This window comes from Pseudomonas kielensis (assembly GCF_014236655.1).
In the GTDB taxonomy this organism is placed as follows: Bacteria; Pseudomonadota; Gammaproteobacteria; order Pseudomonadales; family Pseudomonadaceae; genus Aquipseudomonas; species Aquipseudomonas kielensis.
Map to the genome: position 1 here is coordinate 115,344 of NZ_JACMYG010000001.1, position 115,343 is coordinate 230,686.

Genomic DNA, 115,343 nt, shown 5'->3' on the forward strand with positions numbered 1-115,343 from the left:
ACAAACGCCAGGTCGGATTCGCAGTACTGGGTGCAGAACGCCAGTGTCGGGTACTCACTGCGCAGTTCGAATCGGCAAGCCTGCCCGTCAATGCCATGCTCGCTCAACACCTGGGCGAGGATCTGCGGCACCGACAATCCGCTGAATAGGCGCCGGGTGAAGCGCCGGGCCAGTGAGCCCAGTCGCGGGCCCAGGGTCACACGCCAGAGGCCAGGTTGTGCCTCATCGTGAAGCGGCACCAGGTCCTGGATCTGACCATGAATACCGCTGGTCGCCGTGCCGAAACACAGATAGGCCGCGCGAAACATCAGGCTGGACAGGTCCAACTGGCGTTCGTCCAGGTGCAGGTCCAGCAAGAATGCATAGGGCTGGCTGATGGCTTCGCTGCCGCTGAGCGCGACCACGGCCAGGGGCTGGGATTGACCCGCTATCTCCAGACGAAATGACGGCTCGTGAAGGGGATCGAACATCGGCTTTTCTCTACAGGAGGGGCGGCCGGGGATTCTCGCTGAGAGACATGGCCGAGTAGAGTGCCGAAATACAACTTGGGAAATGGACTACATGAAATGAGGAAGCACCATCGTTGATAGTGCTACACCATTGAAAATCGCCGAAAAAAAAGGGAATCGCCTTACCAGGCCATCTGAAATTTCCGTAAGACGGGGAACATTTTCAGACAGCCTGGTCTCGGCGGTTCGCTACCTCAAGAAGACAGGTACGAAGAACGAGTCAGGCCCAGGCGCAGCGCATCAAGGAACTGGGTACGCTCGGCAGCCGTGATCCGCGCACTGGCGACTTTGTCGCGGTAGTGAGTCATCAGCTCTTCCGGCGACAAGTGCACGTAGCGCAGCATGTCTTCGATCGTGTCGTGGGTCTCGATCCCGGCGTGATAAACACTGCCATCGGCATTCTGGTAGATGTTCACCGAGTCGGTGTCACCAAACAGGTTGTGCATATCGCCGAGGATTTCCTGGTAGGCCCCCACCAGGAAGATCCCCAGCAGGTAGTCTTCACCGTCCTTGAGGGCATGCACCGGCAGGCTGGTCTCGATGCTCTGCTCGTCGACGTATTGCTTGATCTTGCCGTCGGAGTCGCAGGTCAGGTCTTGCAGCACGGCGCGGCGCAGCGGCTCTTCGTCGAGACGGTGCAACGGCAGGATCGGCAGGACCTGGCCGATGGCCCAGGTGTCCGGCAGGCTCTGGAATACCGAGAAGTTGCAGATGTACTTGTCGGCCAGCTTGTCGTTGAGCTCGTCCAGCACCTGGCGGTGCGAGCGCTGACGGGCCTTCAGGGAGTTGTGCAGACGGCGGCAGACGGCGAAGTAGCATTGCTCGGCCAGGGCTTTCTCGGCCAGGGTCAGCTTGCCATCGGCGTACTGGGCCGCCACGTCGCTCATGTAGTGGGTGGCGCGCCAGTAGGTTTCGGTGACCATCTCGATGTCGGTCGGACCCAGCAGGTCCACCAGCCATTGCACGGTTTCCGGCAGCGCATCCTTGTTTTCGATCTGCGGCACGTCGTCGTTGTGTTTCTCGACGTCGGTCACCTGCACCACCAGCATGGCATGGTGGGCGGTCAGGGAACGGCCGCTTTCGGAGAAGATGTTCGGGTGCGGCAGGCTCTGCGCGTCGCAGAACTCCTTGAGCATCCCGACCACGACACCGGCGTAATCGTCCATGTCGTAGTTGATCGAACTGGCGTTACGCGAGTGCGTACCGTCGTAGTCCACGCCAAGGCCACCGCCGACGTCGATGTGATCGACCGGCAGGCCGAGGTTGCGCAACTCGCCGTAGTAACGGATCGCTTCCTTGAAACCGTGCTGGTAGTCCGCCAGGTTGGCGATCTGCGAACCCATGTGGAAGTGCAGCAGGCGGATGCCCTGGTCCAGGCCGGCCGCGCGGAAACGCTCGACCACCGACAGCAGTTGTGCCGCCGACAGGCCGAACTTGGATTTCTCACCACCGGTGTCCGCCCACTTGGACGAAGCCAGGGACGACAGGCGCACCCGCAGACCGACCTGTGGCTTGACCTTGAGCGAGGCGGCTTCTTCGATCACCAGGCCCACTTCGGATTCTTTCTCGATCACGATGAACACGTTGTGGCCCAGCTTCTGCCCCATCAGCGCCAGGCGGATGAACTCACGGTCCTTGTAACCGTTGCAGACGATGGTGCCGCCCTTCGGTGCCAGGGCCAACACGGCCAGCAACTCAGGTTTGGAACCGGCTTCAAGGCCGATCGACACATCCTGGGTGGCGATGATGTTCTCGATCACCGCTTCTTGCTGGTTGACCTTGATCGGGTACAGGGCGGTGTATTTGCTCTGGTATTCCAGACGCTCGATGTTCGCATCGAAGGCGCCGGTCAGCTGACGCACGCGGTCTTGCAGGATGTCCGGGAAACGGACCAGCAATGGCAAGGACAGGCCGCTTTTGCGCAGCTGGTCGACTTGCTCGAACAGGTCGATAGGCGAGCTGTTCGGACCGTTCGGACGAACTTCGACGCGACCGGCGTCATTGATCGCGAAATACCCGGCCCCCCAATGGCGAATCCCGTAAACACTGCGGCTGTCCGCAACTGTCCATTGGCTGCCATCGTCTTTGCGTGTGCGTCGTACGGACATCGAAGTCCCCTATAAATGAAGTCAAAGAGCGCCACCCGCGTTGCGGGCTGGCGCAGCTTAAAGAATGAAAATGACGATTAGCCTGCAACGAGGGGATAGACCTCGAATGCAGCCCTGAGTTTAGAAACCGGTCAGAACAGGCTCTGTGAAAACCATGGAGACGACGCCTGCGCTGATCGGTATCAGGCCTGCGTCAAGTCGGAGTGGTCTTCACAGAGGCTGCTAGCCGCCGGATTTCTTCGCTTTGAAACCGTGCTTGATCAGCTCTGCCAAGAGTAGCTCGACATGATCGCCCTGGATTTCGATGACCCCGTCCTTCAACGCGCCGCCGGTGCCACAGCGTTTTTTCAACGTCGTGGCCAGGTCCTTGAGCGCGTCTTCGGCCAGCGGCACGCCGCTGATGGTGGTCACCGTCTTGCCGCCACGGCCCTTGCTTTCGCGGCGCACGCGCGCGATGCCATCACCGGCCGGGATAACGGTTTGTTGGCAGATGCAGGCTGCCACGGGCTGGCTACAGTCCGGGCAATGTCGACCTGCGTCGGTGGAAAATACCAAGCCACCAAGGGCGGCGAAGGATGCGGCTTTTTTGGCCACCGGCAATCCTCTTGGGAGGACAAAGACTGGTCGCAGCCACGTTGGCACGGGCTATCGACCGCGAAGCCCCACTCAGGCAGGGGCAGCGCTACTGGAACGGTACAACAAGCATTTCACTGTAGGAGCGAGTGCCCGCTTGCGAGTGCCCGCTTGCGGCTTGCTCGCGATGGACGTCAACGATAACGCGCGGCATCAGGCAGCACGTGTCGTCCGTGCATTTTTCGCGAGCAGGCCGCAAGCGGGCACTCGCTCCTACAAAAGGTCGCGCAGTGTAACGACAAAAAGCTCACTTGCTAAGAGCCAATCGGCGCCAATTTACGCATCTTTTGCGACGTCGATGCCGCGCGCCCGCAGATAGCGTTTCAAGGCCGCCAAAGAGTCCGGGCAGTAAGGCTTTTCGCTGATTTCCTGCATGACCTGGGCAATGGGAATAAAACGCGCTTGCAGGACTTCTTCCGGTTGCAGGATCAAGGGCCCATCCCAGACCGCCGAAAACGCCGCGCACCACAGGCGGCTACCGGTGTCCTCGAAGTAAAAATGGTCGTGGGCGGTCAGTTCCACCCCGCTCACCCCCAACTCTTCCGCAAGCTCCCGGGCCGCCGACTCGGCGTAGCTTTCATCGGCACCGACCATGCCGCCGGCCGCCACATCCCAGAACCCGGGATAGAGCGCCTTGCTGAAGGTGCGCTGATGCACGCACAGCTCACCGCTGGAGTTGAACAGCATGATGTAGGTGCCGCGCCCGATCAGCCCGCGCTCGCGCAACTCTGAGCGCACCAGTGAGCCGAGCAGGCGGTCCTGCTCGTCGACCCAGGCGATCCGCTCGGCATCCGAGGCCGCACGGTGCGCGGCCTCCCGGGCTTGATCAACCATGACTCAGCCCTGGTTGAGCAGCTGACGCAGGTCGATCACCGCTGCGTTGGCCCGCGAAATGTAGTTGGCCATGACCAGCGAGTGGTTGGCCAATGGGCCAAAACCGCTGCCGTTGAGGATCATCGGGCTCCAGACGGGCTCCTGCGAGGCTTCCAGCTCACGAATGATCTGGCGCACGCTGACCGTGGCGTTCTTCTTGGCCAGGACATCGGCAAAGTCGACTTCGATCGCCCGCAGCAAGTGGGATAGCGCCCAGGCTTGGCCGCGTGCCTCATAGAACACGTTGTCGATCTGCATCCACGGGGTTTCCACCACTTCCTCGTCGACCTGTGGCACCTGGCCCGGGGCCACGACTTCGGTTTTCAGCGAAGTGTTGAGCTTGACCCGGCCGACGCTGGCCGACAGCCGTTGCGACAGCGAACCCAGGCGGGTGCCGACATCGCCCAGCCAGTTGTTCAGGTTATCGGCACGGGCATAGAACAGCGCGTTCTTTTGCGACGGGTCCGACAGGCGCGCCTGATAGCGGGTCAGGGAGTTGATGCCTTCCTGATACTCCGACTCACTGGAAGGCAGCACCCAGCTCTTGTTGTCGAAGTTGAAGCGCGGCTCGGCCTTGGCCAGGTCAGCGTCTTCAGCCGACTGCGACTGCGAGCGGGCAAAGTCTTTGCGCAGGGCCCGGGTCAGGTCGCGGACCTGTACCAGCACCCCGTATTCCCAGCTCGGCATGTTGTCCATCCACAGGCCAGGCGGGAACCGGTCGTTGGAAATGTAGCCCCCTGGCTTGTTCAGCAAGGTGCCGGCCACCGACTTCAGGGTTTCCACCGTGGTGTAGCCGACGACCATCTGCTTGCCGTCTTTTTCGGCGGCGATCTGGGCGTTCTGCTGGACCGGGAACAGCGCCGGCTCCTCGCTCCAGTACCAGCCCAGGCCAATGGTCACCAGCAGATACAGACCGATCAGCGTAGCCAGCGCACGGCTGAACAGCAGGCCACCCAGATAGCTGCGGGTGTCCGACTTGGGTTCGGCGGCGCGGTCAGGCGCGCTGCCTGCACGGTTCTTCCAGTCCAGCATGGCGATATCCTTTCAATCACTTGAGTTCATCGGTTCGACCACAACCCTACTCCATCGTGCCTGGCCAGCAGCGGATTAATCCTGCCCTGGCACGGCGCCGCATGTCTGGCGGTCGAGCGAGCACTATAGATGAAGCAGGGCCGCGAGCCTACGAGACCAGTCGGTCATAAACTGAATGGGGTCGCTTTGCACAATATTGACTGGCGACACTCATGCAACCGGAAAGTGGTGCTAGCATAGAGCCACCAGTCGACCTCAGCATGCACCCTCACTAGTAGTCAGGATATGACCGAGCCAGAAGACCCCAGCCGTGAGCGCCTCAAGCAGCACTTTGCCCAGCGGGTAATTCATCAGGCACGTCAGATTCTTGAGATATGGCAGCGTCTGCAAGGCGGCGAGTGGTCGACAACCGACCTGGCGGAGCTCAGCGAAGCCAACCTGCGCCTGTTGCGTTTCGCCGAGCGCTTCGAGCAGCCTGAACATACCCAGTTGGCCCAAGGCATCAACCAGTCCCTGCAGGCCGTCGACGCCAATCGCGGACGCTTGAGCAGCGGCCTGATCAGCGACCTCAACCGCTTGATGCAACGTTTGTCGCGCACCGGCCTGCGCCAGGGCGACCAGCTCGAACAGACTTACCTGCCGCCCCTGCGCAAGCCGGTGTATGTGCTGCTGCAGGATCACGACCGTGCCGAACGCCTGGCCAAGCAGCTGGAATTTTTCGGCCTGAGCGCCCAGTCCCTGGACAGCGTGGCGGCGTTTCGCGCGGCGATGGTCGAGCGTCTGCCGAGTGCGATTGTCATGGACGTCGATTTCGAGGGCCCGGGCCTGGGCCTGCAATTGGCGGCCCAAGCCCAGGAAGGCCTGGAGCACAAGCTGCCGCTGCTGTTTTTCAGCCTGTTGGAAACCGACACGCCGACGCGCCTGGCGGCGGTCCGGGCTGGCGGCCAGGAGTTCCTCACCGGCACCCTCGAGGCCTCGAGCCTGCTGGAAAAGATCGAAGTGCTGACCTGCGTCGCCCAGTACGAACCCTACAAAGTGCTGATCATCGACGATTCCCGCGCCCAGGCCATGTACACCGAGCGCCTGCTCAACAGTGCCGGGATCATCACCCGCACCTTGATCGACCCGATCCAGGCCATGGCCGAGCTCGCGGACTTCCAGCCCGACCTGATCATTCTCGACATGTACATGCCGGCCTGCACCGGCACCGAGCTGGCCAAAGTGATCCGGCACAACGACCGTTATGTCAGTGTGCCGATCATTTACCTGTCAGCCGAGGACGACCAGGACAAGCAACTGGACGCCATGAGCGAAGGTGGCGACGACTTCCTGACCAAGCCGATCAAGGCACGCCACCTGATCACCACCGTGCGCAATCGCGCGGCCCGGGCCCGCAACCTCAAGGCGCGCATGGTCCGCGACAGCCTGACCGGCCTGTACAACCACACCCATATCCTGCAACTGCTCGAAGACTGCAGCTTCCGCGCCCGCCGCGAGAACAAGCCCTTGAGTTTTGCCATGCTCGACATCGACCACTTCAAGCGGGTCAACGACAGCCACGGCCACCCCATGGGCGACCGGGTGATCAAGAGCCTGGCGCTGTTTCTCAAGCAGCGCCTGCGCAAGACCGACTTCATTGGTCGTTACGGCGGCGAAGAGTTCGCCATCGTCATGCCCGACACCGATATCGAATCGGCCTACAACGTACTCGACCAGATCCGTCGGCGTTTTGCCGAGATCCATTACCCAGCCCAACCGCAAGACCTGTGGTGCACCTTCAGCGCCGGCGTGGTCGACCTGAGCGAGAACAGCGACAGCCTGATGATGGCCAGCCAGGCCGACGAAGCCCTGTATCGCGCGAAGGCGGCGGGTCGCAATCGGGTGCAGGCTGCGCGGCAATCAAGGCAAAGTGCCACTTTTTCCGCGGAAGCCACCGATTCGGTCATAACGCTGTAATACAAACGCAATAACTTCGGGCGCTTACCATTCTGTCGTCGGTAGAAACCTGATGCGCCTGAAGTGGCTGACCAATCTCAATACCCTGCTGTTAGTGGCGGTGTGCCTGGCACTCGGCGCCACTTTGTGGTGGTCGCAAAAAGCCCTGGAACGCCCCTATCTGTTGATGGAGCGTTACCTGGGACTGTCCCAGCAGTTTCAGAACCAGGTGGCACGCAAGATCGAAGACTACCTGCAAAGTGGCGACGCCTTGCGCCTGAGCAGCGCCACCCAGGCGATTGCCACGCTGCAACAAGGCCTGGATGAAATGCGACCTGAGCTGGCCCAGAGCCTGCGCCCAAGCCTGGCCAGCCTTGAGGCGTTCAGCAACACCGAGCTGCTGGCGGCGGGCAAGCTGGCTGGCGATCCACAGGCGCTGCTGCTGCAAGCGGAACGCGAGCTGGGGGCCGGCCTTGAGCAACTCGGCCAGTACGCCACCGCCAGCCCCGGCCCGGAATCCAACGCTTACCTGCCGTTGTTACTGGCGGCGGCCCAACACCTGAGCAAGTTGTCCCTGGCCCGGGACAAACTGGTGAGCAGTGACCGCAGTGAGCTGGCGATCGATGTCGAACGTGAAGTGAACAATATCCGCACCCAGGCCGAGCTGATCGACGCCTTGCCATTGCTCGGCGTGGCGAGCAACCAGGCCTCGAACAGCGACGATTTCGCCTCGATGATGGGCCTGCAAGGCAGTGAACAAACGGTCGCCGAAGATGCCGGCACCGGCTACAAGCGCGAATTGGCCAGCCTGCTCGCCCGCTACCCGGCGGAATTGGCCCGGACCCGCGAACAGATCCGCCAACGCGGCGAATTGAGTGCCGCCACCCACCTGAAAATTGACGCCGTGCAGCAGGCCATCGCCGGCCTGGAGCCCGTGGTGCGTGCCCAGCATGGGCAGATTCAAGGCGAAGTCCGCTTGATCCAGGGCGCGATGATCGGCCTGATCCTGTTGATCGCCCTGCTGATCGATACCCTGCAGCGACGGCTGGCGCGGGTCCTGAGCAACCTGGCACCGGCCTTGTCGACCTGGGCCGAAGGGGATTTCAGCGCCGACATCCACCTGGGAGCGACCAATCGCGAACTGCATGACATCGAGGCCTCGCTCAATCGCCTGCGCGCCTATCTGGTGGACCTGGTGGGGACCATCCGGCACAACGCCGAACAAGTCGCCGGCAGCAGCCGTGTGCTGGCCGAGCTGAGCAACGAACTGCACGGCGGTGCCGAGCATCAGGCCGGCGACACCGCGCTGATCCGCGACTCCCTGGGCGAGCTGGAAGCCACCATCGTGCAAGTGGCCGGCGATGCCAGCCAGGCGGCTGACGCCAGTCGCCATGCGGGCCTGGCGGTGGCCCACGGGCAGCAGGTGATCGGCATGAGCCTGACCGGGCTGCACGCGCTGGTCGACGAAGTCCAGGGCAATGCCCAGATGATCGAGCACCTGGCCGAGGAGTCAGCGACCATCGGTGGCGTGCTGACGGTGATCCGCTCGATTGCCGACCAGACCAACCTGCTGGCCCTGAACGCCGCCATCGAAGCCGCCCGCGCGGGGGAAATGGGCCGTGGTTTCGCAGTGGTTGCCGAGGAGGTTCGCACCCTGGCCCAACGCACCGCCGGCGCTACCGCCGAGATTCAGACCTTGATTGCCGGCTTGCAACAGGCGGCCCGCCGGTCGGTGGACGGCATGCGCGCCCAGGTCGAGCACGCCGAGGCCACCGCGAGCCAGGCGCAGGCGGCTGACGGCGCACTGGATAAAATCGTCGATGCCATCCAGACCATCGCTGACACCGCGGTGCGCATCGCCGATGTCACGGCCCAGCAAAGCGGCGCGGTCAGCGAAATCCGCGATCACAGCGAACGCATTCATCAATTGGGCGGGGATAATCTGCTGCGTATCGGTCAAGGGCGCAGCCAGGGCGAGAACCTGCTGGTGCTGGGCGGGCAGCTGCACACGGCGGTGCAGGCCTTTCGTGTTTGAGCGGTCTATCGCAAGCCGCTTCGCCTGTTGCCGGGACTTCGCCGAACGTGCTGCCAACTCGAATGACCAGATTTAACCAGTTGGTCATATACTTCGCGCAATCATCGGTCATCGTGCTGGCTATTGCAGAGAACTGGACAGTCACAATTGCTTTGCGGCATAGTCGCCGGGTTCTGATAACTGCGCATAGATCACAAGGAACAGCAGATGGCGACGCTACTGGTGCTGCACGGACCCAACCTGAACCTGCTCGGCACCCGCGAACCGGGCGTCTACGGGGCTGTCACCCTGGCCCAGATCAACCAGGACCTGGAACAGCGGGCACGCAACGCCGGCCATCATTTGCTCTACCTGCAAAGCAACGCCGAGTATGAATTGATCGATCGCATTCACGCCGCTCGTGTCGAGGGCGTGGACTTCATCCTGATCAATCCAGCAGCTTTTACGCATACAAGTGTCGCATTACGTGACGCGCTGCTGGCGGTGAGCATCCCATTCATCGAAGTGCATTTGTCTAACGTGCACAAACGCGAACCTTTCCGCCATCACTCTTACTTCTCCGACGTAGCGGTGGGAGTGATCTGCGGCCTTGGCGCCAGCGGTTATCGACTGGCCCTGGAGGCCGCCCTGGAACAGCTTGAAAGACCGGCAACGGCTTGAACAACAAGCGTTAAACGCCCCTGACCGACCCTTGGGAGTTGATGATTCATGGATATCCGTAAAGTTAAGAAACTGATCGAACTGCTGGAAGAGTCCGGCATCGACGAGCTCGAGATCAAGGAAGGCGAAGAGTCCGTACGTATCAGCCGCCACAGCAAGACTCCGGCCCAGCAGTACTACGCTCCGGCGCCAATGGCTGCACCGGCTGCCGCCCCAGTTGCTGCAGCGCCTGCTGCTGCCGCTGCACCTGCCGCTCCGGCCGCACCTGTGCTCAACGGCACCGTTGCCCGCTCGCCAATGGTAGGTACCTTCTATCGCAAGTCTTCGCCGACTTCGCCGTCCTTCGTTGAAGTAGGCCAAAGCGTGAAGAAAGGCGACACCCTGTGCATCGTCGAAGCCATGAAGATGATGAACCACATCGAAGCTGAAACCAGCGGTGTGATCGAATCCATCCTCGTTGAAGACGGCCAGCCGGTTGAGTACGACCAACCGCTGTTCACCATCGTTTGAACCGCGGAGTGCCTTTGATGACTGCGAAGTTGGAAAAAGTCCTGATCGCCAACCGCGGTGAAATTGCCCTGCGGATCCTGCGCGCCTGCAAAGAGATGGGTATCAAGACCGTCGCCGTTTACTCCAAGGCCGACAAGGAGCTGATGCACCTGGGCCTGGCAGACGAATCCGTTTGCATCGGTCCGGCATCGGCCGCGCACTCTTACCTGCACATCCCGGCAATCATCGCTGCAGCCGAAGTGACCGGCGCTACCGCCATTCACCCAGGCTACGGGTTCCTCGCGGAAAACGCCGACTTCGCCGAACAGGTGGAGAACTCCGGTTTTGCCTTCATCGGCCCGAAAGCTGAAACCATCCGCCTGATGGGCGACAAGGTTTCGGCCAAGCACGCGATGATCGCAGCCGGCGTACCGACCGTTCCAGGCTCCGACGGCCCGCTGCCCGAAGACGAAGAAACCGCTCTGCGCATCGGTCGCGAAGTGGGCTACCCGGTGATCATCAAGGCCGCTGGCGGCGGCGGTGGTCGCGGCATGCGCGTGGTGCATAAAGAAGAAGACCTGATCTCCTCGGCCAAGCTGACTCGCTCCGAAGCGGGCGCAGCGTTTGGCAACTCGATGGTCTATCTGGAAAAATTCCTGACCAACCCACGTCACGTGGAAGTCCAGGTGCTTTCCGATGGCCAGGGCCATGCCATCCACCTGGGTGACCGCGATTGCTCGCTGCAACGTCGCCACCAGAAAGTTCTCGAAGAAGCGCCGGCACCGGGCATCGACGAGAAGGCTCGCCAGGAAGTCTTCGCCCGCTGCGTCAAGGCGTGCATCGACATCGGCTACCGTGGCGCCGGCACCTTCGAGTTCCTGTACGAGAATGGCGCGTTCTATTTCATCGAAATGAACACCCGCGTTCAGGTTGAGCACCCGGTTTCGGAGATGGTCACCGGCATCGACATCGTCAAGGAGATGCTGAGCATCGCCGCTGGCAACAAGCTGTCGTTCACCCAGGATGACGTGGTCATCCGCGGTCACGCGCTGGAATGCCGGATCAACGCCGAAGACCCGAAAACCTTCATGCCGAGCCCGGGTACGGTCAAGCATTTCCACGCACCAGGCGGCAACGGCGTTCGCGTCGATTCGCACCTGTACAGTGGTTATGCCGTTCCGCCGAACTACGACTCGCTGATTGGCAAGCTGATCACTTACGGGGCAACCCGTGACGAAGCCATGGCGCGCATGCGCAATGCGCTGGAAGAAATCGTGGTTGACGGGATCAAGACCAACATCCCGCTGCACCGCGACCTGGTCCGCGATGAAGGCTTCTGCAAAGGGGGAGTGAACATTCACTACCTCGAGCACAAGCTGGCGGGCGACAAGCACTGAGTGTTTGCCTGCACCTGACAAAGCCGCCTTCGGGCGGCTTTGTTGTTTCTGCGGGTTTATTCTGCCCTCACGACCGCCATCGCGGGCACGCGCAACAGAAACCTCCCGAAAAGCCCACTCCCACAAAACCCGCTCTCTGGCGTAAACTTGCGCGCTTCTCGCAGACCGCTAGGCTGCAATCAATATTTTTCAAAGGTGCCCGCCATGCCTTGGCTGCAAGTCCGTCTCGCCATCAGCCCAGAACAAGCCGAAACCTATGAAGACGCTTTCCTTGAAGTGGGCGCCGTCTCGGTGACTTTCATGGACGCCGAGGATCAACCGATCTTCGAGCCGGAGCTGAACACCACTCCGCTGTGGTCGCACACTCACCTGCTGGCCCTGTTCGAAGGCGGCACCGAGCCTGGCCCGGTGCTGGCTCACCTTGAGCTGCTGACCGGCGGCCCGCTGCCCGAGCATCACAGCGAAGTGATCGAAGACCAGGACTGGGAACGCAGCTGGATGGATGGCTTCCAGCCGATGCAGTTCGGCCAGCGCCTGTGGATCGTGCCGAGCTGGCACGCCGCCCCCGAGCCCGACGCGGTCAACCTGCTGCTGGATCCGGGCCTGGCGTTCGGCACCGGCACTCACCCGACCACCGCACTTTGCCTGGAATGGCTCGACGGCCAAGACCTCAAAGACTGCAACGTGCTGGACTTCGGCTGCGGCTCGGGGATCCTGGCCATTGCCGCCCTGCTGCTCGGGGCGAAACAAGCTGTCGGCACCGATATCGACGTGCAAGCGCTGGAAGCATCGCGCGACAACGCCGGGCGCAACAACATTGCCGATGAACTGTTCCCGCTGTACCTGCCAGAAGATATGCCACAGGTGCAGGCCGATGTGCTGGTCGCCAACATTCTTGCCGGCCCCCTGGTTTCGCTGGCACCGCAACTGTCCAGCCTGGTCAAGTCCGGCGGGCGCCTGGCGCTGTCGGGGATCCTCGCCGAACAAGGTGATGAGGTCGCTGCCGCTTATGCCCAGGACTTCGATCTCGACCCGATCGCCAATCGCGACGGCTGGGTGCGTATTACCGGCCGTCGGCGCTAGAATGAGCGCTTGCAGACTCCGGATGGCCGCATGACCGACAGCTTCGTCACTCAATGCCCGCACTGTCAGACCAGTTTTCGCGTCAGCCACGCTCAATTGAGCGTGGCTCGCGGGGTGGTTCGTTGCGGCTCCTGCCTGCAAGTGTTCAACGCCGCCCGCCAGTTGCTCGAGCAACGCCAGGGTCAGCAAGCCGCCCCGCTCACCCCACCGCCAACGACCGTACCGGCGCCCGAGCAACGGGCGATCAGCCAGAAGCAGTGGACCGCCGCCGAGCTTGACCTGGACCACCTCGACCTCGACGAGGAACTGGCTCGGCTGGAGCAGCGGGAAATCCAGCCGACCAAAGAGTTCGGCCAGGAGCGCAAGCCCCGGGAAGACTCACTCAGTGCCCGACGCGACAGCGGCGAAAGCGAAGAAACCTGGTCCGACAGCCTGTTCAGCGAGTCTGCTGCCGAACGCGCCTTGAGCAACGTCGACAGCCCGGTGACGGGCAACGTCTCGACCGAAGATCTCGACGCCCCCCTCACGTCTTCACGCACCGAACCGTCGCTGTCACTGGTCGATCTTGACGACGACGAACCCGAGGCGCCGCAACTGCGCCTGGAGCCGGTGGACGACGAGGAGGCCCGTCAGGACCTGCGTCACGAACGGCTGTCGGCCACCGATGACGACGAACTGGAGGATCCGCCCCAGGCCATCGAACCGCCGCGCAAGAAGCGTCCGCGCAAAGAGTCCGCCCGCCATGATGAAGTGCTGCAGGACCTGGTCGACGACCCGTTGCAACTGGACTGGCAGAAGCGCCGCTCACCCTGGGGCCGCCGCCTGTTCTGGGGCTTGATGGTGCTGTTGGCGGGCGGTGCGCTGGCCGGCCAGTACATCGCCTATCACTTCGACGAGCTGGCCCGCCAGGACCAGTACCGCCCCTGGTTCCAGCAACTGTGCCCGCAGCTTGGCTGCAATGTGCCGTCCAAGGTCGACATCGCCAAGATCAAGAGCAGCAACCTGGTGGTGCGCAGCCACCCGGACTTCAGCGGCGCCCTGGTGGTAGATGCCATCATCTATAACCGTGCGCCATTCTCCCAGCCGTTCCCGCTGCTGGAGTTGCGGTTTGCCGACCTCAACGGCCATCTGATCGCAAGCCGGCGTTTCAAGCCAAGGGAATACCTCAATGGCGACCTTGCCGACCTGGCGGAGATGCCACCACAAACGCCGATCCACATCGCCCTGGATATCCTCGACCCCGGCTCCAAGGCCGTGAACTACAGCCTCAGCTTTCACTCGCCCGAGTAAATGGGCTCAGTGACCCGCCATTGACGGTGGCTTTCTGACGGCTGGCATGGCGTACCAAACTACTGGCAATAACAAAGTAACTGTTCAGATTTTATCCAATTCAGCCTTTATCCAGTCATCGAGAGCGGGTATCATGCCAACCCTTTTTCGAAGTCTCATGATCCGACCCCACAACAGGGAAGTCCTATGTCGGCGGTACGCATCGGCCCATATACATTGCCCAACGGCTTGATCCTCGCCCCAATGGCGGGTGTCACCGACCAGCCCTTTCGTCAGCTGTGCAAGCGACTGGGTGCAGGGTTGGTGGTCTCGGAAATGGTGACCAGCGACATGAGCTTGTGGAACACCCGCAAGTCACGCCTGCGCATGGTCCACGAAGGTGATCCCGAGCCTCGCTCGGTACAGATCGCCGGTGGTGATGCGCAGATGCTGGCGGATGCGGCCCGGGCCAACGTCGAGCTGGGCGCACAGATTATTGATATCAACATGGGCTGTCCGGCGAAGAAGGTCTGCAACAAGGCCGCCGGCTCCGCCCTGTTGAAAGATGAAGCACTGGTGACCGAGATCCTGCAGGCCGTGGTGGCTGCGGTTGATGTGCCGGTCACCTTGAAGATCCGCACGGGCTGGGACCGGGCAAACAAGAACGGCCTGACCGTGGCGAAGATCGCCGAGCAGGCCGGGATCACGGCGCTGGCGGTGCATGGCCGCACCCGTGCCGACCTGTACACCGGGGACGCGGAGTACGACACCATTGCCGCGATCAAGCAGGCGGTGTCGATTCCGGTGTTCGCCAATGGCGACATCGACTCGCCCGAAAAGGCCCGGTACGTGCTTGACGCGACCGGCGCCGATGGCCTGCTGATAGGCCGGGCCGCCCAGGGGCGACCATGGATTTTTCGTGAGATCGAGCATTTCCTGCGTACCGGCGAAAAACTGCCGGCTCCGCAATTGAGCGAAGTGGAACATATTCTGCTTGAGCATCTGGCCGCACTCCATGCTTTTTATGGAGACGTCATGGGCGTACGCATTGCGCGCAAGCATGTCGGCTGGTATCTCGCAACCTTGCCGGGCGCCAGGGAATTTCGCGCCCACTTCAATCGTTTGGATGGAACGGAAGCACAATGCGCCAACGTTCGGGAGTTTTTCACCGAACGTTATAAGAGCCTGACAGGGGACGGAGAAGGGGTGGCCGCATGACGATGATGACCGAGACTTTAGTGAGTGGAACAACACCCGTGAGCGACAACGTGAATTTGAAACAGCACCTCAATACGCCGAGCGAAGAAGGCCAGACCCTTCGCGGGAGTGTCGAGAAGGCGCTGCACAATTATTTCGCCCACCTTGAGGGCGCGGCCGTCACGGATGTGTACAACCTGGTGCTCTCCGAAGTCGAGGCTCCCCTGCTCGAAAGCGTGATGAACTACGTCAAGGGCAACCAGACCAAGGCCAGTGAGCTGCTGGGACTGAACCGCGGCACCCTGCGCAAGAAACTCAAGCAGTACGATTTGCTGTAAGCATTTAATCAAACCAGAAAGGCGCCCGCGTAAAACCGGTCGCCTTTTTTGCTGACTTCCTTTGCTTTTGATGGAAATTGAGATGACCGACCAGACTACCCGCCTGCCGATTCGCCGCGCCTTGATCAGCGTTTCCGACAAGACCGGGATCCTCGAATTCGCCAAGGAGCTCGAAGCCCTTGGCGTTGAGATCCTCTCCACCGGCGGGACGTTCAAGCTGCTGCAGGACAATGGCGTAGCCGCTGTGGAAGTCGCGGATTACACCGGTTTTGCCGAAATGATGGACGGTCGGGTCAAGACCCTGCATCCGAAAATCCACGGCGGGATCCTCGGTCGTCGCGGTATCGACGACGCGATCATGAACGAGCACGGCATCAAGCCGATCGACCTGGTGGCGGTCAACCTGTACCCGTTCGAAGCCACCATCAACAAGCCGGGCTGTGACCTGCCGACCGCCATCGAGAACATCGACATCGGCGGGCCGACCATGGTCCGCTCGGCAGCCAAAAACCACAAAGACGTCGCGATCGTGGTCAATGCCAGCGATTACGCCAGCGTCCTGGAAAACCTCAAGGCCGGTGGCCTGACCTACGCCCAGCGTTTCGACCTGATGCTCAAGGCGTTTGAACACACCGCCGCCTACGACGGCATGATCGCCAACTACATGGGCACCGTGAACCAGGCGGCTGACACCCTCAGCACAGAAGGTCGCAGCGAGTTCCCGCGCACGTTCAACAGCCAGTTCGTCAAGGCCCAGGAAATGCGCTACGGCGAGAACCCGCACCAGAGCGCGGCGTTCTACGTGGAAGCGACGCCTGCCGAAGTCGGGATCGCCACCGCGACCCAACTGCAGGGCAAGGAACTGTCGTACAACAACGTGGCCGACACCGACGCCGCGCTGGAATGCGTGAAGAGCTTCGTCAAGCCGGCCTGCGTGATCGTCAAGCACGCCAACCCGTGCGGCGTAGCGGTAAGCCCGGACGCCGAAGGCGGTATCCGCCAGGCCTACGAACTGGCCTATGCCACCGACACCGAATCGGCCTTCGGCGGCATCATCGCGTTCAACCGCGAACTGGATGCTGAAACGGCCAAGGCCATCGTCGAGCGTCAGTTCGTCGAAGTGATCATCGCCCCGAGCGTCAGCGCCGAAGCTCGCGCCATCGTTGCGGCCAAGGCCAATGTGCGCCTGCTGGCCTGCGGCGAGTGGTCGGCTGAGCGTGCCGCTGCCTGGGACTACAAGCGCGTCAACGGCGGCCTGCTGGTACAGAGCCGCGACATCGGCATGATCGGCGCCGACGACTTGAAAGTCGTGACCCAGCGTGCACCGACAGAACAAGAGATCAACGACCTGATCTTCGCCTGGAAAGTGGCCAAGTACGTCAAGTCCAACGCCATCGTCTACGCCAAGAACCGTCAGACCATCGGGGTCGGCGCTGGCCAGATGAGCCGCGTGAACTCGGCCCGTATCGCGGCGATCAAGGCTGAACACGCCGGTTTGCAGGTCGTCGGTTCGGTGATGGCTTCCGACGCGTTCTTCCCGTTCCGCGACGGCCTGGACAATGCGGCCAAGGCCGGCGTGACTGCGGTGATCCAGCCTGGCGGCTCGATGCGTGATGCTGAAGTGATTGCAGCGGCCGATGAAGCCGGCATCGCGATGGTCTTCACCGGCATGCGCCACTTCCGTCACTAAGTACACGATCAACTGTGGGAGCGAGCTTGCTCGCTCCCACAGAAAAGCAGCTTCAACGCTGCCCACAGAATTAGCGTCATCCGAGGTTTTTGAAATGAATGTTTTGATCATTGGCAGCGGTGGCCGTGAACACGCCCTGGCCTGGAAAGTGGCTCAGGATCCGCGCGTGCAGAAAGTTTTCGTGGCACCCGGCAACGCCGGCACCGCCATTGAAGCCAAGTGCGAAAACGTCGCGATCGACGTCCTGGCCCTTGAGCAACTGGCAGACTTTGCCGAGCAGAACGTCGCCCTGACCATCGTCGGCCCGGAAGTCCCGTTGGTGGCTGGCGTGGTTGACCTGTTCCGCTCCCGTGGCCTGGATTGCTTCGGCCCAACCGCCGGCGCGGCCCAGTTGGAAGGCTCCAAGGCTTTCACCAAGGACTTCCTGGCGCGCCACAAGATCCCGACTGCCGACTACCAGAACTTCACCGAGATCGAGCCGGCCCTGGCTTACCTGCGTGAAAAAGGTGCGCCGATCGTGATCAAGGCCGACGGCCTGGCCGCCGGTAAAGGCGTGATCGTCGCCATGACCCTGCAGGAAGCCGAAGACGCGGTGCGCGACATGCTCGCCGGCAATGCCTTCGGTGACGCCGGTTCGCGCGTGGTGATCGAAGAGTTCCTCGACGGCGAAGAAGCCAGCTTCATCGTCATGGTCGACGGCAAGAACGTACTGCCGATGGCCACCAGCCAGGACCACAAGCGTGTAGGCGATGGTGACACCGGTCCGAACACCGGCGGCATGGGGGCCTACTCCCCGGCTCCTGTGGTGACCAGCGAAGTGCATCAGCGGGTCATGGACCTGGTGATCTGGCCAACCGTGAAGGGCATGGCAGCCGAAGGCAACGTCTATACCGGTTTCCTGTATGCAGGCCTGATGATCGACAAGGCCGGCAATCCGAAGGTCATCGAGTTCAACTGCCGTTTCGGCGACCCGGAAACCCAACCGGTGATGCTGCGCCTGCAATCGAGCCTGGTACTGCTGGTCGAAGCCGCGCTGGCCCAGGCGCTGGACAAAGTCGAAGCCCAGTGGGATCCACGCCCAAGCGTCGGCATCGTCCTGGCCGCGGGTGGCTATCCGGCCGACTACGCCAAGGGTGATGTCATCCAGGGTCTGGATGCAGCCGCCGCACTGGAAGGCAAAGTCTTCCACGCTGGCACTGCACTCAAGGACGGTAACGTCGTGACTGCCGGTGGCCGGGTGCTCTGCGCCACGGCGATGGGTGCCAGCGTCGATGCCGCCCAGCAGCAAGCCTACCAACTGGCCGCCAAGATCGATTGGCCAGGCTGCTTCTATCGCAAGGACATTGGCTACCGTGCCATTGCTCGCGAACGCGGCGAAAATCAGTAATAAACCAGCCGTTCGGCCAGGCAAGGGCCGCTGGTCCTTGCCGTCCTGTTCCAGGCCCGCGCATAGTTATAATCTGGCTTCAACTTAAGAAGGGATTCCGCCGTGCGCTGGCTCAGGATTGCCATTGGCTTGACCGTCACTCTACTGACCCTGCTCTGCCTGCTCCCGGCCCACGCCGCGCAAGGCAGTGGCTGGGCAGTATTGCTCGACGAACAGGGCAGCCTGCAACTGACCGACATCCGCTCGCCCCGCTACACCAATCAATTCAGCCCGATTGAACTGGACCAGATCACCGCCGCCGACCCCGATGGCGCGCTGTGGCTGCGCTTTCGGCTCAGTCCTGGCAAACACGAACAACTGCTGCGCATCTTCGCCCCCGATCTGTTGCACCTGGACCTCTATGTGCTGGACGGCGACACGCTGATCGAGCAGACCCACAGTGGCAACGACCAGGCACTGAACTCCCGACCGCTGCCCAGCACCGATTTCATGGTGCCGCTGCCGCAGCTCCAGAAGCCCCTCGACGTGTATCTACGCCTGGTGTCCGAGCACCAGTTGCGGCCCTACATCACCCTGCAATCAGCGGTCATGTCCGCCGCCAATCAGACCCAGACGCTGATCTATGGCCTGTTGTTCGGCTGCATCGCCATGCTGATCCTGCACAACCTCACGCGCTACGCCTACACCCGCTCGCAAACCTGCCTGTGGCTCGCGGCGTGCGAAGGCCTGCTGATGCTGGGCATGCTGCTGCTGTTGAACCTGGCCGGCCCATGGCTACCCGACTGGCATGCCCTGCAAGCCCCCGACGTCTACCTGGCCCTGCTACTGACGGCGCCGTGCGGGCTGATGTTCACCTATCGGTTCTTCACCCCGCTGGGCCCGCACCCGCTGAACAAGCTGCTGATGGGCGATATCCTGTTCATCGTGCTGTGCAGCCTGCTGTTGCTGTTCGTCGAGACCTTGCCGCTGAACCTGATGACCTATGCACTGGTCGCGCTGGCCGGCCTGAGCATGCTCCTGGTCAGCGCCTACCACTGGCAGCAGGGCTACCGGCCGGCCCGCTTCTTCGTCATGGCGATGGTGGTGTTCAACCTCGGCACGCTGATCATCCTGCCTGCGTTGCTGGGCCTGACGGTGGTCGCCCCGCAAAGCCTGATCACCGCCTTGTTGGCTTTTATCTGCCTGAGCGGCCTGTTGATGGGGATTTCGCTGAGCGAGCGCCAGCGCAGCATTATCGAGAACCGCTTCAGCATCAGCCGCGACCTGGCCGCCAGCAATGCCGAAATCAACGCCAAGGCCGAGTTCCTGGCGAAGATCAGCCATGAAATCCGCACCCCGATGAATGGCGTGCTGGGCATGACTGAACTACTGCTGGGCACGCCACTGTCGGTCAAGCAGCGCGACTACGTGCAGACCATCCACAGTGCCGGCAACGAACTGCTGACACTGATCAACGAGATCCTCGACATCTCCAAGCTGGAGTCCGGGCAAATCGAACTGGATGACGTGCAGTTCGACCTCAATGCCCTGGTCGACGACTGCCTGAGCATCTTCCGCGCCAAGGCCGAGCAGCAGAACGTCGAACTCATCAGCTTCATCCAGCCCCAGGTGCCGCGCGTGATCAGCGGCGACCCGACACGCCTGCGCCAGACCCTGCTGAGCCTGTTGGAAAATGCACTGAAAAAGACTGAGGAAGGCGAGATCCTGATCGTTGTCGCCCTCGATGAACGCAGCAGCAAACCGCGCCTGCGCATCGCCGTGCAAGACAGCGGGGAGCCAATGGATGCTGAAGAACGTGAAGCCTTGATGCACGCCGAACTGCACAGCAAGAACTTCCTCTCCGCGACACGCCTGGGCGGCAACCTGGGCCTGGTGATTGCCCGCCAGTTGATCCTGTTGATGCACGGTGAGTTCGGCATCAAGTGCGGCAGCAATCAGGGCAGTACGCTGTGGCTGACCTTGCCCCTGGACCCAGACCGTCTCGAACACCCGACGTCCGACCTCGACAGTCCGCTGCAAGGCGCCCGGGTGCTGGTGGTGGACGACAACGACACCTGCCGCAAGGTCCTGGTGCAGCAATGCACGGCCTGGGGCCTGAATGTCAGTGCCGTACCTTCCGGCAAGGAAGCCCTGGCCCTGCTGCGCACCAAGGCGCACCTGCGCGATTATTTCGATGTGGTCCTGCTGGACCAGAACATGCCAGGCATGACCGGCATGCAACTGGCCGCCAAGATCAAGGAAGACCCGAGCCTGAACCACGACATCCTGCTGATCATGCTCACCGGGATCAGCAACGCCCCGAGCAAGATCATCGCGCGCAACGCCGGGATCAAGCGCATCCTGGCCAAGCCCGTCGCCGGCTACACACTCAAGACCACCCTGGCCGACGAGTTGACCCAACGCAACAAAGGCCAGGTTAGCGCGGTTCCCCTGCCCGGCAACCCACCAGCCGAGGTCAATGTGCCCAGCGACTTCCGCATCCTGGTGGCCGAAGACAACAGCATCTCGACCAAAGTGATTCGTGGCATGCTGGGCAAACTCAACCTGCAACCGGACACCGCCTGCAACGGCGAAGAAGCCTTGAAGGCGATGAAGGCCCAGCGGTATGACCTGGTGTTGATGGACTGCGAAATGCCGATCCTCGACGGTTTTTCCGCCACGCAGCAACTACGCGCCTGGGAAGTCGGCAACCAGCGCACTCGGACCCCGGTGGTCGCACTGACCGCGCACATCCTCGCCGAACATAAGGACCGCGCGCGCCAGGCCGGCATGGACGGGCACATGGCCAAGCCGGTGGAGTTGTCGCAACTGCGTGAACTGGTCGAGTACTGGGTGGCCCAGCGCGATCAACACAATCGCAGCGCATCCACCGTCTGATCACCCGCCTGGGGTGTCGCGCTCAAATCTGGAGCCCGCGAATGGCGCGCAGTGATTGGGCCAGTACGGCTTTTTTCACCTTCTCGCGAAACTGCGCGTAGTACAACGTGTTGAAGGTCAGCAACGTCATCTGTTCCCGACTCTCCTGCACCTGCTCTGGCGCGAAGAGAAACCGCGGGGCACCTCGAAACAGGCGAAACTCACGGTGGTAGAGGCCCAGTTCGACTTTGTTCGGGCCGTTGGCAACACAGGGAATCGCCTGGAAGACACCCACCTCCTGGGTCAGGCTGCTGGACTCGAACAGATCGAGCGCCGCCTGGTTGCGCTCCAGGGCTGCCATTGCAAGACTGATGGGAATGGAAAAAGACTCGCCCAGGCGCCTGGAAATCTGCTGGATGACCTGGCGCCCCATCGTGTCAGTGGACGTGGCCGGCAGGCCCGCCGGCGGTGGCACATCCCAGCCGATGAACTTGAGCGTGTTGCGGTAGTACTCGAACCAGTCACCCACCAGTCCATCGGCAACTGCCGCGCGTGTCGCCTGTTGCGCGTACAGGGTACTGAGATAAATGTCTTCCCGATGGGATTGCGGTAGATCACCGGCAAAGGCGACCAGGCTGCCACCCACCACGGCGGCCTGCTCAGTGGTATCGATCATGACCTGCCCCCCATCGCAAAGGGTGTATAGACACCATTGACGATTTCACCCAGCCGCGAAAGGTTGTCGCTCAATTTATCCCCGAGCTTCAAGTCAACCGCCTCACGAGCCTGTGCATAAAGGCATTCGGAAAGATTCGCCCGCGCCTGGCGAACGCATACAACGCCCACGACATCTTCGCCGCGGAACACCTGAGACCAGGGATTGGCGTTCAGCACCTGGCGGGTCTGGAAGCCGATATACAGGCTGATGATCGAGGTTGGCGTCAGCGCCAGGATCGCCAGCAGGCGCACTTCCTGCAGGGCTGGACTGGTATTTTCAGGCAATTCGCCAATGGCCCCCACGGAGTCATTCAAGTGCGCGAGATGGGGCAGAAAAGCGGCAAAATCCTGCCCTGGACGATCGTTGGAATTGACCATCATCCCGGCGACCCACTCCAAGGGAGAAGTGCCGTTCTGGGGCCCCAGGGAAAAATACTGCTGCGTCTTTAGTGAGCGTATCCAAAAATCATCGACCACCCGCAGATAAGCGTCGTACCAGTCGACAGCGAGCTTCATCTGCACTTTTTTACTGGCCACCAGTTGGGCCAACAGGCACGATTTGACGACATCAGAACACGTGACCAGGCCATTGGCTCCGGGCAGGGCAACAACCGCGCCCCTTACCGCATACACCATGTAATGCTGTTCCATAGCAAACCCTCAAACTTAAAAAGGGCAGCCACTGAGTGGCTCCCCTTTCAAATGTATTCCATTAAATCTCGTAATCGGCAATCTTGCTTTCTGCGTTACGACCTAACTTATTAAGAATTTCATCGCGGGTCCGCTCGACAACAGATGGTACTTTCCTGAATACCGACTCACCGCGATACAGTTTCACATCACGAGAATCCCAGTCGGCAAACAGAACTTGGGCCGACGTGTTCTTGCGAATAAACCGCACAGTCCCCAAGGCCAGAGTCACTTCTCCATTGATTTCCGAACAGGTACCGGCCGCAGTACCGCCTACGCCATTTTCGAGCACATTACGCTCATACAAGGTCAGGGCAGTTTCCCGCTTTTTCAGTGCACTGATAGCGGAGCCTGCCACTTTCAGCATTAGTTCAGAGGTGGCGCCCGGCAAGGCAATTCCGGCCACCACAGCCCCGAGGATCTCCAGGACCAATTGATCCATACGGACCGAGTTACCACCGATATTGATGTCGTTATAAAACTTCTGGGTGGGCAGCCAACCAGCATCGGTCATGACCTGGACAAACTGGTAGTACCATTCCTTACCCTGGTCCTCGCGGGGAAATGCTTTGTTCGCCACCAGTGTGGCAAAGAGAAACGCGTGCATGACATCGTCTCTATTTTGCTCGGAGAGATTACCGGTAAAAGACAAAATACCTTCCCCGACAATGGCACCTTTTTCCGGCGCCTCAACTTCCGGCGAAGTAAAACCACGAGCGCGCAGGGTGAATGAGTCTGCCACCTCATAACTTCTAATACGCTCGACACAGCCGGCCGGGGTCATACCATATATACCATCACTACTCATAACCATCTCCTTGATTATTAATCCAGCCTCTTCATGAGGCCGTAAGAACGACAATAATCAGGAACAAGCAGAACCACAAACAGCAACCTGTAACTTCTCAATAACAACAGCCACCCAACCCTTGAACAACCTATACAAAACTACTCATTACGCGCCAACAAAATAACCACTGATCTCCCGACCAACTCCCACAACCCATAAACCGACTGATAGACTCCCCCCCAACACTCTCCCGCCGCGAGCCAAAACCATGCTCCACGTGCTATTTAGCGTTTACCTGAAAATGTTGGTGCTCTATAGCCCGTTCTTCGTGCTGTCGTGCTTCATCAGCCTGACCCGCGGCTATTCCAACAAAGAGCGTCGGCGCCTGGCCTGGAAAGTCGCCCTCGCGACCCTGATTTCCAGCGTCCTGCTCTACCTGTTCGGCCGGGTGATTTTCAATGTCTTCGGCATCACCGTAGACGCCTTTCGCATCGGCGCCGGCAGCGTGCTGTTCATTTCCGCATTGGGCATGGCCCAGGGAAAATCCGCCGTGCAGACCGACAACGTGCAGCAGGATGTGACCATCGTACCGCTGACCATCCCGCTGACCGTCGGCCCCGGCACCATCGGTGCCTTGCTGGTGATGGGCGTCGGCCAACCGCACTGGGACGATAAACTCACTGCGATCATGAGTATTGCCCTGGCCAGCTTCACGGTAGGCGTGGTGCTGTACCTGTCCAACCGCATAGAACGGATTCTCGGTGACCAGGGTTTGCAGATCGTCAGCCGCCTGATGGGGCTGTTTGTCTGTGCACTGGCGGCGCAGATCATCTTTACCGGGGTCAGGGGTTACCTGGTGCCTTGAACCCCCGGCCAAAAAGACAGCGGGAAACCCCACTGCCTTTTTGGCCGCCCCCTCGGCCGGTGCTACACCTCGTTGCCGCTCTCCACATGGTCCCACAGCGACGTAGCGACGCCCGGCTCAATCCCCGCCATCAAGTCTGCCAGAGACAGCGAGAGGCGCTCGCCAGAAAACCCCAGATCCAGTTTCAACTCACGCCTGGACGCTTCATCGTGCGCTTCGGCGCCGCGCAGCACCAAGCAACGCCCGTCGCTGGAATCGATCAGCATCAGATGCCCGTCCACCAGAGTGATCAGCCAATGATCGGAGATGGAAAGCTCCATCGAGAGCAGATGCCCCCCCGGCTTCAATGAGTCGAAGTCGACGATCAGGCAATCCAGGCGCATCCAGGCCTCAGGTGAAACACGGCACTCCAGCAGCCCTTGCGCATACCCCAGCACCAGGGTGGTCACCCCATCCGGAATCAACGGCAGCAGGTCAACAATCCTGCCACGCCCCTCGATCGTCAACACCTCGTCGTCTCGCAGGGCGGCATTAACCTTGGCCCAGAAGTCGTGTTCGCGGCCCCACCAGTCACGCGCCCTGTTACTGAACATCAGGCCTCGGCGCCAATCGTGCAGCAGTGGATTAGCCCCTTTATGCACCCCCAGATACGCAGCACTGGGAACCTCCTCACTCAGGGTGGTAAAAAACCTGCGCCTGACCTGCGTGTCGTACCAACTGCAGATATCACCCACCTGCCCCGTAGTCAGAAAGCTCGCATGCGCTAGCCTGGCCAGTAACTTTGTCAGTTTCTGCTTGCGTAGCGGGGCCGCATTGGCCTCATCGAAGAACAGCTGTTCTACGCCAGTCACACGGGCCGGCTGGCCCTCGATCAGCTCGAGTATCACACCCTCGCGGGTAACCCCCCGGAGTCCGCAGCCCTGGGCGGTCACCTCAGCGAACAGCCACTGCCGCCACCGACCTTGCCACCCATTGGAGTCGTCACGGCGCACTTGCTGTTTGCCACTGCCAAACAGCCCCCGCATCTGCTCCAGGGTCAGCATCGGCTGGCGGTAGAGGCGACCTGAGTCGGGCGCAAACAACCACAGCGCTTGTTTATCGTGGGTCAGACTCACCGCATGCATCCTGCGCCCCTGTTCAGCCCCGACCAGAAGGACTCGCCCCTCCAGGTAGCGGGCAGCCAGCGGTTGCGCCCTAACATCGGACAGGCCGAGGATATCGAAGCCACTGACAGCATATTGCCCAGCAAGCACCGACAACCCCGCCAACCAATCCTCCTGCGCGACCAGCCATTGCTCATTGACTGAGCGCAGGACCACCTGCTCCTCGTTGACCTCGAACACCAGGCCGTGATGGGTCTGGGCCAGATACGTGTCGCCGGCAGTTACCACGCTGTCCACGTCACTGAGCAGGGTGCGCAAAACACCGTTGACGGGCCCCGGCTGCCGCACCCAGAGCGACAGGGTTCTGGCCTGCGCATCATAGAAAACCAGGCTGTTGCCATCCATTTGCCGCGCAGCAAGCAAAGTCGGACTCTTGAGGCCGAGCTCCCGATCGGTCACAAACCACTCGTCCCAGACCCGTAACCAGCCGCAAAGGGTTTGCGCGCCGTGGTGAACCTGCAGCGAAAGAAACGCCGCCGTCCAGCCCCTAATGTCCCCGCCCGTCTCAGGTGAATCGTCGTCATACACCGTGTCGGAGGGGTCAAACTGCTGCAGGAAGGCACTCCAGCCTTGCCATCCGAACCCATCCGCAACGCTGGAGATCTCCTCACTCAAGGTGTTCGTGATCGCCTTGAGATCAACCTCATCGGGATACAGCAGGTAGTCGAACTGAAAGACAACCCCATTCATATCGCTGACCTGCTGTACGACACGTATAGCCTCCCCCACGTCATGACAGGAGAGGATCGAAGAGGCCATGCGCGGGTTGAACAAACGATAGCGTCGATTGACCTTGCCGGTGATCGCATCGACCCGCCAGACCGTTGGATAATCTCGATGATAGAAATACACCTGATCACCCTTGACCGCGGCCAACTGGATCTGAGCACAGGCGCCGCCTGGCAGATCGCGGGCATACAGAATGCGTTCGCGTGCTGTTTCGTAAAACCCATTGGTGTAGGTCGGCCACTGCGGATCACTGAGCGGCACTTTGAAGTGGTATAGCGGCACATAGGGGATGACCAGACGATGCTCATGATTCAGTCGAGTCAAGTAGCGGGCCAGTTCGCTGGCATCGCTGTTGTCGGGCAGTTGCTCCTGCACCAACTCCAGCTGCTGGGCAGGCCAATTCACGCGAAACAGCCGGTCCGGCGCCAACTCCAGATACAGTGCGCTCTCGGCGGATACCTCGACCCTGATGCCATCCAGGGTCAAGCCCCGCGCATCGAACAGCACCGAGGTCTCACTGGTCCAGGCCGCACGCACCACCCACTGCACCGTTGCAGGTTCAGCGAGGGCCGCAAGCTCAACCGCCACCACACCGGGAGCCAGCGTGAGGGAGTACTGTCCTTGCACACCGCCAATGTAGTAAGACATGGTCCCGTGGTATTCGCGAGGCATTTGCGGCACATACAAAGAACGGCACTGCTCGTTCAGCAAGACCTCGACACGGGTCGCCTGGTACTTCGGATACAGTGCGTACATCACATATTCGAATGGCGTCCAGGGATCGAACCAGAAGATGCGGTTCCCGTTGCTGTCGTGCTCCAGCTCGCGCAACTCGTCAAATCCCAGATCATGGCGATGGGTGGCTCCCGGCATCAGTTGATAGTCGTAACCGTAAGCACATTGAGGCGTGCCAGGCAGGATCAAGGTCTTGATGTCATCGGGCAGCAAGGAGTGCCCCGACAGGCCCCAACGCTGGTTGATCTCGATCGCCTGCGAAACATCGCCAACCAGGGTCGGCAACCCAGGTCCGGAACGCTGTCCCCGCAACAGTAAATGACTGCCAAGACTCACCCGCGCTGCTCGCAGGTCCACCCGCCTGAAAACGACTTCAGAGGCCGGTTGGAAAACACCGGATTCCACAGTCCATCCGCCGTGCGCGACGAGCGATTTCATGCGATAGAAATACTCCCCTACCTGTTGAGCCCTATAAAGATTGATCAGGTAGTTATGGGCCAATGCTCCCACGCCATAAGCGATTCCGCCGACCACAACGGCCAAGGGGCCGGCGACACCCGCCAACGTGCCGCTTCCGGTGGCGACCAGTCCCAGTGCCAGGCCGGTGGCGTCGAAACTCAGTTGAACCGCGATGGCGGACCTGGCCGACGGATTGTCGGCGGTGACCAACTCATAGATGTCGAACCCGACATTGACCAGCGCCAGCAGGTTGCCCGCCCCCACCCCCAACAGTCGCCCGAAGGTCCGCCCCAGCAGCGTCGAGGAGGTTGCTGCAATCAGCTTTTCATCAAGCAAGGCGAGCTGCACCAGCTTGATCAGAGCATAGAGATCGGACACCACGCCATGCAGCACCTGGCTATAAATCACGTAGCTGTGCAAACGAACGCCCAGCGTCATCGGCGTACCGGCACCTTCAGCCAGAGAACCTTCGGCCTGCCGCAGGCTTTGCATGAGCGCCAGAATCGCAAAGCCGCTGTTCATCGTATTAACCGCCCCGGGCTCATGGGGCTCAACATCGTTGGGCGCGTTACCCAGCACCTCGAAGCGCTGGCGCAGCCAGTCCTTGATCTTGATCAGGTGCGGCTCATCAACCGTGACGTGCTCGACTTCTTGAGGTTGCTTGCTGTTGATCAATGAGAGGGACCATTGACCTTCCCCCGCCGGCTGCACCGTCTCGTACACCGGCACGAATCCTGGTTTCAGGGTGCGATTGGCGATCATTTTTTTCGTCACCGACTGGATGACCTGCGCCCAACGTCGCCCCTCCAACTCCGCGATGCCACGCCCCAGACGCGCGTTCTCCGACAAGGCGCGAGCCCGCAGCGCCGCGAGGTGCAGTGAGGGCTCGAGCACGCTCGCGTCCTCCCCTCCCTGGTTCCCCAGTAATTGACCAACCCTCCCCCCTGAAGGAAGGGCGCGGTTGGCAATTTTCTGGCCGTCGAGCTCAATCAGATTGAACGTGTCACTCGTCACATCGACAATCCCGTAGTGCCTGGCCAGCTCGCCATCGGCCAGGAACCGCTCGATGCCACGCTGCAAGTCCGCCACCTTATCGAAGCCGTACAGACCGAAGTTGGGATCGTAGAAGTGCCAGGTCGCGCTACCCTGCTCCACAACCTTGGCGACCAGCAGCGAATGATTGTCGGTGTTGAGCATCAGGCTAACGGAAGCGGCTTTCGCCTCCAGGGTCTGCAGCGCGCTCGCCAGGCTGACCGCCCCGCGCTTATCGCCAAACTCGGCCATCGGCACACTGCGCAACTCATCCAGGGTCAGCAGCAAGCGCTGGGTCGTGGGATCTTCCACGGCGACGTTGGCGCTGGCCAACCGGCCAATCAGGGTGCGCAGGGCGCCCCGGCCCTGCTCAAGCGCCGCAGCCATCACCAGTGCCAACGGATAACAACGTCGGCCTGGCTCCCCCCCACCGCGCACCAGCAGATTTTGCGGCAACTGCCGGGCCGACGTGGCGTTGGCCTGGAACATCACCTCGCGCATGGTATTGCCACGCTGGAGAATGGCAGAGCGATATTCATCCATGGCCCGCGCTTCGATCTGTGCAACACGTGCGCCCCACTGCCGTTCGCTCAAGGGTTCGGCAAAGGCCAGGACCTTGAGCGCCGCAGAGCGCTCCGTGAGTGACACGCCCTCGGAATGCGTATCAAGCCCGGCTTCGAAGGCTGCCGAGCGCTGCTGACGATACATGTGCTCAATTTGTTCGTAGCGCGCGACAATCCCTCGATCCTGGGTACTCTCAGCAAAGCTTTGGGCCTTGTCCCAGGCATTGGCAAAGCCCACTTCGTCGAGCGCCTGCGCGCCGAACAAACTCCCGAGCACCACACGATGCAGTGGACTCAAATGCTCCACAGGCAACTTCCCTGCGGCAATCCGGGTCAACGCCTCATTCAGATTGCCAAGCAGTTCGGCGCCGATCGACGACGGCAGTTCACTGGCCGTTTGCGCGAGGATTTGCTGACGCTCATCAAAGCCAATGGAAACCCATTTGTCGAAGATGACATCACCACTCAAGCGGTCATTCATCGCCCGGATAAAAGGCTCACCCAAATCATTGAGCAGTGATTGCAACACTGACGTCAACAACACCGGCTTACCTTCAACAACCGGCCAGCCTCGCTTGAAAGTCAGGGTTTGCTCTCTCAGCAGCTCCCCCAGGTTGGCGGCGTAACGCGACTTGAGTTTTCCGGATAGCCACTTTTCCTGCTCTTTGGCCAACCATTCACTCGGGGTGCCGTTCACCGTCCAGCCCGAGATCATCTCTTCCTCGGTGAAAACGTTATAGCCATCGGTCAACTTCAATCGGGCACGAACGGCATCCAATTGTTCGAATCCAAGGTGCGTTTCAGTGTAATCACTGAGCCCTGTGACAGCGGCACCGGGCCCAGTCAAGGTGATAGTGCCGCGAGCGCCGGTACGAATCCCATCCTGGTAGTACGTAAACATCGCAGAAAGAAGATTTTTAAAAGACATCAGCCGTGATTGTGTGAGCCTCCCTTCGGCCGTCCTTTCGTTGATGACGTTCTGAGCGACATCGAACAGGCGGTCTTCATCCCCCCACGCTATACCGGCAATGGCAAGTCGGCGCTCTACTTCCTGCAGACAGTCATAATTGAATCGGATCGTTTGCATGATGGCCTGGGTCATGCCGCTCCCGGGGTGAGCCAGAATATGAGCGTTCATTTCCCCAGAGCCTTGCGAGCCGAACGCCGTGCCCAGGCGAATGCCATCCTGCGCTACCGAACTGTCCTGTGGCGGGACAAATATTTCACGGACACCGGGTTGACCACGCGCAAAGGCAAGCAATGCTTCTTTGTATTCTGCGGGGACGGTGTCAGTTCTATCCCCATAGCGCTGCCTGTCCCGGCCCGGCATCAAGCTGTCGTCATGATTGAGTAGCAGTTGCAACACACCAATCAGGGCGCCTTTCTTGAGACTACTGATATCGACGGCCCCCAGCTTTTCGGCCAGTGGCGGCAAGTAGTCCATATCGCTGTAACGGCCACCCTCCAGATGCAGGGCCTGCAGACGTACCACGTCACTGGCCGCGGCAAAGTTGCCGCGCATACCGATTTCGCGCTGATAGACATCTCGCAGAAAGTGCTCACTGAACTCTTGAGCGGCATCACGCAGCCGCAGATCCGGCCCGACCATGGCCAGGTGAGAATCCAGGCATTGTTGGCGAAAGGCTTCGAGCACCGTGCGATCCTTGCCATAGGCCCGCACCATCAGGTCGATTCGCGCCTCGTCCGCGCGGCCGGCCCATTGCGGCTGGCTCAGATACGTCGACATTTGCCACTTCAACAGCCGGGCACGGTCTTCAATCAGTCGCGACAGCGCCGCGGGATTCGTCTCTCTATCGCCCCCCGACTCCATGGCATGCACCCTGGCGCTGTCGAGAATCACCCGGTTCATCTCGAATGCCAGCAAGGCGTCGCGGTCGTACCAGAGGTTGAACGTATAACCCTGCGGAGCCAGCACTTCCCGCCAGATATTCATATAGTCACGCTGGATGTTGCCAACCTCACTGCCGCCGACCCAGACGAAGTGCATGATTTTTGGCACGGACTCTGCCCCCGCCGACAGCAGGGTGGAAGTCGCGGCCAACCTGGATGTATACCGTTCGAGCCCGACCAAGGCCTGCTCGGCGGTCGCGGAAGGGAGGGTCGCCCGCTGATGAAACAGCGCGTCAAATGAGCGCTGGAGAAGTTGGACAGGCACTAACTTATCAGCGACTTCAGACGCTTGATTGGCGGCGAGATAATAACGATCCAGCGCCTCGTAATCAGGCGCCCCCGAAAACTCGCTTAATTCCTCTTTTAGTTGCGCATAGGCTGTGGACGACAAAAATCCATCATGCCGTTCTTCGGCATTTACTATTGCATCTTCCATGATTTTTTCTTCCTGAAAACTGTAGTCAACTCGTTTTACGGGCACGCGCGGACATCCACTACAAGTAGCGACAACATATATTTAATGCCGAACGATTGGTACCGGCCACGCCGCACTTTAATGAGTGAAACGCTTGGCTTTACTCCACATCAACAACGCTCTTTGCGCGTTGCTCCAGGGGGCGAGCAGCCAATCTAACGAATAGCCCCAGGACAGACAATTTGCACTCAATACAAGTCGTGTACTGTGGCCACTGTTATTGGTCCCCATACACACTTCATGAGTCCGTAAACAAGGTAAAACAATAACGCCCCTAAGAAGGGGCGTTATTATTCAAGTGCCAGGCTTTTCACCATACCAGCGTGGCGTATAGACCCACTCACCACCGTCGCTACGGGGGAACGTGCAGGTAGTGGACGAGCCGATCAGCACCATGGTTCGCATGTCCACCTGGTCCGACGTCAACGCACCGAGCGTGGTGACACGTAGCGCCTGCCCCGGTCGACCGACATCCCGTCCCAGCACCACGGGCGTTTGTGCTGTGCGGTGCTGCGCGACAATCTCCAGCGCGCGCCCCAACTGCCACGGACGCGATCGAGAGATGGGATTGTAAAAAGCCAGGACCAGGTCCGCTTGAGCCGCCAGATCGAGGCGCTGCTCGATGATCGACCACGGCTTGAGGTTATCCGACAGCGACATCACGCAGAAGTCGTGCCCAAGTGGCGCACCGGCCAGGGCGGCGGTCGCCAGCGAAGCAGAAACCCCAGGCAGGATCTCCAGATCGACACTGTGCCAGCCGGGGTCGCTGGACTCGTGCAACGCCTCAAGCACGGCCGCCGCCATGGCGAACACACCCGGGTCTCCGGAGGACACCACGATCACCGAACGGCCTTGCGCCGCCAGTTCGAAGGCGTGTCGGGCCCGCTGCATTTCTTCGCGGTTATCGGTGCAGTGCAGCACCTGGTCGGGACGAAAGGGCCCGGCCATGCGCACGTAGGTTTCGTAACCCAGGACGTCCGTGGCACGCGCCAGTTCTGCTTTGACTGCCGGCACCATCAATTGTGCAGCACCAGGACCGAGGCCAATCACCGCCAGGCGCCCGCGCGGGCGACCGATCCGCGTCACATCCAACGGCTGCGGGGCGACGGCGATGGTCATGTTGCGCGCTGTTTCTATGAACGTCACACCCGGCAGCGCTCTGAAGTCGCTCGCCGACGCCACAAACCGTAGCGGCACGCCCAACTCCAACGCGGCCTCGCGCAACGCCGGGCAAGCCATCTGATCTGGCGCCGCCACTAGGCAAGCCAGCGCCTGCAGCGCGACGTTCGCGTGCTGCATCGCCGCGCGGATGGCGTTCGTCAGATCCGCCTCGACGGCACTCACCAGCACCACCACGCAGCGCGGATAAATCAGTAACTCGTCTGGGCTCGCCACTCGCTCGACACTGCCGACATGGATCGAACGACGCGCCTGCGGTTCTTCCGGCAACTGCGCCTGTTCCAGCCACGGTGCGGCGCCTTCGATACGCACGCTGTGCCCGGCCAGCAAATCGGAGACAAAACGTTTACCCGTCTCCAGATCGCCCAACGTATAACCGCTGGGCGGATTGAGCAGGCAGGTGCCAAAGCGCAGTTCACCGCTGGTGGTGATCGCGGGGGCCACCTCGAGCGCCGCGGCAATCTCCCGGGCCATGTCATTCACCCCGCCGAGCCCCCCCAGCAGCGGCACCACCGCGCTGCCGTCTTCAGCCACCGCCAGCACCGGCGGCTCGGCACCTTTCTCCAGCAGCAGCGGTGCCAGGGTGCGGATCACGATACCGGCCGCACACAGGGCAATGATCGGCGTGTCCTGTTGATAGAGTTCACGCAGGGTCGCACCGAACTCCTGATACACCCGGTCTGCGCCCTCGACCCGGCCGCCGAGGCCGTGGATCAAGGCAGCGGGATACACCTGCTGCAGGCGACGGGCAGTGGCCAGGCTACCCTGGCCGAGAATGACAATGGCTGGCGTGGAATGGGTCATCAGCCTTGCCACCTGACACCTGGGACGATAATCAGCGAGAAGTACGGTGAAGACATCGGTTCGACCTCATCCAGCGGCACAATCTTCTGATTGGCCATGGTCGCCCGCTCGACATACAGCGCGCGCTCGGCCAGCCCCAGTTCCTCCAGCACTTGCCGCACTTTCGGGAAGTTACGCCCCAGCTTCATGATCACCGCCGCGTCGGCATCGCCCAGGCGGCGCTTGAGGTCTTCGTGGGGCAGCACGCCAGACAGCACCGACAGGCTCTGGTTGCGATACACCAGCGGCGCGCCGAGCACCGAAGCACCACCGAGCATCGAGCAGACACCCGGTACCACTTCGGCTTCATAACGTGTGGCCAGACGGTCGTGCAGGTACATGTAGGAACCGTAGAAGAACGGGTCGCCTTCGCAGATCACCGCCACGTCGCGGCCGGCCTCCAGGTGCGCGGCCACGGCCTGGGCAGCACCGTCGTAGAAATCACTGATGATTTCTTCGTAGGACAGCGGCGCCGGCAACACTTCGGTAGTCACCGGGTACACCAGCGGCAGCAGGTTCTGCGCCTCTTGCAGGTGGGCCTCGATGATGCCGAAGGCATTGCCTTTCTTGCCCTTGGCCACGAAGTACGCCACCACGGGCGACTCACGCAGCAGGCGCAGGGCCTTGACGGTAATCAGTTCCGGGTCACCGGGGCCCACGCCCAGGCCGATCAAGCGTCCAGGTTGCTGCATCATTCAATCTCCGTGGCGAGGGCATTGACCGCTGCGGCGGCCATGGCGCTACCGCCCAGCCGGCCTTGCATGATCACGAACGGCACGCCACGGCTGTCCGCCGCGAGCATGGCCTTGGATTCGGCGGCACCGACAAACCCCACCGGGAAGCCGAGAATCAGCGCCGGCTTGGGTGCGCCGGCGTCGAGCATTTCCAGCAGGTAGAACAACGCGGTCGGGGCGTTGCCGATCACCACCACGCTGCCTTCCAGGTGCGGACGCCACAACTCCAGCGCGGCGGCGGAACGGGTGTTGCCCAGTTCGCGCGCCAACTCGGCGACGCTATCGTCGCGCAGGGTGCAGATCACTTCATTGTTGGCGGGCAAGCGGGCACGGGTCACGCCCTCGGAGACCATGCGCGCGTCACACAGAATCGGCGCACCGGCCGCCAGCGCATCACGCCCGGCCTTGCCCGCCCCGGCGGAGAACTGCAGGCCATCGATGGCCTCGACCATGCCGCAGGCGTGAATCACCCGCACCGCGAGTTTTTCCAGATCGGCCGGGATACGGTCCAGGTTCGCCTCGGCGCGAATGATCGCGAAGGAGTTGCGATAGATCTCCTGACCGTCGCGGATGTAATCAAGCATCAAGGGGGCTCCGTGGGCGGGCATCAAGCAGTGCGCCCGCCGCTTCAATAGTGAGGTTACGTGCTTGCAGGGCGCCGAAACCGGCCTGCCCCGCATCGCGAAAATAGAGGTCGTAGTGACCGGGGCTGACCGCCAGCAAGGTCACGGGCGCCGTATGGGCGGCGGCGCAGGAACGCGGGCAGCCGGATAAGTGCACCTGCAGCGGCGCGCTGGCTGATGGGCGCAGCGCGGCCAGGCGCTGGCCGTCGCGCTTGGTGTCGGCCAGGCCCTTGGCACACCCGGGCGAACCGGTGCAGGCCAGCACATGGGCCAGGGCCTGATCGGCGCTCAACAAAAACCCCAACGCTTGCAACTGTTGGCTGAGCGCGGGCGCGTCCTGCTCGCGGATGCTGGGCAACAACAGGCTCTGCCAGGGTGTCAGGCGCAGGCTGGCATCACCGTATTGCTGACACAGGAGCGCCGCGCCCTGGAGCATTGCGCAGGTCAGCCGTCCCAACGGCGGGACGGCCCCCACATGGACCAGGCCCGACTGACGCTGTGGATACGTTCCCAGGTGCTGCCCCGCCTGTGCCGGGGGACGCTGCCAGGAATCCAGTCGCCGCAGCGACAGTCGCTCACCCAGCCGCTCCAGCAGCGAGTCCAGGGAACGTTCGGCCAGCACGTGGCGCATGCGGGTCTGCTCTGGCCGCGCCAGTTCGAGAAACAGCTCCAGCACCGCCACCACCAGAGCGTGGCCGTCGTCGAGCCGCACCGCACCGGCGGCGGTGTCGGTCGGACAACCGGCCAGGCCAAAGGCCAACCAGGTCTGGCCATCCCGCTCGAACGCACTCAACCACAGGTCATGGGGATGCTCCAGCATGGCCAGCGCCTCCCCACCATCCAGTTGCACAGCGAACTTGGCGGACAGGTCATGCAGGCTCGGGTTGCTTTCCAGGGTGGCGAGAATCTGTGCCGCCAGCGCACGGGTGTCCAGCACCATGGCGCGGTCGATGCCGGCCGCCGGACTGAGCATCAGGTTGCGCACATCGTCGCCCGCCGCCGAGCGCGGACCGAGCCCGGCCGCCAGCAGGCGCTCAATCAGCCGCGAGTGCTCGCCGGTAATTCCGCGAATCTGCAGATTGGCGCGGTTGGTGGCCTCGATCACCCCACCGGCAAATTCCTCGGCAGCGGCGGCCACCGCCAGGGCCTGGGCGGCGCTGATCGAGCCGCCGCTCAGCTTGATCCGGCAGATCCCGCCATCCAGCGCCTGGACGATACGCAGCAACCCCGGACAGGCCGAGGGGCGTAAGGCAGGATGCAACGGACGTTCGTTCAAGGGGGCGACCGACTCAAGAGGTAGAAGCACTTCGCGGGCGAAGGCGCGGTATTATGCCTGCTTTGTCCGACGGCATGAAAAGCCTGCCCGTCGGAACCTTCATGTTTGAGGAATATAGATGGCCCCCTGGCTGACAGTCGTAGGCATCGGAGAAGACGGCTTCAAGGGACTGGGCAAGCAGGCCCGGCGTGCATTGCTGGGGGCCACACGGATTATCGGCGGCCAGCGCCAGCTCGATCTGCTGCCGGTGTGCATCCGTGGCGAGCGCCAACTGTGGCCCAGCCCGTTCTCCCTGGAGCCGCTGCTGGCGCAACGCGGCGCACCGGTCTGTGTGCTGGCCAGTGGGGACCCGATGTTCTATGGCGTCGGCGCCAGCCTGGCGCGCCAGGTACCCCGCGAGGAGATGCTGATCCTGCCTGCGCCGTCGTCCTGCTCCCTGGCAGCCGCCCGCCTCGGCTGGCCACTGCAGGAGGTGGTCTGCCTGTCGCTGGTGGCCCGGCCACTGGCCGCGCTCAACAGCCACTTGTTCAGCGGAGTGCGCCTGTTGGTGCTGAGCAACGACCGCCACAGTCCGGCCGCACTGGCCGCACTGCTGCGTGAGCGCGGTTTCGGCCCGAGCCGGATCAGCGTGCTGGAACACCTGGGCGGCGAGCAGGAGCGGCGGGTCGACGGCCTTGCCAGCGAGTGGCACGATCCTGAGGTCGCCGACCTCAATGTCCTGGCCATCGAGTGCATCGCCGAACCGAGCACCCCGCGCCTGTCGCGCCTGGCCGGCCTGCCGGACTCGGCCTTCGCCCACGACGGCCAGTTGACCAAGCGCGACGTGCGGGCCGTCACCCTGGCCCATCTGGCACCGATACCCGGCGAGCTGCTGTGGGATGTCGGCGCGGGTTGCGGCTCGATCGGTATCGAATGGATGCGCGCCCACCCCAGTTGCCGCGCCCTGGCCATCGAGGCGGATTCAGGCCGCCAATTACTGATCGAGCGCAACCGCGACACCCTTGGCGTACCCGGCCTGCAATTGATTCGCGGCAGCGCCCCCCAAGCGCTGGCCGGACTCGAGCGCCCGGATGCGATTTTCATCGGCGGCGGCGTGACCCGTGCCGGCGTACTCGACACCTGCTGGGCGCAACTCAAGCCCGGCGGCCGCCTGGTCGCCAACGCGGTCACCCTGCAAAGCGAAATGACCCTGATGGCCTGGCGTGAACGGCACGGCGGCGAACTGACCCGGCTGCACATCGCCCAGGCCCAGCCATTGGGCGAGTTCGACACCTGGCGCCAGGCGCTGCCGATTACCTTGCTGGATCTGGTCAAACCCCTCGATGCGTGACGAAACCGCCGAACAACCCGCCCCCCTGCGCAGCGGCCTGACCACCGGCAGCTGCGCCACCGCCACCAGCCTCGCGGCGGCGCGCCTGCTGCTGGGCGGCGGCAGCAGTGATGCGGTGCAGATCGTCCTGCCCAAGGGCAAGCAGGTGCAGATGCGCCTGGAGTTCTGCCGGCTGCTGGCCGACGGCGCCGAGGCCGGCACGATCAAGGATGCCGGCGACGACCCGGACGTGACCCACGGCGCCCTGCTCTACAGCCAGGTGCGCCTGACCGCCGAGCCCGGCATTCGCTTCAGCGCCGGGCTCGGCGTCGGCACCGTGACACGCCCAGGCCTGGTGCTGGGCGTCGGCGAGCCGGCGATCAATCCGGTGCCGCGCAAGATGATCAGCGACCACCTCAGCGCCCTGGCCCTGGAGCTCGGGTATGCCGGCGGGTTTGCGGTGACGGTCAACGTCCAGGACGGTGAAGCCCTGGCGCTGAAAACCATGAACCCGCGCCTGGGCATTCTTGGTGGCCTGTCGATTCTCGGCACCAGCGGCATCGTCCGGCCGTTTTCCTGCGCGGCCTACATCGCCTCGATCCACCAAGGCATCGACGTCGCCAAGACCAACGGTTACCTGCACATCGCCGCCTGCACCGGCAACGCCAGTGAAGACACCATGCGCCGGGTCTACAACCTGCCGGAAATCGCCCTGATCGAAATGGGCGATTTTGTCGGGGCGGTGCTCAAGCACCTGCGCAAAGTGCCTGTGGATAAACTCAGCCTGTGCGGTGGCTTCGGCAAGATCAGCAAGCTCGCCGCCGGCCACATGGACCTGCACAGCCGACACTCGAGCATCGACCTTGAGCAATTGGCCGAATGGGCCGCCGCAGTGGGCGCCGACGCCGCACTGCAGCAAGAGATTCGCCAGGCCAACACCAGTCAACAGGCCCTGGCGATGGCCAGTGCCGCCGGCATTGCCCTGGGTGATGCGGTGTGTCAGCACGCCCTGGCCTTCGCCCGCAGCGTGGTACCGGCCCAGGTCCAGGTCGAAGTGTTTGCCATCGACCGCCAGGGCGGCATTGTCGGTCACGCAGGAGTATTGCCATGAAGCGGATACTGTTGCTCGGCGGTATCACCGAAGCCCTGGCGATCGCCCGCACCCTGGGCCCGCAACACCTCTACAGCCTGGCCGGGGTCGGCCGGGTACCCAGCGACCTGACGTGCCAGGTGCGCGTCGGTGGCTATGGTGGCGCCGAGGGCCTGGCCCGTTTCATCGAGGATCAAGGCATCGACCTGCTGCTCGACGCCACCCACCCCTACGCCGCACAAATCAGCCAGAACGCCGTCACCGCCGCGCGACTCAGCGCTATCCCGTGCTGGGCGCTGCGCCGTCCCGCGTGGCAGGCGCAAGCCGGCGATGACTGGCGCGAAGTCAGCGACTGGGCCGAACTCAGCACAGCCCTCAAGCCATTCCAGCGCCCGCTGTTCACCCTGGGCCGCGAGCCGTTGCAGCACCTGGACGAAATCCCCGCCGGACAGTTCTGGACCTTGCGCGCGCTGGAGGTTTATCCCGGCAACCCACGCTGCGAAGTGCTCGGGGCCCGCGGCCCGTTCCACCTCGAAGACGAACGCGCGCTGTTCGAACGTCGACAGATCGACGTGCTGATCAGCAAAAACAGCGGCAGCAGCGCCACCGAACCCAAGCTCGAAGTGGCCCGCGAGCGCGGGGTGCCCGTGCTGATTCTCAAGCGCCCGGTGTTGCCGGCGGTGGATCGGGAGTTTGCCAGCGTGGCCCAGGTGTTGAAGGCACTGTCATTGTCAGACGGTTCCTGACCAGAACCGGCAAGGCTCGCCTGCTGGATTGTGAACCTGTGGGTGAGGCTGTTGATGAAATGCGTGTCCACTACGGGCCTGGCTATCGAATGTACTTCACCCGCAAACACCACGTGGTTTACCTGTTGCGGGTGGGAGGGGACCGTGTGTTGATCCGTTGTGCGCTCAATGACATTACGCGCGCCACAGGCATGACACAGATCGCCCGCGACACCGGGCTGGGCCGTGAAAGCCTGTACAACGCACTCGGCAGCACTGGCAATCCGGAATTCGCGACTATCATGAAGGTGATGAAGGCCTTGGGCCTCAAGCTTCACGCGACAGCCGCCTGAGTACACTGCGACACCACACCGCAGGGCAGCTTTTTACTTATCCACCCCGATCAGGCTAAATACGCCGCCTGATCTCCCACATCACCGGATCTGACCATGTCCCGACAACGGCTAGCAATTGCCTGGATCGCCTGCTTCGCAGTGCTGTTCAACATGCTCGCCATGCCAATGTCCGGTGCCATGGCCCAAGCGTCCAGCCAGTCCCCGGCCGAGCAGTTGATGTGGGGCAGTTTCTGCTCCTCCAGTGGCACCCGCATGGTCGCCATCTCCCTGGGCAACCTTGAACAGAAAGCCCCCCCTGGCGAGCAACACTCCAACATGCAGCACTGCTGGTGCTGCTCGGGCACAGCGCCCCTGGTGGCATTGCCGGGACATGCACCGCAGCTGTACTTCGCCCGGTTCGAAGCCAATCGCAGCTTGCCGGCGCCCACCCTCGACTCGCCGACACCGCGCCAGCAATGGCCCAGCCTCAACCCCCGAGCCTCGCCCCTGGTCTGATTCGATTCGCAACTAACCTGCGTTTTAATCATTCCGGAGAATTACCATGTCAAAACCATCCCTGGTGAAGCACACGTTGCTGCTCGCCGCTTTGCTGTTGCCTGCCTGCTTTGCCAATGCCCATGAATACAAGGCCGGTGAGCTGGACATCGCCCACCCCTGGTCCCAAGAGCTGCCGCCCAATGCCCCGACCGTGGCGGCCTACTTTGTCATTCACAACAATGGCAAAACCGCTGACCGCCTGCTCAGCGTGGATTCGCCTATCTCGGGCAAAGCCGAGCTGCACGAACACGTGATGCAAAAAGACCTGATGAAAATGCAGCAGGTGCCCAGCGTCGAGATCCCCGCCGGGGGCACCGTCACGTTCGCGCCGATGGCCTACCACGTGATGCTCATGGAACTGAAGGACCGCAGCCTGCTGAGCGACGGCAAGCGTTTCCCGCTGACCCTGCATTTCGAGAAGGCCGGTAACCTCACCGTGGACGTCGCGGTGCAGAAACAACCGCCCGCCGGCACCGACACGCACCAGCACGCCCAATAACCGGCAGCAGCACCGCCCGTGAACGCGCAGCGCTCACTTGGCCGCAGGCGCACAGCTCCACGCCAGCCCCCCTTGACGGTCGCGCGTGGCAGCTGGGTCAGCCTGTTTGCCATGTTGATGATCTTTATCGGTCCACTGATTTCTCAGTCGATGCCGATGGGTCAGCGCGCCCCGATGTCCATGAGCATGTCCATGAGCATGTCCATGGACATGAGCATGGACATGGCGCCCGGTGCCCATGCCGGGCATGAGGCGCAAGCGCCTGCCGAACACTGCGCACCCCAGGCCGATCACCATGCCATCTGGGAAAAGTGCGGCTACTGCAGCCTGCTCTTCAATTGCCCGGCACTGCCAGGCAGCCAGGCACTGGCGATCTTCAACCCACCGCTGGCACAAGGTTTCATCAGCCCCCTGCCTCGCCTGGGCCATGCCCGACTGACCGTCTTCCCCGGCGCCCGCACCCGCGCCCCACCCATCAACGCGTAAACACCCACATCCCCACCGACACGGCCAACTGTTGAACACGACAGCCACAGGCTGCTGGCCGTGTGTTTACGACTGATTGATGGAACCGTTATGTCCAGGTTTTCTGCTGCCCCACGCCTGAGCGATGCCCAGGCAACTTTCGCCCCGAACGCCCTGCGCGTTCGCCTCAAGCAAGCCACCGCACTGCTGTGCGGCGCCCTGCTCGCGCCATTGGCCGGCGCCGCTGAGACGGCCACCGACCACAGCCAGCACGCCGAAGAGCTGAGCCCCACCGTGATCACCGGCATTGCCCCCAGCTCGCCCCTGACCATCGTCACCAACCCCAAGGACCCGCGCCAACCGGTGCCGGCCAGTGACGGTGGCGACTACTTGAAGACCATTCCCGGCTTCGCCCTGGTGCGCAACGGCGGCACCAACGGCGACCCGGTGCTGCGCGGCATGTTCGGTTCGCGGCTGAACATCCTCACCAACGGCAGCATGCTGCTGGGCGCCTGCCCTGGCCGCATGGATGCACCCACCTCGTACATTTCCCCGGAAACCTACGACACGCTCACGGTGATCAAGGGCCCGCAAACCGTGCTGTGGGGCCCTGGCGCCTCGGCTGGCACGATCCTCTTCGATCGCGAGCCGGAAAACTTCGGCGAACTCGGTAGCCGGGTCAACGCCAGCGTGCTGGGCGGCTCCAACGGCCGCTTCGACAAAGTGGTGGATGCCGCAGCAGGTGGCCCGCAGGGCTACGTGCGGGTGATCGGCAATACGGCCCACTCCGATGACTACAAGGACGGCAACAATGACACCGTGCCGTCGCGCTACGACAAGTGGAACGGCGACGTCGCCGTCGGCTGGACCCCAAACACCGACACCTTGCTGGAGTTGACTGCCGGCAAGGGCGACGGTGAAGCGCGCTATGCCGGACGCGGCATGGACGGCTCGCAGTTCAAGCGCGAAAGCCTGGGCCTGCGTTTCGTGCAATCGGACCTCAGCGAGGTGCTGGAAAAACTCGAGGCCCAGGTCTACTACAACTACGCCGACCACGTGATGGACAACTACACCCTGCGCACGCCCTCCGGCACCGGGATGATGGCCGGCCCCATGGCCTCCAACGTCGACCGCCGGACCCTCGGTGCGCGGGTCAAGGCCACCTGGCGCTGGGCCGACCTGCAACTGGTCAGCGGTGTCGATGCGCAGACCAACGAACACCGCCAGCGCAGCGCCATGGGCATCGACACCTACAAGGACGTGCCACGCAACAAGGATGCGGACTTCCACAACTACGGCCTGTTCGGTGAGCTGACCTGGTACGCCGCCGACCGTAATCGCCTGATCACCGGCGCCCGCCTGGACCGCGCCTCGGCCAAGGATTTTCGCCAGAGCATCGGTTCCGGGATGATGAGCAAGCCCAACCCGACGGCCGACGACACCCGCGCCGACACCTTGCCCAGCGGTTTCGTGCGCTACGAGCACGACCTGGCGGACAGCCCGACCACCCTCTACGCAGGTCTCGGCCACGCCGAACGCTTCCCGGATTACTGGGAGCTGTTTTCGCCCAAGTCCGGTCCCGTGGGGTCGCTCAACGCCTTCGACTCGATCCAGCCGGAGAAGACCACCCAGCTCGACGTCGGCCTGCAATACAAGACCCAGGACCTCGAAGCCTGGGCCTCGGCCTACATCGGCACCGTGCACGACTACATCCTGTTCGACTACACCCCCACGCCCATGGGCACCAGCTCGCGGGCCGAGAACATCAACGCACGCATCATGGGCGGTGAACTGGGCGCAGCCTACAACCTGACCGCCCACTGGAAAGCCGACGCCACCCTGGCCTACGCCTGGGGCAAAGACACCACCCACGACACCGCCCTGCCGCAGATGCCACCGCTGGATGCGCGCTTCGGCCTGACCTACAGCGAAGACAATTGGAGTGCCGGTGCCTTGTGGCGCGTGGTCGCGGCGCAAAACCGCATCGACCAGAACAAAGGCAACGTGGTGGGCAAGGACTACGACAAGAGCCCGGGCTTTGCGGTGTTCTCCCTCAATGGCGCCTACCGCATCGACCAGCACTGGAAGGTCAGCAGCGGCATCGACAACCTGTTCGGCAAAGACTACGCCGAACACTTGAACCTGGCCGGCAACGCCGGGTTCGGCTACCCGGCCAGTGATCCACAAGCAATCAACGAACCGGGTCGCACGTTCTGGACCAAGGTGGACATGAGCTTCTAAAACGCCTCGCAAGGACGCCATGCCTGTAGCAGCGGTCGCAGCCTGCGGCAGCTGCTACAGAACCAGCAACCACACAACACCTATAAAAGATTCATCGCCGAGCGGAGTGCTATTGATGAGCCAACCCAAAGTGTCCTTCTACAACCTGGCCTGGCGCTGGCATTTTTATGCCGGGCTGTTCGTTGCCCCTTTCATGGTGATGCTGGCGCTGACCGGCACCCTCTACCTGTTCAAGCCACAACTCGATCCCCTGATGTACGGCAACCTGCTGAACGTTCCGGCCGGTCATCACAGCCTCAGTGCCGACGACCTGCTGCGCAGGGTGCAAACGGCTTATCCACAGGGCCAGGTCACCCAGTACCTGCCGCCGATCAATGCCGAGCGCAGCGCGCAATTTGTGCTGAAGAACCTGGGCAGCGAACTCAACGTGTTTGTCGATCCGTACCACGGCGACATCCTCGGCGAGCAGGATGCCACGTACAACCTGCAAGCCATCGCCCGGGCGATTCACGGCGAACTGATGATCGGCACCCTCGGCGATCGCCTGATCGAGATGGCGGCTGGCTGGGGCATCGTGCTGGTGGTGTCCGGTGTCTACCTCTGGTGGCCACGTGGCAAGGGCGGTGCAGGCATCCTCTGGCCACGCCTGAACAGTCGCGGCCGGTTGCTGTGGCGCGACCTGCACGCCGTCACCGGTTTCTGGGGCGCGGCGTTGCTGCTGGTCATGTTGCTCAGCGGTATGACCTGGACCGGTTTCTGGGGCAAGTCCTACGCCCAGGTCTGGAACCAGTTCCCGGCCGCCATGTGGAACAACGTCCCAACTTCCGATGAGCAAGCGCGCAGCCTCAATACCGCCGCGCGCCAGACCGTGCCCTGGGCCATGGAAAATACGCCGATGCCAATGTCCGGCGACCACGCCGAACACATGGCCCACAACGGCGCCAGCCACGCACCGGCCGCGCCGGGCATCAGCCTGCAGTCGGTGCAGGACATTGCCGAGCGAGGCCAGGTCGAGCCGGGCTACAGCATCACCCTGCCAACCAGCGCCAGCGGTGTGTTCACCATTGCCGTGTTCGCCGATGACCCGCGCAACGACGCCACCCTGCACGTCGATCAGTACAGCGGCAAGGTCCTGGCCGATGTGCGTTGGGAACACTATGGCAACGTCGCCCGCGCCACGGAGGTGGGCGTGATGCTGCACGAAGGCAAGATGTTTGGTGTGCTGAACCAGATCATCGTGCTCCTGATCTGCCTGATGATCCTGCTCAGTGCCGTCAGCGGCGTGGTGATCTGGTGGAAGCGCCGGCCCCAGGGCAAGGTCGGGGTACCGCCGTTGCGTCATGACCTGCCAACCTGGAAAACCGGGGTACTGATCATGTTGGCGCTGGCCGTGTTGTTCCCGTTGGTGGGCGCTTCACTGGTGGTGGTGTGGCTGCTGGACCGGTTCCTGCTGGCGCGCGTAAGCCGGCACACGGCATCGACCTCCCCCTCTTCCTGAACACCCCGAGGGACGGAGCAACGGTATTTCAAGGGTGCTTGAAATACCGTTGAACAGTTTGAAAAGTCTTATCTTGGGTTAGTTTTTTAGCCACTCCCTGATCCTCGCCATACTCCTGCTGCCGCAACTTAAGCACCCACTCACTGGACAGTATTAGTTGCGGCAACTTCCTACTTTTCAATCCGCACAATTCCTATAAAGAATTGAAAGAGGTCAACTTGATAAAGAAAATTCTAGCCTCCCTCGCCTTCGTTTCACTGCCGGCACTGGCAGCCCCGCCGCCGTTCACCGGCACCGACTATTCAGGGCATTACCAATGCACTGGCATGGACAGTCATATAGGGGAGTTCAAAGGCACCGTCGACATGAAGCTCAACCCTGAACAAAGTACCGGCCCGTACGGCGCCTATAGTTTTACCCTGACCCTGACCGACAACTCCCTCTATAAAGGTTTCGCCGCCGCCCAGGAAACATCACTGGCCATCTACTTCGCACACACGGACCCCGCCCTGAAAGACTACGGCGTGGGCATTGCACAAGTTGGAACCAGTGCCGACGGCAAGGTCTCTTTTACCAAATACTATTACGGCCCGGAGTATGAAGGCGGTGGCCACGGCATGGAAACCTGCACCCGCCAATAGCCCTTACCGGCACTCGCGTCACGATCAAGGGCGTTGCCACTCATGCCTTTGATCGTGCGCGGATACCCGCACGCTACAGCTCGTCACGGTGAAAACTGACGGGCGCCAGCGGAACCTGTTGCCGATCAGTCTTCCAGTTATGGCCCAGGCGTCCAGTCTGATTCCAGTAGTGGGCGGCTGTCAGCACCCGCAGCTCACCGATGTCGGCCAGTTGCGAGATGAAATCCGCGGTAGACAGTCGGGTGATCCACTGACCGCCCACACGCTCGGCTTGTTTGGTCCGCAGCAAGGCTTGCTCTGCCTGGGTGTACTGCGGCACATACTTGATCAAGGCACCATGGGGCGTTGAGTAGTAGTACGAACTGATCGGGAAGCCTTTGCTCTTCAGGCTGTGAGTGTGCAGATACACCAGCCAAGGCGAGGCAAAGTTGGCATAGACCTGGTCAGCATCGACCGCCAGCGTGCTGGTTCCCGACAGATACAGTTGGTGGCTGGCAATCAACTCATAGTCCGCAGGAAAGATCGGCGCCTTGTTCTTCTGGGTCGTGACGGGGTCGCCTGAGGTCTGGAAAATACGATCAAGCGCCTGGTTGGAGTCGTCCCGGCGCGCCAGCGGCTCCAGTGCACAGAAGCAATGCGTGTCCTTTTGACGCAATATCGCGCTCTCATAAGTGGTGACCTGTTCATAGGCGCTTCCCGCCCGGCGCTGGATGTAGCGAGCCGCATCGTCGGGATGCTGGAATATCGGCCCCATTGCCAATTTCGGCATCCACGACCACAGATCCTGCTCGCTCATGCCGGCTTTATACGGCTGCCAATCCCGCGACAGGAACCCGATCCCCCAGTAAGCACTTGGCACCATGACTTGCAGGCGCCCGGCCTTTCTCATGTTTCCAATGTAAGCCGCCAGATTGAAGGTGCCGTCCAGTACGTCGCGCCAATCGGCGCTCGCCTGTGCCAGGGTCGCGAACGGCTGATGCTTGAGTGCCAACTGAGCAGCCTCGTCCGGTGGCTCGATCGGGTCGTAGTAATCCCCCTCAAAGCGCAACAGCGCTCCGTCACTGCACGATAAGTAGAGCGGTAACCGGCCCTGCGTCGTTTGCGTCTGCAAAAGCGCCCGGTGCACGTCCATCGGCGAAAAAAAGTGCCGATAGTCCTCATCCGGCAGCACATCCGGCGCTTGCGCGGCGCGCAGGTACAGGCTGTCGACGACGTAGCCCTGGGGCAACTGTCCATCGGGGAAAACCTGGTCATACGTCAGTGTCGAACCCGGGATCGGGATCGGCACAGTGGCAATGAATCGGTTGTGCCTGCGATCGCGCAGAATGTAACCGAAACTCAGCGCCGCACGATCTGCTGCCAGCTCATGGGCATGACGCGCCGCGGCAACACTGTCAGCAAATACGGGGCTGTAGCTCGGCTCACTGCGCGGCAGACCGAGCGCCGTGCCGAGACTCATTGGGCGCTCCAGGCTGAACTCGGTCACTAAACGCGGCGCCCCCCAAACAGCGCTACCCGCCACCACATACAGAAAGCCGTTTTTAGCCAGCGAATCCACCCACACCGACGGTTTCAGGTCTCCCTCGTGGATACGTTTTTTTATCCAGGCTGCGTCCAGGTCATGGGGCAGGCTGCCGAAGTCGCTCAAGGCATTGGCAAGATCGGCTCGCACTCTATTCCATGTCCCGTTGCGGTAACGAATCACCGAGCCGTCGGGCCCGAACAGGTATTCGTCCATCATCCGCGTCTCCCGCCCGAATGCGGTCAGGACCGATTTCACGGACAACATGTTGAGATACAGCTGCTTTTGCGACCCAGACAAGAGCACCGGAACCTCCCGGGCATGGCGCGAGCGATAGCGGCCCACGAGGGTGCATCCTGCGGGAAACAGCCCCGCGCCCACACTTTCATCCGGGAAGATCCATTTCACATCGAAGTCTTCTTCGGGCGTGATCACAGGCTCGGTCGCAACGAACAAACCATCGGAGCGCTTCAGGATCAACCCGCCGTAGATGCTGTCAGTGGTGGGAGGGAGCTGCGCGCGAGCATAGAGCGCCGCATCATCCTGGGTCGGAAAAACCGGCCCTAAAAGGCGACGCTCGATGTTCTGGGCAGGCGTCCATTGTGGGTTGACCACGCCTTTTCTATCCCAGCACAGAGAAGTGTGCAGGACCGTCAATTCACCACTGTTCGCCACGACCCTGACAAAGCCGGTCTGGGTCAGTTTTCCATTGGTCAAGTTGGATTGGACAGCATCCAGCCCCATCTCCGGGGTGCCGTTATCGAACAACTTGGTACTCTTGCGCGCGACATACTTCAACAATGCGCCGTCCTGCGTCGCGATGTACGTGGGAATCGACTCAGGCCCTTCGACGACCGGCGGCTTCTTGGAGTCGTACACCACCACATACAGGTCTCTGGGCACAATAAAGTGCTGGGCCAACCAGAGGCGAGCAGGCCGCTGTGTCTGCATCACCCGCTGGCGCGAATAGAAATAGGAATGGCGCCGGAATGCCTCCGGATACACATAGTCGATGCCTTCACCCGGCCCGGCACTGGGGAACAGGCTCCGACGAGAAAACAGTTTGTCGCGAACCCCCTCGACCGCAACCAATTCCGACGCAATGTACTCGTGCTTGCCTTGTTGCTTGAGGATGAAACCGAACCAGGTCCGCTCCGTATCATGCTGCCCAGCCCCTCGTGAGAAGCGATCCTGCGCCGCTTCGTCCGCCGACGAAAAAACCGCGCCGAAGGCCACCTGTTTCGGCACCGGCCTTGCGCCCTGTTCCGGGTGGGGTGTCCAGTCCTTGGTCACTTGGCCCCGGTACCCCCAAAGCCCATTGTCGACCAGGGTCTGCAACTTTCCTGCGCTCGCCACTGCCCGTACAAACTCGACAGGCGCGATGCTGCCATCGGCAAGCCCCAGCGCCAGTGGTCCCGGGTGACTCACGGTGCCCAAGCGCATCAGCAACTGCTGCCAGCCGCGGGAATCGGACTCGAACCACAACAGACTGTCGTCGCTGCCTGACAGATAGGCCGGAACGCCTTGCGCGACCACATGGAACAACTCGTGAACCTTGAACATCTGCAAGCTGACGCTGGCGTCTGTGCGCGTCCACCCCAAGCGCTGCACCCGATCGACATCCAGCGTCGAGAGCGCCCGGTGTGAGTAAAACACGCTATGGAGCTGGTGGTTCACCGGGTAGATTGCCCGGCCTTGGGCGTCTGCCGGGAACAGGGGGGGCGCTTCGAGCGCATCGGTGCCGGCGTCGACCGGTTCAGTCACGACGAACCGCTGGTTGCTGCGCTGGAAGATCACTGCAACAAACTCGCGGTCACGCCGCTTGCCGACCTGTTCATGAGCATGCCGCGCCGCGTCATCCGCCGACAAAAACTCACGGCTCATGCGCACAACGGCAGCGCTCGGCTTATCTCTCTCATCCATGAAAAAACTCCAACCTGTTGATGGCCTGTAATGAGCCATCAGGTTATCCAGCGTCCCCGTGCCTGTGCGGTACATACATAGGGAGCACAGGCACCACGACAGCGCATCGGCATGCCCCACACCCCGTTGCACGCCCACCCCTGGTGCGCTCGCGGATGAATCCGCCTCGGCGGCCGCATCAAACCCCGGGCTTTCGTGCTTAGGCACAGCCCTTGCTAAAGACTCTTCAGCCTTCCACCAATGCCAACCAAAAACGTTCATGGAGATCGCACAATGAAGCGTCGCAGCTTGATCAAGGCTTTCACTCTTTCAGCCAGCATTGCCGCGATGGGCATGACCTGGACGGTCCAGGCCGCCGAGACCATCAAGGTTGGCATCCTGCATTCCCTGTCCGGGACCATGGCGATCTCTGAAACCTCGCTCAAAGACATGGCGTTGATGACCATCGACGAAATCAACGCCAAGGGCGGCGTCAATGGCAAGCTGCTGGAGCCGGTGGTGGTCGACCCGGCGTCGAACTGGCCGCTGTTCGCCGAAAAAGGCCGGCAATTGCTGACCCAGGATAAGGTCGCCGTGGTGTTCGGTTGCTGGACCTCGGTGTCGCGTAAATCGGTATTGCCCGTGTTCGAAGAGCTCAATGGCCTGCTGTTCTATCCGGTGCAATACGAAGGCGAAGAGATGTCGCCGAACGTGTTCTACACCGGTGCCGCGCCGAACCAACAGGCGATCCCCGCCGTGGAATACCTGATGAGCGAAGAAGGTGGCAGCGCCAAACGCTACTTCCTGCTGGGCACCGACTACGTCTACCCGCGCACCACCAACAAGATCCTGCGCTCGTTCCTGCACGCAAAAGGCGTGGCCGACAAGGACATCGAAGAGGTCTACACACCGTTCGGCCACAGCGATTACCAGACCATCGTCGCCAACATCAAGAAGTTCTCGGCCGGCGGCAAGACCGCCGTCATCTCCACCGTCAACGGCGACTCCAACGTGCCGTTCTACAAGGAACTGGCCAACCAGGGCCTGAAGGCCACCGACGTGCCCGTCGTCGCGTTCTCGGTGGGCGAGGAAGAACTGCGCGGCATCGACACCAAGCCACTGGTGGGCAACCTCGCGGCGTGGAACTACTTCGAGTCGGTGGATAACCCGGTGAACCAGAAGTTCGTCGCGGACTGGAAGGCCTACGCCAAGAAACACAACCTGCCGGGCGCCGACAAGGCGGTGACCAACGACCCGATGGAAGCCACCTACGTCGGCATCCACATGTGGGCGCAAGCTGCCGAGAAAGCCAAGTCCACCGACGTCGACAAGGTGCGCGAAGCCCTGGCCGGCCAGACCTTCGCCGCACCGTCGGGCTACACCCTGACCATGGACAAGACCAACCACCACCTGCACAAGCCGGTGATGATCGGCGAGATCCAGGCCGACGGTCAGTTCAACGTGGTCTGGCAGACCGAAGGGCCGATCCGCGCCGAGCCCTGGAGCCCGTTCATTGCCGGCAACGACAAGAAGCCGGATTACGCGGTCAAGAGCAACTGAGGCACTGAATGCCCCGCCGAACACACCGGTTCGGCGGGACACAAATTCCTGTGGGAGAGAGCCGCCCGGCGCTCTCCCACCTTGGTCTGCGCAAGGCGATACATCATGCCCACTGGCCTTCACCGCTTAATCCTCCTCATCGCGCTCCTGCTGCCACTGGCCAGCCAGGCCGGCGACAGCGAAGACTTCGTCGCCGCCAATCCGGCGCAGCAAGCCAGGCTGCTCGAAGCCTGGGCCGCGCAGCCCGATCCGGCGCGCGTCGAATTGATCAATGCCTTGCAGCAAGGCGTAGTGACCGTCGACGGCCAAGCCAAGACCCTGCGCCTGAACAATCGCCTGCGGGGTCTGATCGACACCGCCGTGGCCAGCCAGCAACTGCTCGCCGCCGATCCCCGGGTGCGGCTCGGTGCGGCGCAACAACTGCAGAAAAGCGCCAAGCCGGCGCAACTGAAATTCCTCGACCAGCAACTGGCGGGCGAAACGGATGAGCAGGTTCACGCGGCCCTGAGCCTGGCCCTGGCCAACCTGCAACTGGTGGACAGCGACCCTGCCGTGCGCCTGGCTGCGGTGCGTCTGCTCGGCGAAACCGGCGACCCACTGGCCCGCACTCGCCTGGAAAACCTGCTCGAACCTGGGGTCGAAGCCGACGCCGCGGTGCTCACCGCAGCGCAGACCAGCCTCGGTCAGGTCAAACGCAAACTGCTGGTGGGCGAGTTGCTCGGCCAGGCATTCAGCGGCATGTCCCTGGGTTCGATCCTGCTGCTGGCGGCCCTGGGGCTGGCCATCACCTTCGGCCTGCTGGGGGTGATCAACATGGCCCACGGCGAAATGCTGATGCTCGGCGCCTACTCCACCTACATGGTGCAAATGCTGCTCCAGCGCTTTGCCCCCAACGCCATCGAGTTCTATCCACTCCTGGCCTTGCCGGTGGCGTTTTTCGTCACCGCCGGTATCGGCATGGCGCTGGAACGCACGGTGATCCGCCACCTCTACGGGCGCCCGCTGGAAACCCTGCTCGCCACCTGGGGCATCAGCCTGATGCTGATCCAACTGGTGCGCCTGCTGTTCGGCGCGCAGAACGTCGAGGTCGCCAACCCGGCCTGGCTCTCGGGCGGGATCCAGGTCCTGCCCAACCTGGTGCTGCCGTACAACCGTATCGTGATCATCGCCTTTGCCCTGTTTGTGGTGGTGCTCACCTGGCTGCTGCTGAACAAGACCCGCCTGGGCCTGAACGTGCGCGCCGTCACCCAGAATCGCAACATGGCCGCTTGCTGTGGCGTGCCCACCGGGCGAGTGGACATGCTCGCCTTCGGCCTCGGCTCCGGGATCGCCGGGCTCGGCGGCGTGGCGCTGAGCCAGATCGGCAACGTCGGCCCGGACCTCGGCCAGAGCTACATCATCGACTCCTTCCTGGTGGTGGTGCTCGGTGGCGTCGGCCAACTGGCCGGGAGCGTGTTCGCCGCCTTCGGCCTGGGGATCGCCAACAAGATCCTGGAGCCGCAGATCGGTGCGGTGCTGGGCAAGATCCTGATCCTCGCGCTGATCATTCTGTTCATCCAGAAACGCCCGCAAGGCCTCTTCGCACTCAAAGGACGGGTAATCGACTGATGAACCAGCCCCTGCTCATTACCGCCACCCGCAAGGCCGGGCCCAAGGTGACGATTGTCGTCGGTACGCTGCTGGTGTTGTTGCTGCTGGCGCTACCGCTGCTGTCGCTGCTGCCCGCCGACAACGCCCTGCATGTCTCGGCCTATACCCTGACCCTGGTCGGCAAGATCCTCTGCTACGCCATCGTCGCCCTCGCCCTGGATCTGGTCTGGGGTTACGCCGGCCTGCTGTCCCTGGGCCACGGCCTGTTCTTCGCCCTCGGTGGCTACGCCATGGGCATGTACCTGATGCGCCAGGCCTCGGGGGACGGCTTGCCGGCGTTCATGACCTTCCTCTCCTGGACGGAGCTGCCGTGGTTCTGGACCGGCACCAGCAGTTTTCTCTGGACCCTGTGCCTGGTGGTGCTGGCCCCGGGTCTGCTGGCGCTGGTGTTCGGCTTCTTCGCCTTTCGCTCGCGGATCAAGGGCGTGTACTTCTCGATCATGACCCAGGCCCTGACCTTCGCCGGCATGCTCCTGTTTTTCCGCAACGAGACCGGGTTTGGCGGCAACAACGGCTTCACCAACTTTCGCACCATCCTCGGCTTCGGCATCACCGAACCCGGCACTCGCGCGGTACTGTTCAGCGCCACCGTGTTGTTGCTGGTGGCCAGCCTGTTCATTGGCTGGCGCCTGGCGCAGAGCAAATTCGGCCGGGTGCTGACCGCCCTGCGCGACGCGGAAAACCGCCTGATGTTCTGCGGCTACGACCCACGCGGGTTCAAGCTGTTTGTCTGGGTCTTGAGTGCGGTGCTGTGCGGCCTGGCCGGTGCGCTGTATGTGCCCCAGGTGGGCATCATCAACCCCAGCGAAATGTCCCCGACCAACTCCATCGAAGCCGCCGTCTGGGTGGCCCTGGGCGGACGCGGCACGCTGATCGGGCCACTGCTGGGCGCCGGCGTGGTCAACGGCATGAAGAGCTGGTTCACCGTGGCTTTCCCCGAATACTGGCTGTTCTTCCTCGGTGCGCTGTTCATCATCGTCACCCTGTACCTGCCCAAAGGCGTGATCGGCCTGCTGAAAAAAAGAGGTGAACAATGAGAGTCACTGCGACCGCCGATTTCATGCTCGAACCGATCCTGGAACCGAACAAGGATGCCGGCAGCAGCCGCGATGCCATCGGCCTTGGACAGCGCGCCGGAAAAGGCCTGAACACCCGCCACGGCACCCTCCTCACCCTGGAGGACATCAGTGTCAGCTTCGATGGCTTCAAGGCGCTGAACAGCCTGAACCTGTACATCGGCGTTGGTGAACTGCGCTGCATCATCGGCCCCAACGGTGCCGGCAAGACCACCCTGATGGATGTGATCACCGGCAAGACCCGGCCCAGTCACGGCAAGGCCTGGTTCGGCGAGACCCTGGACCTGACCCGGATGAGCGAAGTGCAGATTGCCCAGGCCGGGATCGGCCGCAAGTTCCAGAAACCGACAGTGTTCGAAGCCCTGAGCGTGTTCGAGAACCTCGAGCTGGCGCAAAAAACCGACAAGTCGGTATGGGCCAGTTTGCGCGCCCGGCTCAATGGCGAGCAGCGCGATCGGATCAGTGAGGTCCTGGACACCATTCGCCTGACCGCCTCGGTCAATCGCCCCGCAGGCTTGTTGTCCCACGGGCAAAAGCAGTTCCTGGAAATCGGCATGCTGCTGATGCAAGACCCGCAACTGCTGTTGCTCGATGAACCGGTGGCGGGCATGACCGATGCCGAGACCGAGTTCACCGCCGAGCTGTTCAAGCGCCTGGCCGGTCAACATTCATTGATGGTGGTGGAACACGACATGGGCTTCGTCGGTTCGATCGCCGACCACGTCACCGTATTGCACCAGGGCAGCGTGCTGGCCGAGGGGTCGCTGGCGCAGGTGCAGGACAACGAGCGGGTGATCGAGGTTTATCTCGGGCGCTGAACGCAGGTGCGGATTGCTCTCTGCAGGAGCGAGCGCCCGCTCCTACAAGGAATTGAGGAGAAGTTGAACATGCTGCAAGTCGATAAATTGCATCAGTACTACGGTGGCAGCCACATCCTGCGGGGCCTGAGCTTCGAGGTGAAGGTTGGCGAAGTCACCTGCCTGCTCGGGCGTAACGGCGTGGGCAAGACCACCCTGCTCAAATGCCTGATGGGCCTGCTGCCAGCCAAGGAAGGTGCGGTGAACTGGGAGGGCAAGACCATCAGCGGGCTCAAACCGCACCAGCGGGTTCACGCAGGCATCGCCTATGTTCCCCAGGGCCGGGAAATCTTCGCCCGGCTGAGCGTCGAGGAAAACCTGTTGATGGGGCTGTCGCGTTTCCCGGGCGCCGAAGCCCGGGAAGTGCCGGCCTTCATCTACGAGCTGTTCCCGGTGCTGCTGCAGATGAAGCAACGCCGTGGCGGTGACCTCTCAGGCGGCCAGCAGCAACAGTTGGCCATCGGCCGTGCGCTGGCCAGCCGGCCCCGCCTGCTGATCCTCGATGAACCCACCGAAGGCATCCAGCCCTCGGTGATCAAGGAGATCGGCGCGGTGATCAAGCAGCTCGCGGCACGCGGTGACATGGCGATCCTGCTGGTGGAGCAGTTCTACGACTTCGCCGCTGAGCTGGCCGATCAATACCTGGTGATGTCCCGGGGCGAGATCGTCCAGCAAGGTCGCGGCGAAAACATGGAAGCCGAGGGTGTACGCGGCCTGGTAACGATCTAGTCTCTAGCGTCCCGACGATAATCAGAAAATATGACTGCCCCTGCCCAACACATCGTATTCACACCCAGCTGGCATGCCGAGCTTGAGCTCGGCTACGCCCGCTTCGGCGACAGCACGCGGCCGACCCTGCGTCGCCACCAGGGTCCGCTGCGGGTGCAAAAACACCTGTACGCCGAAGGCCCCCAAGTGTGCCAGCACATCATCGTCCACCCGCCCGGAGGGATTGCCGGCGGTGATCGCCTGGAGGTCCGCGCCAGTGTCGGGCCCAACGCCTGGGCGCAATTGACCAGCCCCGGCGCCGCCAAGTGGTATCGCGCCGCCAGCCCCGCCTATCAGCAGCTCGACTTGCAGGTCGCCGCCGGTGCCACCCTGGAATGGCTGCCCCAGGAGACCATCGTCTTCAGCGCCGCCCAGGCCGAGCTCAAGACCTCGATCGAACTGCAGGGCGATGCCCGATTGTTTTATTGGGACGTGGTGGCGCTGGGTCGCCCGGCCAGCGGCGAACGCTTCGAGCAGGGGCACTTTCAAGCGCAACTGGAGATCCGCCGCGACGGCCAGTTGCTCTGGCACGAACGTCAGCGCATTGTCGGCGCTGACGGTTTGCTCGACTCGCCGATTGGCCTGGACGGCCAGCCGGTGTTTGCCACCTTGCTGGTGACCGGCGAGATCGACAGCGAACTGCTGCAGGCCTGTCGTTCGCTGCCCAACCCGGTACGCGGGGATCTGACCCAGCTTCCCGGGCTGCTGGTCGCCCGTTGCCTGGCCAGTGAAACCTTGCTGGCACGGGGTTGGCTGATTGATCTATGGACACTGCTGCGCCCGGCCCTGCTCGGCCGCGAGGCGCTGGCGCCGCGAATATGGAATACCTGAACACCGGCAACGGGTTCGGGTCGACCTTACGAGTGCTCTTTTTTTCTGCCCAGATGGATTTACACGATGGACCTGACCCCACGCGAAAAAGACAAGCTGTTGATCTTCACTGCCGGCCTGGTGGCTGAGCGGCGGTTGGCCCGCGGCGTCAAGCTCAATTACCCGGAGGCCATGGCGTACATCAGCGCCGCGCTGCTCGAAGGCGCGCGGGACGGCCAGAGCGTGGCCGAACTGATGCACTTGGGCACGACCCTGCTGCAGCGCGAACAGGTGATGCCCGGCATCCCGGAGATGATCCCGGAGATCCAGGTCGAAGCCACCTTTCCCGACGGCACCAAACTGGTCACCGTCCATCAACCCATCGCCTGAGGTCGCGCCATGCCGTATCACATCCGCGATGCCGTGCCCGCCGACCTGCCGGCGATTTGCGACATCTACAACGATGCCGTGCTCAACACCACCGCGATCTGGAATGAACAGGCGGTCGACCTGGCCAATCGTCAAGCCTGGTTCAGCGCCCGCCATGCCCAGGGCTACCCGGTCCTGGTCATGGCCGCTGCCGACGAGCAGGTGCTCGGCTACGCCTCCTTTGGCGACTGGCGGCCCTTCGATGGGTTTCGCCACACCGTGGAACACTCGGTGTACGTGCGCAACGACCAGCGTGGCAACGGCCTCGGTCCGCGCCTGATGGAAGCGCTGGTGGTGCGCGCCAGGGAGGCTGGCAAACATGTAATGGTGGCCGCCATCGAGAGCGGCAACGCGGCATCGATCCGCCTGCATGAGCGGGCCGGCTTCATCACCACCGGACAGATGCCGCAAGTGGGCACCAAGTTCGGTCGCTGGCTCGACCTGACGTTCATGCAATTGACCCTCAATCCAGGCTCTGAGCCACCCCTGGCCAACAAGGAGTAAGCCACGATGAACGCCGCCCAACTACGCCGGGTCAACCCGGAAAGTTTTGCCCACTACCGCCAGGGCTTGAACGACTTGCTGTTCGACGCCGTGCAGCACGGGGCCTCGATCGGTTTTCTGGCCGATATCGATGACGCCCAGGCCCGCGCCTACCTCAACGCCGTCCAGGCCGACCTGGAGAACGGCAACCTGCTCTTGTGGGTGGTGGTCCAGGAAGAAAAGGTCCTGGCCAGCGTGCAACTGGGCCTGTGCCAGAAGGCCAACGGACGTAATCGCGCCGAGGTGCAAAAACTCCAGGTCCTGCACCAGGCCCGTCGACGTGGACTCGGCCAGCAGTTGATGAATGCCCTGGAGCTTGCCGCGCGCCAGCATCAGCGTGGCCTGTTGTACCTGGATACCGAGGCCGGCTCGCCCGCGGAAACTTTCTACCAGTCACTGGGCTACACCCGCGTCGGCGAACTGCCCAACTACTGCCAAAGCCCGGACGGCCACTACGCGCCGACCGCCATCTACTTCAAGACCCTGGGACAACCTGCATGATTCCTGGCGAATACCGGATCCAGCCCGGCGAGATCGAGCTCAACGTCGGCCGGCGCACCCTGAGCCTGACCGTGGCCAACAGTGGCGACCGGCCGATCCAGGTCGGCTCGCACTATCACTTTTTCGAAACCAATGACGCCCTGACCTTCGACCGCGCCGCTACCCGCGGCATGCGCCTGAACATCCCGGCCGGTACTGCGGTGCGCTTCGAACCGGGGCAGAGCCGCGACGTGGAGTTGGTGGACCTGGCCGGGCATCGCCGGGTGTTCGGGTTTGCCGGACGGATCATGGGTGACCTTTAAATTTTACCGCGTCTGCCCTGGCCTCTTCGCGGGCAAGCCCGCTCCCACAGGTGATCGCATTCCCCTGTGGGAGCGGGCTTGCCCGCGATAGTGAGCGCAGCGAACGACTTCAAATTTTCCTGAATCTCAAGGCGAACGAATGAAAATCTCCCGCCAAGCCTACGCCGACATGTTCGGCCCCACCGTCGGTGACAAGGTTCGCCTGGCCGACACCCAGTTGTGGATCGAGGTCGAGAAGGACTTCACCACCTACGGCGAAGAAGTGAAGTTCGGCGGCGGCAAAGTGATCCGCGACGGCCAGGGCCAGAGCCAGTTGCTGGCGGCCGACGTCGTCGACACGGTGATCACCAACGCGCTGATCCTCGATCACTGGGGCATCGTCAAGGCCGATGTCGGCCTCAAGGACGGGCGCATCGCTGCCATCGGCAAGGCCGGTAACCCGGATATCCAGCCCAATGTGAGCATGGCCATCGGCGCCGGGACCGAAGTGATCGCCGGCGAAGGCATGATCCTCACCGCCGGCGGCATCGACAGCCATATCCACTTCATTTGCCCGCAGCAGATCGAAGAAGCCTTGATGAGCGGCGTGACCACCATGATCGGTGGCGGCACCGGTCCTGCCACCGGCACCAACGCCACCACCTGCACCTCCGGGCCCTGGCACCTGGCGCGCATGCTCCAGGCCGCTGACGCCTTCCCGATGAACATCGGCCTCACCGGCAAGGGCAACGCCAGCCTGCCGGGACCGTTGATCGAGCAGGTCAAGGCCGGCGCCATTGGCCTCAAGCTGCACGAAGACTGGGGCACCACCCCGGCGAGCATCGACAACTGCCTGACGGTGGCCGACCAGTATGACGTGCAGGTGGCGATCCACACCGACACCCTCAATGAGTCGGGTTTCGTCGAAACCACCCTCGCCGCCTTCAAAGGCCGCACCATCCACACCTACCACACCGAAGGCGCGGGTGGCGGTCACGCCCCGGACATCATCAAGGCCTGCGGTTTTGCCAACGTGCTGCCGAGTTCGACCAATCCGACCCGGCCGTTCACCCGCAACACCATCGACGAACACCTGGACATGCTGATGGTCTGCCATCACCTGGACCCCAGCATTGCCGAGGACGTGGCCTTCGCCGAAAGCCGCATCCGCCGTGAAACCATCGCCGCCGAGGACATCCTGCACGACCTCGGGGCGTTCTCGATGATCAGTTCCGACAGCCAGGCCATGGGCCGGGTCGGCGAAGTCATCATCCGCACCTGGCAAACCGCCGACAAGATGAAGCAACAGCGTGGCCCACTGCCGGGTGATGGCCAGGACAACGACAACTTCCGCGCCAAGCGCTACCTCGCCAAGTACACCATCAACCCGGCGATCACCCACGGCATCAGCCACGAAGTGGGTTCGATCGAAGTGGGTAAATGGGCCGACCTAGTGCTCTGGCGCCCGGCGTTCTTCGGGGTCAAGCCCAGCCTGATTCTCAAGGGCGGAGCGATTGCCGCCAGCCTCATGGGCGACGCCAACGCCTCGATTCCAACGCCACAACCGGTGCACTACCGGCCGATGTTCGCAAGCTTTGGCGGCTCGTTGCACGCCACCAGCCTGACCTTCATCAGCCAGGCCGCACAGGAGGCAGGGTTGGCGCAGGCATTGGGCTTGAAGAAGACCATCGCCGTGGTCAAGGGCTGCCGCAGCGTGCGCAAGACCGACCTGATCCACAACGACTACCTGCCCAGCATCGACGTCGACCCGCAGACCTACCAGGTCAAGGCCGATGGCGAACTGTTGTGGTGTGAGCCGGCGGATGTGTTGCCGATGGCGCAGCGGTATTTCTTGTTCTGACTGCGCACAAACCCCGAAGACTGCCTCAGGCAACATTCGGGGTTCGATCTATCCGTTATGCACCATTACCGCCCTCTTCCAGGCTGAGTATTTCCTCTGGCGTCAGCAGGTCGATAAGCCTTTGTTCGACAACCCTGGCCTCAGCGGCCAGGGCCTTGGACTGAGTGTTGTAGGCATCACTGGTCATCGTGGTCCGGGCGATGTCCAGTTGCTCCAGGCGTTCAAGGATTGATTCATAGGCCAGATCGAACCGGGAACGGTATTTTTCTTTCAGATACTGTGCCCAGAAATCACGGCGCGCGATCGATTCAATCTCGGCCTTCGAGTCCTTCAGGCTGTTCACATACTGCTCTGCTGCCTGCAGCTTGGCGCGAGGCACGTATTGCAAACCCGCGTATTCAGCCTTCGTAGGCTGGCCTGGTAGGTCAAGCCGGTCCCTGAGGTTGACCCGATAAGAAAGCCGCACTTCGATTTGATCCATCAACAACAGCTGGCGACCCTTTTCGTGCGTCGTTGTATCGGAACGGACTATCGTTTTGATGCGCTCGTTAATGTCCTTGAGCGCAAACGCTTCCACCTCATCCAGACGAAACAGGCCTTTGGCCAGTTTGAGCAATTGAAGACCTGCGCCGCTATCGCCTACGCGCGCCAGGGCCTTATGAGTCAGGACCTTGATTTCCAATTGGCTGAACATCAGCGCAGCACGATCACTGCAGGTTTCCGGCTCCCCCGCCAACTGGAACAGTTCACGACGCAGCACTGCGTTTTCTTCGGCCGCATCCAGCACCGCCCAAACCCGAGCCTTGAGATCTGGATAGGCTTTTTTGTACTCGGCCGTCGCATGCAATTTTTCCAGTAACCGGAAAAACTCCTCGCTTTCACTGACCGCCCTGCCCGCGTCCCCTGCGGCGGCTTCTCTGGCGAGGGCTTCGCTGTCGAGGAGTGCCCATTGCGTCCTTCTGGTATTGCGCTCCTGCGCCGGCGTATCACGCAACCAACGCTCTACACGCTGTGTCGATGGCGCCAGAGTGCCACCGGCAGCACCACGATCATCCGGGGCATCAGGGGGAACCGGCGCCAATCCGGCCTCATCGTTGTCCAGGTAGATACGCGCCAGAATCTCCCCATATTGCGCGATGCCTTGATCGGAAAGAGGATTTCCGTTCAGTTCAGTGACCCTCAATACCCGATTGATGGCCGCCGACTGTTGCGCAGGTGGATTCACCGCCCATTCGGGAAACGAGGTGAGCTGATTATCACGCAAATCGACCATGGTCAGACGGGGTTGATCGGCCAGCCCTACTGGCCATTGACTGATCCCGGTGCCCTGCAATCGAACCACGCCCAGTTCCGTCATCTGGCTTAGATCAGGCACTCGCGCCAACGGGTTGTGGTTTAGATTCAACTCTCTGAGCCCCTTCATCCGAGCCAGTGACAGCGCTTCATCGGTGGTTAACCTGAGGTCATTATTGGACAGGTCCAAATACACAAGGCTGGGCATTTCATCCAGTTGCGCGGGTATGTCTACAAGACGGTTGGCCTGCAGTTCCAAGCGTTGAACAAAGGGAAACGATTCAAGAAACTCATTGGGCGCCGCCATGAGGCCCATGTCACTGAGGTCCAGAAAATTCACATGACCAAAGTCCACCTCCAGAGCAGGCAGCGCCCCAATGGCTCGACCTCGCAGCGTCAGTTCATACCCCCGACGGACACCATAGCGCGAGTATTTGAGTGACTGTCTTTGCCAGCAACGCTTGAGCAATTCTGCGACCACTTGTTTTTCATGCTGCTCGACAGCTACAACACTGCCATTTGGCAAAACACGCGTGGACGGGGTCGACAGCCATTGCTGCGACCAACTCTGCAAACGTTGATACTCCGCCTCGAAATTGACCAGGTACAACTCTCGCTCAGCGCCCAACAACTCCAGAAAACCGTCAACCTGACCATCCGTGAAGTTGGGAAACAGCTTGAGCACTCTTGCCTCGTCCGATACCGGCGCGGGATTCAAACCCGCCCCGCGCCCGGACAGCGGATAACCCAGGCGACTATCGATCCAGCGCTGGGGCGCCCTGAATCCGGGATTGATCGGTTGCATCCCCAGTAACGACCGCAACTCACCGCGAGTGAGCAGGTGCTGCCTGATCAACGCTTTCAACGCGGGTCCTTGCCCCACATGAGGCAAGCCTATCGCTTCGCGCTGGATATCCGGCAAGGCATGCTGAAGCGCAGCATAAAGATCATCGGCTCCGTGCAAATGCCCATCATCCTGGTCACGAGCCTCGTACCGCCCCAGGTCATTGCGCACCAGCACCTTTCGGCTATCGGCATGCTCGGGACCGACACTGGCCCGCAGCGTTCCGCTGAACGAGCCGTCTCGAACCTCAATTCGCACATCATCCGACCAGCCCGGCAGTTTTTTCAGTGAGTTGAGTACCAGCGCCTCTGCGTCCGGCCCCACCAAATCGCCCAGGTAAAGCCCCTCGTAGGCTCGTGACAGGCGCACCTCGCGCTGGATCCAGCGCAGCTCTTCCGCCAGGCGCAGGGGGATGGGCTTGGTTTGCAGCTTGTCGGCAAAGTCCCATTTGGCCATTTGCTGAAGCTCACCCGGGCGGGCGTCGGCCAACAACTGTTCAATCACCCTCGCGGGTACGCTGGAAAAGCGCGACTTGATCAGACTGAGCCGTGGATCGCGGCTGGGGGGCCTGGCGTTGTAGATATCATTGAAGAACTCAACCTTATGGCTTTCGGCCAGCCGAGCGATGCGTCCGCGCGGGATCTCGACACGCTTCTCCAGAACATCCCGAGGGGCTCCAGGCTTTTGGCCAAGCACAACATCGGTTTCACTTTCAGTGAGACTTTCCAGGATGGTTTTCAGCAGTCGCCCCCCTCGAACCTGCGCATCATGGACCTGCACGATCCGCACCTTGCCCTGTACGCCCTGCGGATTGACGTACTCCCAGAGGGTCTTCGCCTGCCCATCAATAATCCGTATCGATACCGTCTCCGGCCACGCGCCGTACCGCGTCATGACATGCAGCTGATTGATCGAGTGATCGGTTGCAGAAGTGCTGGATGAGGCGTTCTGCATGTCGGTGATAAATGCCTCGACCTGCCTGTACGCGGCAAATCGAGTCATCGTATCGGCCAACATCGGTGCCGGTGGCTCGCTCTCGACGTGCATTCGACGCAAGACCCCCTCATCGGTGCCGCTGACATGGCGAATCTGTTCAAGCTCGGCGTCGCTGAACTCACGGACACCGTGCCCTATTCGTCGCATCAATTCACGGACCTCCCAGGTCCGAGGTTGCTCCACTTCATGGCGCCAGGCGCCGAAGCCGTTGTGGTTGAGTTCGGGCGCATAGGCATTTGCCCTGGCAGGATGCACGATCCGGTACTGGCCGCTGACAGGGTCTATTTTCACCCGGTAGTGCTTGTCGCCCAGGACCAGGAACGCCTGGCCATCGTGATGCAGCAAACCCAGTTCATTGGGCTTCAGAGCGGCCGGCAATGCTTCTGGGTGCTCGTAGGGTTTTAGATCGGGTTTCCACAACCGAGTCTCTCCATTCGCCAAGGTGACCTGTTTCATACTATCGATAATCGGCGAACGCTTGAGGGGGGCAATCGGCTCGGCCCCCTCAGGACCAACGGCTGCAAGCGACGCTAGCTGAGCGATGTTTTGTGCAACATCCATCAGATAGACAAAACCCTCATTCCTGTCGCCCTGCGCCAATGCCTCGACGCCTTCTACCAACTCATCGGTCAGTTGCGTCGCCATTACCGCCATCATCGCCACACCCAGGGGCGGGACAAACAACGCAACGACATTGAGGACCGCCAGCGCCGTACCGAGATAGCCCAGCAGTTTGTCATTACGCGCCTGCGCATCGGCATCTGCCGTGGACACTGCGACAAACGCTATATCGTTGAGGAGTTTGTTCAGTTGCTGATCGAACAGAAAAACCCACAGCGCCCATCGAACCGGCGTTTCCTCCATATGGATCCTGGCGTCAGGGTCAGGCGTTCTTACATAAATGTGGCTGTTGGGCTGCTGTTCAAGTGGCGACAGCCGATCATTCAACCGTCTGAAAAAACGCGCCTTGTCTTCCTGCCTGACAAACCGACTGAAAAACGCCTGATAGGCAGGGTCACGCAATCGCTCACGCAATTCGTTATAGAAATGCTGTGCCGAAGGGTATTCCTTGATTGGGCTGAACGGGTCATGAGGAATGTAGACAACCAGGCGCTGCACCGTCTCACTGCTGATGCGGTCCGGCCCAATGAGTACGACGCCGATCAACTCGGTATCCCCGAGCAGTTTCAACCCGTTGAATTGCACAGGCTTGCCATCCAGACTCAGGTCATCCGAGTGGTCCCGGACCCGGATAAGCAGACGATAAATACTTGAATCGGGAGTGACCCTGTCGATATCACCCTGCATTCGCGCAAGGTCGATGGCTGCACTGAACGCATGCTGCTGACTAAGCATGACCCTGGCCTTCAGGGCACTTTCAGACTCGGCCTCGGCGACACCCAGTGCGCTGTTGATATGCGCCTGATACTTGGCGCCCAGGTCCAACTCTCGACACAACGCGGCAAATTGTTCAACGGTAAAAGGCAACTTTCCTTGCGGTGAAACAAGCAACACACTGTTGCTACTGCGCGTTGTTCCATACGTGTCAGCTTCGTCAGCCTCGGTAAAGTTATGCAAAGCAGCATCCAGCAGACTGCTGGTTAATCGAATATCGTCGGCAAAAGGTTCGGGGTTCGAGACCGCGTAGGATAACAGCGTGTTATCAACATCCACCGAAACGTTGAACTTTTTCGCCATTGCAGCCGTCAGCAATGGCCGGGAAAAGGCCTTGATGTCCTTGAGGTCAACCAGCATCTGATCGAGCGCATTTTGCGAAGCGTAACTCTGCCGACTACTAAGCTTAAAAGCAGCCTGGTGATCCTGGGTTGCAATTTCATGCCGACGGGGCCGAGCCAGCCCGGCGTCGAGCAGCTCCCTGCGTCTTTGCGGTGTTGCCTCCAACAGCCAAGCAGGCAGTTTATTCTTTACAAAATCATAGTGAGGCCCTTTATCCTCAGCGAGCGCAACTGCCCCACCATTTGCTAACTGCTTATTTAATTCAGCCATCGTTTGATTCACTCAAATTACTTTCAAGAGCATCAAACTTACTAAAAAGACGAGCAGATAAATAAACCAAATAGCCGCAAATAAGCGCGCCAAACAAAGTACTAATCTTCGACTATCCGAATACCAAAAACACTTATATACCACCCGCCCGGATGCGCCGTGCAATGAGCCGGCAGATACCATTATCAATGGCGCAGTAATATTTCCTGTTCTGAGCTGATGCCCTGGCTGTATTGGCAGGTCGGGCACCATCGACGAGCGGTCCGTTTTGATCGGACGGGGGCATTTCAGTGGCAAGGGGGACGCCTTACTAGCAGTTCTGCTAGTTACCAGCGTTATACGTTATAGGTAAAGTTGATTAGCGTCGCACCTCTTCACAAGGAAGGCCGGTCATGACCCACTCTCGATCTGCCAGGAACGACGGCTCGCGCCAGGCCCGAACCCTGCTGCTGGCCGCCGACAACAAACACTCCATCATCGCTGAGATTACGCGGGATCGGACCACCCCTATCGCTTACTCCCCCTACGGCCAGCAGTCCGGACAACAGACAGTGACGACGGGGCTGGGTTTTAACGGCGAACTGCGCGAAGTGCAACTGCGCGGGTATTTGCTGGGCAATGGCTACCGCGCTTACAACCTGATTTTGATGCGTTTTCATAGTCCAGACAGTTGGAGCCCGTTTGGACGGGGCGGGTTGAATGCGTATACGTATTGCGTGGGGGACCCGGTGAATTTTTCGGATCCGACGGGGCATATTAAGTTGCCGGGACTTTTCCGCGGCCCCCGTACGTCACTGGCTAGGGCCTCCAGCACCTCTAGCGTAACCCCTTTAGTCCCCCGTACGCCTGAACCGGCTTCTACGGCTATTCCCCTCACCTCACCTGCCAACCAAATGCAAATGGGCATTAGCAATCCAAACTTCCCTGGCAGGGCGACGCGTCCAACTATGCCGCTATTGGCTAGAAAGCACTCGGGTGAAACCACTCGCAGCTTTCGTGATCACGCAATTCGGAGTGAAGCTCCTCCGCCGATTCCACCAAAGAGACAGTTACCCCGCTTTAATGATACCGGTGGGCAAGTAGGCATTCTTAGTCCCAACCAAAAACCAGGAGAACCTAGTAGTTCCCGTGAAATCTGGAAGAGCACCCCCTATGAACCTCCACTCGCACCCGTTCCGCCGCCGAGAACACTACCAAGTGGCGCCACCCGCGAATATTCCGTAACTTACGACCTCAGCGGTAACCCCACACAGCGCAGTGTGCAAAAAGCCAGTTTGTCGACGATTCAAGGCAAAATCAGAGCGCGAGGGGAATAAAACACTTACTCCACCACCAACCGCGCCAGGCGCTGCTTGAGCATCTGGTTCTCGGCGCGCAGTTGCTGCACTTCTTCGAGCAGGTCGAGCGCCAGGGCAACGCCCTCCCATTCCAGTTCCAGGTCGTGGCGCAGCTTGGCGGCGCGCTTGGCGACCGCCAGCTCATAGTCGTTGAACCGCCAGTCCTTGGGCTGTGCGCCCTGAGGTTCGAGGATGCCGTGCTCGACGATTTCGATCACGTAGACGTCCGATAGATCGGTCGCCTCACAGAATTGCGCCATGTCCAGTTGAACGATCAGGGGACTGCTCATTGTCAGTTACTCCAGGTTCTGGAACTCAAATGTTCTCGATCAGAAGTGCTCACGTGGGTTGAACGCGGCTTTTTTCGCCAGTTCCTGCCACAGCGCCTTGACCTCGTCGTCGCAGGTCTTGGGCATCACGGCCTTGAGCTGCACGAACAGGTACCCGCGCTCGCCGGCCTTGTTCAGCAGGCCATGGCCCTTGGCGCGCATGCGCTGGCCGTTCTGGCTGCCGGCCGGGACCTTGAGGTTGATCTTGCCGGTCAGGGTCGGCACCGCCACCTCGGCGCCCAAGGCCAGTTCCCACGGTGCCAGCGGCAGGGTGATGATCAGGTTCTCGCCTTCGACGTCGAATTTTGGGTGCGGCGCAAAACGAATCGTCAGGTACAGGTCGCCATTGGCGCCGCCACCGATCCCTGGCGCGCCCTGGCCTTTGAGGCGGATGCGCTCGCCGTCGGTCACGCCGGCGGGGATCTTCACGTTGAGGCTCTTGGCCGTGTTGCTGACGTGCTGGCCTGCCGCGTTGTACTGCGGCACCTGGAAGCTGATCTTCTTCGACTCGTTCGACAAGGTCTCTTCGAGAAAGACCGCCAGTTCCATTTCCACGTCCTGCCCTCGCCGACCGGCGCTGCGGCCAGACTGTGCACCACCGAAGCCTGGGCCACGGTTACCGAAGATCGAACTGAAGAAGTCCGAGAAGTCGCCGCTGTCCTGGGCACCGCCAAAACCGCCACGGCTCTGCCAGCCAGGAGGTCCCTGGAAGGGCTGGCCATGCTGGCCATAGCGGCGTAGATCGTCGTACTCGGCGCGCTTGTCGGCACTTTTCAGCGCTTCATAGGCTTCCGAGGCGTCCTTGAATTTGGCTTCGGCGTCCTTTTCCTTGCTGACGTCAGGGTGATATTTACGCGCCAGCTTGCGATAGGCGGCCTTGATCGTCTTGTCGTCAGCGGTCGGTTCAACACCGAGAATCTTGTAATAGTCTTTGAAGTCCATCGCGGGGATCACCATCCGTTATCGATATCGCGCCGTCTGCCAGCATGCACCATCAGGGCGCAGCGGGCTTGACCGATCTCAAGGTTGTGACCGGACAGCGCAGCAGAAGTTTATCGGCAGCCGGGCAGATCCGTTGATCGCGCAGTGGCTGCCAAGCCATGCCTGTAAGTTTGGGGAACAAGGATAGTCTTTCAAGGCGCTTAAAGCTGAGATTTAGCGGATAGTCGGCCTTCGATTCTGCGTCGCACTGACATACACTGCGCGGCCGTTTTTTAACCGGAACCAGAAAGACATGAAAAACGCATCTCCAGCTCGTGCCTGCGGTATCGACTTCGGCACGTCCAACTCCACTGTCGGCTGGCTGCGCCCTGGCATGGAAACGCTCATCGCGCTGGAGGACGACAAGATCACCCTGCCTTCGGTGGTGTTCTTCAACATCGAGGAACGCCGCCCGGTGTACGGTCGCCTGGCGCTGCACGAGTACCTGGAAGGCTACGAAGGGCGCCTGATGCGTTCGCTCAAGAGCCTCCTGGGCTCCAAGCTGATCAAGCACGACACCAGTGTCCTGGGCACGGCGATGCCGTTCAAGGACCTGCTGGGCCTGTTCATCGGCCAGTTGAAGCAACGCGCCGAGACCGCCGCCGGTCGGGAATTCGAAGAAGTGGTGCTGGGCCGGCCGGTGTTCTTCGTCGATGACGACCCGATGGCCGACAAGGAAGCCGAAGACACCCTGGTGGATGTGGCCCGCGCCATTGGCTTCAAGGAAGTGTCGTTCCAGTACGAGCCGATCGCGGCCGCCTTCGACTACGAGTCGACCATCGAGCGTGAAGAGCTGGTGCTGATTGTCGACATCGGCGGCGGTACCTCCGACTTCTCCCTGGTGCGCCTGTCACCCGAGCGTCGCGGCCTGAGCGAGCGCCAGGACGACATCCTCGCCACGGGCGGCGTGCACGTCGGCGGGACCGATTTCGACAAGCAACTGAGCCTGCAAGGCGTGATGCCGCTGTTCGGCTACGGCAGCCGGATGAAAAGCGGCGCCTACATGCCCACCAGCCAGCACATGAACCTGGCCACCTGGCACACCATCAACTCGGTGTACTCGCAAAAATCCCAGCTGGCCTTGGGCAGCATGCGCTACGACATCGAGGACACCGGTGGCATCGACCGCCTGTTCAAGCTGATCGAGCAACGCGCCGGGCACTGGCTGGCCATGGAAGTGGAAGAAACCAAGATCCAGCTGACCCATGCCGACAGCCGCCACGTGCCGCTGGACCGCATCGAGCCGGGGTTGAGCGTGGAACTGAGCCGGGCACTGTTCGAGTCCGCCATCGACGGCCTGCTGGAGCGCGTGCGCAACAGCGTCAGCCAACTGTTGCTGGACGCCAATGTCGGCGTCGACCAGGTGGACACGGTGTTCTTCACCGGCGGTTCGAGCGGGATTCCGGCCCTGCGCAACAGCGTCTCGGCCATGCTGCCGAACGCCCGCCATGTCGAAGGCAACATCTTCGGCAGCATCGGCAGCGGTCTGGCGATTGAAGCGGCCAAGCGTTACGGTTCGATGGATTGAGGCGGCAGCCTTCGCTGGCCAGCGAAGGCATCCACACCCTAGACCATCCCCGCCTGCTTCAACTCGCTCTTGAGGTACGCGTAGTAAATCGGCCCTGCCACCACCCCCGGCAGGCCGAACGCGGCTTCGAACACCAGCATCGCCAGGAGCAGCTCCCACGACTTGGCACTGATCTGCCCGCCGACGATCCGCGCGTTGAGGAAGTATTCCAGCTTGTGGATGAAAATCAGGTAGCCCAGCGCCGCCATCGCCACCCAGATCGACAGTGACAAGCCGACGATGGTGATCAGGGTGTTGGACATCAGGTTGCCAATCACCGGCAGCAAGCCCAGCAGGAAGGTCAGCACGATCAGGGTCTTGGTCAGCGGCAGGTGAATGCCGAACATCGGCAAGATCACCGCCAGGAAGATCCCGGTGAAGAACGTGTTGAGCAGGGAAATCTTGATCTGTGCAAAAACGATGTTGCGAAAGGCCTGGACCAGCAGGTGCAGGCGGTCGAACAGCGCAGCGGCCAGGGGTTTGCGTTTGGTCAGGTCAGGCACCCGTTGCAGGGCAATGATTGCCCCCAGCACCATGCCGATCAGCAAGGTGACGAACATGTGCGCCGCGTCCTTGCCCACCAGTTGCAGGTCGCTCAAATGTTTGCTCAGCCACTCACCGATGGCCACGCGGAACTCGGCGGCACTGGCCGGCAAATAGGCGTCGACGAACGGCGGTAACTGGCCGCGCGCCTTATCGACCACGCCCATGAATTTATCCAGTGACGCCCCGGGATTTTCCGCTTCATGCAGCAGAAAGCTGAAGGCGCCAGCAAAGATCAACGCCAGCACGCTGACCACCAGCGTACCCAGCAAGGCCACCGCCAACCAGCGCGCACGCCGTCCTTCGATCAGGCGTTGCAGTTGAGGGGTGAGCATGTTGACCAGTTCGTAGACCAGCAACCCGGCCAGCAGACTGGGCAACAACCGCAAGGGCAGGACCAGCAGCAAGCCACCAAAAATGATCACCCAACTGACTACCAGCAACACGTGACGCTGAGAAAACGTTGGCATACAGCCTCAAAACAAACGGCGTTAAAGGATTGGCAGTCTGCCAGCGTTCGGCCCTTGAAGCGAGCGGATGGCCGATATCGATCGGCACCGCTGGCTCCGGTACGGGTGGCTTGGAGGGTTACTTTTTCTTCAGGCAATCGCTCATGAACGTCTTGCGCGCCTCGCCGGTAAGGGCCTGGGTGGCGGCGGTGGCGTTGCAGGTTTTCATCTTCTCTTGCTGTGGGGTCAGGGCCTTGGCGTCATTGGCTGCCGGCTGCGCCTTGAGGCAATTGCTCATGAAGGCTTTGCGCTCGTCACCCTTGAGGGCCTTGGCGGTGGCGTCAGCGTTGCAGGTGGTCATTTTGTCCTGTTGCGCCGTGGCGGCAAACCCCTGGGAGCAGAGCAGCAGGCCGACCATCAACAACGGGATACGCAGCATCTTCATAGCGACTTCTCCTGGTTGCTGCGCCGGAAGGCGCAGCTTGAATGGCAGTGTAGACAACTGCTGTTACAGGTTCATCCAGGAGAAAAAAGTGTCAGGGGGCGATTAACCTGCCCTGCCCCGACTTCGTAGCTCGTTAGACAGGGCCAATCACATGTTCGTACTCCTCATGAGCCTTTACTCGGCGCTCAATAAGCTCGGCGCCATAGCGCTCGAAAGACACCGGCCGCCCGCCAGGCTCCCGATAGGTAGCACCCAGTGCCTTCAATGAGGTCCATTGGGCGTAAGACCCTTTCTGATGCAACTTCGCGACCTTGATTGCACGCAGGGTCGAGTCATCGCTGCCTCGCGCGGGTATCGCCGGGGGACCAGGTGGCGTGTCATGGATAAAGCTGTACTCGGCCACTGCCGGCCCGGGCTCCAAACTGATCACCGGATCGGGGTCAAAGTTGAAATAGCCTTCCTGGGCCAGGTGTGCCGCGGGAAGTTCGGGCCAGGAGTCAGCGACCACCAACTCGGCGGGCTTGCTCAGGTCACCGATGAGCACGTATTGATGGTCGAAGTCGCTGGCCCTGACGATATGCACCGCAGCCGTTCTGGGCTGGCTGGCCAGAATCGAAAAGGTCACCTTGGAGTTTTCCGAACAATTGCCGCCCATGATCTTGATGGCCGCCTGGGCGGCTTCGGCGATTGTCAGATCGGCGGTGGGCAGGCCGGTCTCCAGGTCGATCTTCCTGAGGTTTTTCAGCTTCGCGATGGCCGAACCACCTTTTTCCCAGATGCTTGGCCGCTGATTGCCGGAAAGGGGCAGCAGCTCCTTGCTGCGAGTGATGGTTCGTTGTGCCAACTGCAGATTGGCCAGGGTTGGCGCGCTGACTTCAATGACCTTGCCTGGCTGAGCTGGCCATTCAAATACCCGCGCGTAGCTGAACAGGTCAGCGGCGGTGTCCAACGATGCTCCCTCGGCCGTCGCCAACTGCGCCAGCGCATGGTACTCAGCTGCACGCCCGGTTTGATTCAGATAGCGCGCGGTCATGGCCAGTTCCCGCTGCGCAGCGGACAGTTCCCATTGTTGCTCGTTGAACGCATTGTCCAACAGGCTGGAAAACTGTTCAGGCGTCAACAGCTTGTTCAACTCGAGTAAAGACTCGACGCTTTGCCTGAGTCTTGCTGTGGCCAAGGGGCTTTCGCGCGCGTGGAAGAATGCCCACTCAAGCGTCACTAGCCCCCTCAACGAGTACTGTGCATCTATAACCCTCAATCCTTGATCGAAGGTGTCTGTACTCACTTGCCCGGCCTCGTCATAGGCAATACCCGCCCGCACCCTTAGACGCCCTTGAGTCCGCAGCACCGCCTCAGGCGTGTCCTCCACAGGAATGTCACCCGCCGCACCACCGCGCAGTCGCAGCAAGCGCGGGTCAATGGTCGGTGGTACGGGGGCCGGATGAGCGTCCAGGATGGCGGGCAGTTGCTCACGCTGCAGCAAGTGCTGACGCACCGCTTGTTTGAGTTGCTCAGTTTCGCCCCGGCCAATGTTCAAGCCCTTGAGCTCATCATTGGGCAATGCCTGCAGAATCGAGGCATAAAAATCAGTCCCCGCATGCAGGACCTGACCCTGCTCGTCGCAGACCTGAAAACGCCCATCGGCCAACGCCACGATTGTGCGCTTGAGCTTCGCATCCTGGTTGCCGATGCTGTCCACGATCCTGCCCTCCACGTCGTAGCGGCGGACCTGCAGTTGGATATCCGCTGGCCAGCCCGGGAGGTTCTCCAGGGAGTGCAGGACCAGCTTGTCGGTATCAAAACCCTCGACCGAGGTCAGGTAGATGCCTTCATAAGCGCGAGCGACCCTGACCTCGTCCAGCGCCACCTGAGCCAACCCCTTGAGTCGGGCTGGCAACCGCCCTTCACTGAGCGCTTGCAACTCCTGCGCGCTGGCAACATTCAATAGCTCCTGAGCGACACTGCCCGGCAGCCCCGGCACTTGTCGGCGCACGCTTTGCACCTGCGCCGGCCAACCCGCTTCGTTCAGGGTGTAGCGCCGTTCGAACAACGCCATGCGTTGCTCGCTTGCACGGCGCGCGAGCTCTGCCCGGAGGAGGCGAGCATTAGCCTCCCGGGTGCTCACCGAAGCGCCGAGTTCCTGCTCCATCAGGTGCTGGGTTTGGGCTTCATCCAGGTGCGACAACAAGGTCTGGAGCAGGTCGCCGTTGATCAAGCGGTCCTCGTAGATCCGCGTAGGCGCAACCGCAATCGAGCCGCTGTCCCAGAGCACTGTGGTGCCGTCGCGGGCAATCAACTGCAGTCGCCGCTCGCCCGTCAGCAGCCCGTCCAGCAGTTGCAGTTGCGTCAGGGGATCGGCTTGCAGGTAGTGCGCAGGCAGGTCACTGCCGATCTGTTCAATGAAGGTCTGTACCTGCTGATCAATCCGGAACCGGGTTGCCGTATCGCTGAGCAGCGGCAGTGGCGCCTCATTGTCCCGATAGGTGCGCCGCAAGGCTTCGACGGGTGAGCAACTGACCACGCGCATGTCGTCAAAGGACTCGTCCAGGCCTTCGACCAAGGGCCCCTGGCGGGCCATGAGGGTGTGTTCATCCCATTCCTGCGGCCGTTCGCCCTCGATCACGAACGCCCCGGCGCCATTGCTTTGCACTGTCGGCTGATAGGCATCCGCCCGGCCCGGGTGCGCGACCCGATGGCCAGCGGTCTGTGGATCCTTGACCAACTCGAAGTGGCGCGAATCGACGCGCAGGATCGACTTGCCCTGATGCGGGTGCAGCCACAGTTCATTGGGTTTGGAGTCTGGAGGCAGGATCAGGTTCTGTTGCTGGTAGGGTTCGAGGTTCTGCCCCCACAAGCGCTTCTGACCATCAGCCAGGGTCACCTGCCGGGATCCTTCGATCATGGGCGAAAGCCTGGCATAAAATTGTCCACCGATGACACCAGCCGCCCCGAAGGCCGCCAATTGCGCCAGGTTCTGGGCAACCCCCAGCAGATGATCGGAGGCCTCCAGGTACTGCCCCTCGCTCAAATCCACGACCCCTTCGACGACTTCGCTGGTCAATTGATAGGCGGTGTACGCCAGCATCAGTTCCCCGAAAAACGGCACGAAGGGCGCCACAACCATCAGCGCGACATTGAAAATATCGCCGAGCATTCTTTCCAGGTTGTCGATCGACGCCCAACGCGCCGCGCGGTCCGATTCGGCGGTAGAAACCACCACGTCCCGTGCATCGTTGAAAAATTTGTTCACCTGCTGCTGGCACAAGTACCGCCAGACGTTACCGCCATAACGATGTTCGTTGTCGTCCTTGAACGACACGACACCATAATGCAGGCGCGGGTGGTCTACCGGCGTCTCTCGCCAACTGGGCAGATCCTCACCCGGCGCCTTGAGGTGCCAGGTGACGTGGGTCAGGCGTTGATTGAGGTCGGCAAAGAAATACCCCCGTTGCCGGTGATCGACGAAGCGACTGAAAAACTGCTGATAACGTCGGTCTCGCAACTGGCGCGTCAATTCATTGAGCAGCTCCAGCGAGGAGGCATACTCCTTGACTGGGTGCTCTGGGTCATGGGGCACATAGGCAATCACCCGCTGGTCGAAGTGAGCAGGAACAATCAGCACGATGCCCCTCAAGCGCGTGTCCATCATGCTCAAGTGGTAATAATTGACGGCATTCGTGGACTGCGGTTGGTCGTTGATCAGGCCCTGAACCAAGCGATAGGCCTCAACACCCACATCACCCTTGACCCGCGCCAACTCCAGAGCAACAGACAGGGCGGCCTTCTGGCTGGCGATGACTCGGTACTCCAGTACGCCTTTGGCCAGACCGTCGGAGAGGTTCAGGTAATCATCGAGATAGGCCGCATACTTGGCCCCCAGGTCCAGCGCCCGACAAAGCGCCTGGAATTGCGCAATCGTTATCTTCTGGCGGGTGTCCTTGATGTGGAAACGCCCCCAGCTATCGGGCCGGGTTATAAAGTCGGACCCGGACAAATATTCTTGCGAACTTGAGAAGTTGTGCAGTGCCGCATCGAGCAACGAAATCGTACGACTGGTAGCCCCTTTGCCGAAGTCATAGGCCCAAGGCGAATGGCTCGCGGGTGAATACAGCTTCAGAAAAGTTTCCCTGACATTCTCTCGAACGCCGTATTGCGTGCTTAATGCCTCCATCAGCAGGGGCTCTGCAAATGCGTAGGGGTCTTTCAAGTCTGCGAACATCTTGTCGACCGCGTTCTGCGCCGACCAGTTCGCGGCCATCATGCGCTTGAGGACCAGGTGGTCGGCCGCCGAAACATCCTTTGTCCACTGCGGGAGAGGGGCGCGTGCGGCGCTCAATTCTTCCAGTCGCTGCGGCCTGGCTTTCGCCAGCCAGCCAGGGATGGCCTCTTTGATGAACGCGCGGTGCACGCTGGCCGGAGCCTCGGGCCCGGGTGAAGTCGTGGTGTGTGATGTCAGTTCCATCTGGCATTACCTGAGTTCTTGGCGTGATTGAAAGTCTGCGCTGAACAAAACAACAGGCGTGGCCGGCCAACCGGATAGCACCCGATTCACCAGAGAACCACGCAGGATTTTGTTCGTTCAGAGACTACTCAGCGCAGCGTACAACTCGTGTCGCCGGATAGATGAAGTACCGATCTTGCTTATGCGTATGAAACGTCTGGCCAAGGCGTAAAGACGGGATCTTGTCGACATGATCCCCCCACGGTTCAAAACCCTTTGTTTCGACGATAGTGTTCCGGCGTACAACCGGCCTGACGCTGAAACATCGCGGTAAAGGCTGACGCCGTGCTGTAGCCCATGTCGAAGGCGACTTCCTGAATGCTGCGTGGACTGTCCAACGCCTCGATCGAGGCCAGGAAGCGCAGGCGCTGGCGCCACTCGCCGAAACTCATGCCCAGTTCCCGCAGACATTGGCGCGCCAGCGTCCGCTCGCTGATGTGCATGTGCGCGGCCCATTGCGTCTGCGTGCGGTTGTCACCCGGGGCCGCCTGCAACGCTTCAAGCACTCCCGACAATGCCGCGCTGCTGGCGTAGGGCAGATAGCCGCTGTGAACCGGTGCCTGCTGCAATTGGTCAATCAGCACCTGGGCCAGGCGCTTGTCGGCAGCCAGGGTGGGGATTTTCACATCGCGGGTGGCGAAGTCCTTGAGGATCGCCTTGAGAATGTCACTGATCGCCAGCGTGCAGGCCTGCGCTGGCAGATCGCGACACACCTGTGGCGCCAGGCACACGGCGCGATAGTTGATCGGCTGATGGCTGTAGAAACTATGCTCGGTCTGCGGCGGTACCCAGATCGCATAGTGCGGCGGTGACATGAAGCGGCTCCCACCCACCTCCATATGCAGTACGCCATGGGCCGAATACTCCAGCGTGCCCCATGGGTGGCGGTGAGCGGCGGCATACCGGTGCGCGTCGAAGTCGGCATAACGGAAGTACACCGGGGCCGGCAGTTCGCTGAAATCCAGCAGATCAATGTGTTTACGGCTCATGCTGTCCGGATTCAAGGGCAGGTTGTCTGGATTCAAGTATAGGCCTTGATCCGGACAGGCGGATAATCACCCCTCATTAACGTTCTGGTTGTCCTCATGCAATTCGCTTATCCCCTGCTGGCCATTTTCATCTGGGCCGGCAACACCGTAATCACCAAAATGTCGGCCGGGGCGATCTTCCCCGCCGAGATCGGCTTTTATCGCTGGCTGCTCGCCGGCCTGCTGTTCACCCCATTCATGCTCAAGCAAGTGGTGCAGCATTGGCCGCTCATCCGCCCGAACCTGGGCAAGATCTTTGTCCTCGGCGTGCTCGGCATGGCGGTGTATCAAAGCCTGGCGTACTTCGCCGCGAGCCTGACCTCGGCCACCAACATGGGCATCATCCTGTCGCTGATGCCGTTGATGTCACTGGCCATGGCAATCATCAGCCTCGGTCAGCGCCTGACCGCCGGGGCGCTGGCCGGGGCACTGCTGTCATTCGCCGGGGTGCTGGTGGTGGTGTCGTCCGGCAGCCTGGCAACACTGCTGGAGCATGGGGTCAACCTGGGTGACGCCATGATGCTGATCGCCACCCTCGCCTATGCGGTCTACAGCACCCTGTTGAAAAAGTGGCAACTGCGCCTGCCGCCCCTGGTGCTGCTCTACCTGCAAATACTGGTGGCGGTGGTGGTGCTGTTTCCGCTGTTCGTCGCTTCGCCGAAAACCGGCCTGACCCTCCACAATGTGCCGCTGGTGCTGTACGCCTGCCTGCTGGCCTCGATGGTTGCACCACTGGCCTGGATGCAGGCCGTGTTGCGCCTGGGCCCAAGCCGGACCACGCAGTTTTTCAACCTGCTGCCGTTGATTACCGCGCTGATTGCCGCCGTGGTGCTGCATGAAGAACTGGCGCTGTACCACCTGGTCGGCGGGGCGCTGACCCTGGGCGGAGTGATTGTGTGCGAACGCTGGACCCGGGTGCTGGGCCGCAGATGATCGGCTGTCGCTAGACGCCCGCCGCCTTCAACCGTCGGGCATGTTCGACAAACAGGCGCACCGGCTCCGCGCCCTTGCCCACCAGCCCGAGCGACTGGTTGACGATGTCGAAGTGATCCAGCGGAAAATCATCACCGATGACCTTGCCCAGGTGGGAGCTGTAGCGCCCGACCATGCCGTCGCAGTGCCCGGACTCGCGGACGAAGGTGCGGGCAAACAGACGGCAGCTACGGTTAGTGCCGTCGATCAGATTGCCGCCACGATCCGTGATGCCCGGCTGCAGGGTGCCGGACCAGGAGTAGTAACGCACACCATTGACCTCCTCCGGCCCGTGCCCGCCCCAATGCGCGGGCAAGCCCTGTGGATAACATTGGTTGAACCGTGCCACCCCTGCGCTGGTCAGCGAGTTGTGGGAGGCGTGCACGTCCACCGGCCATCGGCGCACGTGGTGGCCGGTCTCCAGCAGCCCCATCAGCCAGGCGACGCCTTGTAAAAAGGCACTCAGCAGCCGGCCTTTGGCGCTCTCGGGTGGGTAGTGTTGGTGCAGGTAGTCCGCCAGCTCCGAGCCGTGGTTGGGGCCGGCCACCGAGGTCACCGACGCCACTAGGTCGGGGCGTTTGGCGGCGGCGTAGCGCGCGGTCAACGAGCCTTGGCTATGGCCGATCAGGTTGACCTTGCTGGCACCGGTTTCCTGCAGGATCGCCTCGATCTGCAGCAGCAGCTCTTCGCCGCGCACCTCGTTGGAGTTGACCGGCGACACCTGCACCGCAATCACCGTGGCCCCGCCCCGACGCAGCGCCGGGATGATCCCGTACCAGTACGGGTACAGCACCAGGCGAACAAACCCGAGCATGCCCGGGACCAGCACCATGGGGTAGCGAGGGGCGGTGTCTTGCGACATGTGAAAACATCCTTGTGATCAATGGGAAGGCCCGGGAGGGGGTGCAAGACGCCAGCCATCAGTATCGCCAGCCAGGATGACGCCTGCACGACCACTCTATGACATTCCCCCGCGACCGCTTCAACCTCGTCATCGTGGCTCGCAATATCCGATAAAACTTTTCTCCCGGCTCATCACTCACACCTAGGGAGCACGCCAACAGAGTGTGATGCCCAGTGATCAGCCCGAGGAGATCGAGATGAGCGAGCAACAGTTGTCTGATATCAACACCCTGCGCCAGCGGGCGCGCACCCACGTCGAGAACGGCGCCGTGACCGAAGGCTACAGCGCCAACCGCGAGGAGGTGCTGCGTCTACTCAATGAATCCCTGGCCACCGAGTTGGTGTGTGTGCTGCGCTACAAACGCCACTACTTCATGGCCGATGGCCTGAAGGCCGCGGTGGCCGCCCAGGAATTCCTCGAACACGCCACCCAGGAAGCCGAGCACGCCGACAAACTTGCCGAGCGCATCGTGCAACTGGGGGGTGAACCGGAATTCAATCCGGACTTGCTGTCGAAGAACGCCCATGCGCAATACGTCGCCGGTAATACCCTCAAGGAAATGGTCTACGAGGACCTGGTGGCCGAACGTATCGCAATCGACAGTTATCGCGAGATCATTCAGTACATCGGTGACAAGGACCCGACTACCCGCCGGTTGTTCGAAGATATCCTGGCCCAGGAAGAAGAGCATGCCGACGACATGGCGGACTTGCTGAAGGACTTGTAGGCTCGCCTGTTCAGCCTTGTTGTGGCGATCCACAACAAGGCTCCCTCACTCGTCAAACCCGCAGATCAGCCCTTCACGGTCTTCGGCGCCTTGCCTGACTTCATCTGCTCCAGCAACGGTGCACATTGATTCGGTTCGCCACCACTGGGTGCGACCAGCGCCAGCAACCCGGCCGCCGGGCCGGCTATGACTCCCAACGCCACCATCCCCGCGCCGCGCAGCATCAACGGCACGCCCTTGACCCCGGCATCCGGCTTGATGAACTTGCCGCGCACGTACAGCGGTGAACGCAAGGAGATCAACCGCCAGCCCTTGGACTCTGGGGTAATGGTCAGGTCCAGTTGTTCGCTGGCCATGTTCGCTGTGCCGTCGATGTAGATGATCGCGTTCTCGGTGTCGAACACAAACAGGCGCGTGGTTGCCAGGCCGCTCTTGATGCCGAAGTCGGCCGCCGCGCAATTGATCTTCACTTCCTTGTCGCCAAAGATCTTGCCGACCAGGTAGTTGCCCACGTTCAACCCGGCCAGCTCCATCAGTTCCCGGCTGATCGCGCCGTCGTTGATCAGCATCTTCAAATCGCCATTGGCACTGCCCAGCAACGCCGCCACCGAGTTGCCCCGCCCGGCAATGTCGGCATCGCCATTGAGTTCGCCGAAGCTGGTTTTCATCGGCTCAAAGGTCGGGAACAGCTGCTTGAGCTTGAAGCCCCGCGCGCTCAGTTTGGCCCGGCCTTCCAGCGGCGTGGTCTGGCCGTTGAGGCGGATCTGCGCGTCCAGCTTGCCGCCCGCCACGCCAAAGCGCAGTGGCTGCAGGTTGAGCTGGCCGTCATTGAGGATCACGTGGGCATACAGGTCATTGAACGGCAGTTTCTCGCTGTGCACGATGCGCTTGCCGGTGAATTCGACATCCGCGTCCATATCGCGCCAGCGCTCCGTGCGGAACTCCTCCACCGGCAGCACCTTGTCGGCCGGCTGTTTGCTGTCGCCGCCACGGGCCTTTTGCTTGGCGTTGGAGTCGGCGCCGATCAAGGGCGCGAGGTCGACGAACAGCAGCTGATTGGAGACCAGCGCGCCACTGAGCTTGGGCCGTGGCTTGCTGGCCACATAGGCCAGGTTGCCATGGATGTCGCTGCCGCCGATGGTGCCGTTGAAATCTTCATAGCGGAACGTCGCCCCCTCCTGCGCCCGCAGGTTGGCGATCAGATGACCGTCGGTGGCGTACGGGGAGGAGTCCGGCAGGGTGATGCCGGTCAATGGGTAGAGATTGCCCAGGCTGCTGCCCGCCAGTTTCAGGCGCAGGTCCAGGGCGCCGAGGTTCAGCGGATCGGTCAGGGTGCCGGCCAGCTCGACCCGAGTGTCGGCAATCCGCACCTGGGCCTGCAGCGCAAAGGGCTTGGCGGCATCCTGCAAGGCCAGCAGGCCGCCGATCTTGCCCTGGCCGGTAAGCGCCTGGCCGTGGTACTGGCCTTTGACCTGCAGGGCAAACGCATAATCCTGAGGCGCCGCGCCCTTGTCCTGGGCTTTTTTCGCGGTCTCGTCACCGACGATATCGCTGAACGGAATCGGCTTGCCCAATGGGTCGATCAGCAGGTCGAGGCGGGTTTTCAGGCTCTGGTCGTCGAGGGTCACGTGGCCTTTGTCGAAGCCAATCGCGCCGATATCCACCGCCCAACTGGACGGTTCGGCATTCGGGTCCTTGGGGTCGAAGGTGAAGGTCCAATTGGCGCGTCCGTCCGCCAGGCGCTGCAGCTGGGCATTGGGCTCGGTCAGGTCGATGCGCGGAATCACCACGCGCTGCGCCAGCAGGGCCAGCGGCGAGATCCGCAGCTCGACCCGTTTCAGGCTGACCATCTGTGGTTGTTTGGACCAGTCGGGGTTGCCCAGGCTCAGGTCCTCGGCCACCACATGCGGCCACGGCACCCAGGCACGCCAGCCACCCTCGTCGAGTTCGCGCTGCCACACCACCGCCAGGTTGCCATTGATGGCAAAGGGCCGATGCAACTCCTGCGAGACCTTGGCATTGAGCGTTGGCTTGATCCGGTTCCAATCGAAGAACGCGATGACCAGCACCAACACGGCGATCAACAGCACCAGGCTGGCAAAGACCCAGGCGAGAATTTTACGGGTGCGCGTCATTGCACAAAGCTCCTGATGACTGCTCGGCGCCCGGACCGCGACGCTCGATAAAAATCCTAGGCCAGAAATCGACCGACTATGAAAACTACGACTGGCAAATGGCCCGCAGGTTTAACCAAAAACGCGATTCAGCGGTAAATAGCGGCTTTTTTCCTGACCCAGTCGACAGAATTCTGTTACCTGGGCGGCACTTCGAGGGCGCACAAGCGGGTCGAAAATACCCAATCCGGTGCCGAAACGCTCCCCGCAAACCCCCGCTCTAGAGGCGCCCGGCAGAACAATCAATTCTGTTGATTATTACCATTGTCTTTATGAACTTTTATATCAACTTATCGAGAGTAGCATTGGCTCCGTACCCACTTTATCGCCCCCACACGGAGCAACCGATCATGAAACGCCAATTACTGCTGAGCCTGACCCTTTCCCTCCTCGCCGCTAACGCTTTTGCCTTGCCAGCGGCCGAGCAAGCCACGCCACAATCCAAAGCCGAACATTCGGTGTTCAGCCAGACCGTTGCCGAAGGGGGTTCCGACCGCCTGCTGGAACGCAACAAAGTCGCCGCCGATGGCTACGACCGCACTCCACAAGGCCAGACCGTTGCCGAAGGCGGCCGTGATCGCCTGGAAGAAAAAGGCCTGGTTGAAGATGGCTACGACCGTACCCCACAAGGCCAGGTCGTTGCCGAAGGTGGCGGTGACCGTGTCATCGAACGCAACAGCGCAGTGAGCTGAGCCCATGGTGGCCCGGAAAAAAGCCCGATTCCCTGGAGTCGGGCTTTGACTTTGCGTCAACCGCAACGCCCCGCCACACCCTCGCTGTCACCGACCCACTGAAGTTCGACGCCAGCAAAGCCGATTTGCTAGAGTGCGCCGCTGTCCCTGATTAGAAGTCAGCCGCCTGATGCTGCCCCGCGCCGAACAGAAACAACAGACCCGCAACGCCCTGATGGACGCAGCTCGCCACCTGATGGAGTGCGGCCGCGGATTCGGCAGCCTGAGCCTGCGCGAAGTGGCGAAAACCGCCGGCATCGTCCCCACAGGCTTCTATCGGCATTTTGCCGATATGGACCAACTGGGCCTGGTGCTGGTCAGCGAAGTCGGCCAGACCTTCCGCGAGACCATTCGCCTGGTGCGCCACAACGAGTTCGTCATGGGCGGGATCATCGATGCCTCGGTGCGCATTTTCCTCGACGTGGTCGCGGCCAACCGTTCGCAGTTCCTGTTCCTCGCCCGTGAGCAATACGGCGGATCACTGCCGGTGCGCCAGGCCATTGGCCAGTTGCGCGAGAACATCAGCGCCGACCTTGCGGCAGACCTGGCATTGATGCCCAAGCTGCAACACCTGGACCTGGCGGGCCTGTCGGTGATGGCGGACCTGATCGTCAAGAGCGTGTTCGCCACCCTGCCCGACATTATCGATCCGCCCGCTGAAGCGCTGCCCGAGCATCTGACCCCGCAAGCGAAGATCACTCAGCAATTGCGCTTCATCTTTATTGGCCTCAAGCATTGGCAGGGGCTGGGCAGTACCGAGTAAGCCCTTGGACCGTCGCCGGGGCGCGCAACAAAAAGGTGCGCCAGCCCGCCTCTTCGCACCAAACCACACCACAGCATCGCCCCTTGTCCCGCACCACTTTCTAGCATTCGCGGGCTAACCGGGGAAATTTCCTACAACCTTTCCTGTTGGCAAGCCCCTTGCTCTAGCCCCTGCATCGTCCTTTGCCGGAAGCTTGCCATGCTGGTGATTCATCGCAGAATCGACCCTCAACCCCTCTGGGCCGCCGAGTTGCACCTGAACTTCGAGGCCCGCAGCAAAAGCCGCCTGCGCTGTTTCAGTGCCACGGGGGAAGACGTCGGCCTGTTTCTGGAGCGCGGCCAGCCACCGCTGTCCGACGGCGAATGCCTGGAGGCCGAGGACGGCCGCATCGTGCGGGTCTGCGCCCGCCCTGAACAACTGCTGCACGTCACCTGCGCCAACGCCTTCGAATTGACTCGCGCGGCCTATCACCTGGGCAATCGCCACGTGGCCCTGCAAGTGGGAGATGGCTGGTTGCGCCTGCTCGACGACTACGTGCTCAAGGCCATGCTCGAACAGCTGGGTGCCAGGGCCGTCAGTATCGAGGCGCCGTTCCAGCCGGAACACGGTGCCTACGGCGGCGGCCATCACCACTCGCGTCACGGCGACGAAGACTTCAACTACGCGCCCAAACTGCATCAGTTCGGCGTACGCCTGTGAATCCCGCCTGGGCGCTGCTACGCCTGGCCAGTCCACAACTGCCGATTGGCGGCTACAGCTATTCCCAGGGCCTGGAAATGGCGGTGGACAACGGCCGCGTCAGCGACCCTTCGACGGCCAGGCGCTGGATCAGCGACCAGTTGCTGCTCAACCTCGCACGCTTTGAAGCGCCCTTGCTGCTCGCCCACTGCAGTGCTGCCGCCAGCGAAGACTGGCCGCAGTTGTGGCGCCTCTGTGAACAGCACCGCGCCAGCCGGGAAACCCGCGAGCTGCATCAGGAAAGCCGGCAGATGGGCTACTCCCTGCAACAGCTGCTCAGCGGCTTGCCGGAGCTGGACCCGCCTGCCCGGGAGTTTCTGCAGCGCTGCCACGAACCCCATCTGGCCCTGGGCTGGGCGCTGGCCGCCCGGGCCTGGCACATCAGTGCTCAGGACGCCCTGGCCGCCTGGCTGTGGAGTTGGCTGGAAAACCAGCTGGCGGTGCTGATGAAAACCCTGCCGCTGGGCCAGCAAGCGGCGCAGCGCCTGACCAGTGAATTGCTGCCGCTGCTGCAACAGGCGCAGCAGGACGCCAACCGAATCAACCCCGAACACCTCGGCAGCGCCGCGTTCGGTCTATCCCTGGCGTGCATGGCCCATGAGCGCCAGTACAGCCGCCTGTTCCGTTCCTAGGGCCGGTCATTTTGGAGAATCACATGAACACACAACCTTTGCGTGTCGGTATCGGCGGTCCGGTCGGTTCCGGCAAAACCGCCCTGACCCTGGCCCTGTGCCTGGCGCTGCGTGAGCGCTACAACCTGGCGGTGGTGACCAACGACATCTATACCCGCGAAGACGCCGATTTCCTGGTGCGCAACCAAGCGCTGGCACCGGAGCGGATCATTGGCGTGGAGACCGGTGGCTGCCCGCACACGGCGATTCGCGAAGACGCCTCGATCAACCTGGAGGCGGTTGATCAACTGAACCGGCGTTTTCCAGGGCTGGACCTGATCCTGGTGGAGTCCGGCGGCGACAACCTGTCGGCGACCTTCAGCCCCGAGCTGTCCGACCTGACCATCTACGTGATCGATGTCTCGGCGGGCGACAAGCTGCCGCGCAAAGGCGGGCCAGGGATCTGCAAGTCCGACCTGCTGGTGATCAACAAGATCGACCTGGCCCCGCTGGTGGGCGCCTCTCTGACCCTGATGGACAGCGATACCCAGCGCATGCGCAACGGCAAACCCTTTGTCTTCAGCAACCAGAAGACCGGCCAGGGCCTTGAACAGATCATCGCCTTCATTGAACGCCAGGGCCTGCTGACCGCGGCCTGACAGTTATCCACACGACACTCGCAAAGGAAGCCTATCCATGACACTCAAACGCCTATTCGCCGCCGCGGCCCTGCTGCTCACCCCGGCCCTGGCCTTCGCTCACCCGGGCCACGGTGACAATGGTTTGCTGGCCGGCATCAGCCACCCCATCGGCGGCCTTGATCACCTGCTGGCGATGCTCGCCGTCGGTTTGTGGGCTGCGCAACAGCAAGGTGCCGCACGCTGGGCACTGCCCTGCACGTTCGTTGGCACCATGCTGCTGGGCGGGGTGCTCGGGTTCGAGGGCTTGAGCCTGCCGGCCCTGGAGAGCGGGATTGCGGCCTCGGTGCTGGCCCTGGGCCTGGCGGTGGCGCTGGCAGTGCGCCCAGCCCTGAGCCTGGCCGTCGGCGCCACCGCCCTGTTTGCCCTGTTCCACGGCGTGGCCCACGGCCTGGAGCTACCCGAGATGTCCAGCCCCTGGACCTACGCCGGCGGCTTCGTCGTTGCCACCGCGGCCCTGCATGCTGCCGGGTACGCCCTGGTGCGCGTGTTACCGCAAGCCGCCGCGCCGTTGGTACGCCTGGCCGGTGCAGCATCGGCGGCGACCGGGGTCTGGCTGCTGGCTGGCTGATGAGGTGCCGTTGCCGGCAACAAGCTGCAAGCAGATCGGCTCTGACTTGCAGCTTGAAGCGAGCAGCTTGAAGCTTGCCTCCCTCAGGCCTGCTACCATGTCGCGCAAACACCCCTGCCGTGACGACGCCAGCCAATGCCCCATGCTCCCCGCTCTGCCTCCCAGCCTGAACTGACCGCTCTGTTTGCCACCGTGCAGCAGCATTTTCGCGGCGTGATCGTGCCTCTCTGGCAGGGTCCGGGCTGGAATGCGCAAATGGCATTGCCCTACGAAGCCCTGGATGCCCAGCACCAGCCATTGCCGCCCCAGCGCTATCGGGCGATGGCCTGCGCGCGCCAGCTGTACCTGTTCGCCAGCCTGATCGGTGAAGTGCCGGCAGCCGAGGAGCGGGCAGCGGCGCTGTTCCGTTCCTTGCAACAGCACTTTCATGATGGCGAGCATGGCGGCTGGTTCTACAGCATCGACCCTTCGGGCGCGCCGATGGATCAGCGCAAGGACCTCTACACCCACGCCTTCATCCTCTTCGCCTGCGCCCATTACTGGGCCAAGGTGCGTGAGCCGCTGGTGGAGTCGGTGCTCAATGCCGCCCTGCAAGTGCTTGCCCAGCACTTTGCCAGTGGCAACGGCCTGTACGAAGCGAGCCTGGACCGCGACTGGTCGTCACTCGGCACAGGCCCCCTGCAAAACCCGCTGATGCACCTGGCCGAAGCCTTCCTGGCGATACTGGCGGTGCGCGAGGACCTGGCCGTCGAGGCGGCACTCAAGGCGTTGTGCGCCGCCATGCAGCAGCACTTCATCGACCCGCAGCACGGGGTGATGATGGAGAAACCGCTGGGGGCTGTGGATAACTGGTTTGAGCCGGGGCATCAGTTCGAATGGTTTTTCCTGCTGGACGCCTCGCCGACCCTGCGCGGCTCGGCGCTGCATGCCTCGCTGGACCGCGCCTTCGCCTTCACCGAACAACGGGGGGTGGAGCCGCAGACCGGGGCCGTCGCCGCCATGCTCGAACTGGCGGAGGGCGAACAGCCGCGCGACGCCACCCAGCGCATCTGGGCCCAGGCCGAATACCTGCGGGCCCTGACCTTGCGCCCCGCCAGCCAGGCGGTGCTGTTGCGCCAGTTGCACGCCTTGCAGCAACGCTTCCTGCATGCCGGCGGCTGGCACGAATGCCTGGACGCCAGCGGCACGGTCAGCCGCCAGGATATGCCGTCGACCACGCCCTATCACCTGGCGACCTGTTATCGCGGGTTGGCTGAGTACCTGGACTGAGGTGACGATCGCTGTCGCGAGCAAAACCTGCCCGCGATTGGCCCGACTCGGTCCTCAGCCAGCAATCCACTTCGGGTCTGCGGTAAAGCTGATGGTCAGCCAGCGCGCGGCATCCGGCTTGCCCAACTGCGCCGAAATCTGCTCGCGCAGGGCATCCAGCGTCGCCACGCCCTCCAGCCGGTAATCGGCCGGCAACACCACGTGAATCTCGATAAATCGCGCCCGCCCGTGTTTCTGCACATAGCTGACGTAGTCGGCAAAACCGTGCTCGGCCTTGGCCGCGTCCATGACCTGGCGCACCTTGTCATCCAGTTGGTCGGGGGCAATGCCCAGCACATCGCGCAGCGCCGGGCGCAGGATCTTCCAGGCCGGTGCCAGCATGCTCAGGGCCAGCAGGATCAGGATCAGCGGGTCGACGTACAGCGCCCACTGGCCATACCCCTGGGTCTTGAGCAGCAGCGCCGTGAGGAAACTCACCAGCAAGCCCACCGACAGCATGGCGTCCACCAGCCAACTGATGTTGTCGAACTGGATCAACGTGGACTTGAGCGTGCGATTGCGGTGGCGGATGTAGAAGAAATAGGCGAACTCGACAACGGTAAACACCGCCGCGTAGACGATCACCAGCCCCAACTCGATCTCGCGGCCACCGTTGATGATGCCGAACACACCGTTGAGAAAGGCATAGATCGCGATCAGCAGCAGGAAGCTGCCTTCGATCAACAGCACCATGGGTTCCAGGTGCCAGAAGCCGAACTGGAAGCGCTGATTGCTTTGCTTGGCGATCAGTTGGGCGGTGATCAACATCAGGACCTTGATGAAGGTCGCGATCAACGAAAAGAAACCATCAAACAGGATGGATTGGGACCCGGAAACAAAACCCGTGACGATCCCGGCGATCGCCACGGCTAACATCAGGATGGTCGATTGCTTGAGCAGTGCCTGCTCACCTCGGTTACTCACATGGCCTCCTTGTGAACCCGGACAACCGCGACTTGCGGTGGGGGTTTCAACAAGGAGTGTACCTTATGCCCTGTTTTGGCCGATTCGACGCCTCCCTCTTACCCCTTGGCGTTGCGATCAATCGCAAAGCCACCCCAGGTCTGGCTCACGGGCATCAGTTCCAGGCGGTTGATGTTGATGTGTGCCGGCGCGTTGAGCACCCAGAAGATGGTCTCGGCAATGTCCTGCGGCTGGATCGGCTCGGCGCCGGCATAGGTCGCGTCGTAGCGCGCCTGGTCGCCGGCAAAGCGCACCAGCGAGAACTCGCTTTCGCACAGGCCCGGCTCGATATTGCTGACACGCACGCCAGTGCCCTGCAGGTCGCACCGCAGGTTCAACGAGAACTGTTTGACGAAGGCCTTGCTCGCGCCATACACGTGGCTGCCCGGGTACGGGTAGTTGCCGGCAATGGAGCCCAGGTTGATGATCCCGGCGCCGCGGCCGTGGGCGATCAGGCGGGGTAACAACAGGCGCGTGCTGTACATCAGGCCCTTGATGTTGGTGTCGACCATGGTGTCCCAATCGTCGAGGTCGCACTTGGGTGCCGGGTCCACGCCCAGGGCCAGGCCGGCGTTGTTGATCAGCCCGCGCAGCGTGGCAAAGGAGGGTGGCAGGTTGGCAATGGCCGCTTCCATCGCCTGACGATCACGCACATCGAGCACCAGGCCATGGACCTCGGTCTGCTTCGACAATTCGGCACACAGGGCATTCAGACGTTCTTCACGACGCCCCGTCAGCACCAGTTTCCAGCCAGCTTCGGCAAAACGACGGGCGCAGGCTTCACCAAAACCGGATGTGGCGCCGGTAATAAACAGGGTGTTGGACATCGTGACCTCCTGGAATGGGCTGATCCACAGCCTTGAAATAGATAAACAAGCGGCAGCATGCCCGGCCACGTTCCCGGGGGCAACCTCAGGTTTTCTGGACAAAAAACCACCAACTTGCCCGAGCCCTTGTGGGCCGTGGCCCGCAGCCAACTGCACGCACCTTATCCACAGCCCCGTCCACAATCTTTGGGGGCAAGTGCAAAAGCCTGGGCACCGCTATCCACAAGGCTTTGCGGGCAGATTGAAAAGTTTTTTGCTTGACCCCGGCCGCCCCACGTGTCGCCCTCCCGGGTTGAACGCGACCGGGCGGTCAAATCGGCGATGGCTCCAAGCCAGCAAATTCGCTGCTTTGCCAAGTCTTTCCAGAGTTTAACCACAGACTTATCCACAGGCTGCCCGGTCGATTTTCCGTTGCGCGCGGCGACCAATAAAAAGGTTGACAATCCAGGCTCAGGGTCATGCAAAAGCGTCTGTACAAAAAACAACCACAAGCTTGAAAGCCACGTAAACAAAGGCCTGCAGCGAGTTGCACCCACGTTACCCACAGCCAGCTCCACAGCAAACGGGGACAAGTCAAAACTGTGGAAAAACAGCTATTTGCAGCGTCTTTATGTCGCGCTTTGACAGCTGCTGAATATTGTTGTCCACATTTTCCGATTGACCGCGAAGATCCACGATCAGCCCCCCCGTTAAAGCAAAAAAAAACGCCCTGGGGCCGGGGCCGTCAGGGCGTTGGTTTGCCGCGTGCCGGTCTAGTGACCGCCAAGGTAAGCGTTGCGCACCTCCTCGTTGACCAGCAGCTCCTTGCCGGTGCCGGTCAGGCGGATCTGCCCGTTGACCATCACATAGGCGCGATCCGACAGGCGCAGGGCATGGTTGGCGTTCTGCTCGACCAGGAAGATGGTCATGCCGGTGCTCGCCAGCTCGCGCAAGGTGGCGAAGATCTGCTTCACCACGATCGGCGCCAGCCCCAGGCTCGGCTCATCGAGCAACAGCAGCTTGGGTCGGCTCATCAAGGCACGCGCGATGGCGAGCATCTGCTGCTCGCCACCGGACATGGTCATGGCCCGCTGGGTCCGTCGCTCCTTTAGTCGCGGGAACAGCTCGAACATGCGCTGCATGTCTTCGCTGGCGTACTTGTCGCCAATGGGAATGGTGCCCATCAACAGGTTTTCCTCGACGGTCATGTCGGGGAATACCCGCCGCCCTTCCGGCGACTGCGCGATGCCGTTGGAGGCGATGTAGTGGGACGACTTGTGGGTGATATCCACCCCCTGGTAGATGATCTGCCCGTCAGCCGCCCGGGGCTGGCCGAAGATCGACATCAGCAGGGTCGATTTACCGGCGCCGTTGGAGCCGATCAGGCTGACGGTTTCGCCTTCGTTGATGTGCAGCGAGACTTTTTTCAGGGCCTGGATCGGCCCGTAGAACACGTCCAGCTCCTTGAGTTCGAGAATCGGTTGGCTCATACCAGCTCCTCTTCATCGGCACCCAGGTAGGCGGCGATCACTTTCGGGTCGTTGCGAATAGCTTCGGGTCCGCCCTCGGCGATCACGTTGCCGTGGTCCAGCACCACGATGTGGTCGGAAATGCTCATTACCATGCCCATGTCGTGTTCAATCAGCACCACGGTCAGATCGTGCTCGTCGCGCAGCAGCCGGATCATCGCGCTCAGTGCTTCGGTTTCCTGAGGGTTGAGGCCGGCGGCCGGCTCGTCCAGGCAGATGATCTGCGGCCGTGTGCACATGGCCCGGGCGATTTCCAGGCGGCGCTGCTGACCGTAGGACAGTTCACCGGCCAGGCGGTTGGCGCAGTCCACCAGGTCGACCACCTCCAGCCAGTAGAACGCGCAGTCCAGCGCATCGCTTTCGGCCTTGCGGTAGCCCTTGGTATTGAGGATGCCGGCCAGCAGGCTGCGGTTGACCCACATGTGCTGGGCCACCAGCAGGTTCTCCAGCACCGACATTTCCTTGAACAGGCGAATGTTCTGGAACGTACGCGCCAGGCCGGCGCGGTTCACCAGGTGGGTGCCACCGAACATTTTGTAGTACAGCCGACTGGCGAAGCTTTTCGGCGAGACGAAATCGCGGGCCTTGAAGGACTCGCCCAGCAACTGGATGACGTTGGTGTGCTGGCCACGGGTGTTGAGTTCGATCTTGCCGCCGGAGGCCTTGTAGAAACCCGTCAGGCAGTTGAACACGGTGGTCTTGCCGGCACCGTTAGGACCGATCAGGGCGAAGATCGAGTTGCGATGGACTTTGAGGCTGACGTCACTGAGGGCTTTGATACCGCCGAAGTGCATCATCAGCTTCTCGACACTGAGTACCACTTCGCTCATGGCGCTACTCCTTTACGCGGGGTCACACCGGTACGGCTGATCCGAATCAGGCCGCGCGGTCGCCAGATCATCATCAACACCATCAGGATGCCGAACAGCAGCACCCGGTACTCGGCGAAGCCGCGCAGCAGTTCCGGGGCCACGGTCAGGACGAACGCAGCGATCACCACGCCGATGGTCGAGCCCATGCCGCCGAGCACCACGATCGCCAGGATCAGTGCCGACTCGAAGAAGGTGAACGAGGTCGGGTTGACGAAGCCCTGGTAGGTGGCAAAGAACACCCCGGCCAGGCCTGCAGTCGAGGCGCCGATGGTGAATGCCGAGAGTTTCACCAGCACGTGGTTCAAGCCCATGGAGCGGCAGGCGATTTCGTCTTCGCGCAAGGCTTCCCAGGCGCGGCCGACCGGCATGCGGGTCAGGCGGTGCTTGATGTACAGCACGGCCAGCACCACCAGGAACAGCACGGCGTAGATAAAGTAATACTTCACGTCCGGGTTGTAGGCGATCCCGAAGAACTCATGGAACGGCACCCCACCCTCTTTGGCGCGCTTGCCGAACTCCAGGCCGAAGAAGGTTGGCAGCGGTGCGGCCATGCCGTTCGGACCGCCTGTCAGAGACAGCCAGTTGTTGAGGATCAGGCGGATGATTTCACCAAAGCCCAGGGTCACGATGGCCAGGTAGTCACCGTGCAGGCGCAACACCGGGAAACCGAGGATGCAGCCGGCCAGCGCGGCCGTGATCGCCGCCAGTGGCAACACCGTCCAGAAACCCAGCCCCAGGTATTGATAACCCAGCGCCAGGCCATAGGCACCGATGGCGTAGAACGCCACGTAGCCCAGGTCGAGCAGCCCCGCCAGGCCCACCACGATGTTCAGGCCCAGGCCCAGCAGCACGTAGATCAGGCCCAGGATCACCACGCCCAGCAAGTAGGAGTTGGAGAAGAACGGGAAGACCACGGCGATGACGATCAACAGCGGGATGATCCAGCGCAGCCGCGACTTGTAGTCCGGCGCCAGCACGTGCACGCCGGAGCCGGTGGACTCGAAGCCTTCGAGGATCCGTCGGCCCTTGGGCGACTGCAGGAACAGGCTCAGGGCGAAGCGTCCGGCCATGACCACGGCAATGATCCAGGCAACGCGCTTGGGCTCCAGGTTGAAGCTGTAGCCATCGAGCACGACCCCGACAATCGGGCCAAAGACGATCAGGGCAATCAGGCCGGCAAGAATCGCGTCGACCACACTTTCTTTGACATCAATGGATTTTTTAGTGGTTGAAGACATCGCTTACACCTTCGACACAAGAGGACGGCCGAGCAGGCCTTGGGGCCGAAAGACCAGAACAAGCACCAGCAGCGAGAAGCTGAAGACGTCTTTGTAGTCCGAGTTGACCAAACCCGAGAACAGCGACTCGGAGATCCCGAGGATGATCCCGCCGAGCATTGCCCCTGGCAGTGAGCCGATGCCGCCCAGAACCGCTGCGGTGAAGGCCTTGATGCCGATGATGAAGCCGGCATAGAAGTCGAAGGTGCCGTAGTTCATGGTGATCAGCACGCCGGCCAGGGCCGCCATTGCCGCACCGATGATGAACACGTAGGAAATCACCCGGTCGGTATTGATCCCCAGGATCGAAGCCATCTTGCGGTCTTGCTGGGTGGCACGGCACATGCGGCCGAGCTTGGTGTACTTGATGATGTAGGTCAGCAAAGCCATGCCGACGAATGCGGCAATCAGGATAAACACCTTGGTGTAGGTCAACTGCACGAAGCCGGTGCCGACTTCGATGCGCCAGGCTCCCGTCAGCAGGGTTGGAACACCTTGTTGCTTGGCGCCCTGGGCGATCTGGGCATAGTTCTGCAAGATCAGCGAAATCCCGATGGCGCTGATCAGCGGTGCCAGACGGGTCGAGTTGCGCAGGGGTTTGTAGGCGACGCGCTCGATGACCCAGCCATACACCGCCGTGACCACGATGGTGAAGATCAAGGTGCCGAGCATCAGTAGCGGGAAGGATTCAATACCGAAGTATGCCAGCAGTGCCAGACTGATTGCCGCGAGGTAAGCGGAAATCATGTAAACCTCGCCGTGGGCGAAGTTGATCATGCCAATGATGCCATAGACCATTGTGTAGCCGATGGCGATCAGGCCATAGACCGACCCGAGGGTCAGGCCGTTGACCAGTTGCTGCAGGAAAATACCATCCATAACGCAATCTCACGCAGTGAGAACCTGCACCCCTGAGGGGGTGCGGCTCTTCTAAGGAAAATACAGATTTACGTCGGAGCAATGTCAGCCACGATCAGACTGATTGACACCATCCCCTGTGGGAGCTGGCAAGCCCGCGCCCACGGGGATTGATGGCGCTCAGCCGATCGCGTCAGCCCTTACTTCTGTTTTTCCAACTGGTGGTATTTACCGTCCTTGTCCCACTGGTAGACCACGTAGTCGGAGACTTTCAGGTCGCCCTTGGCGTCCCAGGTCTTCTCGCCCATGACGGTCTTGACCGGGTTGGCTTTCAGCCATTTGGCCGCTTCTTCACCCTTGTTCGACTTGGCGCCGTTGAAGCCTGCCGCCAGGGCCTGGACCGAAGCGTAAGCGTACAGGGTGTAGCCTTCAGGCTCGGTGCCGGCCTTGCGGAAGGCATCCACCACGGCCTTGCTCTCTGGCAGCAGGCGCGGGTCGGCGCCGAAGGTCATCAGCACGCCATCGACGAATTGCGGGCCGCCAGCGGTGGTCACCAGTTCGTCGGTCACGATGCCGTCATCGGACATGAACTTGACGTCTTTGAGGCCTTGCTCACGCAATTGACGGACCAGAGGACCGGCTTCCGGGTGCAGGCCGCCGAAGTAGACGACGTCAGCACCGGCGCCGCGGATTTTGGTGACGATGGTGCTGAAGTCTTTCTCGCCGCGGGTCAGGCCTTCATACAGCACCGGCGTTACGCCGCGCTTCACCAGTTGGGCCTTGGTGGCATCCGCCAGGCCTTGGCCGTAGGTGTCCTTGTCGTGCAGCACGACGACTTTTTTGCCCTTGAGCACATCGACGATGTAGTCGCCGGCCACGATGCCCTGCTGGTCGTCACGCCCGCACATACGGAACATGGCGCTCAGTCCGCGCTCGGTGACCTGTGGGTTGGTGGAACCCGGGGTGATCGCGATGATCCCGGCTTCGTCGTAGATCTCCGAGGCTGGAATGGTCGAGGAGGAGCAGAAGTGACCGACTACGCCGGCAACCTTCTGGTTAGTGAGGTCCTTGGCGACCGTCACCGCCTGTTTTGGCTCGCAGGCGTCATCGCCCTTGACCAGCACGATCTTCTCGCCATTCACGCCGCCTGCGGCGTTCACGGCGTCGGCTGCTGCCTGTGCACCCTTCATGTACTGCTCGCCAAATGCCGCGTTGGCGCCCGTCATTGGACCCGCTACACCGATCTTGATGTCGGCCTGAGCAAACGCAGAAACGCCCAACGCAGCAGCCACTGCGAGGGCCAGAAAGCCTTTCTTGTAAAACGTCTGGGACATGAGGTGGTGCTCCAAGGTTTTTTTAGTTGGCACTGCGACTTCACTGAATGCTCAGAGCAAGGGCCGTGCCATTGGTTTTTTATTCTTGAGCAAGTCGTTGCCTTATTGTTTTTTAAACAGTTTTGGGCCCATTTTCATTGGGCGTGCAACCGTCTAAACCGCGAAAGGTGAAACCGTTATTTTTTAAGGGTGAAACCTTCGCGTGCCACTATTGCAACCGTCAGCAGAAACGACGTGCAACCAGCCTGTAACAGCCCGCGTCACCGAACTGCACACTACTGGTGCGAGACTGCTACAACCCGCACCACTACAGGCTAGTCGTTACCGCCAAAAGCGCCGCGTCCAAGCGTTAAATTCCCTTGCTTAAATCACAATCCGCAGGCACTGGCCCGCGTGATAGAGGGAGAACCCGGTTTCGTACAGGCAACTGCGCAACCCCACCCCCAGCAGTGGCTGCATGGGGGCGAAAGGAATCGGCAAGGCTTGAGGATCGCCGTGGCACAGGTAGTCGGCGAAGGCTTTGCCGACAACGGTCCCGGTGGTCACCCCTCGTCCGTTGTAGCCGGTGACCGCGACCAGGCCGGGCGCCGGTTCGAACAGGCGCATCAGGTGATCAGGGGTAAAGGCGATGCAGCCGGTCCAGGTGCATTCCCAGTCCACCGGCTTGAGATAGGGGAAATAGTGTTGCTGCACCCGGTCGGCCCAGGCCTTGAGGAACCAGGCGGGTTTGCGGTTGCCATTGCCCAGGCTGCCAAGCAACAGGCGACCGTCCTGGTCACGGCGAATGCTGCTCAGCACCTGGCGCGTGTCCCAGGAACCCTGGCCGCCCGGCAGGATCTGCTGCGCGGCTTCTTCGGTCAGTGGCGCCGAGGCGACCTGGTAGTAGTAACCCGGGAAAAAGTTGCGTCGCAGCTCGGTCCAGTCGCCCTCGGTGTAAGCGTTGGAAGCGATCACTACCTGCTCGGCAAGCACTGCACCCTCGGCGGTGTGCACCGCCCAGAGCTGGCCCTGGCGTTCCAGCCGGGTCACCGCGCTATGGTCGAACAACCGGCCACCCAGGTCGGCGGCCGCCTTGGCCAGACCACTGGTGTAGGCCATGGGATTGAGCGTGCCGGCGCGGCGATCGAGCAACGCGGCGGCGATTTTCTTGGTTCCGGTGGCTTGCTCGCACGCCGCTCCGGTCAATAATTCGACCGGGGCACCGCGGCGTTTCCATTGCGCTTCGCGGCTGCGCAGATCGGTTTCGCCAGTGCGGTTGTGGGCCATGTGCAGCGTGCCCTCGCGGCGCAGCTGGCAATCGATGCGGTACTTGTCGATCAGGCTGAACACCAGGGCGGGAGCCGCGCCGAGCATACGATTGAGCTGGCTGCCGACGACTTCGCCAAAACCCTCTTCAATCTCGTCCGGGGGAATCCACATGCCGGCGTTCACCAGCCCGACGTTGCGCCCCGAACCGCCCTGGCCACAGCGCTGAGCCTCAAGCACACAGACGCTCTTGCCCTGTTCCAGCAAATGCACGGCCGCCGACAAGCCGGTGAAGCCGGCGCCGATCACGCAGACATCGGCCCTCACCTCGCCCTTGAGCGCCGCCCGGTCAGGCCGTTGCGGCGTCAGTTTTTCCCATAAGCATTCTTCGCGTAACGGCATTGCAAGACCCCGATCAAAAACCGAACCCACACAATTCAATGTGGGAGCGAGCAAGCTCGCGCCCACTGGGGACTACCGCTCGACTGAAGCTTCAATCAAACGTGATGCCCTGGGCCAACGGCAGTTCCAGCGAGTAGTTGACGGTGTTGGTCTGGCGCCGCATGTAACCGCGCCACGCATCGGAGCCCGACTCGCGACCGCCACCGGTTTCTTTCTCGCCGCCAAACGCGCCGCCGATTTCCGCACCGCTGGGGCCGATGTTGACGTTGGCGATCCCGCAGTCGCTGCCCACCGCCGACATGAACTGCTCGGCTTCACGCACGTCAGTGGTGAAGATGCACGAGGACAGGCCTTGCGGTACAGCGTTGTTCAGGCGCAGCGCTTCGGCGAAGTCGTTGTAGCCCACCACGTACAGGATCGGCGCGAAGGTTTCGCTGCACACCACGTCGCTTTGCTCGGGCATTTCGACGATGGCCGGCGAGACGTAGTAGGCGTTGGGGAACTGCGATTCGAGCTGGCGCTTGCCGCCGAACACCCGGCCGCCTTCACTCAAGGCCTGCTCCAGGGCGTCCTGCATGTTATCGAAACTGTGCTTGTCGATCAGAGGACCGACCAGGTTGCCTTCCAGCGGATGGCCAATGCGCACCTTGGAATAGGCAGCCTTGAGACGGGTGACGATTTCTTCCTTGACCGATTCGTGGGCAATCAGTCGGCGCAAGGTGGTGCAGCGCTGGCCAGCAGTGCCGACGGCGCTGAACAGAATGGCGCGGACCGCCATGTCCAGGTCGGCGCTTGGGCCGAGGATCATTGCGTTGTTGCCACCGAGTTCGAGAATGCTGCGGGCGAAACGGGCAGCGATCTTCGGCGCCACTTCGCGACCCATGCGGGTACTGCCGGTGGCGCTGATCAGGGCCACGCGCGGGTCGTCCACCAGCGCTTCACCGGCATCGCGGCCACCGATGATCACTTGGCTGAGGTAGGGCGGTGCATCGCTGAAATTCTTCAGCACCCGTTCGAACAGCGCCTGGCAGGCCAGTGCGGTGAGCGGGGTTTTCTCCGACGGTTTCCAGATCACCGGGTTACCGCACACCAGCGCCAGCGTAGTGTTCCAGGCCCAGACCGCGACCGGGAAGTTGAATGCACTGATTACCCCGACCACGCCCAGCGGATGCCAGGTTTCACGCATGTGGTGGCCCGGGCGCTCGGAGGCGATGGTCAAGCCGTAGAGTTGACGGGACAGACCGACGGCGAAGTCGCAGATGTCGATCATTTCCTGCACTTCACCCAAGCCTTCCTGAGTGATCTTGCCGGCTTCCCAGGACACCAGCTCGCCCAGGTCGGCCTTGTATTCACGCAGCACTTCGCCGAACTGGCGCACCAGCTCACCACGGCGCGGTGCTGGCACCTTGCGCCACAGCTCGAACGCATGCTCGGCACGACTGACCTGCTGCTCGACTTCGGCGGCACCTTCCCAGTTGACCGAGGCAATCTGGCTGCCGTCGACAGGTGAATGCACCGGCTGTTTGCCGTTCTGGTACAGGGCCGGGTTTACCCCCAAACGATCAAGCAATGCGGCAACCATGGGTCACTCCTCAAGCAAAAAACGGAAAGTTCGCAGCCGCAGCAAGACGGCTGATCAGGCCTGTAGTTGTAGCGCTACACAGACGAGCCAACAAACGACGATTAGGCGAGATATCATTCCGTTTATTCATGCAACGCGTTGCAACAAGAACAAAGGGCCCACCCATGCTGAATAAACGCCACTTGCCATCGATCACTGCCCTGCAGTGCTTTGAAGCGGTCACCCGCCACCTGAGCTTCACCCGCGCGGCCGAAGAGTTGAACCTGACTCAGAGCGCAGTGAGCAAACAGGTGGCGCAACTGGAAGAACTGCTGCAGCACCTGCTGTTTCGTCGGGTTCGGCGGCGCCTGCAAATGACTCCGGCTGGGGATCTATACCTGGTTGAAGTCCGAAAAATCCTCACCCAGGTCGAGATGTCGACCCATTACTTGCGCTCCTACGGTGGCGAGACGGAAGTCCTGCGGGTGTCCACCCCGCCGACTTTTGGTGCCCGTTGGTTGGTGCCACGCCTCAAGGGCTGGCGCCTGCGCCATCCGCAGATTCACCTGGACCTGTGCAGCGAGCAGGAAGCCGACGACCTGCTGCAGGGCCGCGCCGACCTGGCGTTCTACTTCGGCCAGGGCTCCCGGCCGGGCACCGAGTGCCTGAAACTGTTCGGCGAAGAGCTGGTCCCCGTGTGTGCGCCCGGCAGCCTGCCAGACCATCCCTTCACCGACCCGACCCAGCTCACCGACCTGGTACTGCTGCAAAATGCCTCGCGGCCCCAGGCCTGGCACGACTGGTTCGACAGCCAGGGTTACCAGACCGAACACAGCTACCACGGGCCGCGCTTCGAGACGTTCTACATGTGCATCCGCGCCGCGCAAGTCGGCTGTGGCGTGGCCCTGTTGCCGCGTTTTCTGGTGGAGGAAGAACTGGCCGACGGCAAGCTGGTCATTCCCTGGCAGCATGCAATGCCCAGCAGCGACGCCTATTACCTGGCCTACCCGGAACACGCGGCGGAAGTGCCCAAGGTCCGGGATTTTGTGAAGTGGATGCTGGAGCAGATCGATACACCGGCGGCCAGCTGAGTGCGTCGGCCAAAAAATCACTGGCAATCACCACTGCCGATATGCGCCACTACGCCCCTTCAATGAAACAGCGTCAAAGGCTGCGGCCAGCCTGGAGATCCCCGTTATGAGCGAGAGTGTGTTTGCCGATCGCATCGTGCAGAACCTGCTCGACACCGACTTCTACAAGCTGACCATGATGCAGGCGGTGCTGCACAACTACCCCAACGTTGAAGTCGAATGGGAGTTTCGCTGCCGCAACAGCGAAGACCTGCGCCCCTACCTGGCGGAAATTCGTGTGCAGATCGAGCGCCTGGCCGAACTAAGCCTGAGCGCCGACCAGTTGGGTTTCCTGGAGCGCATCAGTTTCATGAAGCCGGACTTCCTGCGGTTTCTCGGACTGTTCCGGTTCAATCTGCGCTACATCCACACCGGCATCGAACAGGGCGAGTTGTTCATTCGCCTGCGCGGGCCATGGCTGCATGTGATTCTGTTCGAGGTGCCGTTGCTGGCGATTGTCAGCGAGGTGCGCAACCGCTATCGCTACAGCGAAGTGGTGCTGGAACAAGCCCGCGAGCAGCTGTATCGCAAGTTCGACTGGTTGAGTGCCAACGCCAGCAGCGAGGAGTTGTCCGAGTTGCAGGTCGCGGATTTCGGCACCCGCCGCCGGTTTTCCTACCGGGTCCAGGAAGAAGTGGTCAACGTGCTCAAGCACGACTTCCCGGGGCGTTTCGTCGGCACCAGCAACGTGCACCTGTCACGGGAAATCGACATGAAACCGCTGGGCACCATGGCCCACGAGTGGATCATGGCCCACCAGCAACTCGGCCCGAGGCTGATCGACAGCCAGATCGCCGCCCTCGATTGCTGGGTCCGTGAATACCGTGGCCTGCTCGGCATTGCCCTGACCGACTGCATCACCACCGATGCATTCCTCAACGATTTCGACCTGTACTTCGCCAAGCTGTTCGACGGCCTGCGCCACGACTCCGGAGATCCGATTCTCTGGGCGGAAAAAGCCATCGCTCATTATCACAAGCTCGGTATCGAGCCGATGAGCAAGACCCTGGTGTTCTCCGACAGCCTGACGCTGCCCCGCTCACTGGAGATCTTCCGGGCGCTGCGCGGGCGGATCAATCTCAGCTTTGGCATCGGCACCAACCTGACCTGTGACATTCCCGGTGTCGAACCCATGAGCATCGTGCTTAAAATGACCGCCTGCAACGGCCAGCCAGTCGCCAAGATTTCCGACGAGCCTGGCAAGACCCACTGCAAGGATCCGAATTTCGTCGCCTATTTGCGACATGTGTTTCAAGTACCTGCCGCCCTATCTGGCAATTCAAGCAAGGAGTGAATTCATGCAAGCCGTACAGCGTGAGATTGCTGAACAGCTCAAGGTCCAACCGCCCTTCGCCGACCAGGCTGCCCTGGAAGCGGAAATCGAGCGGCGGATCGGCTTCATCCAGGACTGCCTGGTCAATTCCGGGCTCAAGAGCCTGGTACTGGGCATCAGTGGTGGCGTCGATTCGCTGACCGCAGGCCTGCTGGCCCAACGCGCCATGCATGAACTGCGCGAGCGCAGCGGTGATATGAGCTACAAATTCATCGCCGTACGCCTGCCGTACGAAACCCAGTTCGATGAACACGAAGCCCAGGCTGCGGTGGACTTCATCGCGCCGGATGAGCGCCACACGGTCAATATCGGCCCGGCGGTCAAGGCGCTGTCCCGTGAGGTCGCGGCCTTTGAAGGCAAACACGCGGTGTCGGTGGATTTCGTGCTGGGCAATACCAAGGCGCGCATGCGCATGGTCGCCCAGTACACCATCGCCGGGGCCGCCCACGGCCTGGTGATCGGTACTGACCACGCCGCCGAAGCGGTGATGGGCTTCTTCACCAAGTTCGGCGACGGCGCCTGTGACCTGGCCCCCCTCAGCGGCCTGGTGAAAAACCAGGTACGGGCCATCGCCCGGCACTTCGGCGCGCCCGAGTCACTGGTGGAAAAAGTCCCGACCGCCGACCTGGAAGACCTGTCGCCGGGTAAGCCGGACGAAGCGTCCCATGGCGTCACCTACACCGAGATCGATGCCTTCCTGCACGGTGAGCCGGTGCGTGAAGAGGCCTTCCGGATCATTTGCGACACCTATAGAAAGACCCATCACAAGCGGGTAATGCCGTTTGCCCCGTGATTGACTAAAGGGGCTTTAGCGCGGCCATCGCGAGAGGCTCGCGATAAATGCCAGGCAAAAAAAAGCGTCCCACCGAGGACGCTTTTTTTATGGGCGCTACAGGCTTACTTCAGGGTAATGGTGCCTTTCATCATCGAGATGTGGCCAGGGAAGGAGCAGAAGAAACCGTATTTTTCATCGGCTTTGAGTTTCGACACGTCAAAGGTCACGGCATCTTTCTCGCCAGCACCGATGATCTTGGTGTGAGCGATCACGCGGGTATCGCCGTCCTTGAGGTAGTTCTTGTCGATGCCGGCAGCCAGGCCATCGGTGGCGATCGGCTGCATGTCAGCTTCAGTGCTGATCACCAGGTTGTGGCCCATGACGTTCTTCGGCAGGCTGCCGGAGTGGGTCAGCTCGACGGTGAAGGTCTTGCAGCTCTTGTCGATTTCGATGGCCTTGGTGTTGAAGGACATCTGGTCAGTGGAGTCAACGGTGACCTTGCATTCGGCAGCCATCAGTTGGCTGCTGGCCAGTGTCAGCAGGGATACCGCAACAAGTTTGGCAAACATGGTGAATCTCCAAGGCAGGGTTTAAAAAATCCATATCTTGTAAAGACTGCCTGAAATTTCCGGAAGTTCCTATGACCTCAGTCAAGAATTGTATACAACTTTCGGGCTATGACACCCATCGAAACAATCTACCAGCCAGACAGCCCGCACCCGCCTAAGATCGGCCCATTGTTCCCGCCAATGGAGTGTCCGTCATGTCCCTCAATAGCCTGTTGTGCAGTTTGCTCGCCGCCTACGCCTGTGGGGCCAGTGGCACCTTTGAAGAAGCCCGCGCCCCGGATTAATTCTTGGAGCAACCCGGCGCCAGCCATTACTCTGCGCTCGTCACTGATCACGGAGGAAGGCATGTCTTTAACATCTGTTTGTGTGTTTTGCGGCGCCAGCACCGGCACTCACCCGGCCTATCGAGGGGCGGCGATTGCCTTGGGCCAGGAGCTGGCCCGGCGCAAGCTGACGCTGGTGTACGGCGGCGGTGCGGTCGGTTTGATGGGGATTGTCGCCGATGCCGCACTGGCGGCCGGTGGCGAAGTGATCGGAATTATTCCCGAAAGCCTGAAAAACAAGGAAATCGGCCACAACGGCCTGACGCGCCTGGAAGTGGTCGATGGCATGCACGCCCGCAAGGCACGCATGGCAGAACTGAGCGACGCCTTTATCGCCCTGCCCGGCGGCCTGGGCACCTTCGAGGAGCTGTTCGAGGTCTGGACCTGGGGCCAGCTCGGCTACCACGGCAAACCGCTGGGGCTGCTGGAAGTGAATGGCTTTTACAGCAAACTCACTGCATTTCTTGATCATGTCGTCGGTGAAGGCTTCGTTCGCGGGCAGCACCGTGACATGCTGCAAACGAGCGAATCGCCGCAGGATCTGCTGGATGCACTGGATGCCTGGCAGCCGGTGGTCAGCCCCAAATGGGACGGGCAAAAACCCGATTAACCCTTGGCCCCGGTTTAAAGGCAGAATACGCGCCGCTCAACCTCACCTTCGACCCCAGAGGATCGCCCATGGCTAAACCTAATTACTCCTTCGCCAAGCGTCAAAGAGACTTGGCCAAAGAGCAGAAGAAAGAGGAAAAGTTGCAACGCAAGAAAGCGGCTGCCGATGAAGAGGCCGGCGCACTGAACCCGGATGCAGAAACTGAAGTGACTGCCCAAGACGCTGTAGAAGCACCGAAAGAGCAGGCGCCAGACGCCTGAGCCCCACCGGACAGTGTCCCGCCTATCTTCTGTAGGAGCTGGCCAGCCAGCTCCTACGGCGGAACGCGCTAGTCCAACGGCAAGACTGTCACCCGCACTTCCGGGTCGTGGCTGCCGCCCCCCAGAATCACCCCACGCAACGGCGACACATCAGAGAAATCCCGGCCCCAGGCCAGGCTGATGTGCTCAAGCGCCGGCTGGATATTATTGGTCGGATCAAAATCCACCCAACCCAAGACCGGACAGAACACCGACACCCAGGCATGGGACGCATCGGCGCCGATCAGTCGCGCCTGCCCGGGGGGTGGCTGCGTCAACAGGTAGCCACTGACGTAACGCGCCGCCAAGCCCCTGGAACGCACGCAGGCCAGCATCAGGTGCGCGAAGTCCTGGCACACCCCCCGCCGCCGCTCCAGCACTTCCACCAGCGGCGTTGCCACCTGCGTGGCCTCGGCGTCGAAGGTGAACTCGCTGAAAATCTTCTGCATCAATGCCTGCACCCCAAGCATCAGCGGCCGTCCCGGCGCAAAACAGCTTTCGGAGAACTCGACGAAGGAGCTTTTCAAGTGCACATAGGGCGATTCGAAGCGATAACGACACGCCTGCAGCACCTCGTCGGCGATCGGCTGGCCACTGTAGGTCAGCGCGCTGCGGGTCGCCTCCCAGGCCGGCGACTGCTGGAAGTCGGGTAATGCCCGGGCCAGCACCTCAACGGTCAGCCGGGCATTGACCTGCAACTCATCGTGGGGCCGCTCGAAGGCCAGGCGAGTCAGCGGGTTGCCGAACACGTCCAGCTCATCGCGGCGGGTCGTCGGTGACGGGCTGATCAACAGCTGCTGCTCGGTGCAGCGTTGCCAGGCGCAGGGCCGCGGCCACAGATGGGCCAGTTGCTGGGCCAGGGACACCGGGCTGTCATAGCGATAATGGGTGTCGTGGAGAATCTGATAGCGGGCACTGTTCACACGGACACCGTACGTTGGCTGACATCGTCGACATGGGCGAAATGCCGCAAGGCCAGGCGGTCAGACACCTGATTGCTGACATCGGCGACGTCCTGCAGCAAGTCCGCCAGGCCATCGAGGGCGGCGCGCACACTGCTGTCACCGAACAGTGGATTCTCCAGGCAGCCGAGGTCAAACCCGGCCAGGCGCTCCACCAGCAGTGGCAAGGCGGCCTCGGCAGGTGCGCCGAAGTCATGGTTCAAGCGCTTCAGGGAACCGCTCACCAGTTTCAACTGGAACAACACCGCATGGGGGTTCTGTTCATCGAGCAGCAACAGATCCAGCACCGGGATCAACTGCGCCACGGCCAGGTAACGGGAGCGGTAGGTGATGCTGCTGTTACCCAACTCCAGCAACCATTCCAGGCCCGCCTGATCGAACGCCCCGGCCCCACGCAGGAACCCCGCCAGGCTGCTGCTCAGGAACTGCAAGCGTTCGATGCGCCGGCCGATCATCAAGAACCGCCAGCCTTCGTCGCGGGTCATGTCGTCCAGGGCAAACCCGGACAACGCGGCCAGTGACATCACCAGGCGGTTGAGAAAGTCCAGCAGCTCGCCAAAATCGGCGGCCTCGGCCTCGGTCTCCAGCTCCATGGCTTCGCGCTGCAACTCCACCAACGCCTGCCAGTTCTCGCGCGACAGCTTGCCGCGCACCTGGGACGCCGCCCACTGCAAGCGCTGCAGGTTGGCGCGCAGGCTGAACGACCAGTCTGCGCCGAGCAAGGCGGCCAGCAGACGCTCGGGCAACTCACCTTCCTCGGGCAGCAGCATCAGGCCTTCACCCAGTTCGACCGCCGCTTGCAGGGCTTGGGGATCATCGCCGTCGACATAACGCGCAAGCATGATCCGCAGCAACCGCGCACTGTCATCACAGCGCTCGCAGTAACGACCGAACCAGAACAGGTTTTCCACCACCCGCGACGGCAGGTACGGATCGCGTCGCACCAGGTCATGCACGCCGAGGGTTCGCTGGGCCTTCCATTGCTCGCCGACGGGGGCCCGCTCGCCCAGCACCCAGGTGTCCTTGCTCGCGCCGCCACGCTGCATCGATACCACTTCGGCATCCGCCTCGGCGGCCACCCGGGTCAGGCCGCCGGGCAACACCCGATAGCCGTCGTGACTGGCCACCGCGTACACCCGCATGCCGATGGCCCGTGGTTGCAACTGGCCCGTCTCGGCCTGCCACACCGGCGCCTGGGACAGCTGGGGCAATTCTTGCGCAACATAGGCGTAGGGCCGCGCACGCATGCGCCGGACCAGATCATCGCGCTGCTTTTCACTCAAATCACGACCAAACACCGGGACAAAGCTCTGGGAAGGAAAGGCCGGCTTGATCAGCAGCTCCGGCAGTTTCTCCAGCGCTTGCTCCAGCACCGGCGGCTCCCCGCACCACCAGGTGGCAATGGACGGCAGGAGCAGTTCCTCGCCGAACAGGTAGTGATTGATCCTGGGCAGAAACCCCAACAGCCCCGGCGACTCCAGCACACCGCTGCCCAGGGCGTTGGCCACCAGCACCCGGCCCTGGCGCACCGCCTCCAACAGCCCCGGGACGCCGAGGGCCGAGTCGGTGCGCAGCTCCAGCGGGTCGCAGAAGTCATCGTCGAGCCGGCGCATGATCGCGTGGACCCGGCGCAGGCCGCTCAGGGTCTTGAGGTAGACCGTGGCATCGCGCACCGTCAGGTCACCGCCTTCGACCAGCGGATAACCGAGCTGGCGGGCCAGGTACAGGTGTTCGAAATAGCTCTCGTTGAAACGCCCGGGAGTCAACAGCACCACCAGCGGCACTTCCTCGGCGCTGGGTGCCTGACGGGCCAGGGTTTCCTGCAGGGTCCGGAAGAACCCCGCCAGGTGCTGCACTTGCAGGTCGCGGTAGAGTTCGGGAAACGCGCGCGAAACGATGGTGCGGCTCTCCAGGGCATATCCGGCACCGGACGGTGCCTGGGTGCGATCCGCGGTGACCCACCAGCGCCCGTCGGGGGTGCGCGCCAGGTCCACGGCATACAGGTGCAGGAAGGTTTCGGCGGGTGGCCGGATCCCCTGGCAGGGCCACAGGAAATTGTTATGGCCAAACACCAGCTCCGACGGCAGCAGGCCCTCGGCAATCAGGCGCTGCGGACCATACAGGTCCGCCAGCACCGCGTTGAGCAGCCGTGCACGCTGGGCGATTCCAGCCGACAGGTGCTGCCACTCATCGGCGGCAATCACGTGGGGCAACAGGTCCAGCTCCCAGGGGCGGTCGGCGCCCTTGGGGTCGGCGTAGACATTGTAAGTGACGCCATTTTCCTGGATCTGCCGCGCCAGCAAGGCCTGGCGCTGCACCAGTTGCGCAGGCGAACTGCGTTGCAACTGCTCGAACAGGCGCCGCCAATGCGCGCGCACGCCGCCGCTGTCGTCGAGCAGTTCGTGATAGGTGCCCGCCGTGAGCGGGTAATGGTCTAGCAGGTCAGGCATGGAACGCTCGGCAGGCTCAAGAAAAAGGCAGGTTAGCGCACAACTATGGCAGGTCTGTCATTGGCTGCTCTGCGCAAACTGGCGCAAATCCAGGGTCATGGGCAACTCATCACTGATCGTCAGGGTCGGGACCTGAAGGGGCCCCGGGCTGTGGCCAAGCCGGAAGAACCGCGCCATGCGCCGGCTCTCGGCTTCGTTGGCGTTGACCGGCAGGCTGTCGTAGTTGCGCCCTCCGGGATGGGCAACGTGGTACTGACAGCCCCCCAGGGAGCGCTGCATCCAGGTGTCGAGCAGATCGAACACCAGGGGCGCATGCACCCCGATGGTTGGCTGCAGGCAGTTGGCGGGCTGCCAGGCGCGGAACCGCACGCCGGCGACAAACTCGCCGACCCGACCGGTAGGCTGCAGCGGCACCGCGACCCCATTGCAGGTCAGCACATAACGCTGCGGCGCCAACCCCGTGAGCTTGACCTGCAGGCGTTCCAGGGACGAATCGACATACCGCACGGTACCGCCTGCCGCGCCCTCCTCGCCCAGCACATGCCAGGGCTCCAGCGCCTGGCGCAGCTCCAGTTCGATGCCGCTGACCGCATAATCGCCGACCTTGGGAAAACGAAACTCCAGGTGGGCGGCGAACCATTCGGCGCGCAACGCATACCCGGCGGCGTTGAGGTCCACCAGCACATCGGCGAAGTCCTGCTCGATAAAGTGCGGCAGCAGGAACCGGTCATGCAGCTCCGTGCCCCAGCGCGCCAGCTTGGCGGGCGCATAGGGTTCACGCCAGAAGCGCGCCACCAATGCCCGCAGCAACAGTTGCTGGACCAGGCTCATGCGTGCGTGGGGCGGCATCTCGAAGGCCCGCAACTCCAGCAGACCCAGGCGCCCGGTGGCACCGTCCGGCGAATAGAGTTTGTCGATACAGAACTCGGCGCGGTGGGTGTTGCCGGTGACATCGATCAACAGGTTGCGTAGCAGGCGATCCACCAGCCAGGGGGCACAGGCTTCACCCGGCGCCGGCATTTGCGCGAAGGCAATTTCCAGTTCGTACAAGGCATCGTTGCGCGCCTCGTCGACCCGCGGCGCCTGGGACGTCGGGCCGATGAACAGGCCGGAAAACAGGTAGGACAAGGACGGGTGGTTGTGCCAGTAGCTGATCAGGCTGCGCAGCAGGTCCGGACGACGCAGAAAGGGCGAGTCCGCCGGGGTCGCGCCACCCAATACAAAATGGTTACCGCCGCCGGTGCCGGTGTGGCGGCCGTCGATCATGAATTTCTCGCTGGTCAGGCGGGTCTGGCGGGCCTCCTCGTAGAGGAACTCGGTGCGCTCCACCAGCTCATCCCAACTGGCGGACGGCTGCACGTTGACCTCGATCACGCCAGGGTCCGGGGTCACCCGGAAATTGCTCAGGCGCGGATCACTGGGCGGCTCATACCCCTCCAGTAACACCGGGCAATGCAGCTCCTCGGCGGTGGCCTCGATGGCGCTGACCAGTTCCAGATAATCCTCAAGCCGCTCCAGTGGCGGCATGAACAGGTACAAGCGCCCTTCCCGGGCCTCGGCGCAGAACGCGGTGCGGGTCAACCAGTCGGCGGACTCGTCGAGTGCCGGCACACGCTCCTCGGCCACTGCAGGCGTGGCATGAGCTGCCAATTGTGCGGTGTCCGGCAGCGGCGGGAAGTCCTGGTTGGGGTCCTGCGGATGGATGAACGGGTACTCCGCGGCTTTCACCCAAGGCTGGGAGCCCAGTGGCAATCGATAGCCCAGGGGGGAATCGCCGGGGACCAACCGGCAATGCTCATCGCGCAGATACCAGCGCCCGCTTTGCCACTGGTCACCCTTGGCGGTGCGCGCCAGCGGCAGGACCTGGCCGATCACCTTGTCCAGGCCCTGGCTGAACACCTTGCGCAACCGTGCACGCTCCAGCGGCTCCTCCAGGCGCGGGTCTTCGGCGCTGACGTTCAGCGGCAAGTTGCCTTCGCGCCACAGGTAATAGAAGTGATCTTCGTAAGCGGGGAACACAAAGTGTGCGGGCAGTTTCAAGCGCTCGGCGACACTCGCCAGAAAACGCCCGGCCAACGCGCCATCCGCGCCGTAGTCCTGCTGCTCATCGGCTATCAAGGCACTGTTGTGCCAGACCGGCACGCCGTCACGCCGCCAATAGCAATTGAGTGACCAGCGCGGCAGTTGCTCGCCGGGGTACCACTTGCCCTGGCCGAAATGCACCAGGCCCTTGGGCGCGTAATGCTTGCGCAGGCGCTGGAACAGCTCGGCCGACAGCCGGCGCTTGTCCGGGCCGAGTGCGGCGGTGTTCCACTCGGCGCCATCCGGATCGTCGATCGAGACGAAGGTCGGCTCGCCGCCCATGGTCAGCCGCACATCGCCAGCCTGCAGGTCGCCGTCGATCTGCCGGCCGAGGGTCTGGATGGCCTGCCACTGCTCCTCGGTGTAGGGCTTGGTGACCCGAGGCGCTTCCCAGATCCGCTCCACCGACATTTCATGGCTGAATTCACACTCACAGGGTTCGACCAGGCCGCTGATCGGCGCCGCAGAGGACGGATCGGGACTACAGGCCAACGGAATATGCCCTTCACCGGCAAACAGCCCAGAGGTGGCGTCCAGGCCGATCCAGCCTGCACCCGGCAGGTAGACTTCGCACCAGGCGTGCAGGTCGGTGAAATCCACCTCGGTGCCGGACGGCCCGTCGAGGCTCTTCACGTCCGCCGTGAGCTGGATCAAGTAGCCCGAGACAAACCGCGCCGCCAGTCCGAGGTTGCGTAGCAGTTGCACCAGCAACCAGGCCGAGTCGCGGCATGAGCCGGACGCGTGCTCCAGGGTGTATTCCGGGGTCTGGACCCCGGGCTCCATGCGGATCAGGTAACCGATGTCTTCGCTCAGGCGCTGGTTGAGGGCCACCAGGAAATCCACGGCCGGCAGCGGCGTGCGCTCGATGCCCTGGAGGTAGGCCTTGAGCCTGGGCGTCAGCGGCAGGGTTTCCAGGTACGGCGCCAGTTCCTTGCGTTCGTCCGCGGCGTAGGCGAACGGGATGGTCTCGGCATAAGGCTCGAGGAAAAAGTCGAAGGGATTGAACACTGCCATTTCCGCCAGCAAGTCGACTTCGATGCGCAGTTGCTCGGTCTTCTCTGGGAACACCAGGCGCGCCAGGTAGTTACCCTGGGGGTCTTGCTGCCAGTTGATGAAGTGCTGCTCGGGCAGCACTTTGAGCGAATAAGAGAGGATCCGCGTGCGGCTATGGGCCGCCGGGCGCAGGCGAACGATCTGCGGGCCGAGTTCGACGGCGCGGTCGTAGCGGTAATGCGTGACGTGGTGCAATGCGACATGAATCGACACGGCGTGCCTCCTGCGAGCCAAAAGCGTACCGAGCACCGCGCAAGACTTATGCCATACAGCAGCGCTGGCGCTTTCTCCGGTTGCTTGAGGCAGTACAGCACCAAAATCGAGCGATGCGGGGAATTGCTTTGATGGCGCTGCACGCAAATGTGGCGCGGGATCTTTTTTCGGCCCAATGCAAAACGCCAACCCGAAGGTTGGCGTCTTGTTCTCGGCCGTCAGCGCTTAGCGCGGCACAACCGGCTTGCGCGCGGGCTTGGGCCCCTTGCCTTTGGCTGCGTCCTTACGCTCCTTGGCCGCCTGCTGGTTGCGGGCGAACGCCGCAGCCTTGGCCTGTTCACGCTTGTCCCACGGATTGCCACCGTCACTGGCACGCGGCGGCAGGCCGGTGTGCTGGGTGAGGATCTTGGTGGTCTTTTCCGTTGCCGCCACTTTATGGCTGCCCGCCGGCGTCGAGTTCTTGCGACGGGCGCTCTGGTAGCTGTCGGTCGCCGGCTGGTGCAGCGGGATCAACTGGTTCTTGCCCGGCCCGATCAGGTCGGCACGGCCCATGCGGGTCAGCGCTTCACGCAGCATTGGCCAGCCTTTCGGGTCGTGGTAACGCAAGAACGCCTTGTGCAGGCGACGCTGCTCCTCGCTCTTGACGATGGTCACGCCGTCGCTCTTGTAGGTGACTTTGCGCAGCGGGTTCTTGCCCGAGTGGTACATGGCGGTGGCGGTGGCCATCGGCGACGGGTAGAACGCCTGCACCTGGTCGGCGCGGAAACCGTTGCCCTTGAGCCACAGGGCCAGGTTCATCATGTCTTCGTCGGTGGTGCCCGGGTGGGCCGCGATGAAGTACGGAATCAGGTACTGTTCCTTGCCCGCTTCCTTGGTGTACTTCTCGAACATGCGCTTGAACTTGTCATAGCTGCCGATGCCCGGTTTCATCATCTGGTTGAGCGGACCTTCCTCGGTGTGTTCCGGGGCGATCTTCAGGTAACCACCGACGTGGTGGGTCACCAACTCCTTGACGTACTCAGGCGACTCGACCGCCAGGTCGTAGCGCAGGCCCGACGCGATCAGGATCTTCTTCACACCCGGCAACGCACGGGCGCTGCGATACAGCTGGATCAGCGACGAGTGGTCGGTATTGAGGTTCGGGCAGATGCCCGGGAACACGCAGGATGGCTTGCGGCACGCGGATTCGATTTCCGGGCTCTTGCAGGCGATGCGGTACATGTTCGCGGTCGGCCCGCCCAGGTCGGAAATGACCCCGGTGAAGCCTGGCACCTTGTCGCGGATCTCTTCGATTTCGCGAATGATCGACTCTTCGGAACGGTTCTGGATGATCCGGCCTTCGTGCTCGGTAATCGAGCAGAAGGTACAGCCACCGAAGCAGCCGCGCATGATGTTCACCGAGAAGCGGATCATGTCGTAGGCCGGGATCTTCTCCTTGCCGTACGCCGGGTGCGGGACACGGGCGTAGGGCATGCCGAACACGTAGTCCATTTCTTCGGTAGTCATCGGAATCGGCGGCGGGTTGAACCAGACGTCGACTTCGCCATGCTTCTGCACCAACGCACGGGCGTTGCCCGGGTTGGTTTCAAGGTGCAATACCCGGTTGGCGTGGGCGTAGAGCACCGCGTCGCCGCGGACTTTTTCCACCGACGGCAGGCGAATCACGGTCTTGTCGCGGGTCATGCGCGGGCTGGCCAGGATCTGCACGACCTTGGCTTCGCTCGGGTCTTCAACCGGCCCCTTCTCCTGCTCGATGGCGCAGGCCTGGGTGTCCTGGGTGTTGACGTACGGGTTGATGATCTTGTCGACCTTGCCCGGACGGTCGATGCGCGTGGAGTCGACTTCGTACCAGCCTGCGGGCGTGTCACGACGAATGAACGCGGTACCGCGCACGTCGGTGATGTCTTCGATCTTGTGCCCGTAGGACAGGCGCTGGGCGACTTCGACAATGGCCCGCTCGGCGTTGCCGTACAGCAGGATGTCGGCGCAGGCGTCGATCAGGATCGAGTTGCGCACCCGGTCCTGCCAGTAATCGTAGTGGGCGATGCGGCGCAGGGAGGCCTCGATACCACCGAGTACGATCGGCACGTTCTTGTAGGCTTCCTTGCAGCGCTGGCTGTACACCAGGCTCGCGCGATCCGGACGTTTGCCGGCCATGCCACCTGGGGTGTAGGCGTCGTCGGAACGGATCTTCTTGTCGGCGGTGTAGCGGTTGATCATCGAGTCCATGTTGCCGGCCGCGACGCCGAAGAACAGGTTCGGTTCGCCAAGCTTCATGAAATCGTCTTTGGACTGCCAGTTCGGCTGGGCAATGATCCCGACGCGGAAGCCCTGGGACTCCAGCAGCCGGCCGATGATGGCCATGCCGAACGAGGGGTGGTCGACGTACGCATCACCGGTGACGATGATGATGTCGCACGAATCCCAGCCAAGCTGATCCATCTCCTCCCTGCTCATTGGCAGGAATGGCGCTGGACCGAAACATTCGGCCCAGTACTTGGGATAGTCAAATAACGGCTTGGCTGTTTGCATGACGGTGACCGGTGTTGAGATGAAAAATCGCGGGGGCGGAATATAGCACAAATTTTGACCAATTCCGACGGTTATGGTCGGAAATAAATGGCGTAGCCATCGCGGGCAAGCCCGCTCCCACAGGGTTCACACTCAACCTGTGGCAGCGGGCTTGCCCGCGATGAGGCCCTTTCAGGCACTACACCCTTATTCGTCGTCGAAATTGTAGCTGCCCGGCGCCAGGTTTTCGAAGCGCGTGTACTTGCCGATGAACGCCAGACGCGAGGTACCGATCGGGCCGTTCCGCTGCTTGCCGATGATGATCTCGGCGATGCCCTTGTGCTCGGTTTCCGGGTGATACACCTCATCCCGGTATACGAACATGATGACGTCGGCATCCTGCTCGATCGCTCCGGATTCCCGAAGGTCGGAGTTGATTGGCCGTTTGTTCGGTCGTTGCTCCAGGGAGCGGTTGAGCTGGGACAACGCCACCACCGGGCAGTTGAATTCCTTGGCCAGGGCCTTCAAGGAACGGGAGATTTCGGAAATCTCGTTGGTCCGGTTGTCGCCACCCGACCCCGGGATCTGCATCAGCTGCAGGTAGTCGATCATGATCAGGGCGACGTCACCGTGCTCACGCACCAGTCGACGGGTCCGCGCGCGCATTTCCGAGGGGCTGATACCAGCCGTATCGTCGATGAACAGCTTGCGGTCGTTGAGCAGGTTGACCGCCGAGGTCAGGCGCGGCCAATCGTCGTCGTCCAGGCGACCGGCCCGGACCTTGGTCTGGTCGATACGGCCCAGGGACGACAGCATACGCATGATCAGCGATTCGCCTGGCATCTCGAGGGAGTAGACCAGTACGCACTTGTCGCTGCGCAACACGGCGTTTTCCACCAGGTTCATCGCAAAGGTGGTTTTACCCATGGACGGACGGCCGGCGACGATGATCAAGTCAGCCGGTTGCAGGCCGCTGGTTTTCTCGTCGAGGTCGGTGTAGCCGGTGGACAGGCCGGTGATGGCGTTGTCGGTGTTGAACAGGGTGTCGATGCGATCGATGGCCTTGGTCAGCAGGTCATTCACGCTCACCGGGCCGCCGGTTTTAGGCCGGGCCTCGGCGATCTGGAAGATCTGCCGTTCGGCTTCGTCGAGAATCTCTTCCGCGGTGCGCCCTTCGGGGTTGAAGGCGCTGTCGGCAATTTCAGTGGCGATGCCGATCAACTGCCGCAACGTCGCCCGGGCACGAACGATCTGGGCATAGGCCTTGATGTTGGCCACCGAGGGGGTGTTTTTCGCCAGCTCACCGAGATAGCCGAGGCCGCCCACCTGGGAGGTCTGGCCTTCCTTGTCGAGCTGTTCGGCGAGGGTCACTACGTCGATCGGCGAGTTCTGGTCCGCCAGCTTGGCGATCGCACGGAAAATCAGGCGGTGGTCATGACGATAGAAATCACCGTCCGAGACCTGATCGAGCACGCGTTCCCAGGCGTTGTTGTCCAGCATCAGACCACCGAGTACAGCCTGTTCGGCCTCGATGGAATGCGGCGGCACTTTCAGCGCGGCGGTTTGCAGATCGTATTGCTCAGGAGCGGAGATATCGTTCATGGCCACTTGGAATTAGGTTGTAGAAAATCAGGAACTGCAGAAAGACAAAGGGCACGACCTGTAAACAGGATCGTGCCCGATGTTACCGGCAAGCACCCGAGGGTGCCAGCCGACAAGTGCTGCTTAAGCTGCTACCACGACAACGCGTACGGTGGCTTCAACTTCAGCGTGCAGGTGCACGGCTACGTCGAATTCACCTACGTTGCGGATGGTGCCGTTCGGCAGACGAACTTCGCTTTTTGCAACTTCAACGCCAGAGGCGGTCAGTGCATCAGCGATGTCGTGAGTACCGATCGAACCGAACAGCTTGCCTTCGTCACCGGCGGTGGCAGTGATAGTCACTTCCAGCTCAGCCAGTTGGGCAGCGCGGCTTTCAGCCGAAGCTTTTTTGTCTGCAGCCAGTTTTTCCAGCTCAGCGCGACGCTCTTCGAACGCAGCCAGGTTGGCAGCGGTCGCAGCGGTAGCTTTGCCGTAAGGCAGCAGGTAGTTACGGCCGTAACCAGCCTTAACGTTCACTTTGTCGCCCAGGTTGCCCAGGTTGGCGACTTTTTCCAGAAGGATCAGTTGCATGTGAAAATCCTCTTAACTTTTAACCTTCACCGTTCGCGCTATCGACGTCTTTCGGCGTCAAACGACCGCGAAAATCAATCAGGCTGTCGACAATGGCCAGGACCACCAGCAACGGATAGATCAGCTGCATAAACAGCAACAGCGTTACGTACAACCCCACCAGCCAAAACTTGGCCAGTCGCTTTTCAGCCACCAGCCCATGAATCAGGGCCAGCCCGGCGAACACCAGCGGTACGCTGCACAACGGCGTCAACATGGCCATCTGGGTACCGAAGTTCGGCCCCAGAAGCATGCACGCCAGCAGCAACATCGCCGGCCCCAGCGGGATTCGGATGGCGCGAAACTCGCGACCAAAACCACCGGGGTTGTACAACAACGCCTGCCAGTAGCGCCCGACAATCAGGCTCAGCACACTGACGATTTGCAACAAGGCCGCTATCAGGCCAGTCAGGACCGGTGCAATCAGGGCGGCGAGACGCGCTCGCTCCTCTACCGACAATTGCTGGTAGAGGTCACCGAGGGCCAGCGGCAGGATCTTGACCAGTTCCTGTGCCAGCATCTCGATGTGAGGGCGGTAAACCGCACCCAGCACCACCGAAAACACCACTCCCATCGCTACGCTGACCAGCAGCGTGCGGTTCCAGGACTCACTTGCGCGTAAAACCAACGCAAGGCCCGAGGATCCCAGCAGCACCATGAGTGCCCGTGGATCATCGGAATACAGCCACCAAATCAAGGCTGGCAGCATCCCCAGAGCAAGGACGCCCAGGGCGTCCTTCAATCCGCGCCGCAGCAGCACCAGGCTCCCGGCGGCAGCACCCAACCAATATAACAACGGCAATGCCGCGCATCCGGCCACTACGAGAGTGGCCTGCATACGGCCGCGCATGATGAACTCAGCTATGGCACGCATGCATTCAATCCTTTGCTACGTGTCGACTGCCCGGTCTCAGCGGCCGTGGCTGTCGGTGTAGGCCAGCAGGGCCAGGAAGCGGGCGCGCTTGATAGCGGTGGCCAGCTGACGCTGATAACGTGCTTTGGTACCGGTGATGCGGCTTGGAACGATTTTGCCGGTCTCGGATACGTAGGCTTTCAGAGTGTTGAGATCTTTGTAATCGATCTCTTTCACGTCTTCAGCGGTGAAGCGGCAGAATTTACGACGACGGAAGAAACGTGCCATTTGATAGGCTCCTTAAAAGGTCCGTGGATTACTCGTCAGCGTTATCGCTGTTGTCGCTGTCATCACTATCAGCGCTTTCGGCGCCTTCGTGCTCAGGACGGTCGCGACGCTCACGGCGCTCACTGCGGTTTTCTTCAGCCTTGAGCATCTCGGATTGGCCGGTAACGGCTTCTTCGCGACGGATGACCAGGTTACGGATCACTGCATCGTTGTAGCGGAAGTTGTCTTCCAGCTCGGCCAGGGCCTTGCCAGTGCACTCAACGTTCAGCATCACGTAGTGAGCCTTGTGAACATTGTTGATTGCGTAGGCCAGTTGACGACGGCCCCAATCTTCCAGACGGTGGATTTTGCCGCCGTCTTCTTCGATCAGCTTGGTGTAACGCTCAACCATGCCGCCGACTTGCTCGCTTTGATCCGGGTGGACCAAAAAGATGATTTCGTAATGACGCATGAATGCTCCTTACGGGTTGTAGCCTGCCGCTCAAAAGCGGTCAGACAAGGAGTGAATGACACTTATGGACTTGCTTGCGATAGACACATGCGTGCCTGCCGTCACAGCAAGGGGCGCAATTGTAGAGAAGGGACAGGAGAGGTGCAAGGATATTGGTGAATATTTGAACAGTTCGTTTGCGCGCTCATTTGCGCGACACCCCAAACCCCCTGTGGAAGCGAGGTTGCTCGCGAAGGGAGCTCACCTTCAACACTTTTGCTGAATGTTACTCCGTCATCGCGAGCAAGCTCGTCCCTACAAGGGGTCTGCAACAGCTCAGGACTTTTTGCCGGTCCCGGCAGCTTTTACGCTGCGCTGACGCTGGGCTTCGAACAGACAGACGCCGGTGGCCACGGACACGTTGAGGCTGCTCACGCTGCCGGTCATCGGCAAGTGCACCAGGTAGTCGCACAGGTCACGGGTCAGGCGAC

Annotated in this window: 93 protein-coding genes (2 of these 93 cut by a window edge); 50 read left to right on the forward strand and 43 right to left on the reverse strand. The window is 61.7% G+C overall.

The features are described 5' to 3' along the window. The 5 genes from H7995_RS00515 to H7995_RS00535 form a co-directional block, all read right to left on the reverse strand. Positions 1 to 470: the beginning of a type VI secretion system Vgr family protein gene (locus H7995_RS00515; protein ID WP_166590942.1), read on the reverse strand. The gene continues 1,093 nt to the left of window position 1, outside the view; only the first 470 of its 1,563 coding nucleotides appear in the window; it begins with the start codon at positions 468 to 470; its stop codon lies off the left edge, out of view. Positions 471 to 703: 233 nt separating this feature from the next. Next, on the reverse strand, positions 704 to 2,617 hold the full coding sequence (gene speA / locus H7995_RS00520; protein WP_166590943.1) for an arginine decarboxylase: 1,914 nt from the start codon (positions 2,615 to 2,617) through the stop codon (positions 704 to 706). 222 nt (positions 2,618 to 2,839) lie between these two features. After that, entirely contained in the window at positions 2,840 to 3,211 is a 372-nt protein-coding gene (locus H7995_RS00525) for a translation initiation factor Sui1 (RefSeq protein WP_095170180.1), read from the reverse strand. 315 nt (positions 3,212 to 3,526) lie between these two features. After that, positions 3,527 to 4,084, reverse strand: coding sequence for an NUDIX hydrolase (locus tag H7995_RS00530; RefSeq protein ID WP_166590944.1), 558 nt, complete (start codon positions 4,082 to 4,084; stop codon positions 3,527 to 3,529). A gap of 3 nt (positions 4,085 to 4,087) precedes the next feature. Then, a complete protein-coding gene (locus tag H7995_RS00535; RefSeq protein WP_166590945.1) occupies positions 4,088 to 5,155 on the reverse strand; it encodes a DUF2333 family protein in 1,068 nt (355 codons plus the stop codon). Positions 5,156 to 5,440: 285 nt separating this feature from the next. Between H7995_RS00535 and H7995_RS00540 the strand changes: the two genes are divergently transcribed. The 12 genes from H7995_RS00540 to H7995_RS00595 all read left to right on the forward strand — a co-directional run bounded on the left by H7995_RS00540 (position 5,441) and on the right by H7995_RS00595 (position 21,512). Then, the gene (locus H7995_RS00540) at positions 5,441 to 7,111 is read left to right on the forward strand and encodes a response regulator (RefSeq protein ID WP_166590946.1); all 1,671 of its coding nucleotides are present in this window, start codon (positions 5,441 to 5,443) and stop codon (positions 7,109 to 7,111) included. 1,411 nt (positions 7,112 to 8,522) lie between these two features. Continuing rightward, the gene (locus tag H7995_RS28780) at positions 8,523 to 9,125 is read left to right on the forward strand and encodes a methyl-accepting chemotaxis protein (RefSeq protein WP_371927860.1); all 603 of its coding nucleotides are present in this window, start codon (positions 8,523 to 8,525) and stop codon (positions 9,123 to 9,125) included. A 207-nt stretch (positions 9,126 to 9,332) separates the two neighbouring features. Continuing rightward, positions 9,333 to 9,785, forward strand: coding sequence for a type II 3-dehydroquinate dehydratase (gene aroQ, locus H7995_RS00550; protein WP_159993541.1), 453 nt, complete (start codon positions 9,333 to 9,335; stop codon positions 9,783 to 9,785). Positions 9,786 to 9,833: 48 nt separating this feature from the next. Beyond that, entirely contained in the window at positions 9,834 to 10,295 is a 462-nt protein-coding gene (accB, locus tag H7995_RS00555) for an acetyl-CoA carboxylase biotin carboxyl carrier protein (protein ID WP_166590948.1), read from the forward strand. Positions 10,296 to 10,312: 17 nt separating this feature from the next. Beyond that, entirely contained in the window at positions 10,313 to 11,671 is a 1,359-nt protein-coding gene (accC, locus tag H7995_RS00560) for an acetyl-CoA carboxylase biotin carboxylase subunit (protein ID WP_166590949.1), read from the forward strand. 204 nt (positions 11,672 to 11,875) lie between these two features. Beyond that, complete coding sequence (gene prmA / locus H7995_RS00565) at positions 11,876 to 12,754, forward strand: 50S ribosomal protein L11 methyltransferase (protein ID WP_182343326.1); 879 nt, start codon at positions 11,876 to 11,878, stop codon at positions 12,752 to 12,754. Positions 12,755 to 12,784: 30 nt separating this feature from the next. Then, a complete protein-coding gene (locus H7995_RS00570) occupies positions 12,785 to 14,044 on the forward strand; it encodes a DUF3426 domain-containing protein (RefSeq protein ID WP_185817817.1) in 1,260 nt (419 codons plus the stop codon). A gap of 186 nt (positions 14,045 to 14,230) precedes the next feature. Further along, positions 14,231 to 15,241 carry a tRNA dihydrouridine synthase DusB gene (gene dusB, locus H7995_RS00575; RefSeq protein WP_166589908.1) on the forward strand — a complete coding sequence of 337 codons (1,011 nt, stop codon included), beginning with the start codon at positions 14,231 to 14,233 and terminating at the stop codon, positions 15,239 to 15,241. Continuing rightward, positions 15,238 to 15,558, forward strand: coding sequence for a DNA-binding transcriptional regulator Fis (gene fis / locus H7995_RS00580; protein WP_003186237.1), 321 nt, complete (start codon positions 15,238 to 15,240; stop codon positions 15,556 to 15,558). Before dusB ends, fis begins: the two co-directional genes overlap by 4 nt. A gap of 82 nt (positions 15,559 to 15,640) precedes the next feature. Continuing rightward, positions 15,641 to 17,248, forward strand: a complete 1,608-nt coding sequence (gene purH, locus H7995_RS00585) for a bifunctional phosphoribosylaminoimidazolecarboxamide formyltransferase/IMP cyclohydrolase (protein WP_166589907.1) — start codon at positions 15,641 to 15,643, stop codon at positions 17,246 to 17,248. Between the two features lie 94 nt (positions 17,249 to 17,342). Continuing rightward, the gene (purD, locus tag H7995_RS00590) at positions 17,343 to 18,635 is read left to right on the forward strand and encodes a phosphoribosylamine--glycine ligase (protein ID WP_182343320.1); all 1,293 of its coding nucleotides are present in this window, start codon (positions 17,343 to 17,345) and stop codon (positions 18,633 to 18,635) included. 102 nt (positions 18,636 to 18,737) lie between these two features. Further along, positions 18,738 to 21,512 (forward strand): hybrid sensor histidine kinase/response regulator, encoded by a 2,775-nt coding sequence (locus tag H7995_RS00595; protein ID WP_185817818.1) that lies wholly within the window; start codon positions 18,738 to 18,740, stop codon positions 21,510 to 21,512. A 22-nt stretch (positions 21,513 to 21,534) separates the two neighbouring features. On the opposite strand, the gene H7995_RS00600 is transcribed toward H7995_RS00595, so the two are convergent. From H7995_RS00600 to H7995_RS00610, 3 genes are all read right to left on the reverse strand, one after another. After that, positions 21,535 to 22,167, reverse strand: coding sequence for a hypothetical protein (locus tag H7995_RS00600; RefSeq protein ID WP_182343316.1), 633 nt, complete (start codon positions 22,165 to 22,167; stop codon positions 21,535 to 21,537). Continuing rightward, positions 22,164 to 22,859 carry a hypothetical protein gene (locus H7995_RS00605; protein WP_166589903.1) on the reverse strand — a complete coding sequence of 232 codons (696 nt, stop codon included), beginning with the start codon at positions 22,857 to 22,859 and terminating at the stop codon, positions 22,164 to 22,166. Before H7995_RS00605 ends, H7995_RS00600 begins: the two co-directional genes overlap by 4 nt. A 61-nt stretch (positions 22,860 to 22,920) precedes the next feature. Then, positions 22,921 to 23,706, reverse strand: coding sequence for a hypothetical protein (locus H7995_RS00610; protein WP_166589902.1), 786 nt, complete (start codon positions 23,704 to 23,706; stop codon positions 22,921 to 22,923). Between the two features lie 250 nt (positions 23,707 to 23,956). Between H7995_RS00610 and H7995_RS00615 the strand changes: the two genes are divergently transcribed. Beyond that, positions 23,957 to 24,553: a MarC family protein gene (locus H7995_RS00615; RefSeq protein WP_166589901.1), complete on the forward strand. Its 597-nt coding sequence runs from the start codon at positions 23,957 to 23,959 to the stop codon at positions 24,551 to 24,553. Between the two features lie 62 nt (positions 24,554 to 24,615). On the opposite strand, the gene H7995_RS00620 is transcribed toward H7995_RS00615, so the two are convergent. The 5 genes from H7995_RS00620 to cobG form a co-directional block, all read right to left on the reverse strand. Beyond that, positions 24,616 to 31,581, reverse strand: a complete 6,966-nt coding sequence (locus H7995_RS00620; RefSeq protein WP_185817819.1) for a TcdA/TcdB pore-forming domain-containing protein — start codon at positions 31,579 to 31,581, stop codon at positions 24,616 to 24,618. A 333-nt stretch (positions 31,582 to 31,914) separates the two neighbouring features. Further along, positions 31,915 to 33,603 (reverse strand): precorrin-3B C(17)-methyltransferase, encoded by a 1,689-nt coding sequence (gene cobJ, locus H7995_RS00625; RefSeq protein WP_182343308.1) that lies wholly within the window; start codon positions 33,601 to 33,603, stop codon positions 31,915 to 31,917. Further along, complete coding sequence (locus H7995_RS00630) at positions 33,603 to 34,334, reverse strand: precorrin-2 C(20)-methyltransferase (RefSeq protein ID WP_185817866.1); 732 nt, start codon at positions 34,332 to 34,334, stop codon at positions 33,603 to 33,605. Before H7995_RS00630 ends, cobJ begins: the two co-directional genes overlap by 1 nt. Next, complete coding sequence (locus H7995_RS00635) at positions 34,334 to 34,960, reverse strand: precorrin-8X methylmutase (RefSeq protein ID WP_166589898.1); 627 nt, start codon at positions 34,958 to 34,960, stop codon at positions 34,334 to 34,336. Before H7995_RS00635 ends, H7995_RS00630 begins: the two co-directional genes overlap by 1 nt. Beyond that, on the reverse strand, positions 34,953 to 36,260 hold the full coding sequence (gene cobG / locus H7995_RS00640; protein ID WP_280516516.1) for a precorrin-3B synthase: 1,308 nt from the start codon (positions 36,258 to 36,260) through the stop codon (positions 34,953 to 34,955). Before cobG ends, H7995_RS00635 begins: the two co-directional genes overlap by 8 nt. Before the next feature lie 133 nt (positions 36,261 to 36,393). Here cobG and cbiE point away from each other — a divergent pair, with 133 nt between their 5' ends. The 10 genes from cbiE (at position 36,394) to H7995_RS00690 (ending at position 45,636) form a co-directional block, all read left to right on the forward strand. Continuing rightward, entirely contained in the window at positions 36,394 to 37,605 is a 1,212-nt protein-coding gene (gene cbiE, locus H7995_RS00645) for a precorrin-6y C5,15-methyltransferase (decarboxylating) subunit CbiE (RefSeq protein ID WP_166589896.1), read from the forward strand. Continuing rightward, positions 37,598 to 38,695 carry a cobalt-precorrin-5B (C(1))-methyltransferase gene (locus H7995_RS00650; RefSeq protein ID WP_166589895.1) on the forward strand — a complete coding sequence of 366 codons (1,098 nt, stop codon included), beginning with the start codon at positions 37,598 to 37,600 and terminating at the stop codon, positions 38,693 to 38,695. Before cbiE ends, H7995_RS00650 begins: the two co-directional genes overlap by 8 nt. Then, complete coding sequence (locus H7995_RS00655; RefSeq protein WP_182343304.1) at positions 38,692 to 39,420, forward strand: cobalt-precorrin-6A reductase; 729 nt, start codon at positions 38,692 to 38,694, stop codon at positions 39,418 to 39,420. The genes H7995_RS00650 and H7995_RS00655 overlap by 4 nt, the downstream gene beginning before the upstream one ends. Positions 39,421 to 39,509: 89 nt before the next feature. Continuing rightward, a complete protein-coding gene (locus H7995_RS00660; protein ID WP_371927828.1) occupies positions 39,510 to 39,752 on the forward strand; it encodes an addiction module antidote protein in 243 nt (80 codons plus the stop codon). A 96-nt stretch (positions 39,753 to 39,848) separates the two neighbouring features. After that, positions 39,849 to 40,250 (forward strand): DUF2946 domain-containing protein, encoded by a 402-nt coding sequence (locus H7995_RS00665; protein WP_185817820.1) that lies wholly within the window; start codon positions 39,849 to 39,851, stop codon positions 40,248 to 40,250. Between the two features lie 61 nt (positions 40,251 to 40,311). Continuing rightward, complete coding sequence (locus H7995_RS00670; RefSeq protein WP_166589913.1) at positions 40,312 to 40,791, forward strand: copper chaperone PCu(A)C; 480 nt, start codon at positions 40,312 to 40,314, stop codon at positions 40,789 to 40,791. Between the two features lie 72 nt (positions 40,792 to 40,863). Beyond that, positions 40,864 to 41,277, forward strand: a complete 414-nt coding sequence (locus tag H7995_RS00675) for a DUF2946 domain-containing protein (RefSeq protein WP_244647548.1) — start codon at positions 40,864 to 40,866, stop codon at positions 41,275 to 41,277. Positions 41,278 to 41,367: 90 nt separating this feature from the next. After that, positions 41,368 to 43,497: a TonB-dependent copper receptor gene (locus tag H7995_RS00680; protein WP_166589892.1), complete on the forward strand. Its 2,130-nt coding sequence runs from the start codon at positions 41,368 to 41,370 to the stop codon at positions 43,495 to 43,497. A gap of 115 nt (positions 43,498 to 43,612) precedes the next feature. Beyond that, positions 43,613 to 44,995, forward strand: a complete 1,383-nt coding sequence (locus tag H7995_RS00685) for a PepSY-associated TM helix domain-containing protein (protein ID WP_185817821.1) — start codon at positions 43,613 to 43,615, stop codon at positions 44,993 to 44,995. A gap of 218 nt (positions 44,996 to 45,213) precedes the next feature. Beyond that, a complete protein-coding gene (locus tag H7995_RS00690; RefSeq protein WP_185817822.1) occupies positions 45,214 to 45,636 on the forward strand; it encodes a hypothetical protein in 423 nt (140 codons plus the stop codon). A gap of 73 nt (positions 45,637 to 45,709) precedes the next feature. On the opposite strand, the gene H7995_RS00695 is transcribed toward H7995_RS00690, so the two are convergent. Further along, positions 45,710 to 49,081 (reverse strand): hypothetical protein, encoded by a 3,372-nt coding sequence (locus H7995_RS00695; protein ID WP_185817823.1) that lies wholly within the window; start codon positions 49,079 to 49,081, stop codon positions 45,710 to 45,712. Positions 49,082 to 49,354: 273 nt separating this feature from the next. Between H7995_RS00695 and urtA the strand changes: the two genes are divergently transcribed. The 11 genes from urtA (at position 49,355) to ureC (ending at position 59,396) form a co-directional block, all read left to right on the forward strand. Continuing rightward, on the forward strand, positions 49,355 to 50,620 hold the full coding sequence (gene urtA / locus H7995_RS00700; RefSeq protein ID WP_166589888.1) for an urea ABC transporter substrate-binding protein: 1,266 nt from the start codon (positions 49,355 to 49,357) through the stop codon (positions 50,618 to 50,620). Between the two features lie 105 nt (positions 50,621 to 50,725). Beyond that, positions 50,726 to 52,228, forward strand: a complete 1,503-nt coding sequence (urtB, locus tag H7995_RS00705) for an urea ABC transporter permease subunit UrtB (RefSeq protein ID WP_166589887.1) — start codon at positions 50,726 to 50,728, stop codon at positions 52,226 to 52,228. Beyond that, positions 52,228 to 53,307 carry an urea ABC transporter permease subunit UrtC gene (urtC, locus tag H7995_RS00710; RefSeq protein ID WP_166589886.1) on the forward strand — a complete coding sequence of 360 codons (1,080 nt, stop codon included), beginning with the start codon at positions 52,228 to 52,230 and terminating at the stop codon, positions 53,305 to 53,307. Before urtB ends, urtC begins: the two co-directional genes overlap by 1 nt. Next, the gene (gene urtD / locus H7995_RS00715) at positions 53,304 to 54,164 is read left to right on the forward strand and encodes an urea ABC transporter ATP-binding protein UrtD (RefSeq protein ID WP_166589885.1); all 861 of its coding nucleotides are present in this window, start codon (positions 53,304 to 53,306) and stop codon (positions 54,162 to 54,164) included. Before urtC ends, urtD begins: the two co-directional genes overlap by 4 nt. Positions 54,165 to 54,233: 69 nt before the next feature. After that, on the forward strand, positions 54,234 to 54,932 hold the full coding sequence (gene urtE / locus H7995_RS00720; RefSeq protein ID WP_166589884.1) for an urea ABC transporter ATP-binding subunit UrtE: 699 nt from the start codon (positions 54,234 to 54,236) through the stop codon (positions 54,930 to 54,932). Positions 54,933 to 54,962: 30 nt separating this feature from the next. Further along, positions 54,963 to 55,802: an urease accessory protein UreD gene (locus H7995_RS00725; protein ID WP_166589883.1), complete on the forward strand. Its 840-nt coding sequence runs from the start codon at positions 54,963 to 54,965 to the stop codon at positions 55,800 to 55,802. Between the two features lie 66 nt (positions 55,803 to 55,868). Beyond that, positions 55,869 to 56,171, forward strand: coding sequence for an urease subunit gamma (gene ureA, locus H7995_RS00730; protein ID WP_166589882.1), 303 nt, complete (start codon positions 55,869 to 55,871; stop codon positions 56,169 to 56,171). Between the two features lie 9 nt (positions 56,172 to 56,180). Continuing rightward, positions 56,181 to 56,714, forward strand: coding sequence for a GNAT family N-acetyltransferase (locus H7995_RS00735; protein WP_182343294.1), 534 nt, complete (start codon positions 56,181 to 56,183; stop codon positions 56,712 to 56,714). A 6-nt stretch (positions 56,715 to 56,720) separates the two neighbouring features. Next, entirely contained in the window at positions 56,721 to 57,254 is a 534-nt protein-coding gene (locus tag H7995_RS00740; protein ID WP_166589880.1) for a GNAT family N-acetyltransferase, read from the forward strand. After that, positions 57,251 to 57,556 (forward strand): urease subunit beta, encoded by a 306-nt coding sequence (locus H7995_RS00745; protein WP_166589879.1) that lies wholly within the window; start codon positions 57,251 to 57,253, stop codon positions 57,554 to 57,556. The genes H7995_RS00740 and H7995_RS00745 overlap by 4 nt, the downstream gene beginning before the upstream one ends. 139 nt (positions 57,557 to 57,695) lie before the next feature. Next, entirely contained in the window at positions 57,696 to 59,396 is a 1,701-nt protein-coding gene (gene ureC / locus H7995_RS00750; protein ID WP_166589878.1) for an urease subunit alpha, read from the forward strand. Between the two features lie 55 nt (positions 59,397 to 59,451). Here ureC and H7995_RS00755 read toward each other — a convergent pair whose 3' ends face one another. Then, positions 59,452 to 64,536: an NEL-type E3 ubiquitin ligase domain-containing protein gene (locus tag H7995_RS00755; RefSeq protein WP_185817824.1), complete on the reverse strand. Its 5,085-nt coding sequence runs from the start codon at positions 64,534 to 64,536 to the stop codon at positions 59,452 to 59,454. 392 nt (positions 64,537 to 64,928) lie between these two features. On the opposite strand from H7995_RS00755, the gene H7995_RS00760 reads away from it, so the two are divergent. Then, on the forward strand, positions 64,929 to 65,852 hold the full coding sequence (locus tag H7995_RS00760; RefSeq protein ID WP_185817825.1) for an RHS repeat-associated core domain-containing protein: 924 nt from the start codon (positions 64,929 to 64,931) through the stop codon (positions 65,850 to 65,852). 5 nt (positions 65,853 to 65,857) lie between these two features. Here the strand turns inward: H7995_RS00760 and H7995_RS00765 are convergent, their stop codons facing one another. Both H7995_RS00765 and H7995_RS00770 read right to left on the reverse strand, forming a co-directional pair. Beyond that, the gene (locus H7995_RS00765) at positions 65,858 to 66,163 is read right to left on the reverse strand and encodes a chaperone modulator CbpM (RefSeq protein WP_166589875.1); all 306 of its coding nucleotides are present in this window, start codon (positions 66,161 to 66,163) and stop codon (positions 65,858 to 65,860) included. Positions 66,164 to 66,202: 39 nt separating this feature from the next. After that, positions 66,203 to 67,144 carry a DnaJ C-terminal domain-containing protein gene (locus H7995_RS00770; protein ID WP_185817826.1) on the reverse strand — a complete coding sequence of 314 codons (942 nt, stop codon included), beginning with the start codon at positions 67,142 to 67,144 and terminating at the stop codon, positions 66,203 to 66,205. A 292-nt stretch (positions 67,145 to 67,436) separates the two neighbouring features. On the opposite strand from H7995_RS00770, the gene H7995_RS00775 reads away from it, so the two are divergent. Further along, a complete protein-coding gene (locus H7995_RS00775; RefSeq protein WP_166589873.1) occupies positions 67,437 to 68,711 on the forward strand; it encodes an Hsp70 family protein in 1,275 nt (424 codons plus the stop codon). Positions 68,712 to 68,749: 38 nt separating this feature from the next. Here the strand turns inward: H7995_RS00775 and H7995_RS00780 are convergent, their stop codons facing one another. The 4 genes from H7995_RS00780 to H7995_RS00795 all read right to left on the reverse strand — a co-directional run bounded on the left by H7995_RS00780 (position 68,750) and on the right by H7995_RS00795 (position 75,677). Beyond that, complete coding sequence (locus H7995_RS00780; protein ID WP_095169528.1) at positions 68,750 to 69,763, reverse strand: AI-2E family transporter; 1,014 nt, start codon at positions 69,761 to 69,763, stop codon at positions 68,750 to 68,752. 118 nt (positions 69,764 to 69,881) lie between these two features. Further along, the gene (locus tag H7995_RS00785) at positions 69,882 to 70,187 is read right to left on the reverse strand and encodes a PsiF family protein (RefSeq protein ID WP_166589872.1); all 306 of its coding nucleotides are present in this window, start codon (positions 70,185 to 70,187) and stop codon (positions 69,882 to 69,884) included. Between the two features lie 133 nt (positions 70,188 to 70,320). After that, the gene (locus tag H7995_RS00790; protein ID WP_244647549.1) at positions 70,321 to 74,649 is read right to left on the reverse strand and encodes a dermonecrotic toxin domain-containing protein; all 4,329 of its coding nucleotides are present in this window, start codon (positions 74,647 to 74,649) and stop codon (positions 70,321 to 70,323) included. A gap of 245 nt (positions 74,650 to 74,894) precedes the next feature. Next, positions 74,895 to 75,677 (reverse strand): AraC family transcriptional regulator, encoded by a 783-nt coding sequence (locus tag H7995_RS00795; protein WP_166589871.1) that lies wholly within the window; start codon positions 75,675 to 75,677, stop codon positions 74,895 to 74,897. 96 nt (positions 75,678 to 75,773) lie between these two features. Here H7995_RS00795 and H7995_RS00800 point away from each other — a divergent pair, with 96 nt between their 5' ends. Next, positions 75,774 to 76,649 carry a DMT family transporter gene (locus H7995_RS00800; RefSeq protein ID WP_166589870.1) on the forward strand — a complete coding sequence of 292 codons (876 nt, stop codon included), beginning with the start codon at positions 75,774 to 75,776 and terminating at the stop codon, positions 76,647 to 76,649. A 10-nt stretch (positions 76,650 to 76,659) separates the two neighbouring features. Here H7995_RS00800 and H7995_RS00805 read toward each other — a convergent pair whose 3' ends face one another. After that, the gene (locus tag H7995_RS00805) at positions 76,660 to 77,550 is read right to left on the reverse strand and encodes an esterase/lipase family protein (protein WP_166589869.1); all 891 of its coding nucleotides are present in this window, start codon (positions 77,548 to 77,550) and stop codon (positions 76,660 to 76,662) included. 238 nt (positions 77,551 to 77,788) lie between these two features. Here H7995_RS00805 and H7995_RS00810 point away from each other — a divergent pair, with 238 nt between their 5' ends. Next, entirely contained in the window at positions 77,789 to 78,319 is a 531-nt protein-coding gene (locus tag H7995_RS00810) for a ferritin-like domain-containing protein (protein WP_166589868.1), read from the forward strand. A gap of 65 nt (positions 78,320 to 78,384) precedes the next feature. Here H7995_RS00810 and H7995_RS00815 read toward each other — a convergent pair whose 3' ends face one another. Further along, on the reverse strand, positions 78,385 to 80,454 hold the full coding sequence (locus H7995_RS00815) for an AsmA family protein (protein ID WP_166589867.1): 2,070 nt from the start codon (positions 80,452 to 80,454) through the stop codon (positions 78,385 to 78,387). 389 nt (positions 80,455 to 80,843) lie between these two features. Between H7995_RS00815 and H7995_RS00820 the strand changes: the two genes are divergently transcribed. From H7995_RS00820 to H7995_RS00850, 7 genes are all read left to right on the forward strand, one after another. Continuing rightward, positions 80,844 to 81,185, forward strand: a complete 342-nt coding sequence (locus tag H7995_RS00820) for a hypothetical protein (protein ID WP_166589866.1) — start codon at positions 80,844 to 80,846, stop codon at positions 81,183 to 81,185. A gap of 169 nt (positions 81,186 to 81,354) precedes the next feature. Further along, complete coding sequence (locus H7995_RS00825; RefSeq protein WP_166589865.1) at positions 81,355 to 81,987, forward strand: TetR family transcriptional regulator; 633 nt, start codon at positions 81,355 to 81,357, stop codon at positions 81,985 to 81,987. 198 nt (positions 81,988 to 82,185) lie between these two features. Continuing rightward, on the forward strand, positions 82,186 to 82,686 hold the full coding sequence (gene ureE, locus H7995_RS00830) for an urease accessory protein UreE (RefSeq protein WP_182343282.1): 501 nt from the start codon (positions 82,186 to 82,188) through the stop codon (positions 82,684 to 82,686). Then, positions 82,683 to 83,357, forward strand: a complete 675-nt coding sequence (locus H7995_RS00835; RefSeq protein WP_185817827.1) for an urease accessory protein UreF — start codon at positions 82,683 to 82,685, stop codon at positions 83,355 to 83,357. Before ureE ends, H7995_RS00835 begins: the two co-directional genes overlap by 4 nt. A gap of 23 nt (positions 83,358 to 83,380) precedes the next feature. Further along, positions 83,381 to 83,995, forward strand: coding sequence for an urease accessory protein UreG (ureG, locus tag H7995_RS00840; protein ID WP_166589862.1), 615 nt, complete (start codon positions 83,381 to 83,383; stop codon positions 83,993 to 83,995). 37 nt (positions 83,996 to 84,032) lie between these two features. Then, entirely contained in the window at positions 84,033 to 84,605 is a 573-nt protein-coding gene (locus H7995_RS00845) for a HupE/UreJ family protein (protein ID WP_166589861.1), read from the forward strand. 135 nt (positions 84,606 to 84,740) lie between these two features. Further along, positions 84,741 to 85,874 (forward strand): AGE family epimerase/isomerase, encoded by a 1,134-nt coding sequence (locus tag H7995_RS00850; protein WP_185817828.1) that lies wholly within the window; start codon positions 84,741 to 84,743, stop codon positions 85,872 to 85,874. A gap of 54 nt (positions 85,875 to 85,928) precedes the next feature. Here the strand turns inward: H7995_RS00850 and H7995_RS00855 are convergent, their stop codons facing one another. The 9 genes from H7995_RS00855 to amaB all read right to left on the reverse strand — a co-directional run bounded on the left by H7995_RS00855 (position 85,929) and on the right by amaB (position 96,781). Beyond that, the gene (locus H7995_RS00855; RefSeq protein ID WP_166589859.1) at positions 85,929 to 86,837 is read right to left on the reverse strand and encodes a cation diffusion facilitator family transporter; all 909 of its coding nucleotides are present in this window, start codon (positions 86,835 to 86,837) and stop codon (positions 85,929 to 85,931) included. A gap of 98 nt (positions 86,838 to 86,935) precedes the next feature. Then, on the reverse strand, positions 86,936 to 87,703 hold the full coding sequence (locus H7995_RS00860; protein WP_166589858.1) for an SDR family oxidoreductase: 768 nt from the start codon (positions 87,701 to 87,703) through the stop codon (positions 86,936 to 86,938). Between the two features lie 752 nt (positions 87,704 to 88,455). Beyond that, positions 88,456 to 89,172 (reverse strand): ABC transporter ATP-binding protein, encoded by a 717-nt coding sequence (locus H7995_RS00865; RefSeq protein WP_166589857.1) that lies wholly within the window; start codon positions 89,170 to 89,172, stop codon positions 88,456 to 88,458. Beyond that, positions 89,169 to 90,041, reverse strand: coding sequence for an ATP-binding cassette domain-containing protein (locus tag H7995_RS00870; RefSeq protein WP_166589856.1), 873 nt, complete (start codon positions 90,039 to 90,041; stop codon positions 89,169 to 89,171). Before H7995_RS00870 ends, H7995_RS00865 begins: the two co-directional genes overlap by 4 nt. After that, the gene (gene livM / locus H7995_RS00875; protein WP_166589855.1) at positions 90,038 to 91,321 is read right to left on the reverse strand and encodes a high-affinity branched-chain amino acid ABC transporter permease LivM; all 1,284 of its coding nucleotides are present in this window, start codon (positions 91,319 to 91,321) and stop codon (positions 90,038 to 90,040) included. The genes H7995_RS00870 and livM overlap by 4 nt, the downstream gene beginning before the upstream one ends. A gap of 3 nt (positions 91,322 to 91,324) precedes the next feature. Beyond that, positions 91,325 to 92,239, reverse strand: coding sequence for an ABC transporter permease subunit (locus tag H7995_RS00880; protein WP_185817829.1), 915 nt, complete (start codon positions 92,237 to 92,239; stop codon positions 91,325 to 91,327). 179 nt (positions 92,240 to 92,418) lie between these two features. Beyond that, positions 92,419 to 93,552, reverse strand: a complete 1,134-nt coding sequence (locus tag H7995_RS00885) for a branched-chain amino acid ABC transporter substrate-binding protein (protein WP_166589853.1) — start codon at positions 93,550 to 93,552, stop codon at positions 92,419 to 92,421. Between the two features lie 363 nt (positions 93,553 to 93,915). Further along, positions 93,916 to 95,199 carry an L-pipecolate oxidase gene (gene amaA / locus H7995_RS00890; protein WP_182343274.1) on the reverse strand — a complete coding sequence of 428 codons (1,284 nt, stop codon included), beginning with the start codon at positions 95,197 to 95,199 and terminating at the stop codon, positions 93,916 to 93,918. Positions 95,200 to 95,290: 91 nt separating this feature from the next. Beyond that, positions 95,291 to 96,781: an L-piperidine-6-carboxylate dehydrogenase gene (gene amaB, locus H7995_RS00895; RefSeq protein ID WP_166589851.1), complete on the reverse strand. Its 1,491-nt coding sequence runs from the start codon at positions 96,779 to 96,781 to the stop codon at positions 95,291 to 95,293. Between the two features lie 164 nt (positions 96,782 to 96,945). Here amaB and H7995_RS00900 point away from each other — a divergent pair, with 164 nt between their 5' ends. The 3 genes from H7995_RS00900 to nadE all read left to right on the forward strand — a co-directional run bounded on the left by H7995_RS00900 (position 96,946) and on the right by nadE (position 100,016). Next, positions 96,946 to 97,851 (forward strand): LysR family transcriptional regulator, encoded by a 906-nt coding sequence (locus H7995_RS00900; RefSeq protein ID WP_182343272.1) that lies wholly within the window; start codon positions 96,946 to 96,948, stop codon positions 97,849 to 97,851. Between the two features lie 106 nt (positions 97,852 to 97,957). Beyond that, complete coding sequence (pncB, locus tag H7995_RS00905; protein WP_185817830.1) at positions 97,958 to 99,184, forward strand: nicotinate phosphoribosyltransferase; 1,227 nt, start codon at positions 97,958 to 97,960, stop codon at positions 99,182 to 99,184. 4 nt (positions 99,185 to 99,188) lie between these two features. Then, complete coding sequence (gene nadE, locus H7995_RS00910) at positions 99,189 to 100,016, forward strand: ammonia-dependent NAD(+) synthetase (protein WP_166589848.1); 828 nt, start codon at positions 99,189 to 99,191, stop codon at positions 100,014 to 100,016. A gap of 104 nt (positions 100,017 to 100,120) precedes the next feature. Here nadE and azu read toward each other — a convergent pair whose 3' ends face one another. Then, positions 100,121 to 100,567, reverse strand: coding sequence for an azurin (azu, locus tag H7995_RS00915; protein ID WP_166589847.1), 447 nt, complete (start codon positions 100,565 to 100,567; stop codon positions 100,121 to 100,123). Positions 100,568 to 100,912: 345 nt separating this feature from the next. Between azu and H7995_RS00920 the strand changes: the two genes are divergently transcribed. Then, a complete protein-coding gene (locus tag H7995_RS00920; RefSeq protein ID WP_182343268.1) occupies positions 100,913 to 101,500 on the forward strand; it encodes a cytokinin riboside 5'-monophosphate phosphoribohydrolase in 588 nt (195 codons plus the stop codon). A gap of 68 nt (positions 101,501 to 101,568) precedes the next feature. Next, entirely contained in the window at positions 101,569 to 101,760 is a 192-nt protein-coding gene (locus H7995_RS00925; RefSeq protein WP_166589845.1) for a hypothetical protein, read from the forward strand. Between the two features lie 68 nt (positions 101,761 to 101,828). On the opposite strand, the gene H7995_RS00930 is transcribed toward H7995_RS00925, so the two are convergent. The 10 genes from H7995_RS00930 to rlmB form a co-directional block, all read right to left on the reverse strand. Continuing rightward, positions 101,829 to 102,722 (reverse strand): transglutaminase family protein, encoded by an 894-nt coding sequence (locus H7995_RS00930; protein ID WP_166589844.1) that lies wholly within the window; start codon positions 102,720 to 102,722, stop codon positions 101,829 to 101,831. Beyond that, positions 102,719 to 105,211, reverse strand: a complete 2,493-nt coding sequence (locus H7995_RS00935) for a circularly permuted type 2 ATP-grasp protein (RefSeq protein WP_185817831.1) — start codon at positions 105,209 to 105,211, stop codon at positions 102,719 to 102,721. Before H7995_RS00935 ends, H7995_RS00930 begins: the two co-directional genes overlap by 4 nt. A gap of 57 nt (positions 105,212 to 105,268) precedes the next feature. Next, complete coding sequence (locus H7995_RS00940) at positions 105,269 to 108,559, reverse strand: transglutaminase family protein (RefSeq protein WP_166589842.1); 3,291 nt, start codon at positions 108,557 to 108,559, stop codon at positions 105,269 to 105,271. A 225-nt stretch (positions 108,560 to 108,784) separates the two neighbouring features. Then, positions 108,785 to 111,091 (reverse strand): YgiQ family radical SAM protein, encoded by a 2,307-nt coding sequence (locus H7995_RS00945; protein WP_166589841.1) that lies wholly within the window; start codon positions 111,089 to 111,091, stop codon positions 108,785 to 108,787. A 186-nt stretch (positions 111,092 to 111,277) separates the two neighbouring features. Further along, the gene (gene dnaB / locus H7995_RS00950; RefSeq protein ID WP_017336265.1) at positions 111,278 to 112,672 is read right to left on the reverse strand and encodes a replicative DNA helicase; all 1,395 of its coding nucleotides are present in this window, start codon (positions 112,670 to 112,672) and stop codon (positions 111,278 to 111,280) included. Between the two features lie 123 nt (positions 112,673 to 112,795). Beyond that, positions 112,796 to 113,242: a 50S ribosomal protein L9 gene (rplI, locus tag H7995_RS00955; protein ID WP_095169562.1), complete on the reverse strand. Its 447-nt coding sequence runs from the start codon at positions 113,240 to 113,242 to the stop codon at positions 112,796 to 112,798. 19 nt (positions 113,243 to 113,261) lie between these two features. Then, complete coding sequence (locus H7995_RS00960; protein WP_166589840.1) at positions 113,262 to 114,155, reverse strand: YybS family protein; 894 nt, start codon at positions 114,153 to 114,155, stop codon at positions 113,262 to 113,264. Between the two features lie 36 nt (positions 114,156 to 114,191). Beyond that, a complete protein-coding gene (gene rpsR / locus H7995_RS00965) occupies positions 114,192 to 114,422 on the reverse strand; it encodes a 30S ribosomal protein S18 (RefSeq protein WP_002551829.1) in 231 nt (76 codons plus the stop codon). Positions 114,423 to 114,450: 28 nt separating this feature from the next. After that, positions 114,451 to 114,873: a 30S ribosomal protein S6 gene (gene rpsF, locus H7995_RS00970; RefSeq protein WP_003217491.1), complete on the reverse strand. Its 423-nt coding sequence runs from the start codon at positions 114,871 to 114,873 to the stop codon at positions 114,451 to 114,453. Positions 114,874 to 115,188: 315 nt separating this feature from the next. Beyond that, positions 115,189 to 115,343, reverse strand: the 3' end of a protein-coding gene (gene rlmB / locus H7995_RS00975; RefSeq protein ID WP_095169564.1) for a 23S rRNA (guanosine(2251)-2'-O)-methyltransferase RlmB. 613 nt of this gene lie beyond the right edge of the window; 155 of the gene's 768 nt are visible here — the last part of the coding sequence; its start codon lies off the right edge, out of view; its stop codon occupies positions 115,189 to 115,191.

Coding starts and splice junctions, on each gene's coding strand:
- H7995_RS00615 (WP_166589901.1), top strand. CDS start 23,957: ATGCTCCACGTGCTATTTAGCGTTTACCTGAAAATGTTGGTGCTCTAT.
- H7995_RS00885 (WP_166589853.1), bottom strand. CDS start 93,552: ATGTCCCAGACGTTTTACAAGAAAGGCTTTCTGGCCCTCGCAGTGGCT.
- H7995_RS00740 (WP_166589880.1), top strand. CDS start 56,721: ATGAACGCCGCCCAACTACGCCGGGTCAACCCGGAAAGTTTTGCCCAC.
- H7995_RS00945 (WP_166589841.1), bottom strand. CDS start 111,091: ATGCAAACAGCCAAGCCGTTATTTGACTATCCCAAGTACTGGGCCGAA.
- amaB (WP_166589851.1), bottom strand. CDS start 96,781: ATGGTTGCCGCATTGCTTGATCGTTTGGGGGTAAACCCGGCCCTGTAC.
- H7995_RS00880 (WP_185817829.1), bottom strand. CDS start 92,239: ATGGATGGTATTTTCCTGCAGCAACTGGTCAACGGCCTGACCCTCGGG.
- ureE (WP_182343282.1), top strand. CDS start 82,186: ATGCTGGTGATTCATCGCAGAATCGACCCTCAACCCCTCTGGGCCGCC.
- H7995_RS00865 (WP_166589857.1), bottom strand. CDS start 89,172: ATGAGCCAACCGATTCTCGAACTCAAGGAGCTGGACGTGTTCTACGGG.
- H7995_RS00935 (WP_185817831.1), bottom strand. CDS start 105,211: ATGCCTGACCTGCTAGACCATTACCCGCTCACGGCGGGCACCTATCAC.
- speA (WP_166590943.1), bottom strand. CDS start 2,617: ATGTCCGTACGACGCACACGCAAAGACGATGGCAGCCAATGGACAGTT.
- H7995_RS00755 (WP_185817824.1), bottom strand. CDS start 64,536: ATGGCTGAATTAAATAAGCAGTTAGCAAATGGTGGGGCAGTTGCGCTC.
- H7995_RS00665 (WP_185817820.1), top strand. CDS start 39,849: ATGTCCCGACAACGGCTAGCAATTGCCTGGATCGCCTGCTTCGCAGTG.
- H7995_RS00680 (WP_166589892.1), top strand. CDS start 41,368: ATGTCCAGGTTTTCTGCTGCCCCACGCCTGAGCGATGCCCAGGCAACT.
- H7995_RS00775 (WP_166589873.1), top strand. CDS start 67,437: ATGAAAAACGCATCTCCAGCTCGTGCCTGCGGTATCGACTTCGGCACG.
- H7995_RS00600 (WP_182343316.1), bottom strand. CDS start 22,167: ATGATCGATACCACTGAGCAGGCCGCCGTGGTGGGTGGCAGCCTGGTC.
- H7995_RS00785 (WP_166589872.1), bottom strand. CDS start 70,187: ATGAAGATGCTGCGTATCCCGTTGTTGATGGTCGGCCTGCTGCTCTGC.
- azu (WP_166589847.1), bottom strand. CDS start 100,567: ATGTTTGCCAAACTTGTTGCGGTATCCCTGCTGACACTGGCCAGCAGC.
- H7995_RS00845 (WP_166589861.1), top strand. CDS start 84,033: ATGACACTCAAACGCCTATTCGCCGCCGCGGCCCTGCTGCTCACCCCG.
- H7995_RS00850 (WP_185817828.1), top strand. CDS start 84,741: ATGCCCCATGCTCCCCGCTCTGCCTCCCAGCCTGAACTGACCGCTCTG.
- nadE (WP_166589848.1), top strand. CDS start 99,189: ATGCAAGCCGTACAGCGTGAGATTGCTGAACAGCTCAAGGTCCAACCG.
- H7995_RS00735 (WP_182343294.1), top strand. CDS start 56,181: ATGCCGTATCACATCCGCGATGCCGTGCCCGCCGACCTGCCGGCGATT.
- livM (WP_166589855.1), bottom strand. CDS start 91,321: ATGTCTTCAACCACTAAAAAATCCATTGATGTCAAAGAAAGTGTGGTC.
- H7995_RS00685 (WP_185817821.1), top strand. CDS start 43,613: ATGAGCCAACCCAAAGTGTCCTTCTACAACCTGGCCTGGCGCTGGCAT.
- ureC (WP_166589878.1), top strand. CDS start 57,696: ATGAAAATCTCCCGCCAAGCCTACGCCGACATGTTCGGCCCCACCGTC.
- H7995_RS00870 (WP_166589856.1), bottom strand. CDS start 90,041: ATGAGCGAAGTGGTACTCAGTGTCGAGAAGCTGATGATGCACTTCGGC.
- H7995_RS00900 (WP_182343272.1), top strand. CDS start 96,946: ATGCTGAATAAACGCCACTTGCCATCGATCACTGCCCTGCAGTGCTTT.
- cbiE (WP_166589896.1), top strand. CDS start 36,394: ATGGCCCCCTGGCTGACAGTCGTAGGCATCGGAGAAGACGGCTTCAAG.
- purD (WP_182343320.1), top strand. CDS start 17,343: ATGAATGTTTTGATCATTGGCAGCGGTGGCCGTGAACACGCCCTGGCC.
- H7995_RS00810 (WP_166589868.1), top strand. CDS start 77,789: ATGAGCGAGCAACAGTTGTCTGATATCAACACCCTGCGCCAGCGGGCG.
- H7995_RS00860 (WP_166589858.1), bottom strand. CDS start 87,703: ATGTCCAACACCCTGTTTATTACCGGCGCCACATCCGGTTTTGGTGAA.
- H7995_RS00530 (WP_166590944.1), bottom strand. CDS start 4,084: ATGGTTGATCAAGCCCGGGAGGCCGCGCACCGTGCGGCCTCGGATGCC.
- H7995_RS00765 (WP_166589875.1), bottom strand. CDS start 66,163: ATGAGCAGTCCCCTGATCGTTCAACTGGACATGGCGCAATTCTGTGAG.
- H7995_RS00745 (WP_166589879.1), top strand. CDS start 57,251: ATGATTCCTGGCGAATACCGGATCCAGCCCGGCGAGATCGAGCTCAAC.
- rpsR (WP_002551829.1), bottom strand. CDS start 114,422: ATGGCACGTTTCTTCCGTCGTCGTAAATTCTGCCGCTTCACCGCTGAA.
- pncB (WP_185817830.1), top strand. CDS start 97,958: ATGAGCGAGAGTGTGTTTGCCGATCGCATCGTGCAGAACCTGCTCGAC.
- H7995_RS00790 (WP_244647549.1), bottom strand. CDS start 74,649: ATGGAACTGACATCACACACCACGACTTCACCCGGGCCCGAGGCTCCG.
- rpsF (WP_003217491.1), bottom strand. CDS start 114,873: ATGCGTCATTACGAAATCATCTTTTTGGTCCACCCGGATCAAAGCGAG.
- H7995_RS00770 (WP_185817826.1), bottom strand. CDS start 67,144: ATGGACTTCAAAGACTATTACAAGATTCTCGGTGTTGAACCGACCGCT.
- urtC (WP_166589886.1), top strand. CDS start 52,228: ATGAACCAGCCCCTGCTCATTACCGCCACCCGCAAGGCCGGGCCCAAG.
- ureG (WP_166589862.1), top strand. CDS start 83,381: ATGAACACACAACCTTTGCGTGTCGGTATCGGCGGTCCGGTCGGTTCC.
- urtE (WP_166589884.1), top strand. CDS start 54,234: ATGCTGCAAGTCGATAAATTGCATCAGTACTACGGTGGCAGCCACATC.
- H7995_RS00760 (WP_185817825.1), top strand. CDS start 64,929: ATGACCCACTCTCGATCTGCCAGGAACGACGGCTCGCGCCAGGCCCGA.
- H7995_RS00630 (WP_185817866.1), bottom strand. CDS start 34,334: ATGCAGCAACCTGGACGCTTGATCGGCCTGGGCGTGGGCCCCGGTGAC.
- H7995_RS00605 (WP_166589903.1), bottom strand. CDS start 22,859: ATGGAACAGCATTACATGGTGTATGCGGTAAGGGGCGCGGTTGTTGCC.
- H7995_RS00635 (WP_166589898.1), bottom strand. CDS start 34,960: ATGCTTGATTACATCCGCGACGGTCAGGAGATCTATCGCAACTCCTTC.
- accB (WP_166590948.1), top strand. CDS start 9,834: ATGGATATCCGTAAAGTTAAGAAACTGATCGAACTGCTGGAAGAGTCC.
- prmA (WP_182343326.1), top strand. CDS start 11,876: ATGCCTTGGCTGCAAGTCCGTCTCGCCATCAGCCCAGAACAAGCCGAA.
- H7995_RS00805 (WP_166589869.1), bottom strand. CDS start 77,550: ATGTCGCAAGACACCGCCCCTCGCTACCCCATGGTGCTGGTCCCGGGC.
- H7995_RS00825 (WP_166589865.1), top strand. CDS start 81,355: ATGCTGCCCCGCGCCGAACAGAAACAACAGACCCGCAACGCCCTGATG.
- rplI (WP_095169562.1), bottom strand. CDS start 113,242: ATGCAACTGATCCTTCTGGAAAAAGTCGCCAACCTGGGCAACCTGGGC.
- H7995_RS00960 (WP_166589840.1), bottom strand. CDS start 114,155: ATGCGTGCCATAGCTGAGTTCATCATGCGCGGCCGTATGCAGGCCACT.
- H7995_RS00570 (WP_185817817.1), top strand. CDS start 12,785: ATGACCGACAGCTTCGTCACTCAATGCCCGCACTGTCAGACCAGTTTT.
- amaA (WP_182343274.1), bottom strand. CDS start 95,199: ATGCCGTTACGCGAAGAATGCTTATGGGAAAAACTGACGCCGCAACGG.
- H7995_RS00820 (WP_166589866.1), top strand. CDS start 80,844: ATGAAACGCCAATTACTGCTGAGCCTGACCCTTTCCCTCCTCGCCGCT.
- H7995_RS00815 (WP_166589867.1), bottom strand. CDS start 80,454: ATGACGCGCACCCGTAAAATTCTCGCCTGGGTCTTTGCCAGCCTGGTG.
- H7995_RS00725 (WP_166589883.1), top strand. CDS start 54,963: ATGACTGCCCCTGCCCAACACATCGTATTCACACCCAGCTGGCATGCC.
- fis (WP_003186237.1), top strand. CDS start 15,238: ATGACGATGATGACCGAGACTTTAGTGAGTGGAACAACACCCGTGAGC.
- dnaB (WP_017336265.1), bottom strand. CDS start 112,672: ATGAACGATATCTCCGCTCCTGAGCAATACGATCTGCAAACCGCCGCG.
- urtB (WP_166589887.1), top strand. CDS start 50,726: ATGCCCACTGGCCTTCACCGCTTAATCCTCCTCATCGCGCTCCTGCTG.
- H7995_RS00540 (WP_166590946.1), top strand. CDS start 5,441: ATGACCGAGCCAGAAGACCCCAGCCGTGAGCGCCTCAAGCAGCACTTT.
- H7995_RS00795 (WP_166589871.1), bottom strand. CDS start 75,677: ATGAGCCGTAAACACATTGATCTGCTGGATTTCAGCGAACTGCCGGCC.
- H7995_RS00780 (WP_095169528.1), bottom strand. CDS start 69,763: ATGCCAACGTTTTCTCAGCGTCACGTGTTGCTGGTAGTCAGTTGGGTG.
- H7995_RS00925 (WP_166589845.1), top strand. CDS start 101,569: ATGGCTAAACCTAATTACTCCTTCGCCAAGCGTCAAAGAGACTTGGCC.
- H7995_RS00800 (WP_166589870.1), top strand. CDS start 75,774: ATGCAATTCGCTTATCCCCTGCTGGCCATTTTCATCTGGGCCGGCAAC.
- H7995_RS00920 (WP_182343268.1), top strand. CDS start 100,913: ATGTCTTTAACATCTGTTTGTGTGTTTTGCGGCGCCAGCACCGGCACT.
- urtD (WP_166589885.1), top strand. CDS start 53,304: ATGAGAGTCACTGCGACCGCCGATTTCATGCTCGAACCGATCCTGGAA.
- H7995_RS00695 (WP_185817823.1), bottom strand. CDS start 49,081: ATGGATGAGAGAGATAAGCCGAGCGCTGCCGTTGTGCGCATGAGCCGT.
- cobJ (WP_182343308.1), bottom strand. CDS start 33,603: ATGACCCATTCCACGCCAGCCATTGTCATTCTCGGCCAGGGTAGCCTG.
- aroQ (WP_159993541.1), top strand. CDS start 9,333: ATGGCGACGCTACTGGTGCTGCACGGACCCAACCTGAACCTGCTCGGC.
- purH (WP_166589907.1), top strand. CDS start 15,641: ATGACCGACCAGACTACCCGCCTGCCGATTCGCCGCGCCTTGATCAGC.
- H7995_RS00660 (WP_371927828.1), top strand. CDS start 39,510: ATGTACTTCACCCGCAAACACCACGTGGTTTACCTGTTGCGGGTGGGA.
- H7995_RS00610 (WP_166589902.1), bottom strand. CDS start 23,706: ATGAGTAGTGATGGTATATATGGTATGACCCCGGCCGGCTGTGTCGAG.
- ureA (WP_166589882.1), top strand. CDS start 55,869: ATGGACCTGACCCCACGCGAAAAAGACAAGCTGTTGATCTTCACTGCC.
- H7995_RS00650 (WP_166589895.1), top strand. CDS start 37,598: ATGCGTGACGAAACCGCCGAACAACCCGCCCCCCTGCGCAGCGGCCTG.
- H7995_RS00620 (WP_185817819.1), bottom strand. CDS start 31,581: ATGGAAGATGCAATAGTAAATGCCGAAGAACGGCATGATGGATTTTTG.
- urtA (WP_166589888.1), top strand. CDS start 49,355: ATGAAGCGTCGCAGCTTGATCAAGGCTTTCACTCTTTCAGCCAGCATT.
- accC (WP_166590949.1), top strand. CDS start 10,313: ATGACTGCGAAGTTGGAAAAAGTCCTGATCGCCAACCGCGGTGAAATT.
- H7995_RS00535 (WP_166590945.1), bottom strand. CDS start 5,155: ATGCTGGACTGGAAGAACCGTGCAGGCAGCGCGCCTGACCGCGCCGCC.
- dusB (WP_166589908.1), top strand. CDS start 14,231: ATGTCGGCGGTACGCATCGGCCCATATACATTGCCCAACGGCTTGATC.
- H7995_RS00655 (WP_182343304.1), top strand. CDS start 38,692: ATGAAGCGGATACTGTTGCTCGGCGGTATCACCGAAGCCCTGGCGATC.
- H7995_RS28780 (WP_371927860.1), top strand. CDS start 8,523: ATGAGCCTGACCGGGCTGCACGCGCTGGTCGACGAAGTCCAGGGCAAT.